At 64.7% G+C, this 92,343-nt stretch carries 95 protein-coding genes and 2 tRNA genes; 56 read left to right on the top strand and 41 right to left on the bottom strand.

The genetic code is table 11. The annotated features are described in order from the left end of the window. Positions 1-181: 181 nt before the first annotated feature. Complete coding sequence (tig, locus tag Q4543_RS09760; protein ID WP_303437716.1) at positions 182-1,513, bottom strand: trigger factor; 1,332 nt, start codon at positions 1,511-1,513, stop codon at positions 182-184. 183 nt (positions 1,514-1,696) lie between these two features. Between tig and Q4543_RS09755 the strand changes: the two genes are divergently transcribed. Then, positions 1,697-1,770 (top strand) — tRNA-Gly (locus tag Q4543_RS09755). A 382-nt stretch (positions 1,771-2,152) separates the two neighbouring features. Here Q4543_RS09755 and aroB read toward each other — a convergent pair. Beyond that, complete coding sequence (aroB, locus tag Q4543_RS09750) at positions 2,153-3,262, bottom strand: 3-dehydroquinate synthase (protein ID WP_303437715.1); 1,110 nt, start codon at positions 3,260-3,262, stop codon at positions 2,153-2,155. A gap of 2 nt (positions 3,263-3,264) precedes the next feature. Continuing rightward, positions 3,265-3,840, bottom strand: a complete 576-nt coding sequence (locus tag Q4543_RS09745) for a shikimate kinase (protein ID WP_216005851.1) — start codon at positions 3,838-3,840, stop codon at positions 3,265-3,267. Between the two features lie 96 nt (positions 3,841-3,936). Here Q4543_RS09745 and Q4543_RS09740 point away from each other — a divergent pair, with 96 nt between their 5' ends. The 4 genes from Q4543_RS09740 to Q4543_RS09725 all read left to right on the top strand — a co-directional run bounded on the left by Q4543_RS09740 (position 3,937) and on the right by Q4543_RS09725 (position 8,049). After that, on the top strand, positions 3,937-4,086 hold the full coding sequence (locus Q4543_RS09740) for a hypothetical protein (RefSeq protein ID WP_216005852.1): 150 nt from the start codon (positions 3,937-3,939) through the stop codon (positions 4,084-4,086). Further along, positions 4,076-5,638 (top strand): hypothetical protein, encoded by a 1,563-nt coding sequence (locus Q4543_RS09735; protein WP_303437714.1) that lies wholly within the window; start codon positions 4,076-4,078, stop codon positions 5,636-5,638. The genes Q4543_RS09740 and Q4543_RS09735 overlap by 11 nt, the downstream gene beginning before the upstream one ends. Next, a complete protein-coding gene (locus tag Q4543_RS09730) occupies positions 5,635-6,561 on the top strand; it encodes a site-specific tyrosine recombinase XerD (protein ID WP_303437713.1) in 927 nt (308 codons plus the stop codon). Before Q4543_RS09735 ends, Q4543_RS09730 begins: the two co-directional genes overlap by 4 nt. 162 nt (positions 6,562-6,723) lie before the next feature. Further along, positions 6,724-8,049 (top strand): HlyC/CorC family transporter, encoded by a 1,326-nt coding sequence (locus Q4543_RS09725; RefSeq protein WP_216005854.1) that lies wholly within the window; start codon positions 6,724-6,726, stop codon positions 8,047-8,049. Here Q4543_RS09725 and Q4543_RS09720 read toward each other — a convergent pair. Beyond that, complete coding sequence (locus Q4543_RS09720) at positions 8,000-9,187, bottom strand: histidine kinase dimerization/phosphoacceptor domain -containing protein (RefSeq protein WP_303437712.1); 1,188 nt, start codon at positions 9,185-9,187, stop codon at positions 8,000-8,002. The genes Q4543_RS09725 and Q4543_RS09720 overlap by 50 nt on opposite strands. Before the next feature lie 203 nt (positions 9,188-9,390). Between Q4543_RS09720 and Q4543_RS09715 the strand changes: the two genes are divergently transcribed. Then, positions 9,391-9,999 carry a nucleotidyltransferase family protein gene (locus tag Q4543_RS09715; RefSeq protein WP_303437711.1) on the top strand — a complete coding sequence of 203 codons (609 nt, stop codon included), beginning with the start codon at positions 9,391-9,393 and terminating at the stop codon, positions 9,997-9,999. A gap of 62 nt (positions 10,000-10,061) precedes the next feature. Here Q4543_RS09715 and Q4543_RS09710 read toward each other — a convergent pair whose 3' ends face one another. From Q4543_RS09710 to Q4543_RS09685, 6 genes are all read right to left on the bottom strand, one after another. Next, positions 10,062-11,324, bottom strand: a complete 1,263-nt coding sequence (locus Q4543_RS09710) for a glycerate kinase (RefSeq protein ID WP_303437710.1) — start codon at positions 11,322-11,324, stop codon at positions 10,062-10,064. Between the two features lie 24 nt (positions 11,325-11,348). Further along, positions 11,349-13,052 carry a CoA-binding protein gene (locus tag Q4543_RS09705; protein WP_303437708.1) on the bottom strand — a complete coding sequence of 568 codons (1,704 nt, stop codon included), beginning with the start codon at positions 13,050-13,052 and terminating at the stop codon, positions 11,349-11,351. A 136-nt stretch (positions 13,053-13,188) separates the two neighbouring features. Continuing rightward, a complete protein-coding gene (locus Q4543_RS09700) occupies positions 13,189-13,629 on the bottom strand; it encodes a lipocalin (RefSeq protein WP_303437707.1) in 441 nt (146 codons plus the stop codon). Continuing rightward, positions 13,626-13,805: a hypothetical protein gene (locus Q4543_RS09695; RefSeq protein ID WP_303437706.1), complete on the bottom strand. Its 180-nt coding sequence runs from the start codon at positions 13,803-13,805 to the stop codon at positions 13,626-13,628. Before Q4543_RS09695 ends, Q4543_RS09700 begins: the two co-directional genes overlap by 4 nt. Before the next feature lie 147 nt (positions 13,806-13,952). Then, complete coding sequence (locus Q4543_RS09690; RefSeq protein WP_216005861.1) at positions 13,953-14,705, bottom strand: RlmE family RNA methyltransferase; 753 nt, start codon at positions 14,703-14,705, stop codon at positions 13,953-13,955. A gap of 61 nt (positions 14,706-14,766) precedes the next feature. Further along, positions 14,767-15,675: a MoxR family ATPase gene (locus Q4543_RS09685; RefSeq protein WP_303437705.1), complete on the bottom strand. Its 909-nt coding sequence runs from the start codon at positions 15,673-15,675 to the stop codon at positions 14,767-14,769. 193 nt (positions 15,676-15,868) lie between these two features. Here Q4543_RS09685 and Q4543_RS09680 point away from each other — a divergent pair, with 193 nt between their 5' ends. The 6 genes from Q4543_RS09680 to Q4543_RS09655 all read left to right on the top strand — a co-directional run bounded on the left by Q4543_RS09680 (position 15,869) and on the right by Q4543_RS09655 (position 22,568). Next, positions 15,869-16,882: a glycosyltransferase family 2 protein gene (locus Q4543_RS09680; protein ID WP_303437719.1), complete on the top strand. Its 1,014-nt coding sequence runs from the start codon at positions 15,869-15,871 to the stop codon at positions 16,880-16,882. Then, positions 16,879-17,496, top strand: a complete 618-nt coding sequence (locus Q4543_RS09675) for a hypothetical protein (protein WP_303437704.1) — start codon at positions 16,879-16,881, stop codon at positions 17,494-17,496. The genes Q4543_RS09680 and Q4543_RS09675 overlap by 4 nt, the downstream gene beginning before the upstream one ends. Continuing rightward, positions 17,493-19,766, top strand: coding sequence for a glycosyltransferase family 2 protein (locus tag Q4543_RS09670; protein WP_303437703.1), 2,274 nt, complete (start codon positions 17,493-17,495; stop codon positions 19,764-19,766). Before Q4543_RS09675 ends, Q4543_RS09670 begins: the two co-directional genes overlap by 4 nt. 3 nt (positions 19,767-19,769) lie before the next feature. After that, complete coding sequence (locus tag Q4543_RS09665) at positions 19,770-20,456, top strand: FkbM family methyltransferase (RefSeq protein WP_303437702.1); 687 nt, start codon at positions 19,770-19,772, stop codon at positions 20,454-20,456. Further along, positions 20,457-21,509 carry a glycosyltransferase family 2 protein gene (locus Q4543_RS09660; RefSeq protein WP_303437701.1) on the top strand — a complete coding sequence of 351 codons (1,053 nt, stop codon included), beginning with the start codon at positions 20,457-20,459 and terminating at the stop codon, positions 21,507-21,509. A 135-nt stretch (positions 21,510-21,644) separates the two neighbouring features. After that, positions 21,645-22,568 (top strand): phosphoadenosine phosphosulfate reductase, encoded by a 924-nt coding sequence (locus Q4543_RS09655; RefSeq protein ID WP_303437700.1) that lies wholly within the window; start codon positions 21,645-21,647, stop codon positions 22,566-22,568. Here the strand turns inward: Q4543_RS09655 and Q4543_RS09650 are convergent. Next, complete coding sequence (locus Q4543_RS09650; RefSeq protein WP_303437699.1) at positions 22,565-23,314, bottom strand: GNAT family N-acetyltransferase; 750 nt, start codon at positions 23,312-23,314, stop codon at positions 22,565-22,567. The genes Q4543_RS09655 and Q4543_RS09650 overlap by 4 nt on opposite strands. 11 nt (positions 23,315-23,325) lie before the next feature. Then, positions 23,326-23,784 carry an outer membrane protein assembly factor BamE gene (locus Q4543_RS09645; RefSeq protein WP_216005869.1) on the bottom strand — a complete coding sequence of 153 codons (459 nt, stop codon included), beginning with the start codon at positions 23,782-23,784 and terminating at the stop codon, positions 23,326-23,328. A 101-nt stretch (positions 23,785-23,885) separates the two neighbouring features. Between Q4543_RS09645 and Q4543_RS09640 the strand changes: the two genes are divergently transcribed. The 8 genes from Q4543_RS09640 to Q4543_RS09605 all read left to right on the top strand — a co-directional run bounded on the left by Q4543_RS09640 (position 23,886) and on the right by Q4543_RS09605 (position 29,992). Beyond that, a complete protein-coding gene (locus Q4543_RS09640) occupies positions 23,886-24,470 on the top strand; it encodes a DUF177 domain-containing protein (protein WP_303437698.1) in 585 nt (194 codons plus the stop codon). Positions 24,471-24,629: 159 nt separating this feature from the next. Further along, positions 24,630-24,836 carry a 50S ribosomal protein L32 gene (gene rpmF, locus Q4543_RS09635; protein ID WP_216005871.1) on the top strand — a complete coding sequence of 69 codons (207 nt, stop codon included), beginning with the start codon at positions 24,630-24,632 and terminating at the stop codon, positions 24,834-24,836. A 23-nt stretch (positions 24,837-24,859) separates the two neighbouring features. Next, positions 24,860-25,981, top strand: coding sequence for a phosphate acyltransferase PlsX (gene plsX / locus Q4543_RS09630; RefSeq protein ID WP_216005872.1), 1,122 nt, complete (start codon positions 24,860-24,862; stop codon positions 25,979-25,981). Continuing rightward, complete coding sequence (locus Q4543_RS09625) at positions 25,978-26,949, top strand: beta-ketoacyl-ACP synthase III (RefSeq protein WP_303437697.1); 972 nt, start codon at positions 25,978-25,980, stop codon at positions 26,947-26,949. The genes plsX and Q4543_RS09625 overlap by 4 nt, the downstream gene beginning before the upstream one ends. 104 nt (positions 26,950-27,053) lie before the next feature. Next, positions 27,054-27,356, top strand: a complete 303-nt coding sequence (ihfA, locus tag Q4543_RS09620) for an integration host factor subunit alpha (protein WP_216005874.1) — start codon at positions 27,054-27,056, stop codon at positions 27,354-27,356. Positions 27,357-27,395: 39 nt separating this feature from the next. Further along, positions 27,396-28,643 (top strand): MerR family transcriptional regulator, encoded by a 1,248-nt coding sequence (locus Q4543_RS09615; protein WP_303437696.1) that lies wholly within the window; start codon positions 27,396-27,398, stop codon positions 28,641-28,643. A gap of 76 nt (positions 28,644-28,719) precedes the next feature. Then, a tRNA-Pro gene (locus tag Q4543_RS09610) sits at positions 28,720-28,796 on the top strand. Between the two features lie 119 nt (positions 28,797-28,915). Next, positions 28,916-29,992 (top strand): 2'-deoxycytidine 5'-triphosphate deaminase, encoded by a 1,077-nt coding sequence (locus tag Q4543_RS09605; RefSeq protein WP_303437695.1) that lies wholly within the window; start codon positions 28,916-28,918, stop codon positions 29,990-29,992. 54 nt (positions 29,993-30,046) lie between these two features. Here Q4543_RS09605 and scpB read toward each other — a convergent pair whose 3' ends face one another. From scpB to Q4543_RS09560, 9 genes are all read right to left on the bottom strand, one after another. Next, positions 30,047-30,706, bottom strand: a complete 660-nt coding sequence (gene scpB, locus Q4543_RS09600; protein WP_216005876.1) for an SMC-Scp complex subunit ScpB — start codon at positions 30,704-30,706, stop codon at positions 30,047-30,049. Continuing rightward, a complete protein-coding gene (locus tag Q4543_RS09595) occupies positions 30,703-31,500 on the bottom strand; it encodes a ScpA family protein (RefSeq protein ID WP_303437694.1) in 798 nt (265 codons plus the stop codon). The genes scpB and Q4543_RS09595 overlap by 4 nt, the downstream gene beginning before the upstream one ends. Beyond that, on the bottom strand, positions 31,500-32,504 hold the full coding sequence (locus Q4543_RS09590; protein WP_303437693.1) for a glycoside hydrolase family 3 N-terminal domain-containing protein: 1,005 nt from the start codon (positions 32,502-32,504) through the stop codon (positions 31,500-31,502). Before Q4543_RS09590 ends, Q4543_RS09595 begins: the two co-directional genes overlap by 1 nt. Continuing rightward, the gene (locus tag Q4543_RS09585) at positions 32,501-33,577 is read right to left on the bottom strand and encodes an SPOR domain-containing protein (protein WP_303437692.1); all 1,077 of its coding nucleotides are present in this window, start codon (positions 33,575-33,577) and stop codon (positions 32,501-32,503) included. The genes Q4543_RS09590 and Q4543_RS09585 overlap by 4 nt, the downstream gene beginning before the upstream one ends. Before the next feature lie 80 nt (positions 33,578-33,657). Further along, positions 33,658-35,400 (bottom strand): arginine--tRNA ligase, encoded by a 1,743-nt coding sequence (argS, locus tag Q4543_RS09580; protein WP_303437691.1) that lies wholly within the window; start codon positions 35,398-35,400, stop codon positions 33,658-33,660. An 81-nt stretch (positions 35,401-35,481) separates the two neighbouring features. Next, entirely contained in the window at positions 35,482-36,228 is a 747-nt protein-coding gene (locus Q4543_RS09575) for a PEP_CTERM-anchored TLD domain-containing protein (protein WP_303437689.1), read from the bottom strand. Between the two features lie 98 nt (positions 36,229-36,326). Further along, a complete protein-coding gene (locus Q4543_RS09570) occupies positions 36,327-38,192 on the bottom strand; it encodes a sodium:proton antiporter (protein ID WP_303437687.1) in 1,866 nt (621 codons plus the stop codon). Further along, positions 38,179-38,829: a hypothetical protein gene (locus Q4543_RS09565; RefSeq protein ID WP_303437685.1), complete on the bottom strand. Its 651-nt coding sequence runs from the start codon at positions 38,827-38,829 to the stop codon at positions 38,179-38,181. Before Q4543_RS09565 ends, Q4543_RS09570 begins: the two co-directional genes overlap by 14 nt. Before the next feature lie 104 nt (positions 38,830-38,933). Further along, positions 38,934-40,106 carry a deoxyguanosinetriphosphate triphosphohydrolase gene (locus Q4543_RS09560; protein WP_303437684.1) on the bottom strand — a complete coding sequence of 391 codons (1,173 nt, stop codon included), beginning with the start codon at positions 40,104-40,106 and terminating at the stop codon, positions 38,934-38,936. A 109-nt stretch (positions 40,107-40,215) separates the two neighbouring features. Between Q4543_RS09560 and Q4543_RS09555 the strand changes: the two genes are divergently transcribed. Next, the gene (locus Q4543_RS09555; RefSeq protein ID WP_216005885.1) at positions 40,216-40,539 is read left to right on the top strand and encodes an iron-sulfur cluster assembly accessory protein; all 324 of its coding nucleotides are present in this window, start codon (positions 40,216-40,218) and stop codon (positions 40,537-40,539) included. 69 nt (positions 40,540-40,608) lie between these two features. Here Q4543_RS09555 and Q4543_RS09550 read toward each other — a convergent pair whose 3' ends face one another. The 5 genes from Q4543_RS09550 to Q4543_RS09530 form a co-directional block, all read right to left on the bottom strand. After that, positions 40,609-41,118, bottom strand: a complete 510-nt coding sequence (locus Q4543_RS09550) for a CarD family transcriptional regulator (protein ID WP_216005886.1) — start codon at positions 41,116-41,118, stop codon at positions 40,609-40,611. Between the two features lie 299 nt (positions 41,119-41,417). Then, on the bottom strand, positions 41,418-41,756 hold the full coding sequence (gene fdxA / locus Q4543_RS09545) for a ferredoxin FdxA (protein ID WP_216005887.1): 339 nt from the start codon (positions 41,754-41,756) through the stop codon (positions 41,418-41,420). Positions 41,757-41,815: 59 nt separating this feature from the next. After that, positions 41,816-42,190, bottom strand: coding sequence for an RNA-binding S4 domain-containing protein (locus Q4543_RS09540; RefSeq protein WP_303437680.1), 375 nt, complete (start codon positions 42,188-42,190; stop codon positions 41,816-41,818). Beyond that, positions 42,191-45,187 carry a helicase-related protein gene (locus Q4543_RS09535; protein WP_303437678.1) on the bottom strand — a complete coding sequence of 999 codons (2,997 nt, stop codon included), beginning with the start codon at positions 45,185-45,187 and terminating at the stop codon, positions 42,191-42,193. Positions 45,188-45,241: 54 nt separating this feature from the next. Further along, positions 45,242-45,751 carry a hypothetical protein gene (locus Q4543_RS09530; RefSeq protein WP_216005890.1) on the bottom strand — a complete coding sequence of 170 codons (510 nt, stop codon included), beginning with the start codon at positions 45,749-45,751 and terminating at the stop codon, positions 45,242-45,244. A 123-nt stretch (positions 45,752-45,874) separates the two neighbouring features. Here Q4543_RS09530 and Q4543_RS09525 point away from each other — a divergent pair, with 123 nt between their 5' ends. The 6 genes from Q4543_RS09525 (at position 45,875) to Q4543_RS09500 (ending at position 52,276) form a co-directional block, all read left to right on the top strand. Continuing rightward, a complete protein-coding gene (locus tag Q4543_RS09525) occupies positions 45,875-46,165 on the top strand; it encodes an SCP2 sterol-binding domain-containing protein (protein WP_303437676.1) in 291 nt (96 codons plus the stop codon). A gap of 1 nt (position 46,166) precedes the next feature. Then, positions 46,167-47,132: an alpha/beta fold hydrolase gene (locus tag Q4543_RS09520; RefSeq protein ID WP_303437675.1), complete on the top strand. Its 966-nt coding sequence runs from the start codon at positions 46,167-46,169 to the stop codon at positions 47,130-47,132. A gap of 37 nt (positions 47,133-47,169) precedes the next feature. Then, entirely contained in the window at positions 47,170-48,180 is a 1,011-nt protein-coding gene (locus Q4543_RS09515) for a ligase-associated DNA damage response exonuclease (RefSeq protein ID WP_303437673.1), read from the top strand. Next, on the top strand, positions 48,177-49,766 hold the full coding sequence (locus tag Q4543_RS09510) for an ATP-dependent DNA ligase (RefSeq protein WP_303437671.1): 1,590 nt from the start codon (positions 48,177-48,179) through the stop codon (positions 49,764-49,766). Before Q4543_RS09515 ends, Q4543_RS09510 begins: the two co-directional genes overlap by 4 nt. 302 nt (positions 49,767-50,068) lie before the next feature. Continuing rightward, positions 50,069-51,907, top strand: coding sequence for a M3 family oligoendopeptidase (locus Q4543_RS09505; protein ID WP_303437670.1), 1,839 nt, complete (start codon positions 50,069-50,071; stop codon positions 51,905-51,907). A gap of 102 nt (positions 51,908-52,009) precedes the next feature. Beyond that, a complete protein-coding gene (locus Q4543_RS09500) occupies positions 52,010-52,276 on the top strand; it encodes a hypothetical protein (RefSeq protein WP_303437669.1) in 267 nt (88 codons plus the stop codon). Here Q4543_RS09500 and Q4543_RS09495 read toward each other — a convergent pair whose 3' ends face one another. After that, positions 52,277-52,546: a DksA/TraR family C4-type zinc finger protein gene (locus Q4543_RS09495; RefSeq protein ID WP_303437668.1), complete on the bottom strand. Its 270-nt coding sequence runs from the start codon at positions 52,544-52,546 to the stop codon at positions 52,277-52,279. It abuts the gene before it with no gap. Positions 52,547-52,654: 108 nt separating this feature from the next. Here Q4543_RS09495 and Q4543_RS09490 point away from each other — a divergent pair, with 108 nt between their 5' ends. Continuing rightward, entirely contained in the window at positions 52,655-53,167 is a 513-nt protein-coding gene (locus Q4543_RS09490) for a glutathione peroxidase (RefSeq protein ID WP_303437666.1), read from the top strand. A gap of 6 nt (positions 53,168-53,173) precedes the next feature. Here the strand turns inward: Q4543_RS09490 and Q4543_RS09485 are convergent, their stop codons facing one another. The 4 genes from Q4543_RS09485 to Q4543_RS09470 all read right to left on the bottom strand — a co-directional run bounded on the left by Q4543_RS09485 (position 53,174) and on the right by Q4543_RS09470 (position 55,811). After that, positions 53,174-53,836 carry a thermonuclease family protein gene (locus Q4543_RS09485; RefSeq protein WP_303437664.1) on the bottom strand — a complete coding sequence of 221 codons (663 nt, stop codon included), beginning with the start codon at positions 53,834-53,836 and terminating at the stop codon, positions 53,174-53,176. A gap of 115 nt (positions 53,837-53,951) precedes the next feature. Further along, entirely contained in the window at positions 53,952-54,149 is a 198-nt protein-coding gene (locus tag Q4543_RS09480) for a hypothetical protein (RefSeq protein ID WP_303437663.1), read from the bottom strand. A gap of 117 nt (positions 54,150-54,266) precedes the next feature. Continuing rightward, positions 54,267-55,166 carry a DMT family transporter gene (locus Q4543_RS09475; RefSeq protein ID WP_303437662.1) on the bottom strand — a complete coding sequence of 300 codons (900 nt, stop codon included), beginning with the start codon at positions 55,164-55,166 and terminating at the stop codon, positions 54,267-54,269. Positions 55,167-55,214: 48 nt separating this feature from the next. Further along, a complete protein-coding gene (locus Q4543_RS09470) occupies positions 55,215-55,811 on the bottom strand; it encodes a LysE/ArgO family amino acid transporter (protein WP_303437661.1) in 597 nt (198 codons plus the stop codon). An 82-nt stretch (positions 55,812-55,893) separates the two neighbouring features. On the opposite strand from Q4543_RS09470, the gene Q4543_RS09465 reads away from it, so the two are divergent. Beyond that, positions 55,894-56,760 (top strand): LysR family transcriptional regulator ArgP, encoded by an 867-nt coding sequence (locus tag Q4543_RS09465; RefSeq protein ID WP_303437660.1) that lies wholly within the window; start codon positions 55,894-55,896, stop codon positions 56,758-56,760. Here Q4543_RS09465 and Q4543_RS09460 read toward each other — a convergent pair. Together Q4543_RS09460 and Q4543_RS09455 are read right to left on the bottom strand one after the other, a co-directional pair. Continuing rightward, positions 56,757-56,993, bottom strand: a complete 237-nt coding sequence (locus tag Q4543_RS09460; protein WP_303437659.1) for a hypothetical protein — start codon at positions 56,991-56,993, stop codon at positions 56,757-56,759. The two genes, Q4543_RS09465 and Q4543_RS09460, sit on opposite strands and share 4 nt — an antisense overlap. Positions 56,994-57,217: 224 nt before the next feature. Continuing rightward, positions 57,218-57,487, bottom strand: a complete 270-nt coding sequence (locus tag Q4543_RS09455; RefSeq protein WP_216005902.1) for a hypothetical protein — start codon at positions 57,485-57,487, stop codon at positions 57,218-57,220. A gap of 118 nt (positions 57,488-57,605) precedes the next feature. On the opposite strand from Q4543_RS09455, the gene pepN reads away from it, so the two are divergent. Then, positions 57,606-60,155 carry an aminopeptidase N gene (gene pepN / locus Q4543_RS09450; protein ID WP_303437657.1) on the top strand — a complete coding sequence of 850 codons (2,550 nt, stop codon included), beginning with the start codon at positions 57,606-57,608 and terminating at the stop codon, positions 60,153-60,155. 118 nt (positions 60,156-60,273) lie between these two features. Here pepN and Q4543_RS09445 read toward each other — a convergent pair whose 3' ends face one another. Further along, positions 60,274-61,113, bottom strand: a complete 840-nt coding sequence (locus tag Q4543_RS09445; RefSeq protein WP_303437655.1) for a lytic transglycosylase domain-containing protein — start codon at positions 61,111-61,113, stop codon at positions 60,274-60,276. A 250-nt stretch (positions 61,114-61,363) separates the two neighbouring features. Between Q4543_RS09445 and Q4543_RS09440 the strand changes: the two genes are divergently transcribed. From Q4543_RS09440 to Q4543_RS09355, 18 genes are all read left to right on the top strand, one after another. Continuing rightward, on the top strand, positions 61,364-62,596 hold the full coding sequence (locus Q4543_RS09440; protein ID WP_303437653.1) for a hypothetical protein: 1,233 nt from the start codon (positions 61,364-61,366) through the stop codon (positions 62,594-62,596). Between the two features lie 70 nt (positions 62,597-62,666). Then, positions 62,667-64,181, top strand: a complete 1,515-nt coding sequence (gene gatB / locus Q4543_RS09435) for an Asp-tRNA(Asn)/Glu-tRNA(Gln) amidotransferase subunit GatB (RefSeq protein WP_216005905.1) — start codon at positions 62,667-62,669, stop codon at positions 64,179-64,181. Between the two features lie 467 nt (positions 64,182-64,648). Beyond that, positions 64,649-65,062 carry a response regulator gene (locus tag Q4543_RS09430; protein WP_303437652.1) on the top strand — a complete coding sequence of 138 codons (414 nt, stop codon included), beginning with the start codon at positions 64,649-64,651 and terminating at the stop codon, positions 65,060-65,062. Between the two features lie 31 nt (positions 65,063-65,093). Next, positions 65,094-67,652, top strand: a complete 2,559-nt coding sequence (locus Q4543_RS09425) for an ATP-binding protein (RefSeq protein ID WP_303437650.1) — start codon at positions 65,094-65,096, stop codon at positions 67,650-67,652. Positions 67,653-67,938: 286 nt separating this feature from the next. Beyond that, positions 67,939-68,475 carry a cytochrome b gene (locus tag Q4543_RS09420; RefSeq protein WP_303437649.1) on the top strand — a complete coding sequence of 179 codons (537 nt, stop codon included), beginning with the start codon at positions 67,939-67,941 and terminating at the stop codon, positions 68,473-68,475. A gap of 35 nt (positions 68,476-68,510) precedes the next feature. Further along, on the top strand, positions 68,511-69,713 hold the full coding sequence (locus Q4543_RS09415; RefSeq protein ID WP_303437647.1) for a DUF1566 domain-containing protein: 1,203 nt from the start codon (positions 68,511-68,513) through the stop codon (positions 69,711-69,713). Positions 69,714-69,737: 24 nt separating this feature from the next. Further along, positions 69,738-70,757 carry a YHYH protein gene (locus Q4543_RS09410; RefSeq protein WP_303437646.1) on the top strand — a complete coding sequence of 340 codons (1,020 nt, stop codon included), beginning with the start codon at positions 69,738-69,740 and terminating at the stop codon, positions 70,755-70,757. Next, positions 70,723-71,364 carry a hypothetical protein gene (locus Q4543_RS09405; RefSeq protein WP_303437645.1) on the top strand — a complete coding sequence of 214 codons (642 nt, stop codon included), beginning with the start codon at positions 70,723-70,725 and terminating at the stop codon, positions 71,362-71,364. Before Q4543_RS09410 ends, Q4543_RS09405 begins: the two co-directional genes overlap by 35 nt. Before the next feature lie 277 nt (positions 71,365-71,641). Then, positions 71,642-72,175, top strand: coding sequence for a ricin-type beta-trefoil lectin domain protein (locus Q4543_RS09400; protein WP_303437643.1), 534 nt, complete (start codon positions 71,642-71,644; stop codon positions 72,173-72,175). 721 nt (positions 72,176-72,896) lie between these two features. Further along, positions 72,897-73,712 (top strand): creatininase family protein, encoded by an 816-nt coding sequence (locus tag Q4543_RS09395; RefSeq protein ID WP_303437641.1) that lies wholly within the window; start codon positions 72,897-72,899, stop codon positions 73,710-73,712. Next, complete coding sequence (locus tag Q4543_RS09390) at positions 73,709-74,482, top strand: ABC transporter ATP-binding protein (RefSeq protein WP_303437639.1); 774 nt, start codon at positions 73,709-73,711, stop codon at positions 74,480-74,482. The genes Q4543_RS09395 and Q4543_RS09390 overlap by 4 nt, the downstream gene beginning before the upstream one ends. Further along, positions 74,460-75,311, top strand: coding sequence for an ABC transporter permease (locus tag Q4543_RS09385; protein WP_303437638.1), 852 nt, complete (start codon positions 74,460-74,462; stop codon positions 75,309-75,311). Before Q4543_RS09390 ends, Q4543_RS09385 begins: the two co-directional genes overlap by 23 nt. Next, positions 75,301-76,473 (top strand): amidohydrolase family protein, encoded by a 1,173-nt coding sequence (locus tag Q4543_RS09380; protein WP_303437636.1) that lies wholly within the window; start codon positions 75,301-75,303, stop codon positions 76,471-76,473. Before Q4543_RS09385 ends, Q4543_RS09380 begins: the two co-directional genes overlap by 11 nt. After that, the gene (locus Q4543_RS09375) at positions 76,470-77,837 is read left to right on the top strand and encodes an FAD-binding oxidoreductase (protein WP_303437634.1); all 1,368 of its coding nucleotides are present in this window, start codon (positions 76,470-76,472) and stop codon (positions 77,835-77,837) included. The genes Q4543_RS09380 and Q4543_RS09375 overlap by 4 nt, the downstream gene beginning before the upstream one ends. A gap of 20 nt (positions 77,838-77,857) precedes the next feature. Beyond that, positions 77,858-78,847, top strand: coding sequence for an ABC transporter substrate-binding protein (locus Q4543_RS09370; RefSeq protein ID WP_303437632.1), 990 nt, complete (start codon positions 77,858-77,860; stop codon positions 78,845-78,847). An 11-nt stretch (positions 78,848-78,858) separates the two neighbouring features. Then, the gene (locus Q4543_RS09365; RefSeq protein ID WP_303437630.1) at positions 78,859-79,452 is read left to right on the top strand and encodes an NAD(P)H-dependent oxidoreductase; all 594 of its coding nucleotides are present in this window, start codon (positions 78,859-78,861) and stop codon (positions 79,450-79,452) included. A gap of 9 nt (positions 79,453-79,461) precedes the next feature. Continuing rightward, entirely contained in the window at positions 79,462-79,914 is a 453-nt protein-coding gene (locus Q4543_RS09360) for a RidA family protein (protein WP_303437628.1), read from the top strand. After that, a complete protein-coding gene (locus tag Q4543_RS09355; RefSeq protein ID WP_303437626.1) occupies positions 79,911-80,552 on the top strand; it encodes a TetR family transcriptional regulator C-terminal domain-containing protein in 642 nt (213 codons plus the stop codon). Before Q4543_RS09360 ends, Q4543_RS09355 begins: the two co-directional genes overlap by 4 nt. Positions 80,553-80,595: 43 nt before the next feature. Here Q4543_RS09355 and Q4543_RS09350 read toward each other — a convergent pair whose 3' ends face one another. From Q4543_RS09350 to Q4543_RS09335, 4 genes are all read right to left on the bottom strand, one after another. After that, positions 80,596-81,240, bottom strand: coding sequence for a DsbA family protein (locus Q4543_RS09350; protein WP_303437624.1), 645 nt, complete (start codon positions 81,238-81,240; stop codon positions 80,596-80,598). Beyond that, positions 81,237-81,383, bottom strand: coding sequence for a hypothetical protein (locus tag Q4543_RS09345; RefSeq protein ID WP_303437623.1), 147 nt, complete (start codon positions 81,381-81,383; stop codon positions 81,237-81,239). Before Q4543_RS09345 ends, Q4543_RS09350 begins: the two co-directional genes overlap by 4 nt. A 75-nt stretch (positions 81,384-81,458) precedes the next feature. After that, positions 81,459-82,664 (bottom strand): multidrug effflux MFS transporter, encoded by a 1,206-nt coding sequence (locus Q4543_RS09340; RefSeq protein WP_303437622.1) that lies wholly within the window; start codon positions 82,662-82,664, stop codon positions 81,459-81,461. Positions 82,665-83,002: 338 nt separating this feature from the next. After that, positions 83,003-83,881: a LysR substrate-binding domain-containing protein gene (locus Q4543_RS09335; RefSeq protein ID WP_303437621.1), complete on the bottom strand. Its 879-nt coding sequence runs from the start codon at positions 83,879-83,881 to the stop codon at positions 83,003-83,005. Positions 83,882-83,978: 97 nt separating this feature from the next. Here Q4543_RS09335 and Q4543_RS09330 point away from each other — a divergent pair, with 97 nt between their 5' ends. Both Q4543_RS09330 and Q4543_RS09325 read left to right on the top strand, forming a co-directional pair. Continuing rightward, a complete protein-coding gene (locus Q4543_RS09330; protein WP_303437620.1) occupies positions 83,979-84,683 on the top strand; it encodes an SDR family oxidoreductase in 705 nt (234 codons plus the stop codon). Next, on the top strand, positions 84,673-84,924 hold the full coding sequence (locus tag Q4543_RS09325) for a DUF6552 family protein (protein WP_303437618.1): 252 nt from the start codon (positions 84,673-84,675) through the stop codon (positions 84,922-84,924). Before Q4543_RS09330 ends, Q4543_RS09325 begins: the two co-directional genes overlap by 11 nt. A gap of 108 nt (positions 84,925-85,032) precedes the next feature. Here Q4543_RS09325 and Q4543_RS09320 read toward each other — a convergent pair whose 3' ends face one another. After that, on the bottom strand, positions 85,033-85,923 hold the full coding sequence (locus tag Q4543_RS09320) for an AraC family transcriptional regulator (RefSeq protein ID WP_303437616.1): 891 nt from the start codon (positions 85,921-85,923) through the stop codon (positions 85,033-85,035). A gap of 165 nt (positions 85,924-86,088) precedes the next feature. Here Q4543_RS09320 and Q4543_RS09315 point away from each other — a divergent pair, with 165 nt between their 5' ends. Both Q4543_RS09315 and Q4543_RS09310 read left to right on the top strand, forming a co-directional pair. After that, positions 86,089-87,036, top strand: coding sequence for an SDR family oxidoreductase (locus tag Q4543_RS09315; RefSeq protein WP_303437615.1), 948 nt, complete (start codon positions 86,089-86,091; stop codon positions 87,034-87,036). A gap of 79 nt (positions 87,037-87,115) precedes the next feature. After that, positions 87,116-87,622, top strand: coding sequence for a hypothetical protein (locus Q4543_RS09310; RefSeq protein ID WP_303437614.1), 507 nt, complete (start codon positions 87,116-87,118; stop codon positions 87,620-87,622). Positions 87,623-87,933: 311 nt separating this feature from the next. Here Q4543_RS09310 and Q4543_RS09305 read toward each other — a convergent pair whose 3' ends face one another. Continuing rightward, the gene (locus Q4543_RS09305; RefSeq protein WP_303437613.1) at positions 87,934-89,004 is read right to left on the bottom strand and encodes an alcohol dehydrogenase family protein; all 1,071 of its coding nucleotides are present in this window, start codon (positions 89,002-89,004) and stop codon (positions 87,934-87,936) included. Between the two features lie 70 nt (positions 89,005-89,074). Between Q4543_RS09305 and Q4543_RS09300 the strand changes: the two genes are divergently transcribed. Next, a complete protein-coding gene (locus Q4543_RS09300; RefSeq protein WP_303437612.1) occupies positions 89,075-89,596 on the top strand; it encodes a TetR/AcrR family transcriptional regulator in 522 nt (173 codons plus the stop codon). Positions 89,597-89,769: 173 nt separating this feature from the next. On the opposite strand, the gene Q4543_RS09295 is transcribed toward Q4543_RS09300, so the two are convergent. Further along, a complete protein-coding gene (locus tag Q4543_RS09295) occupies positions 89,770-90,351 on the bottom strand; it encodes a TetR/AcrR family transcriptional regulator (RefSeq protein WP_303437610.1) in 582 nt (193 codons plus the stop codon). Positions 90,352-90,902: 551 nt separating this feature from the next. Between Q4543_RS09295 and Q4543_RS09290 the strand changes: the two genes are divergently transcribed. Genes Q4543_RS09290 through Q4543_RS09280 form a run of 3 tightly spaced genes read left to right on the top strand, consistent with a single transcriptional unit; the run spans position 90,903 to position 92,283 of the window. Beyond that, positions 90,903-91,382, top strand: a complete 480-nt coding sequence (locus Q4543_RS09290) for an FAD-dependent oxidoreductase (RefSeq protein WP_303437608.1) — start codon at positions 90,903-90,905, stop codon at positions 91,380-91,382. After that, entirely contained in the window at positions 91,379-91,984 is a 606-nt protein-coding gene (locus Q4543_RS09285; RefSeq protein WP_368502154.1) for an FAD-dependent oxidoreductase, read from the top strand. Before Q4543_RS09290 ends, Q4543_RS09285 begins: the two co-directional genes overlap by 4 nt. 50 nt (positions 91,985-92,034) lie before the next feature. After that, complete coding sequence (locus Q4543_RS09280) at positions 92,035-92,283, top strand: hypothetical protein (protein WP_303437607.1); 249 nt, start codon at positions 92,035-92,037, stop codon at positions 92,281-92,283. The last annotated feature ends 60 nt before the right edge of the window (positions 92,284-92,343 follow it).

Genomic DNA, 92,343 nt, shown 5'->3' with positions numbered 1-92,343 from the left:
GGGGGCCGGCCTGCGGCGCCACCGGGGCGCGGACGCGCGCGGGGGGGTCACCACCCCCCGCGCGCCAAGGCCCCGCCCGCGCTCACCCCCCCCACTGGCCCCAACCGAAAACCCCGCGCGGGTTCCCCGGCGCGCTTTTCCTGTGTCAGGTCAGGGGTGGCGGGGCCACCCCGTCCCGGTATCACTCTTCGTCAAGCGCCTCGACAGCGGCCTGAAGCTCGTCCTTGGTGACTTCTTTCTCGGTCACCGTGGCCTGCGCCGCGATGTGATCGATCACCTTGTCTTCAAAGATCGGCGCCCGCAGTTGCTGCTGCATCTGCTGGTTCTGACGCACGAAGTCGAAGAACGCGCGCTCCTGCCCCGGATACTGACGCGCCTGCGAGATGATCGCCTGGGTCATCTCGGCATCGGTCACTTCGACCTCGGCTTTCTGACCGATTTCGGCCAGCAGTAGGCCAAGGCGCACGCGGCGCTCGGCAAGGGTCTTGTGCTCGTCGGTGGGTTCGATGGAATCGTGGTTGTGATCCTGAACCTCGGGGTGCTCTTCGTGCCACAGCTGGTGGGCGATCTGGCCAGCCTCGGCCTCGACCAGCGCCGGGGGCAGCTCGAAGCTGACCAGCTTGTCGAGCTCGTCGAGCAGGCCGCGCTTCATCACCTGACGCGCCGCGCCGGCATATTCGGCTTCGAGACGCTCGGAGATCTGCGCCTTGAGCCCGGCAAGATCCTCGGCACCGAACTTCTTGGCCATTTCATCGTCGATTGCGGCATCGACCGGCTCTTTGACGGCCTTGACGGTCACGTCGAACACGGCGGCCTTGCCAGCGAGGTTCTCGGCGCCGTATTCCTCGGGGAAGGACACCTCGACAGCCTTTTCGTCACCGGCCTTGACGCCGACCAGCTGCTCTTCGAAGCCGGGGATGAACGAGCCGGAGCCGATCACCAGCGGGTAATCCTCGGCGGTGCCGCCGTCGAATGCCTCGCCGTCGACCTTGCCGACGAAATCGATCACGACCTGATCGCCGTCCTGCGCTTCGGCATCTGCCGCGCGGTCGTTGAAATCCTGCGCGGTCTTGGCGAGCGAGGCCAGCGCCTCGTCGACAGCGGCATCATCTGCCTTGACCACCAGCTTTTCGATCGCCACGCCGCTCAGATCGAGCTCGGGCACCTCGGGAAGCTTTTCATAGGACATCACGACAGCGACGTCCTCGCCTTCCTTCCAGTCGTCATTGGTCATCTTGACCTGCGGCTGAAGCGCCGGGCGATCGCCGCTGGCTTCGAAATGCTTCGACATGGCGTCGTCGATGGCTTCCTGCATCGACTCGCCCATCAGGCGCTGCCCATACTGCTTCTTGAGAAGCGGCATGGGCACCTTGCCCTTGCGGAAGCCCTTCATCTCGATCTCGGGCTGTGCTTCCTTGAGCTTGGAGTTAACCTTCGCGTCCAGTTCCTCGGCGGTGAGGACAAGCTCGTAGGCGCGCTTCAGCCCTTCGTTCAGAGTCTCGGTGACCTGCATACCATTTCCCTATGCTTCTTGGGCGAGGCCCGGACGGGACCCACCACGCTCATTAGATTTTGCGGTCTTCTAAGCGCAAGGGGCCATGCCTGCAAGGCGGATTCGCCCGCTGCAACGCGGCAGGGCCGTGCGAGCGAAGAAGGGCTTGCCACTGCCGGAACAGTGCAGTAGTCACATGGCGTCGCGGGTGTAGCTCAATGGTAGAGCAGCAGCTTCCCAAGCTGAATACGAGGGTTCGATTCCCTTCACCCGCTCCAATCTCCGCTCATTGCTATGCCTTTGCCTGATACAGGCGCCGCAGGCTGTTAGGCGAAAAATTGTTTCACCAGACGCCAACAGAGACCCTGCCCCGGGCCGCCACAACCGCGCCGGGGCGAAAGATTTTCACAGAACGTTTTTTACGGAGGCTGCGGGGTGCCTTAATACAGGCGCTTGCCACGCCGGACCACGGCCAGCATCCCGTTCGGGGCTGGCAGAAAACAGCAGGCAAGCACGAAGCGCAGCGGGTTGATCATCATCATGCCGAAATCCCTCCGGGTGAAGCGTCCCGAAGCCGCTCTGCTTCGGTTCGCCTGACCCTTAGGAGATCAACGACTCGGTTCCATGACAGGCATGAAACGATCCTGCGACAATCACCGCCTAGCGGCGGCGCAGCCCGTCCTCGAGCACGGCAAGGACCGTCTCGCGCGGCACATCCGCCGTGACAAAGGCCTGCCCGATCCCGCGCGCAAGGATGAACCGGATCGCCCCGTCGAGCACCTTCTTGTCCTGACCCATCAGCGCATAAAGCGCTTCGGCCGAGGGAAGATCGCCGGGAATATCGGCCAGATCGACCTTCATGCCCATTTGCTTGAGGTGGGCGCGCAGCCGCGACGGGTCTTCCTGCGCGCACAGGCCCAGCCGCGAGGACAGCTCGAAGGCAAGCCCGCAACCGATGGCAACGCCTTCGCCGTGCAGCAGCCGGTCCGAATAGCCGGTCGCCGATTCCAGCGCATGGCAGAAGGTGTGCCCGAGGTTGAGCAGCGCCCGATCGCCCTGTTCGGTTTCGTCCCGCGCCACGATCTCGGCCTTCATTTCAACCGAGCGCCCCACGGCGTGGGTCAGCGCCGCCCGGTCGCGGCGCCGGATGGCATCGGCATTGCTTTCCAGCCAGTCAAAGAATGTCGCATCCCCGAGCAGGCCATACTTCACCACCTCGCCGTAGCCAGCGAGGAAATCGCGATCGGTCAGCGTATCGAGCACCGCGATATCCGCCAGCACCAGACTGGGCTGGTGAAACGCCCCCACCAGATTCTTGCCGGACGGCGAGTTGATGCCGGTCTTGCCGCCAACCGAGCTGTCGACCTGCGCCAGCAGCGATGTCGGAATCTGCACAAAGCGCACGCCCCGGCGCAGGATCGCCGCAGCGAATCCCACCAGATCGCCGATCACCCCGCCGCCAAGCGCCACCACCACGTCGCGCCGCTCGACCTTTCTGGCGAGCAGCCATTCCACCACATGTTCCAGCTCACGCCAGCATTTCGTCGCCTCGCCCGGCGGCAGGGTCAGCGACTCCCAGGCGATCCCCGACGTTTCAAGCACCGCCTGAAGCGCCCCGAGATGCGCCTTGGCGACAGTGTCGTCGCTGACGATGACCACCCGCTTGCGGGGCAGCAGGGGCAGCAGCATTTCTCCAGCGTTTTCCAGAACTCCGGCACCGATTTGCACGTCGTAAGCACGCGCGCCAAGCGCGACATGAACCGTCTTCACCCTCAGACCTCCTCGGCGGCCAGCACATCCGGCCGCGTTATCAGCAATTCGATCACCCGTTCGGCCATCTCGTCGACGCTGCGTCCCTGCTCGGACGTCACCGCCAGATCGGCCAGCCGGTAAATCGGAACGCGCGCCTCGTAGATGTCGCGCAATGTCGCGTGTGGATCGGCGGTGCGCAGTAGCGGGCGGGTGCTTTTGTGGCGCACCCGGCTCCACAGCACCGGAAGCGCCGCGTCCAGCCAGACGGCGACGCCGCGCTCGGTGATCATCGCGCGGTTTTCGGCCCGCATATAGGCACCGCCGCCGGTCGACAGCACGGCGGGCCGCCCATCCAGCAGCCGGGAAATCACCTGCGTCTCGCGGTCACGGAAGAAGGACTCGCCGTCGCGCTCGAAGATTTCTGCTATGCTCATGTTCGCGGCGGATTCGATTTCGGCATCCGAATCGCGGAACGGCACGTCCAATGCCAGCGCCAGCGCCTTGCCGACGGCGGTCTTGCCCGCGCCCATCATTCCCACCAGCACCACTGTCTTTTTCAACGTAAGCGCCTGCACCCTTGTATCTCGGCCATCCATCGCCAATTGTTCCTCCCGAACGGTGAATGACGTGAGTTTGGCCAAAAGGCCAGTTATAAGTTCCCGAAAACGACACGAGGCAGGACACCTGAGCATATGGGACGCATCATCAAATGGCTTTTTATCCTGCTGGTCCTTGGCGGGATCGCGCTGGTGGCTTACGCCTATGTCGGCCCGTTCTTCGGCGCCGATTTTTCACCGCCCCAGACCGAGATCCGCCAGCCTGTGGAGCTCAATGCGAACTAGCGCCGCGCTCGCCGTACTGCTGAGCCTTGCGGGCAGCCTGTGCGCCGCGCAGGGCCGCCCCGGTGCGCCAATGTCGGCCATCGGCTGGCTGGGCAGTGACAACGTGCCGACCGTGATGCCCGCGCCGGCCCCGATGATCCCGCTCAAAGAGCCGCCGACCGCCTCCAGCGGCGCCAGCCCCGAGGTCGAGACCCTGCCGCTGGGCGCGCCGTCGCCCGGCGCTGCCGGGCTGTTGCCGATGTCGGTGACCGGCCTGCCACGCTCGTTGTGGGGCAGCAGCGAGACCGGTACGCTGTCCTCGCTTCTGGCCGCGGTCGATCCGTCAGAACCGGCGCTGTCGGCGCTGCTCTTCACGCTGCTGCTGGCCGAGGCGGATGCGCCTGTGGCGGCCGATGGCGGCGCGCGCTTTCTGGCCTCGCGGCTCGATCGGCTGCTGGCAGAAGGCGCCATCGACCCGGCGCTGGCGCTGATCGAACAGGCCGGGCAGATCGAAACCCCGATCCTGTTCGAGCGCTGGTTCGATCTTGCGCTTCTGGCCGGGCGGGACGATGCCCCCTGCGCCGCGCTTCAGGACCAGCCCGAGCTGTCGGACGACCTGCCGACCCGCATCTACTGCGCCGCGCGTCGCGGCGACTGGGATCATGCCGCCACGGTGCTGGGCACGGCGCAGGCCCTTGGGCAGCTGTCCGAACGGGACGGAGAGTTGCTGCTGCGCTTTCTCGAACCTGAACTGGCCGAAGGCAGCCCCCCCGTGCCGGTGCCGCCGCGCCCGACCCCGCTGCAATTCCGCCTGTTCGAAGCGATCGGCGAGGCGCTGCCGACCCAGCCCCTGCCCCGCGCCTTTGCGGCCACCGAATTGTCCGGCACCAGCGGATGGCGCGCGCAACTGCTGGCGGCAGAGCGGCTGGCCCGGCGCGGTGCCCTGTCCGAGAATCGCCTTCTGGGGATCTATTCCGACCGTAAGCCCGCCGCGTCGGGTGGCGTCTGGGACCGGGTTTCGGCGGTGCAGAAACTCGATGCGGCGCTGGCCACCGGGCGCAGTGACCTCGTTGGTCCGGCGCTGGTGAAGGCATGGCCGCAGATGCGCAGCGCCGGGCTGCTGGTGCCGTTCGCAAAGCTCTTCGGGCCGCGGCTTGCCGAGCTGACCCTGAGCGGGCGCGCCGCAACGCTGGCCACCCGCGCCGAACTGCTTTCGGATGCCTACGAGCCCGCCGCCCAGAAGCTGGCCGCGCCCAAGGGGCTGATGGCGACGGTTGCGGCCGTGGCGCAGGGCGAGCCCCCGGCATTTGTGCCCGATGGCGGCACCCAAGGCGCCGTTGCGCGCGCGTGGTCAGGGGCAACGCCCCCCGAGGCGCTGCGCAATATGCTCGCCGAAGGCCGCCTTGGCGAAGTCATCCTGCGCGCCATGGCGCTGCTTTCCTCGGGCGCCGAAGGCAACCACGAAGACCTGACCGAAGCGCTTGCGACCCTGCGCGCGGTCGGGCTTGAAGACACGGCGCGGCGCGCTGCCATTCAACTGCTGATCCTGTCCGACGAAGGCGCCCCGCGATGAGCGCCGCCAACTGGATCGGCGCGTTTCTCGAAGCGCAGGTGGCCGAACGCGGCGCGGCAGACAACACCACGCTGGCCTATGGCCGGGATCTTGCGGATTTCACCCGCTGGCTGGCCGGGCGCGACCTTGCGCTGGACACCGCACAGCGCCGCGACGTCGAGGATTACCTCGTGCATTGCGAAGCTCAGGGGCTGGCGCTGGCCACCCGCGCCCGCCGGTTGTCGTCGATCAAGCAGATCTACCGCTTCACCTTCGAAGAAGGGCTTCGGGCCGACAACCCGGCGATCCAGATCACCGGCCCCGGCAAAAGCAAACGCCTGCCCAAGACGCTGAGCCTCGAGGAGGTCGACCGACTTCTGGCAGCCGGGGCAGCGCATGGCCGGACCGAGGATGACCGCGCCCGCAACGCCTGCCTGATGCAGCTGCTCTATGCCACCGGGATGCGGGTGACCGAGCTGGTGACGCTGCCGATGTCCTCGGCCCGCGGCGATCCACGGATGCTGCTGATCCGCGGCAAGGGCGGCAAGGAACGCATGGTGCCGCTGTCGGCGCCCGCGCGCGATGCGCTGGCCGACTGGCTGTCGCGGCGCGATGCGATTGACGCCGCGCGCCGGGCAGAAGGCAAGCCCGTTCAGTCGCACCTCTTCCCCTCGCGCGGCAAGGCCGGGCATCTGACCCGCTACCATTTCTACGTGCTGATCAAGGAGTTCGCGGTCGAGGCCGGGGTGTCGCCCGCAAAAGTCACCCCGCACACCCTGCGCCACGCCTTTGCCACGCATCTGCTGCAGAACGGCGCAGACCTGCGGGCGATCCAGACTTTCCTGGGCCATGCCGATGTCGCCACGACCGAGATCTACACCCATGTGCTTGAAGAACGCCTGAAGGAGCTCGTGCTCGAGCATCATCCGCTCGCCAAGGACTGACCGAGCCGCCCAGAGATTGCGCGCCGCAAGCCCCTGCCCGATCTTCGCAACGCAAGGGCCTCGATAAAAAATTTGCCACCCCGCTTTGCGCCCGTGGCCCTTGATCGATCCCCGCTGCGCCCCCATAACCAGAGCTGACCTCGGAAGATCGAAAAGAACATCATGGACGCCACAACCACCGACGCCGCCCTCTGGATCACCGCAGGCGCAATCTTGCTGCTGATCCTGATGTCTGCCTTCTTCTCCGGCTCGGAAACCGCGCTGACTGCGGCCTCGCGCGGCAAACTGCGCGCCGCGCAGGATCGCGGCTCGAAGGGCGCCGAAACCGCGCTCAAGCTGACCGAGGACAGCGAGCGGCTGATCGGCTCGGTGCTGCTGGGCAACAACCTCGTCAACATCCTTGCGACCTCGCTCGCCACGACCATGTTCACCGCCATTTTCGGTGACAGCGGCGTTGCGATGGCGACGCTGATCATGACCTTTCTGGTGCTGATCTTTGCCGAGGTGCTGCCCAAGACCTATGCCATCACCAACCCCGAAACCGCGGCAGCGGGCGTTGCGCGGCCGATCAGAATAATCGTCCTTGTCTTCTCGCCCGTGGTGAACGCCATTCGCGCCATCGTGCGGCTGATCCTGCGCGTCTTCGGTGTGCAGACGGACCCGGACAGTCAGGTGCTCGCCGTGCGCGAGGAAATCGCCGGAGCGCTGCAACTGGGCCATTCCGAAGGCGTCGTCGAAAAGGAAGACCGCGACCGCATTCTTGGCGCGCTCGACCTTGCCGAGCGCACCGTCGAAGAGATCATGCTGCACCGCTCGAACATCGAGATGGTCGATGCCGATCAGGAGCCGCGCGTCATTCTTCAGAAATGTCTCGAAAGCGCGTATACCCGCCTGCCGGTCTACCGCGGCGATCAGGAGAACATCATCGGCGTCGCCCACGCCAAGGATCTGATGCGCGCCATGTACGACACCATGGAAAAGGCCGGCGACAACGCCGCCGAAGCGCTGAGCGAATTCCGCATCACCGACGTGATGATGAAGCCCTATTTCGTGCCCGACACCACCACCCTTGCCGACCAGATGCGCAACTTCCTGAAGAAGCACACGCATTTCGCGCTGGTGGTCGATGAATACGGCTCGCTCGAAGGGCTGATCACCCTCGAGGATATCCTCGAAGAGATCGTCGGCGAAATCACCGACGAGCACGACCCCGACGCCGAACATCAGGTCAATGCGGGGGCCGATGGCTGGTACTGGCTGGACGGCGCGATGACCATTCGCGACCTGAACCGCGCCACCGACTGGGCGCTGCCGGACGACGAGGCCAACACGCTTGCCGGGCTGGTCATTCACGAGGCGCAGATGATCCCGACCCCCGGCCAGCGCTTCAGCTTCCATGGCTTCCGGTTCGAGGTGATGGAGCGCGATCACAACCGCATCACTCGGCTGCGGGTGCGCCCCCTCGTGCAGCAACAGCCCGCGGGCTGATCTGGCCGGAATCGGCCTCGGCCCCGGCGTCGAGGTCGATCGGCAGTTCCGAGCGCAGCTCGAAGCCTTGCGGCGTCCGGCATTCGGTCAGCGTGCCACCAACCTGCGCTGCGGCAGCCTGCATCAGCCGCGCTCCGAGCGAGGTCGAGTTCAGCTCGTCCACTTGTGTTGTATCACCGCTCTCGGCGCCATTGTCCCGGCACACAAGCGTCATCCGGTTGGGGCCGACGCGGCGCAGCTCGAAGCACACGCGCAGTCCCTCGCCATTGGCTGGCCGCGCGTATTTTCCGCTGTTCGCGGCGAATTCATTGACGATCACCCCAAGCGCCGCCGCCACCCGGCTGTCGACCTGAATCGGAGCGGCGTCGATGTCGAATTGCGCCGCGTCGGGGGCGTTGCGCTGAAGCAGCAGGGCAACCCGCTCGAGATAGCTGTCGAGCCGCAGGTGGTGCATCTTTGACGTCAGGTTCAGCTCGGCATGCAGCTGCGCAATGGCATCGACCCGGCGCCCCACCGCATCCAGCGCCTCGCGCGCCTCGTCCGAGCGCATCCGCGCCCGGTACAGCCGAATGGTCGAGGCGACGGTCTGCAGGGAATTCTTCACCCGGTGGTCGATCTCTTCGCGCAGGATCTCCTTGTTGCGCAGCGCGCGCTCGAGGTCGAGCTGGCGCATCACCTGACGCGCCATCACCTCAAGCAGTTTGCGCTCCGCAGCGCTCAGGCGGCGCGGCTTGTTGTCCAGAACGCACAGGGTGCCGATGCGATGCCCGGAGCGGGTGATCAACGGTGCGCCCGCATAAAAGCGCAAGTCTGAAACCAGCCCGCAGCACAGCGGGTTGTCCGCACTGCGCACGTCGTTCAGCGTGTCTTCGATCTCGAGCAGGCCATCCTCGAGAATGGCATGGGAACAGATCGACTGGTTCAACGGGGTCTCGGACGGCGCAAAGCCATGGCGGGCGCGAAACCACTGCCGATTTTCGTCCACAAGACTGATAAGAACGACCGGCACCTTGAGCGTGGTGGCCAGCAGATCCACAACCTCGTCGAATGCCGGATCGGCTGCCGCGTCGAGCACGCCAAAACTGCGCAGCTCGGCGAGCCGCTCGTCCTCGATCGAGGGTTTCCGCGCGAGTACCATTCTGAGCCCCGCCCACATCTTTTTTCAACTGAGGTCCAATTTTATGGATTCACGAAGTCTAGTCAACTCCTCACGCTCCGTCAGCGGACGCGATTCGCCCGTCTTCTCGCAGCGAAGGACTCGCCCTGTTCGGGTAAACTTGTCTGAAGTTTGCGCTGTCAAAAAATCCCCCCTCACCTCGCAACCTGCGGTATAAGGCTCGCATGGGAGGAATCGCTGTACTTATACCCGCCGCCGGCTCCAGCAGCCGGATGCGCGGAACCGACAAGCTGCTGATGGACGTGGGCGGCCAACCGCTGCTGCGCCGGTTGGCAGAGGCGGCTCTGGCCGCCGCAAACCACGTCTGCGTGGCCCTGCCGGGCCACCAGCATCCCCGCGCACAGGCGCTCGCCGGCCTGCCGGTTCAGATTGTCGAGGTGCCGGATGCGGATCTTGGCATGTCCTCGTCGTTCCGGCGGGGTGTGGGGCTGATGCCCCATGGTTTCGAGGCTGTCATCGTCCTGCCGGCCGATATGCCCGAGCTTTGCGCCGATGATCTGCGCGCCGTGATCGACACCTATCGTCGCTCGCCGCGCCCGGTGCTGGTGCAGGCCACCGCCGAAGACGGCACGCCGGGTCACCCGGTACTGTTCCCGTCCGACTGCTTTCCGGCGCTGACCGCTCTGACCGGGGATATGGGGGCACGCACCGTGCTTAGCGCCAACATGCACCGGCTGCGGCAGGTCGCCCTGCCCGACCAGCGCGCGCTGGTCGATCTCGACACGCCGGAAGCCTGGGCGGAATGGGAAGCCGCACAGCAGGCGGCGGAGTAAGCGCCAAGACGCAACAGATTGGCCCGGTGCACAGCACCGGGCCTTTTTCATGCAGCGCGAGGTCAGGCGGTGATCAACACCGCCCGAAAATCATTTACGTTCGTGCCCGTCGGACCCGGCGCAAAGATCGCGTTCACCGCATCGAACGCGCCCCATGCATCGTTGCGACCAAGCCGGGTCATCGCGTCTTCGCCGGTGGCGCGCAGCGCAGCGGCGGTGCCGCCATCGGCAAAAGCACCGGCGTTGTCCTCGCTGCCGTCGATGCCGTCGGTGTCGGCTGCCAGCGCCTGCACCGTGGTCACGCCGTCGATGCCATGGGCAAAGGCCAGCAGGAATTCGGTGTTGCGCCCGCCGCGCCCGCCTTTGCCGCGCAGGGTCACCGTGGTCTCGCCCCCCGACAGCAGCACCACCGGCGCGGCAAAGGGCCGCCCGCGCGCCGCGATCTCGCGGGCCACCGCAGCGTGGACAAAGCCGACATCGCGCGCCTCGCCCTCGATGCTGTCGGACAGGATCGCGGCCGGAATGCCCTCTGCCTCGGCCTTGCGCGCGGCGGCTTCCAGCGACAGGCGCGCCGATGCAACCACCCGCACCTCGTTGCGGGCAAAGCAGGCATCCGACGGATGCGGCGCGCGCGAAGCCTCAGAGCGGATATGTGCCAGAATATTGGCGGGGAGAGAGATATTCCACGCCGCGATCATCCGCAGCGCCGTTTCGGCATCCACCGCGTCGGGCACCGTTGGCCCCGACGCCACCTGCGCCGGATCGTCGCCCGGCACGTCCGACACCACAAGGCTGACCACCCGCGCCGGCGCGCAGGCTGCCGCCAGCCGCCCGCCCTTGATGTCACTGGCGTGTTTGCGGATGGCATTCATCACCCCGATCGGCGCGCCCGAGGCCAGCAGCGCGCGGTTCAGCGCCTGCTCATCCTCAAGCGTCAGCCCGGCGGGAGGCGCGGGCAACAGCGCCGAGCCGCCACCGCAGACCAGCGCCACCACAAGATCGTCTTCGGTCAGCCCCTCGACAGCGGCGAACAGCGCCTGCGTCGCCTCCAGCCCTGCGGCGTCGGGCACCGGGTGGGCGGCTTCCAGCACTGAAACGTTGCGGCAAGGCGTGGCATAGCCGTAGCGCGTGACCACGACACCGGTCAGCGGGCCATCCCACAGATCCTCGAAAGCGGCGGCAAGCTGCGCCGCTCCCTTGCCAAGGCCGACAACGACCGTGCGCCCCTTTGGCTTTTCAGGCAGTGCCCCGGCCAGCGCGACGCGCGGGTCTGCGGCGGCGACGGCGGCCTCGAACAGGCCAGTCAGAAAATTTCGATGGTCCATCCTGCGGCCCTCCTTGTGTTTCGTTCAGCCACCGGCGGCACGGATCTGCAATCCTGAGGCGCGTGGGCGACCGGTCTCTTGCAGGCGCAGCACCAGACGAACCTCGTCCAACGCGCCGTCCTGGGCGATGACGTAGTCCTGCACCGTCATCAGCGCGGGAACAACCGTAGCGATCACCTGTGGTTCCACGCCGAGCCCCGCAAGCAGCGCCTTTGCCTCGCCCGCGCGCAGCGGCAGCAGAGCCGAAACCGATTGCGCGCGGCGGCGCAGGGTCATCACATAGCCAAAGCCACCAGCAGCAACCACGCCAAGCCGAACGCCGGGCGCCGCCGTGCCCGTCCCGGCGGGGAGGAATTCCAGCCCCTGCTCTGACAGCGCTGCATGGGCATCCTCGGGCACGCGCGGCGTGCTTCGATCCGGCACGAAGATATCTTCGGGAATGCGCCGAGGCCCGCCCAGTTCGACGCAGGCGCGCAGCCCTTCAAGCGCAGCAGACAGCCCTGACAGCGGGATCAGCTTTTGCGCCATCAACGCCTCGGCCAGCTCTTCGGGCATGCCCTCGGGCAAGGTCGAGACCAACGCCAGCGGCATTCCAACATTGCGCCGTGCCGCCGCCGCCGCATCGACCAGCTGCTTCCAGCTGTCATCGCAACTACGATCGGCGCGCGGGTGATCCATGGACAACAGCGTCAACACGGCTTTTCCCGACATCACCTCGGCGATGATCCGCGACACGCGGGCCGCCGATGTGCCCGCCGCCGAGCGCGCATCCAGCGGATTCGAAAGCGCCACACCCGGTGCAAGATCCGCGCCAAGCGCAATGCGCTGCAGCTCGGTCAGGGGCGGGAACTGCAGCCCCGCCGCGATTCCCAGATCGCGCAGCACCGCGCCCGATGTGCCGCTGAAGGACAGCGATGCAAAGGCATTGGCCGGAAGCACGCCCAGAACATGCAGGATCTTGAGCGCCTCGAGAAAGCCTTCGGGGCTGCGCACCCGCGCCATGCCAGCGCGCGCGATCAGGGCGGTGGCGGCGCGCTCGTCGCCCGCGCGCAGCACGACGACCGACTTGCCGAGCCGCTCGGCCTCGCGTCCCAGCGCGATGAACGCCTGCGGGCTGCCAAGATCCTCGGCCTGCACGCCCAGCGCGCTGATGCGCTCGTCCGCCAGCAGCGCGCGCGCAAGCGCCGAGATGCCGGTCTGTGCGCCACCCTGTGGTTGCACCGTGATGCAGGCAATGGGCAGCCCGCGGCGTTGCATCGACAGCGCTTCGGCAAAGGCGGCGCTGCGGGTCACGATGGCAACCCCGCGCTTGAGCGGGCGCAGCCCATGGCTGCGCGCCCAGATCGGCGCATGTTCCAGCGCGTTGAGCAGGCCGGGGCATTCCGGCCCCAGCAGCGGCATCTGCCCTGCCGCCTCGGCAAGCGCCCCGGCATCGGCTCGCCCTTCGCAGATCGCGCCGCCCGCGCCGCGCGCCGACAGCTGCGACACCGCCGCGACAGCCGCCGTGCCATGCGCTTCGATCAGGGCCAGATCCGGCGGCGCTGGCAGCCGGTCGATACCGGCAAAGCAGCGCACCCCGTCGATGGTCCCGTCTTTGCCCGGAACGGGCCAGATGTCCCAGACATATCCCATGCCACGCAGGTTGCGGATGACGGAACGGCACCAGTCTTCGCCGCCCACAAGGGCAACGGAGCGCGGGCTCAACAGGCGGGAAAAGTCTCGGTTCATTGCTCTTCTTGTCTTGCCCCATGCGGTGCAGCTTGCACCCAAGGATTAAGTTTTGAGTGAATTCGCAAGAAGTTGCGAGCGCTTTCGACCATCTGGACTGGGTATTAACCTATGTTAATGCCAATCGGCGCGGATGTCAGCGCAACATTCTGTCAAGCGCATAGCCATACCACGTCAGGATCTCGCGCGCGGCGCTCAGCCGCTCGCCCGAGGCTCCGCCGCGATCCATGATCCACACCCGCGTGCCACCGGGTTCCCCCAGCGCCGCCGTGCGGTTGTCTGCGTCGATCCAGTGCACCCATATCGGCTGCCCGGCCAGCCGGAAGCGCCCCATACCTTCGTCGGCAATCGGCATCGGCGCACCGTCGATGCGCATCAGGCCATCGTGCACGGCGATGCGCGCACCCGGCCGCACCCCGGCGCCTTCGATGACGACCCAGTCTCCGGAAAGCCGCGCCAGAGCGGCATCGACCTGACTGGCGATGGGCGCAGACTCATCGCGCAGCGACAGCGGCGCCGGAGGCAGCTTTGGGGCCGCGCAGGCGCAGAGCAGCAGCAAAAGCCCAAGCGCCCTCATGCCCGCACTTCCAGAGCCAAAGCGGGCACGCCCGCCATCGCCGCGCCAGAGCGCGCGTGCTCCCCGCCCTGCGGCGAGACCCCCACTTGATCCCCCGTCGCGACAAAACCGCAGCCAAGCGACATCGGCCGCGCACCTTGGGTGTTGCTGTCGTCGTAACACAGGCTGGTGGTCATTGTTTTGCTCGCTCTCGCCTCTGTGCGCAGCCTGCCGCAGACGGCCCCGGTTTCGAAGCGGTCCGCCTGCTCGCCCCGCAAATCGCCAACGCCCTGCGCGATCGCGCTGCGGCGTCCTTTGACGCGCCGCCGCCAATCTAGGCGCGGTCAGGCCTGCGGGCCGCGAAAGCCCATGGCAACAACGAATTTCTCGGAGGAATCCGAACGGCTCGCCGCCGGTTTCACGTTCGCCACCTTGTCGAACCGCTTCTTCAGCAGCGCCTGCAAGCCTTGCTCGGCCCCGCCCGCAAGCACCTTGGCGACAAAGGTGCCGCCCGGCTCCAGCACGTCAAAGGCCAGCGCCGCCGCCGCCTCGCACAGCGCGATGATGCGCAAATGGTCGGTCTGCTTGTGGCCCGAAGACGAGGCCGCCATATCCGACATCACCACATCCGCATTGCCGCCAAGCCACGCCTTGACCTGAGCGTCGGCCTCATCAGCCATGAAATCCAGCTGGTGGATTTCTGCCCCGGCGATCGGCACGACCTCTTGTAGATCGACGCCGAGCACAAAGCCCTGCGCCTTGCCCGCCCGCTCGCCCAGCGCGTTGACGCGGGGAACGGCCACTTGGCACCAGCCGCCCGGCGCGCAGCCCAGATCGACCACCCGCGCCCCCGGCACGAGAAAATTGTACCGCTCGTTCAACTCAAGGATCTTGTACGCCGCCCGACCGCGATAGCCGTCGATCTGGGCGCGTTTGACGTAGGGGTCGTTGAGCTGGCGCTGCAACCACATGGTCGAGCTGAGCTTGCGCCCGCGCGCGGTCTTGACCTTGACCTTCAGGTCGCGCTGGCCGCGCCCCGATGTGTTCTTGCCGGTCGGTGTGTTGCCGCCCGCGCCGCTGCCGGGTTTCTTCGCCATGTCTTGCGCCTCGCATAGGATCCGAGCGTCATGCCCCGCCCAGCGCCATTGTGCAACCGGATCAGCCGCGATCCAACCCGCTGCGCGCCTCGTTCAGCAGCCGCGCCGCCTCGGAGCCCTGAATTTTCGCGATGTCGTCCTGATATTTCAGGATCGCCCCCAGCGTGTCCGAGATCACCTCGGGCGACAGATCCACCACATCCAGCGCCAGCAGGCATTTCGCCCAGTCGATGGTTTCCGCCACGCCCGGTTTCTTGAAGATGTCCTCGGTGCGCAGCCCCTGCACAAAGGCGACGATCTCGTGGCTGAGCCGTTCGGCAAGCCCCGGCTCGCGAGCGTGCAGGATCTCTACCTCGCGCTCGAAATCGGGGTAGTCGACCCAGTGATACAGGCAGCGGCGCTTGAGCGCGTCATGCACCTCGCGGGTGCGGTTCGATGTCAGGATGACGATGGGCGGCTCGGGGGCCTTGATGGTGCCCAGCTCTGGAATGGTGACCTGAAAATCGCTCAGCGCCTCCAGCAGGAAGGCCTCGAACGGCTCGTCGGTGCGGTCGAGCTCGTCAATCAGCAGCACCGGGGCGCCGTTGGCATCGGGGCGCATCGCCTGCAGCAGCGGGCGCTCGACCAGAAAATCCGGCCCGAACAATTCCTGCTGCAACAGCTCGCGGTCGGCCCCGCCCTGCGCCTCGGCGGTGCGGATGGCGATCATCTGCGCCGGAAAGTTCCATTCATAAACCGCCGAAGACGCATCCAGCCCTTCGTAGCATTGCAGCCGGATCAGGCGGCGACCCAGCATCAGCGCCAGCGCCTTGGCGATCTCGGTCTTGCCGACGCCCGCCTCACCTTCAAGGAACAGCGGCCGGCCAAGGCGCAGCGACAGGAACACCACCGTGGCCAGCGACCGGCCACAGACATAGCCCGCGCCTGCGAGTTTTTCCTGCACCTCGTCGATGCTTGCGGGGATCTGCATGGGGGGTCTCCTCTCTCCTCGGCTACCGGAGTGCCGTTCCTTCGCGCCCCGGTCAATCCCCCGAAAGTCGCGGCTCGATTGACGGGCGTTAAGCAAGCTGCGATGATTCGGCATTAGAACAGCTCACGAAGGATCAACCTTCGGGCGTTCAGGCAGACCGGGCAGGACCATGGCAGCACTCAGGGCAGACGACCTGCGCGTCACCGCGATAACATGCGTCAAGAACGAGGGGCCATTCGTGCTGGAATGGATCGCCTTCAACCGGCTGATCGGGGTGACGGATTTCCTGATCTATTCCAACGATTGCAGCGATGGCACCGATGCCTTGCTCGATGCGCTGGGGGCGTATGGCGTGGTGCATCTGCCCAACCCGGCGCAGGGGCGCAATTACCAGATGGAGGCGCTGAAGGCCGCCGCCAGACACCCCCTTGTCACCGGGGCGGACTGGGTCTGGGTGGCGGATGTGGATGAATTCCTAAACATTCATGTGCCCGGCCATGACATTGCAGCGCTGATCGCGGCCTGCGGCGATCCACAGGCGATTACGGTGCCCTTCCAGTTCTTTGCCAATTGCGGCGTTATGCAGTTCGAAGACGCCCCGGTGATTGCCCAGTTCCCCCGCTCGCACAATCCCGACCTGTGGTGCGCCGATACGGCGATCGAGGTCAAGACACTGGTGCGCAAGGATTTCCCGCTGCATTATTACGGCGCGCACCGGCCCTTTGCCCGCAAGGGAGCACCCCAGCCGACGTGGACGGATGGCTCGGGCCGCGCGGTGCCGGGCAAGTTCCTGACTGCCGCCAACCCGCGCCGCCTTCGCCGGTTTCCCGCCGCCGGGGCGCGGCGCTTCGCGACGTTGAACCATTACGCGCTGCGCTCGCTCGACAGTTATCTCGTCAAGAACGACCGGGGCGATGTGAACCGCGGCGGGCGCGCTTTTGACGACAGTTACTGGCGCGAACGCAACGATCCCGCATGGGAGGATCTGTCGATCCGCCGCTATCTTCCCGCGCTGACTGAAGCGCTGGACGAGATGAAAACCCATGTCGGCGCACTGCACGATGCCTGCGTCGCCGCCCACCGCGCCCGCGCTGCCGAACTGGCGCAAGACCCGCACTACGCTGCGCTGCGCAAACATCTGCAGGGGCTGCCCACCTTTCCCCCCGGAGAGCTGGAGCTGGCCCGCGAGCTGGGGCTGGCCCCATGAGCGTGCGGGTTATCAACCTTGGCCTGCCCAAGACCGGCACCACGACGCTGGCCGTGGCGCTGGAAAAGGCCGGGCTGGTGGTGGCGGATTTTCGACTGCGCCGGGGCTCCTGCCCCGACAAGGCCATCGCCGGCAGCTTTGTCGCGCGGCAACTTTACGATGGCTATTACGGCTCTGGCGATCCGCTGCAACGGCTTGGCAGCATCGACGCGCTGACCGAGATTTCGGTGCTGAACCAGACCTACTGCCTGTGGCCGCAGACCGATTTCGGCCTGATCGAAGCGCTGCGCAACCATCATCCCGATCTGCGCTTCGTGGCCTCTTGGCGCGCGCCGCAGGATGTGGCGCAGTCGATGCTGCGCTGGTCCGATCTTGGCACCGACCGGCTGCCGCGCGGCAATGTTCCCGGCTTGCCACGCGGTTACGGCGAAACGCGGCTGCAACGGGTGCAATGGGTGACGCAGCATTACGCCTTTCTTGATCGCCTCTTCGCGGGCGATCCACGCTACCTGCGCTATGACACCGCCGCGCCCGATGCCCCCCGCCGGATCGAGGCGCATCTTGGGCTGAGCCTGCCTTGGTGGGGCCGCGCCAACGAGAACCGCTCGGCATGAAGATCTTTGTCCATATCGGGCCAGACGCGCAGGCCGCCGACCGGTTGCAACGGGTGCTCGATGCCAAGCGCGCGCAGCTGCGCGGCAAGGGCGTGCTCTATGCCCGCTCGCCGGGCGCGCGCAATCATTCGCGGCTGTTCATGGCGATCAGCGGCCCCGTCGATGCGTTGCGCTTCAATCGCGGCTATGCCGGGCCCGACCAGCAGGCCGCCCTGCGCGCCGAGGTCGCCGCCCAGCTTGCGCAAGAGGTGGCGGCGGCGCAGCCAGACACGTTGATCCTGTCGGCGCACCAGCTTGGCACCTCGTTGCCCAGCCACGCCGAACGGGTCCGGTTGCGCGAATTGCTTGCCCCGCTGTCCGACGACATTCGCATCATCGCCCAGATCGACGATCCGGCGCGGATGCTCGCCCGCCGCTATGCCGCGCAGCTGCTGGAGGGGCGGACATCTTCGCTCGACCTCGAACTCGGGCTGTTGAGCGCTTCGAACTGGTGGCAGGCGGCGCTGGCCAGCCATGGCGCGCCCGACCCGGCGCGAGGCCAGTTTCCCGATGTGCAGGGCGCGGTGTACTGGCTTGATAGCGCGCAGCTGTGCGCGCAATGGGATGCGGTCTTTGGCGATGGCGCGACGCGGCTGCACGGCCTCGACCTGCCCGGCCTCTATGGCGAAAGCGCGACAGAGCATCTGCGCATTCTGTTCGACATAGCGCCGAGCATCGGCAAGGCCGAACCGGCCCGCTTGCCAGATCCGCCCTCTGCCGCGTGGCTGACCCGCTGCCGCCTGTTCAACGATGCGCTCATGCGGCTGCTGGCGCAGCGCGGCGAGAGTTTGCCGCGCCGAACCTGGCGCCGCCTGCTGACTGAGATCAAGACCTCTGGCGCGCCGCTGGATCCGGGCAGCCTGAGCGCGATTTCAGCGCGGTTTGCCAAGGATCTGCACCAGCTTGCGCAGGCCCATCCGGGACTGCGCCTGCCAGCGGCGCCAGAGCCACAGGCGCCGTGGGTCGAGGCAAAGCCAGACAAGGGCTTTCGCGCCACGCAATACCTCATGGCGATGGGATGGCGCATCTCGCAGGCTGCCGCACCTCCCAAGCCCCCCGCCCCGCCCGCCGAAACCCGACACCTGCCAACAGAGGCGCTGGCGCAGGTGATCCGGCTTGGCCGCTCCGGGCTTGCGCCGCACAACCGGCTCGGCGACATCGACGAGCAGACAGCGCAGCCCGCCTTTACCCCCGCCACGCGGCAAGGCGCTGACCGCCGTGTCATCGTGGGATGCATGAAGAACGAAGCGCCCTATATTCTGGAATGGCTCGCCTATCATCGCAGCATCGGCTTTGATGATTTCCTCATCTATACCAACGGATGCGAGGACGGCACCGCCGAGCTTCTGCACCGGCTGGATCAGCTTGGCCTTGCGCAGCACCGTGACAACAATGGCTGGCAGGGCAAATCTCCGCAGCAGCACGCGCTGGATGCGGCGCTGCGCGAGCCGGTGATGATCGGAGCGGACTGGATCGCCCATATCGACGTGGACGAATTCATCAACATCCGCTGCGGCAATGGCACGCTGGACGATCTCTTCGCCGCGGCCCCCGATGCGACCAACATCGCCATGACCTGGCGGCTGTTCGGTCATGGCGGCGTGACGCAGCTGCACGACCGCCCCGTCATCGAACAGTTCGAGACCTGCGCGCCCAGCTACTGCCCCAAGCCGCACACCGCCTGGGGTTTCAAGAGCCTGTTCCGCAACATCGGCGCCTACGGCAAGATCTCGTGCCACCGCCCGAACAAGCTGATGCAAGGGTTTGAAGACAAGGTGAAATGGGTCAACGGCTCGGGCCGCGACATGACCGCCGAGGCCAGCCGCCACGGCTGGCGCAATTCCCGCAAGACCATCGGCTATGATCTGGTACAGCTCAACCATTACGCCCTGCGCAGTGCCGAAAGCTTTCTGGTCAAACGCCAGCGCGGGCGGGCGCTGCATGTGGATCGCACGATCGGACTGAACTACTGGATCCGCATGGATTGGTCCGGCGCCCGCGACATCAGCATCCAACGCAACCTGCCGCGCCTGCGCGCCGAGATGAGCCGCCTGTTGCAAGACCCCGCGCTTCGGCGCTGGCATGACCACGGGCTGGCATGGCACCGCGCCAAGGCCGCCGAGCTGCGCGCAACCCCTGAATTCGCCGAGCTGTACGATCAGGCCCTCAGCCTGAAGCTGACAGACACCGAGCGGGTCGCGCAATCCCTTGCGCATGACATGGAAAGCTGAGCGATGGACGCGCCAAACCCTTTCATCCGCTCGCGCGGCCTGAAAATCCCCAAGCACCCCGAAATCACCACCGGCCGCATTCGCGGCGCGCTGCGCGACGGGCTCTACGAACGCAAGGAATGCGATGCCGTGATGCGCGTGGTGCGCCAGGGCGACCGGGTGCTCGAACTCGGGGGCGGCATCGGCTATATGTCGACCCTGCTCTCGGTGAGGAAAAAGGTCGCCTCGGTCGTAAGTTACGAGGCAAATCCGCAGCTGATCCCCTATATCCGCAGCGTGCACGACGCCAATGGCGTGGGCAATGTCGATTTGCGCAATGCCCTGCTGTCGCCTGAAGACGGCGCGCCGGTCGATTTCCATCTGCGGCGCAATTTCCTTGGCTCGTCGCTGGACCGCGAAAGCGACCCGGACACCATCGTAAAGACCGTGCAGGTGCCCCGCCACGGGCTGCGCCGCGTGCTAAAGGAAACCGCGCCCGACGTGCTGGTCTGCGACATCGAAGGGGCAGAGGCCGAGCTGCTTGCAGCCGCCGACTGGAGCGGGCTGCGTGTCGCGGTGATCGAACTTCACCCCCAGTGGATTGGCCAGAGCGGCGTTCAGGCGGTGTTCGATGCCATGCACCGGGCGGGGCTGAGCTATTTCCCCAAAGCCTCGGAGGCAAAGGTCGTGACGTTCAGGAAGGGCTGGTAGGTGGCCGGGATTGTCGCGGTGCTTTGCGTGCGGAACGAGGCGGCCTTTCTGCTCGACTGGCTGGCCCATCACCTTGTGGCGGGGGTCAGCCACGTAGTGGCGCTATCGAACGATTGCGAAGATGGCACCGATCTGATGCTGCAACGGCTTCAAGAGCTCGGGCATGTCACCCATATCCGCAACGACGGCCCACATGAGGGCGGCGTGCAATTCGCCGCGTTGCGCCTTGCCGATGATTGCCCGGCGGTGCGCGAGGCCGACTGGCTGCTGCCGCTTGATGTCGACGAATTCGTCAACGTGCACGTGGGCAATCGTACTCTGCCCGCATTGATCAAAGCCCTGCCTCGCGCCAACGCCATCACCCTGACATGGCGGCTGTTCGGCAATGCCGGGGTGCTGCGCTATCGCGACACGCCGGTGACGCAGCAGTTCACCCGCGCCGCCCCGGCGGACATGGTCTGGCCTTGGCGCGCGGCGATGTTCAAGACGCTTTACCGCAACGATGGCACCTACCGGAAGCTGGGCGTGCACCGCCCGCGCGATCCCGATCCATCCCGGATCGAGACGTCCATCTGGTACGATGGCGAAGGCCGCGCGCTGGAGCCGCATTTTCGCACCAAGCGGATCTTTTCCACCTACGGGCGCTCGAACTACAAACTGGCGCAGCTCAATCACTACCCGCTGGGCGCGATGGAAAGCTTCATCCTCAAGGCCGACCGGGGGCGCGCGGTGCATTCCGATCAGACGCTCGGCATGGATTACTGGACCGAGCGCAACTTTGCCGCCGTCGAGGACAAGACCGTGCTCGCGCTTGCGGATCGGGTGGCCGAGCAACGCAAGGCGCTTGCGCAGGACGCCCCTCTTGCCAGCCTGCACCGCGCGGCGGTGGCCTGGCGGCACGAGCGATTCGAGCGGTTGATGCTTGAAGAATCCTGCCGCGCCCTGATGGGGCGGCTGATGATGACCCCAGCCAGCCAGCCGCTGTCGCCCGGGCTCGCGCGCATCTTGCACAGCCACGCCAACCGGGCGCAGGGTCACAATCACGACCCCTAGAATTTTCCCTTATTCGAGCACAATTTCGCCCAATACCGGGGGCATTGTTTCCAAGACCAGCGAAAGATGTGGCCAATTCGGGCGCACATTGTGACAAGTGGCAGGCGGAAAACAGCGCCGGATCGGCAGGCAATCATGCAGGACCAGACAGATCTTTCAACGATCGACCTGAGCGGACTTCGCCGGGGGCAGTGGATTTCTCAGATCGCGAGCATTGGCGACGCCGAAGGCTTCTCCGAACCTTTGGGGCGGCGGCATCACGGCGTGTTTGTCGAACGTGGGCATACGCTTCTGGTCAGTTTCGAATCGCTTCCCGGCATCGAGGCCCTGTCCGACAACGCCACCCCCCTTGGCTGGGAGCTGGCGCAGACTGAGGGCTGGTCCTCGCTGGCGCTGATCTCGGCGCGCGACACGTGGTTTCGCGATCAGCGGGTGTTCGAGTTCTTCGACCAGTTGCTCGACGACGGGTTTTTCGACGAATTCGAGCAGGTGATCTTTTACGGTGCCGGCCCCTGCGGCTATGCGGCGGCGGCCTATTCGGTGACCTCGCCCGGCGCGCGGGTGCTGATGCTGCAACCTCAGGCCACGCTTGACCCCCGCGTCACCGAATGGGACGAGCGGTTTGCCGAATCGCGCCGGGTGGATTTCACCTCGCGCTTTGGCTATGCGCCCGACATGCTGGACGCCTGCGAAAAGGCCTTTGTGCTGTACGACCCGCGCGAACGGCTCGATGCGATGCATTCGGCGCTGTTCGAATGCAAGGGCGTGACGCGCTACCGGCTGCCGTTTATGGGCGGCGCGTTGCAGGGCGATCTGATCGAACTGGGGCTGCTGGTGCCGCTGCTCAAGGCGGTGGCTGATGACAGCCTCACCACCCTCAGCTTTGCCCGGATGATGCGGGCGCGGCGCGATCATTTACCATACCTTCGCAAGCTTCTGGCAAAGCTTGAGAAATCCGGGCGCACCGCGATGGCTGAAAGGCTGTGCGAGAATGTCTTGAACCGGCTCGAAGCCCCACGCTTTCGCCGACGGCTGGAAGCGATAAGGGCGGTTGGCTAACCGGCGAGCGCTCTTAGCGCGCGGGCACGGGCGGGCGGAATCGCTGCGACCTCGACCCCGGTGAACACGTGCAGCGTGCCCATGGCACGATCGACGACCGCGTGATCGCTGACCCAGCCCCCCATCGACAGGTAAGTACGTAGCAGGGGCGGCACCAGCTTCAGCCCGTCGCGCGGCGCGGCGCAGGACTCGAACGCCACGGTCTCGGGTGCCTTGCGCCCGACCTGCCAGCGCTCGGGCGCGACATGCCCGGCAAGGTAGGACAAGGCCGGTGCAAGCGGCGTGGGGTCGGTGCCGTGAAAGCTTGCGCAGCCAAACAGCATCCCTGCCCCGCCCCGATCCACCAGCGCGGTGATCGCCGCCCATGACAGGCGCAGGATATCCGGATCGCTCGCGCCGGGCCGGATGCAGAATCGCCCAAGTTCAAGCAGCGGCGCGTCGAACCCCGCCAGCCGCCCAAGGTCGTAATATTGCGCCGAATAGCTGCGCTCGATCTCGGCGCCGCGCGTCAGCCACAGGTAGCGGAAACAGGCCAGCGGCGCGCCGCCAGTGCTGGCCTCGACCAGCACATGCCGACAGACCGGGTCCATCGGGTCGATATCGGCGCCGCCGCCATGAAAGGCGATCCCCCGCAGCGCCTGCGCCGCGGCCAGATCCGCCGCGCCCTGCGCGTGGCGCACCCGCAACCGACCCCGTTGCAACAGGGTCGCGCCCTCGGCGGTATCGCCATGCAGGGGGGGCGACATGCCGGGCCGCCCTAGAGCCCGTCGCTCGTCAGCCCGCCAAGATTCAGCCCGCCGATGTTGCCAAAGAGCTTGCGGATAAAGCTGACCTCGCCGTCCGACGTGCGGGTGATGCGCCGCGACAGCGGCACCACATTGCCATCTTCCAGCCCGTAGCGGGTGATGTTTTCGACCACGCCCGCGCTATCGAAGGTCACCGCGACGACCTCGCGGTTGACCTCTTCGGGGGCTTTCCAGCCAAAGGTGCGGATCTCGGACGAGATGTAGTAAAAGCCACCCTCGTTCAGTACACCCGACGTGGTGGGCACGCCAATGACCTCTTCGACCGTGGCGCGAGTGTCCACGCCGGGCACGATCTGTTGCAGATCCGCCTCCGCCGGAGCATAGCCATGACTGCTGTACTGCGCGGTGCAGGCTGCAAGGCTGAACGCGGCGGCGATGATCACCGTCGCCAATCTTCTGGTATTCGCCATGGACTGCGTCCTGCCCTCTGTCTATCTACTTGCCCCTTGCGGGGGTTCTATCCCCGATTACATAACCGAGCCAAGCCGTTCAAGCAAAGGAAAGGCCGCCGATGACCAGCACGACCCCCACGCCGATGCGGTTGCGCGTCGCAAGCCTGCGAACAGGCAGCCCGACCGCCTTCGATCTGCGCCCTGACGAATCCGTGCGCAGCGCCGTTGCAGCCGAACTTGACCTGCTGTCGTTGCGCAAGCTGCGCCTGTCCGGCGCGCTGATTCCCGAAGGCCGCGATGCCTGGCGGCTCGACGCGGTGCTGGGCGCCACGGTGACCCAGCCCTGTGTCGTGACGCTTGCCCCGGTGACCACCCGCATCGATGAGCCGGTGACGCGGATCTGGCGGCCCGAATCCGCGCTGTCCCATCCCGGCGAAGGTTCGGAGATCGAGATTTCGGACGAGGACATCGACCCGCTGCCCGACGTGATCGACCTGCGCGCCGTGCTGAGCGAGGCCCTGGCGCTGGCCTTGCCGCAATACCCCCATGCCGAGGGCGCAAGCCAAGTGGCCGAGGCGCTCGACGAGGCCGCCGCCCCCGAGCCGGACGAGAAACGACCGAATCCCTTTGCCGCCCTCGAAGGGCTGAAATCGAAGCTTGACCAAGACCCGGAGGGCGGCGAAAGCGGCTCGGGCCCGGTCTGAGCCGCAATTCAGTCTTGCGTTTCGATGCGAAATCCCTATTTTCGCGCCTTCATCGGAATTCCGGGTTGCCACGGCCCCTGCCTTGAGATTATGAGGCCGGGCACGCCCGAACGGAACCGGGCAAATCCTTTGCCCCCTAGAACGCGAAAAGGTTGAGACATGGCCGTCCAACAGAACAAAGTATCCAAATCGCGCCGCAACAACCGTCGTGCACATGACGCTCTTGTCGCCGGCAACCCGAACGAGTGCACCAACTGCGGCGAGCTGAAGCGCCCGCACCATGTGTGCCCGTCCTGCGGTCACTATGCCGACCGTGAAGTCATCGCGTCCGCCGATGACATCGAGCTGGACGAAGACGCAGCCTGATAAAGATCCAGGGCTAGCGCCGCATGACCTCCGTTTCGGACAAAAAGCAGGCTGCCGGGCCCTTGGTCCTCTCCATCGACGCCATGGGCGGCGACCGTGGGCCGGCAACCATCGTTGCCGGTCTCGCCTTGTTTGCAAAGCGCAACAAGCAGGCACGGTTCATCCTGCACGGCCCCGCGAGCGAGCTTGAAGCGCTCGTCGCGAAGCGTGGCCTGACAAAACGCGTCGAAATCCGCGATGCCTCGGGCGTCGTGTCGATGACCGACAAGCCAAGTTCGGTGATGCGCAACGGCCAGAACACGTCGATGTGGTCGACGCTCGAAGCGGTGCGCGACGGCACGGCCGCCGTGGCCGTGTCTTGCGGCAACACCGGCGCGCTGATGCTGCTTTCGATGGTGCGTCTGCGCAAGCTGCCGGGCGTCAACCGCCCTGCCATCGCCGTGCTCTGGCCCTCGCGCAATCCGCAGGGGTTCAATGTCATGCTCGACGTTGGCGCCGACATCCGCGCCGATGCGGACGATTTGCTGAAATACGCGCTGATGGGGGTGTCTTACGCCCGCAACGGCCTGTCTCTGGACAAGCCCCGCGTTGGCCTCCTGAATGTCGGCACCGAAGAACACAAGGGCCGCGCCGAGCTCAAGCAGGCGCATGAGATGATCTCGGCGCAGGCCGAGGCCAACGGCTTTGAATTCGTCGGTTTCGCCGAGGGCGGCGACATTTCCGGCAGCCGCTGTGACGTTATCGTGACCGACGGTTTCACCGGCAATATCGCGCTCAAGACCGGCGAGGGCACCGCCTCTCTGATCGGCCAGTTCCTGCGCGAGGCCTTTGCCTATTCGCCCCTCTCCCGCGTCGCGGCGCTTCTGGCGCTGACCTCGCTCAAGCGGCTTCAGGTGCGAATCGATCCGCGCCGCAAGAACGGCGGCGTTTTTCTGGGGCTCAACGGCACAGTGGTGAAAAGCCATGGCGCTGCCGATGCGACAGGTGTGGCGGCGGCAGTAGAACTGGCGTACGATCTGGCGCAATCGGGCTTTGGCGACAGGCTGGCAGCCCGCATCGCCTCTGCCGCGAGCACTGCCGAAACGGCCGCAGCAGCAGATTCTGCCGCGCAGCTGACTGACAAGAAAGACGGTACGAATTCATGACGATACGTGCGCAGGTGGCGGGGATCGGGCACTATCTGCCGAAACGTGTTGTTCCCAATTCGGAACTGGAACAATCGCTCGATACCTCTGATGAGTGGATTCGCACCCGGTCCGGGATCGAACGCCGCCACATTGTCGCCGAAGGCGAGACAACCTCGGAAATCGCTGCCCATGCCGCGCGCAATGCGCTGGCCGATGCCGGGCTGACGGCAGGCGATCTGGACGCGCTCATCGTCGCGACCTCGACCCCCGATCTGACCTTCCCCTCCGCCGCGACCATGGTTCAGGCGCGCATCGGCATGGAAACCGGCTTTGCCTTCGACGTGCAGGCGGTCTGCGCCGGGTTTGTCTATGCGCTGGCCAATGCCAATGCGCTGATCGCGTCGGGCACCGCGCGCCGGGTGATGATCATCGGGGCCGAGACCTTTTCGCGCATCATCGACTGGAGCGATCGCAGCACCGCGGTGCTGTTCGGCGACGGCGCTGGGGCGCTGATCCTCGAGGCGGGCGATGGCGAGGGCACCCCACAGGACCGGGGCGTGCTGTCGGTCGATCTCAATTCGGATGGCCGTTTCCGCGATCTTCTTTACGTCGATGGCGGCGTGTCGACCAATTCCATCGGTTACCTGCGGATGGAGGGCAAGGAAGTCTTCCGCCACGCGGTCGCCAAACTGGCGGCCTCGGCAGAATCCGCCATGGAAAAGGCGGGCGTCACCGCAGCCGAAGTCGACTGGGTCGTGCCGCATCAGGCCAACATCCGCATCATTCAGGGCACCGCCAAGAAACTTGGCCTGCCGATGGAAAAAGTGGTGGTCACCGTGCAGGATCACGGCAACACCTCGGCGGCCTCCATCCCGCTTGCCCTGTCGGTCGGCGTGCAGAACGGCCAGATCAAGAAGGGCGACCTTCTGGTCACCGAAGCCATTGGCGGCGGGCTTGCATGGGGCGCAGTGGTCATCCGCTGGTAGAACGCTTCGGTTTTTCCGGGTGCCGCAGGCCTTAAGTAAGCCACTGTCATTGACTTGGAAATTTTCCCACGCCTATGCTGCGTGTAACTCCGGGAGGATTTTTTATGAGTGAAAAGACCCTGACACGTATGGATCTGAGTGAAGCGGTGTTCCGTGAGGTTGGATTGTCGCGCAATGAAAGCGCTGAATTGGTCGAAGCTGTGCTTCAACAAATGTCCGACGCTCTGGTGAGCGGCGAACAGGTCAAGATTTCGTCCTTTGGCACTTTTTCGGTGCGCGAAAAGGCGGCGCGAGTCGGGCGCAACCCGAAGACCGGCGAAGAGGTGCCGATCCAGCCGCGCCGGGTGCTGACCTTCCGCCCTTCGCATCTGATGAAGGACCGCGTGGCCTCGGGCAACAAGGGCTGATCCGCCCGGCCCCGTGCGCAGCATTAAGGACCAGAAGACATGAACAAGTCCCGCGACGCTTTCCGCACCATCTCCGAGGTTGCGGAGTTGCTGGACACTCCTGCGCATGTGCTGCGCTTCTGGGAAAGCAAGTTCACCCAGGTGAAGCCGGTCAAGCGGGCCGGCGGGCGGCGCTATTACCGCCCCGGCGATATTGCGCTGATCGGCGGCATCCGCAAGCTGCTGCACGAGGATGGGCTGACCATCAAGGGCGTGCAGAAGGTGCTGCGCGAACAGGGCGTCAAGCATGTGTCGACCCTTGTTCCGCTGCCGATCGACGACGCGGATGAGGCGGATTACGTCGAAGACGCGCCCTATACCGAAGTTCTCGCCGAAACAGCGACGGTTCTGCCCTTCGCTCCTGTCGACGACGAGTCGGCAAAGGCCTCGCATGGCGATGACCAGACCGAGATACCCTCGCCCGGATCAGCCTCGTCCGATCTGCCCGATTTCGTGACGCAATCGCTTGAGGACCGGGCCAACGACGATACCGTGGTCGAGTCGAAACCGCCCGAGGACAGCGCAGAGCCGCCAGAGATGGTGCGCGGCCAGCCGGACATCGCGCCAGAGCCGCAGGGCAGCGCTGAAATGCCGGGCGAGGCCGAAACCGCGCTGGCTGACCTTGCCGAAGACGACAGCACCAAAGCCCCCCCTGCCTCGCCCCCTCCCGAGCCGGAAGCGCTTGATGAACAGGACATCGGCCCAGAGGCCGCTTGCGAAGACGACACGCCGCAAGCGCCGGATTCGGACCCGAAGACCATGCTCGAAGCCCCCGGCGACGAGCACGAGGCAGAAACCGCCACGGAAGCGTCGGTTGCCGAGCCTGATGCCCTTGAACAGCCGATCAACGATGGCCCGGTCCTCGCTGAAGAGGACGATGCGGCCACAGGTGACACCGCTGGCATCGAAGGAGGGCCAGACACGTTCAGCCATGCGCAGGAGGCACAATCAGTGGCGTCTGATGCAGGCCTCGCGCCCCTTGATGACGCGCCCCTCGATGACGCCCCGCTGACGGCCTCTGTCGAGCCTGCCGAGCCCATCGAAGACAGCCCGGCCGACTCACATACGCCCTCCCCGATCATTCCGCCAATCCCGGCACAGGAAGACGCCGCGCCTGCTGCGCCCGGCCTGCTGGCGCATCTTGCCGGGATTGACCGGCTGTCACCCGAACAAAGCGCCCGGCTCGCGCCGCAGCTTGCAGCGCTGCGCGCCTTGCTGGACGCGCCGGATCAGGGCCCGCGCAAATGATCCGGCTCCACAGCGAAAAACCTTGCGATCGGGGGTTGCCCCCGCTGGGAAAACCAGTATGAAACGGCGCACAAGTCGGGCTATAGCGCAGCCTGGTAGCGCGTCCGTCTGGGGGACGGAAGGTCGCAGGTTCGAGTCCTGCTAGCCCGACCAAATACGTCTAAGCGACTTGTACGAACGCCCGGTGCTTGCACCGGGCGTTGTGCTTTGTTTTCGCCAGTTTCCATTTCAGCCAACCCTTGCTAAGCACGGCCGAACCACAGGAGACGGGCATGACAGGCGTTCTGGCCAGCCAGCAGATCGAAGAGCTTATCGCCGCCGGACAGATCCGGTGCGCTGCCCCCCCTGTTGCCGGGCAGATCCAGCCCGCCAGCCTCGACTTGCGGCTGGGGACCGAGGCAATCCGCGTGCGGGCCTCGTTCCTTGCCGGTGCCGGGCGCCGCGTGGCGGACCGGGTCGAGGAATTCGAAATGCACCGGGTCGACCTCACACAGGGCGCCGTGCTTGAAAAGGGCTGCGTCTACGTGGTTCCGCTGATGGAATCGCTGGCGCTGCCGCAGGGCATGACCGCCGTCGCCAATGCCAAGAGCTCGACCGGGCGGCTCGATCTGCTGACCCGCACCATCACCGATGGCGGCACCGAATTCGACCGGGTGGCGGGCGGCTACACCGGCCCACTCTACGCCGAGATCTGCCCGCGCAGCTTTTCGGTTCTGGCGCGCACCGGGATGCGGCTGAACCAGATCCGCTTTCGCCAAGGCCAGTCGGTGCTCAGCGATCCCGAACTCGTGGCCCTGCACGAGGCCGAAACCCTGGTCACGGGTGGCCCGGCGGTGATCGACCACGGGCTGGGATTCTCGGTCGATCTGCGCCCGAGCGACGGCGGCCTTGTAGGCTGGCGGGCCAAGCCGCACACCGGCGTGATCGACCTTGACCGCATCAACCATTACGACCCCGCCGAGTTCTGGGACCCGCTGCAATCGGCCAAGGGGCAGCTGATCCTCGACCCGGATGCGTTCTACATTCTTGTCAGCCGCGAGGCGGTGCATATTCCCCCAGCCTATGCCGCCGAGATGGCCCCCTACCTTGCGATGGTCGGCGAGTTCCGGGTGCATTACGCCGGCTTTTTCGACCCCGGCTTCGGTCATGCCGGGGCGGGTGGGACCGGCTCGCGCGGGGTGCTCGAGGTGCGCTGCCACGAAGCCCCCTTTGTGCTGGAACATGGGCAGGTCGTCGGGCGGCTGGTCTATGAGCGCATGGATACGCTTCCGACCCAGCTTTATGGCGCCGGGATCGCGTCGAACTATCAGGGTCAGGGTCTGAAGCTGTCAAAGCACTTTCGCAGCTGACGACTGCTCTGCCGGACCGTAGACGGGATGCCGCTACCGACCCGGCCTTGATGCTCAGTCCTCGAACAGCTCGGTCTGCCCCGGAGCCTCGTCTTCCGCTGCATCGTCTTCCGGTGCATCGTCCTTGGCGCTGCTAGCGTCCAGAATCCCCAGCGCCGGGCGACTTTCCAGCAGCCCCGCAGCGCGCAACTCCTGCACGCCCGGCAAGTCTCGCGCGGTTTCAAGGCCGAAGTGATCCAGAAAATCCTGCGTCACCACGAAGGTTACCGGCCGCCCCGGCGTCATCTTGCGACGGCCAAACCGGATCCATTCCATCTCGAGCAGCTGGTCCACGGTGCCACGCGAGACCGAGACGCCGCGGATCTCTTCGATCTCGGCACGGGTGATGGGCTGATGATAAGCGATGATCGCCAGCGTCTCGATGGCGGCGCGCGACAGCTTGCGGGTCTCGATGGTTTCCTTCTGCATCAGCCAGCCAAGATCGGGCGCGGTGCGCATCGCCCAGGCATCGCCGATGCGCACGATTCGCACGCCGCGCCCCTCATAGCGGGCACGCAGATGCACCAGCGCCTCGGCCGGATCGCAGCCATGCGGCAGGCGCTGTTCCAGCTCGCGCACGGTGATCGGCTCGGCGGTGGCAAACAGCACCGCCTCGACCATGCGTTCCTGATCTTCCATGGGCGGCGCCTCGAAAAGGCTGTCGTTGTCGCTCATTCCCGTCCATCCAGTTTGCGCAGCTGTATCGGCGCGAAGGTTTCCGATTGCCGGATCTCGGCCTGGCCTTCCTTGACCAGTTCAAGCGAGGCCGCAAAGGTCGCCGCCGTGGCCGAGCGCCATTTCACCGGATCGTCGTCCCAGCCATCGGGCAGCCACGAGGCGATATCTGTCCAGTGACCGGCAAAGCCGAGCAGCCCGCGCATCCGGCCAAGCGCTTCTTCCATGGTGTAGACGCTGTCGCGATCCATCACGAAGGGGCGGAATTGATCCTTGGTGCGCAGCCGCGCGTAGCCCTGCATCAAGTCGAGCAGCGTCGCGCTGTAGCGCACCTTGCGCACCCGCTCGACGGTCTGAATCTCGCCGCGCGCAAAGAAATCGCGGCCCAGCCGGTCGCGCCCCATCAGCCGCGCAGCGACGTCGCGCATCGCTTGCAGGCGTTCGAGCTGAAAGGCCAGATGCGCGGCAAGTTCCTCGCCCGAGGGGCCGTCTTCGGTGGGATCAGGGGGCAGCAGCAGCCGCGATTTCAGATAGGCCAGCCACGCCGCCATCACGAGGTAATCGGCGGCCAGTTCGATGCGCAGCGCCTTGGCTTTCTCGACAAAGCCCAGATACTGGCGCGCCAGGTCCAGCACCGAGATCTTGCGCAGATCGACCTTTTGCGAACGCGACAGCGACAGCAGCAGGTCGAGCGGCCCTTCGAAGCCATCGACGTCGACGATCAGCGCCTCGGCGGCAAGCCGGTCAGCGACGCTGAGCGTCTGGTCCAGAGGATCGAGATCATCTTCTTCCATCAGAGGCGCCCGGAGAGCAGGGCCTCACGCTCGGCCAACAGGGCCGCGATGTCAATCTCGGCCGGCACGGTGCGGGCGGCCAGCGCCGCCTCGGCGCGGCTCTGCGCGGCGCCGCTCATCACCCCGGCGCGGTCGGCAAGCGCCACCATTTCGGCGAAATCGCCGTTGCAATGCAGCACGCAATCGCAGCCTGCGGCCAGCGCCGCCTCGCCGCGCGTCGCCACCGTGCCCGAGAGCGCCTGCATCGAGATATCATCCGTCATCAGGAAGCCGGTAAAGCCGATGTCCTGCCGGATCAAGCGGATCATTGAGGGATCAATCGTCGCGGGCTGGGTGTTCAGCCCTTCGAACAGCAGATGCGCCGTCATGCCCAGCGGCATGTGGTGAAACGGTCGGAAGGCTGCGAAATCCACCGCGTCCAGCTCGGCGCGCGGGGCGTCGATGCGCGGCAGATCCTTGTGGCTGTCCAGCTGCGCAAGCCCATGGCCCGGCAGATGCTTGATCACCGGCAGCACGCCGCCCTCAAGCAGGCCCTGCGCCACGGCAAGGCCGATGTCTGTCACGGCGGCAGCACTCTCGCCATAGCAGCGGTTGCGCAGAAACGGATGGGTCTGCGGGCGGGCGACATCCAGCATCGGGGCGCAGTTGCCGTCGATGCCATAGCTCAGCAGCTCGGCGGCGATGATGCGATAGCGCAGCCGCATCGCCTGCGGCGCATGGGCGCCAAAGCGCATCACGTCATCAAGCGGCGGCAGCCAGTCGCAAGCCAGCGGCGGGCGCAGGCGCTGCACGCGCCCGCCCTCCTGATCGATAAACACCGGCGCGCGGCGGCCCACGACACTGCGCAGATCAGCCGTGAGCGCGCGAATCTGATCCGGCTCGGCAAGATTGCGTGCGAACAGGATGAAGCCATAGGGGTTGGCATCGGCAAAGAACCGGCGCTCGCGATCGCTCAGCGTCAACCCTTCGGGGGCAAGGATGGTGGCTCCAAAACGGGTGGTCACCGCGTGGTCACCGGAATGCAATCGGTGTTCTCGGCCACCAGTGCGGCGCAGAAGCGGCGGGCGTCGGACAGGTCTGCGAAGCCAGCGGCGCGCAGGCGGTAGAACACCCGCCCGCCCGAGGTGGCCCGTTCGATCACCCGATCCTTGCCCTGCATGAATTCGCCAAAGCGGGTGGAAAAGCGCTCCCATTCCTTGCGGGCGGTTTCGGGGCTGTCATAGGCTCCAAGCTGCGCCAGCCGGGTGCCCGCAGGCAGCGTGGCGGGGTCAAGATCCTTGGGCCCGGCAGAGGCCTGACTGGCGACCAGCGCCGCGACCTGCTCGGCCATCGGGGCCTTGGCCAGCGCGCCGGGACGGGTCTTTGGGCGCAGCGAGCGCGCCAGCGCGCCCGGCGGCGGGGCCTTGTAGATCGCATCCGAGCTGTCCTCGTTCTCGGGGAACAGATCAGAGCCGTCGGTGACGATCACCGGCTCTTCCTTGGGGATGGTCGGCATGTCGGGGTCTTCGGCGCTGTCAGCCATGTCGCCCAGCGGTGCGGCGCCGGCGGCGATCTGGTCGGCCAGCGCAAGAATGTCGACCTCGCCGTCCTCGGTGCGCGGCACCGGCTGGGCCTCCGGCCCCTGCGCAGCGTCGGGCGCCGAACCCGGCGCGGATTCGGCAAGCACCGGCGCGCCGAATTCGGTGCGCACCGGGGTTGGCCTTGGCGCAGCTGCGGGCAATTCCGATTGCGGCAGGTCTTCGGCAGACAGCCCGGGCTGCACCGGGGCCAGCATCAGCCGGTCCGGTACTGGCGCGGCAAGGCCGGTGCCCGCGATATCATTGACCGCCAACCCCTGATGTTCGGCCAGCTTGCCGCCCGGATCCTCCGGGGCGATGCGCATCGGGCCTTCCATCGCCATGACGACCGGAACCCCGGTCACGTCGCGCATCAACAGTTTGTAGCCCCAGACAGCGACCCCTGCCACCAACGCAAGCGACACCGCGGCCCCAGCCCAGTTGGCGAGGGTCGCGATCCTGCGTCCTGCGGGGGCCTCCGCCTCATCCGGCGCGGCCTCGTCATAGGTGAAATCCGCCATCTCTGCCTCTTGCCCCGCGGGGCGCGCCCCGCGGCAGTCTGCTCTGCCGTCTGTCCCCGGGGCGGCGCGGCTGCCGTGGCTCAGCGCATTTCTTCCGCCGGGGTCACGCCCAAAATACCAAGGCCCGCCGAAATGACAACCGCAACAGCCCGCGCCAGCGCGATTTTGCTCTGGCTTGTAGCGCCGTCGTCCTGAAGAAACCGCAGTGACGGTTCGTCATGGCCGCGGTTCCACAAGCCATGCAGGTCGGCGGCCAGTTCGTTGAGCCAGATCGCTACCTTGTGCGGCTCGTGGCCCTTGGCGGCGATTTCCACCAGACGCGGCCATTCGGCCAGCTTCTTCATCAGGCCAAGTTCGGCATCATGGGTCAGGATCGACAGATCCGCCGCCAGCAGCGCCGCATCCGAAACGTCGATGCCCTGCTCTGCCGCCTTGCGCATCACCGAACACACCCGCGCATGGGCGTATTGCACGTAGAACACCGGGTTCTCGCGGCTTTGCTCGATCGCCTTGTCGAAATCGAAATCCAGCGAGGCATCGTTCTTGCGCGTCAGCATGACAAAGCGCGTGACGTCCGCCCCCACCTCTTCGACCACATCGCGCAGGGTGACGAAGGTGCCCGCGCGTTTCGACATCTTGAACGGCTCGCCATTCTTGAACAGCTTCACCAGCTGGATCAGCTTGATATCCAGCGGCGTCTGGCCATCGGACAGTGCCGAAACCGCAGCCTTCATCCGCTTGACATAGCCGCCGTGATCGGCGCCGAACACGTCGATCAGCTGGTCATAGCCGCGCTGAACCTTGTCGTAGTGATAGGCGATGTCGGGGGCGAAATAGGTCCATGCGCCATCCGATTTCATGATCGGGCGGTCGACATCGTCGCCATGTTCGGTCGATTTGAACAGCGTCTGCTCGCGCGGTTCCCAGTCTTCGGGAGTCTTGCCCTTGGGCGGTTCGAGCACGCCGCGATAGATCAGCCCCTTGGCGTCGAGCGAGGCGATGGCCGCCTCGATCTTGCCGGTGCCGTAGAGCGATTTCTCCGAGAAGAAATGATCCATCCGCACGCCAAGCATCGCCAGATCGGCGCGGATCAGCTCCATCATCTCGGCGGTGGCAAAGTTGCGCACCTCTTCAAGCCAGAATTGCTCGCCGGTGTCGAGGAACTTGTCACCGACCTGATCCTTGAGCTTTTCGCCAACCGCGATCAGGTACTCACCCGGATAGGTGCCATCGGGGAATTCCACCTCTTGCCCATGCGCTTCGAGATAGCGCAGGTAGACCGACCGTGCGAGCACATCGACCTGCGCCCCGCCGTCGTTGATGTAGTATTCACGCGTGACATCATAGCCGGCAAAATCCAGCAGGCTGGCGAGCGCATCGCCAAACACCGCGCCGCGGGTGTGGCCCACATGCATCGGGCCGGTCGGGTTGGCCGAGACGAATTCGACGTTGACGCGCGCGCCCTGCCCCATGTCCGAGCGGCCAAAGCCGGTGCCCTGCGACAGGATCGCGCCGGGCAGTTGCTGCCAGACGCCAGGGGCCAGCCGCAGGTTGAGAAACCCCGGCCCGGCCACTTCGGCGGCGGTAATGCGCGGATCTGCAGCGATCTGCTCCGCCAGCGCCTCGGCAATGTCGCGCGGCTTCAGCTTTGCGGGCTTGGCCAGCACCATCGCGGCATTGGTGGCCATGTCGCCGTGCAGTGCGTCTCGGGGAGGCTCCACCGTCACGGGCGCGGTGTTCAGATCGCCGGGCAGCATACCCGTGGCCTGAAGCGCCTCGATCGCGGAAATCACGAGCGCGCGAATGTCGGTGAAGAGGTTCATCTGTCTGGTCTCCTAACGGTCGAGCAGACCTGTACCACCTGTGCGCCCGACGTCAAATGGCCCGCGCACCGGGACAGGCCGCTACCGCCTGAGGCGCAGGGCGATGAGCGCCGCCAGAAGCAACGGCAGACCCGCAGGCAAAGGCACCGGCATCGGCGCGGGCACCGGATCGGACTCGGGCGTGGCGTAGCTGTAAACCTCGAGCGCCTCGACCCGCCACGCATCGTAGCCATAGCCCGAATTGCCCCAGCCACCGCCGGAATCCCCATGGATGGCGATCTGCCCCTGCGCCGTATCGTAGCTATAAGAGGCGCTGTACCCGTCCTGCTGGATATTGCTGTCCGGATCGGCCACCCCGAGCGTGCCGATGCCGGCGAACAGATCGTGCCCGCCGCCAAAGGTCGAGAAATAGGCCGGATCAGTGTAAACGGCCTGCAGACCGCTCAGCGCAGCGGAAGGGCGCTGAATCTCGATCTCGGTCAGATTGAAGATGAAGGCCTGGGAATCGGCGTGGAAGCCGGTCTCCGTGCCCCAGTCGATGGTGCTGTGCCCGCCGATCAGGGCAGAACTGCCGTCGTAAAGCGTGATCTGGAAGATCGACACCGTCGGCCCCATGCCATCGACGCCCACATGAAACGACTCTGCACTCGCGCTGCCCGCGACACCGCGCCAGATACGGGTGAACCCCTGATCGCCAAGGCCGATCCAGCTTTGCAGCTGCGCCTGCCCCGCGGCATCAAGCAGCTGCGGCCCGGCCTCCACGGTTGATGATTGCGCCACCCCCGGCGCGGCAACGCAAAGCACAAAGGCCAGACGGGCAAAATACATTCAAGCCTCTCCAATGTGCGGCGGGCCACACAACACCCGCCGGAAAAAACGCACATCTTGGGCTATCAGCAGAAGGTTAAGCGATCATTAACCTCGTTTCAGCTCTTCGGGTTGGCGGCTTTCAACGTATCCTGCCCGTTCTCGTCGCGCCGATCATCCTTGCGCTCTTCGCGCTTGGGGCCAAAGAACAACAGACGCGTGCCATCGGTGGATTTGACCTTATCATCGGGGCCCAGCAGACGCAGCGTGCCGCCCGGCCCCAGATCGGCCACCGGAACCGCATCGGGGTGGCGCGCGCGCCATTGCTCCAGCGTGAATTCCTCTGAAAGCTTGGTGACACGGAATTCCCAGCCCTCGGCGAGGCGGGCGTTGGCCTCGAAATAGGTCTCGTCGGCGGCGATCTTCTGGCCGCCCAGCGTGGCGGGCAGCGCATGGCGGGCAGACTGCCGCAGCCGCTTGAGCTGAAAGACGTGCTCGCGGCCAAATTCCGGCGCGAGGTCGGTCGCGACCAGCGTATTATAGGCATCGTTGTCCGACGCCGCGATCACCTTGTCATAGGTCACAAGGTCAAGATTGTGCTCGGCGGCTTCGGACAGGATATCACCCCAGAAGGTTTCCAGCCCGGCATCGCGGGCGCGGCGCAGATGGGCGTGGTTGGGATCGGCGATCATCACCGGCAGTTCCAGCTTGCGAAACGCCAGCCCCAGCGCCGTTGACCATCGCGAGCCACCGACGATCAGAACCCCCGGCGTTTCGGTCGCGGTCAGGCCCAGCCAGCGCGCCATCGGGGTCAGGGTAAAGCCATGCAGCACCACCGTCGCCGCGACCAGCGCAAAAGCCAGCATTGTCACCTTGGCGCCGTCTTCGATCCCGACCTGAACCAGCAGGTCTCCGAACAGCCCCGCCACCGCGACCAGCACCACGCCGCGCGGGCCAGTGAAGGCGACAAGCAGACGTTCCTTCCACGGGATATCCGAGAACGCCAGCGCCGCCAGCACCGGCAACGGCCGCGCCAGCAGGATCACCGACGCCACAAAAGCCAGCGTGCGCCAGTCCATCGCCAGCAGCGTGGCGCGATCCATGTTGGCGGCGAGCAGGATGAACACCCCCGACACCAGCAGGATCGTCGCGTGTTCCTTGAAGCGGCGCAGCTCGACATAGCTCGGCAGATTGGCATTGGCGATCCACAGCCCCATGACGGTGACCGCGAGCAGCCCGCTTTCGTGCAGGATCGCATCCGACACCGCAAACACCAGCAGCAGCAGCGCGAACAGCACCGGCACCTTCATGTATTCCGGCACCAGCGCATTGCGGAAGGCCTTGGCCAGCCCCCAGCCCGCCGCGACGCCGAACAATGTTGCAGCGCCGACGCCCACCAGCATCTCGACAATCGCGGCGCCCGCCGAGGCGCCATTGGCGAACACCACGACCACTTCGAACGCCAGCACAGCGGCCAGCGCGCCGACCGGATCGTTGACGATGGCCTCCCATTGCAGCAGCGCGGCGGGGCGCTTGCGCAGCCGTGCCTGCCGCAGCAACGGCGCAATGACCGTCGGGCCGGTGACGATCATGATGCCCCCGAACACCGCCGAGCTCTGCCAGCTGAGCCCTGCCGCCCAGTGCAACGCGGCGCTGGACGCCGCCCAGCCCAGCGGGCCGCCGATGAACACCAGCCGCCGCACGCCAACGGCGGCATCCGACAGCGAGCGCATGTTCAGCGTCATGCCACCTTCGAACAGGATGATCGCGACGGCGATGGCCAGCATCGGCTGCATCAGATCGCCGAATTGCTCGGACGGGCTAAGCACGCCAAGGCCCGGCCCGGCCACAAGCCCGGCGGCCAGCATCAGCACGATGGCCGGCATCCGCAGCCGCCACGCCAGCCACTGCGAGCCAACGCCAAGCGCGCCCACCAATGCAAATCCCAGCACGGGGCCAAGCCCCGCGGTTTCAGCTACCGCCATCCTCGTCCTTTCCAGTGACCTCGGCCCATGACGCATCCTTTAGCACACCGCCCCCCGACAGGGCGCGGGTGATCGGATGCGACAGGGCCAGCATCAGATCACCAGATGAGGTGCATCGCGTCGCTGTCCAGTGCTTTGAGGCTTGAGGGATCATCACCCCGTGCAATTTTGCCGGGGCAAGCGCCACATTCCACTGCCGCACCATCGCCCCGAGCATCCCGGACACCGCACCATCGTCGTCCCCCGGCAGCCCCACGATGGCGCGCCCCATGCCGACCCGAAGCCCCTGCGCGATCGACGACAGCAGGCCTTCGCTGCGTTCGGCCACCTTGCCGATGCTGTCATTGCGCAGCGACAGCGCCGAGAAATCATAGACCAGATGCAGCGGCTCGACCCCCCAGCTTTCGCCGAGGATCAGGCAAGCCTCGGGATCGGCCAGATCCAGCGGCAGGGTTTCGATGCGATCGGGGCGATGGGCGGCCAGCCCGTACATCGCCTTGGCCTCGGTGTCGATGGCCACAACCATCGCCCCAAAGCTGGCGAGACGCCGCACCAGCGCCCGGCCCAGCGGATGCCCTGCCCCGGACACGAGAACCACCTTGCCGGTGAATGCCGACACTCCGAATAGGCGCGTCATGCCTGCCCCTGCCTTTCTCCGAAGCCTGGTCCCGGCTCCTTGAGGCACAATGGCTGCATGTTTTTCCGCCCCTTGCAAGGGCGCTTCATGCCCGCGAGGCGAAATCAGTGCCGCTCGTGCAGCACATCCTTTCCGGTCAACCGCGCATGCGCCTGAAGCGCGTAGCGATCCGTCATGCCAGCGATGTAATCGGCGACGATGCGCGCCAGCGCCGCCTTGTCGGCGCAAGCGGCGATCTCGGGTTGCCAGCGCTGAGGCAGCTGCGCCGGATCGTCCATGTACAGCGGGAACAGCTCTTCGACGGCCTGTGTCACCATGGCACGCACCTGCATCACAGAGGGGGCGCGATACATGCGGGTGAACAGGAAATGCCGGATTTCCCTGAGCATGGCCCACATCTCGTCGGAAAAGGCGATGACCGGGCGGCCAAGATGGCGGATGGCATCGGCACTGTCCGGCGCGGCGGCATCGATACGCGCGCGGGACGTGTCGATCACGTCGGACACCATGTAGCCGAACACCCGCCGCAGCGCCTCGTGGCGACGCCGATAGCTGTCGAGGCCGGGATAGAGGCGATCGACCTCGGCATAAGCGGGGCCGATCAGGGCCAGCTCGGCGATTTCGCCTTCGGAGAACAGCCCGGCGCGCAGCCCGTCCTGCAGATCGTGGTTGTTGTAGGCGATATCGTCCGACAGCGCCGCCACCTGCGCTTCGGCGCTGGCATGGGTGTGCAGTTCCAGATCGTGCCGCGCGTTGTATTCCGCCAGCGTGACCGGCAGCGCCTTGCCCGGCGCCAGCGGCAGCAGTGGGCCATTGTGCTTGGCGATGCCTTCCAGCGTGTCCCAAGTCAGGTTCAGCCCGTCAAATTCGGCGTAATGGCATTCCAGCGAAGTGACGATGCGCAGCGCCTGCGCATTGTGATCAAAGCCGCCATAGGGCGCCATCAGCGCGTGCAGCGCGTCCTCGCCGGTGTGGCCAAAGGGCGTGTGGCCCAGATCATGCGCCAGCGCCACCGCCTCGGTCAGATCGGTGTTCAGCCCCAGCGCGCCGCACATGGTGCGGGCCACTTGCGCCACCTCGATGCTGTGGGTCAGGCGGGTGCGGTAGAAATCGCCCTCATGCTCGACAAACACCTGTGTCTTGTGCTTGAGTCGCCGGAATGCCGAGGAATGGATGATCCTGTCGCGATCGCGCTGAAAGCACGAGCGAAAGGCGCTTTCCTCTTCCGGAACCCGCCGCCCGCGCGATTGCTGCGGAATGCATGCGTAGATCTCCATGCCAAGCCCTTTCCAATTCCGGGCCAAGCGCCCTGCGCCCGGTTGCCGCCCGGTCCGACCCTTCCTATATTGGCAATACGCCCCAAGTGAAACACCTGCGAGACCCTTGATGAACCTGCCTCCCAAAGTAACCGACCGCGCCTTTGCCCGCCTCGAAGAGATCGGCGCAGCCTCGCAGGGCAAGGCCCTGCGCGTTGCGGTCGAAGGCGGCGGCTGTTCCGGCTTTCAATACGAGATCAAGCTGGACGACCCCGCCAGCGACGATCTGATCCTGTCGCATGGCAGCGAGCGCGTGGTGATCGACGAGATCTCGCTGCCGTTTCTGGCCGGCGCGACCATCGATTTCACCGAAGAGCTGATCGGCGCCCGCTTTGTCATCGAAAACCCCAATGCCAGCAGTTCCTGCGGCTGCGGCACCAGCTTTTCGATGTAACCGACCGATACGGCATGAAAAAAGGCGGGCTCCTCGCGGGGCCCGCCTTTTTCGTGGTCTGCAAACCGATCAGGCGGCGCGCAGGCCAAGCACCTCGTCGACCTGACGTGCGGCAGCAACCTCGTCTCCGCCAGCAACGGCAGCGACTTCACGGGTCAGACGCTCGAGCGCGGCTTCGTAGAGCTGACGCTCCGAATAGGATTGCTCGCGCTGATCATCGGCGCGGTGCAGGTCACGCACCACTTCGGCGATGGCGATCAGATCGCCCGAGTTGATCTTTTGTTCGTATTCCTGAGCACGGCGCGACCACATCGCCCGCTTGACCTTGGCCTTGCCCTTCAGGGTCTTCATCGCCTGGCTGACGACATCGGGGGTCGACAGCGAACGCATCCCGATTTCGGTCGCCTTGTGCGTGGGCACACGCAGGGTCATCTTGTCCTTTTCAAAGGAGATCACGAAGAGTTCCAGCTTGAGGCCGGCGATTTCCTGCTCTTCGATCGACATGATCTGGCCCACGCCATGCGCAGGGTAGACAACGTAATCGTTGGGGTGGAATTCGTTTTTCTTGGTCTTGGTCATACAACAGGGTCCTTAGCAGCCAAGCCCTATAGCAACAGGAAAACGGATCGATCAAAGACGACAAAGACGGCCGGAAATGCAACGTGCATCCCGTACGTGAGAACTTTACCGTTCCTGGATCAACCCTTGGGGCGCAAGGAGGCCCTGATTTCTGTGCGTGGCTTCGTCATGTGGGGTGAGTATACCACAAGAATCGTGACTTTCCCACAACCTTGCTTACCCACCAATATGTCGCGACAAATCAAGTGCTTGCGCAGGGCCGTCTGACCCCGCGTTCACGCTGGATGGCGAATCAAGTCTCAGCCGCCCTCGCCCGGCGCTTCCGAGAAATACTTTTCCATCTTGCCGGACTCGCCGTCGCGCTCTTCGGCCTCAGGCATCGGATCTTTCTTCGAAATGATCACCGGCCAAAGCTCGGAATACTTGCGATTGAACTCGACCCATTTTTCCATGTCCGGCTCGGTGTCGGGCCGGATCGCATCGGCGGGGCATTCGGGTTCGCACACGCCGCAGTCGATGCATTCGTCGGGATGAATCACCAGCGTGTTCTCGCCCTCGTAAAAGCAATCCACGGGGCATACCTCGACGCAATCGGTGTATTTGCAGGCGATGCAGTTCTCAGTGACCACGTAAGTCATGGGCGTCCATCCGTCAGGGTGTCAATCTGTATCCTGCGCAACTAGACCAGCGCGCCGGATCATTCAAGCCTATCCCGCTGCCGATCCATGATCCGGCGGTCACGCTTTGTTGGCCGCCCGCCCGCCTCGGCCACGGGCAGCGACGGATCGGGCACGCGGGCCTTGGGCGGATCGAGGTCGGCGTAAAGCGCCTGCGCCTCAGGCGCCGGGCCGCGCCGCTCGCCCAAGGCAAGGATGCGGATCACCCGCACCTCCTTGCCCTGCGCAAAGGTCAGCACGTCGCCCGGGCCCACCGAAAAGGCCGGCTTGGCGACGGACAGGCCGTTCACGCGCAGCCCGCCGCCAACCACCTTGGCGGCAAGGCTGCGCGTCTTGAAGAACCGCGCCTGCCACAGCCACTTGTCGAGGCGCAGCTTTGACGGTGCCTCGCTCACTCAGGACTTGTTCTTGAAGCCCATGAGCGCGGCGGCAAAAGGGTTGTCCGGGTCGATGCGGTCCGCCTTGCGGGGGCCAGATTCGTAGGTCTTGGACTTGTTGCCCGGCCCGCCTTGCGGCTTGCCACCCTTGCCCTTGCGCGGGCCCTTGCCCTGAGCGCCCCGGTCTCCCCGCTCGCCGCCCTGCCGTTCCCCGGCCTGACGTTCGCCCTGAGGCTTGCCCTTGCCGCGCGGTGCGCCGCTGCGGGCCCCGCCCTGCTCACGGCGGTTGCCGCCGCGTGCGCCGCGGTTGCCACCCCATGTGAAGGTGTAGAACACCTCGATCTCGGGGCCCGACAGCGCCTCGTCGGGCGCGGTGCCCGGAAGCAGCTCTTCCTCGGGGGTTTCGGCGATGTTGTCATCGTCCTTGACCGGTTCGGGGTCTTCGTTGATCGGGGCATAGCCCGCATCGTCGATCGACTCGGTCCCTGCGACCACATCCGCAGCCGCCGGGGTTTGCGCCATGTCAGGCGCAGCGCCGGGGCTGGTTTCCTCGATCTGAGCGGCGTCGAAGACGGGGATATCCTCGCCCGACTCGCCCTCGGGTGTGGCGCTTGTGGTAACGACCGTATCGGCGGCGCGCACCTTGCTGCGTTCGGCCTTTTCGGCCTTGTAGCCCAGCCCGCCCATCAGATCAGAGAACTGTTCCAGCGTCATGCCGGTGATCGACAGCATGTCGGGATTGGCTTCAAAGCCGCCCCGGCTGTCCTGCGCGCGCAGAAGATCGGCCAGTCGCTCTAGCATGTCGATGCGGATCGCCCGTTCGCCCGACGGACGATAACCCGCCAGCGTATAGTGCTGCATCGGCACGTCGCGGATGTTGGGCACGGTCACCAGACCCGGCGGCGGTGCCTCGGGGAAATGATCGAGATCGTTGAACAGCGACCACAGCACCAGCCGCAGCCGCGTCGGCGCCGGCTTGAGCAGCAGCGGCATGAAGATGGTGTACTGCCCGAAGCGGATGCCATGCTTGCGCAGCGCGCCGCGCGAGTCCTGATCCAGCTGCTTGACCTCGTCGGCGACCTGCGCGCGCGGCACGATGCCCATGGATTCGACCATGCGGAAGGCAAAGCCCCGCGCCAGCCCGGTCAGCGCCTCGTCATCGCGCAGGTTGAGCAGCGGCTCGAACAGCGCGGCGATCTTGCGGTCGATGAAATGCTGCAGGCGGCGTTCCACCTTTTGCACCACATCCGCGCCCGCCGTATCGTCGACAAACGCCACGATGCGCGGCTTGAGTGCGTCATCGCCCTTGGCCAGCCGACCCACTGCCTGGTCGCCCCACATGAGGCCCCCCTGCTCGGTGAAGTCGATCTCGGTATCCGGCGCGTTGTAGAAACGGTCCGCCCTCAGATGGAAATGCGGCGCGAGCGCCTGCAACGACGCCTGTTTCAGCGTCTTGGCTTCCTGCCCTGTCGCGCCCTGGTCCTGACGGAACCGGAACCCTTCAAGCCGACCGACGAATTCGCCTTCGACGGTCACTTCACCCTTGTCGTTCACATCGGCCAAGAGGGCCTCCTTCTGCTTCAACCGGCGAAGCAGCACTGATGTCCGCCGGTCAACAAATCTTTGAGTCAGTCGCTCGTGGAGCGCATCCGACAGTGCGTCTTCTACAGCGCGGGTCGCGTCGCGCCAATGCATTTCGTCATCGACCCATCCCTTGCGCTGCGCCACGTATGTCCATGTGCGGATATACGCCAGCCGTTTCGACAGCGCGTCGATGTCTCCGTCCGTCCGGTCGATGCGTTTGACCTGCCGGGCAAAGAAATCCGCCGGGATGCTGCCCCGCTCGTGCAGGTGCTGGAAGATAACTTGCAACAGCCCCGCATGTTCCGCATGAGAAATGCCGCGAAAATCCGGCACCCGGCAGACATCCCACAAAAGCTGAACAGAGGCAGGATTGCTGGCGCGGGCGAAGACCTCTGCCTCCCTCGACAGCGACTTGAGCACCTGAAGGTCATCGGCCTCGCGCGCCTTCATCAGCCATTCGTTGTCGGGCGACATCTCGAGCGATTGCACCAGTGCGTCGATCGAGCCAAAGCGCAGATCGGAGTTGCGCCAGCCCAGCTTGCGGATCGGCGTGAAGCTGTGAGAGGTGATCGCCTCGACCCAGTCATCGGGGATCTGCCCCGCATCGCCGGTGGTGCCGAAGGTGCCGGGCTTCATGCCCCGCCCTGCGCGCCCGGCGATCTGCGCCAGCTCGTTGGGCTGCAACTCGCGCATCCGCCGCCCGTCGAACTTGGTCAGCGAGGAAAATGCCACATGGTCGATATCAAGGTTGAGCCCCATGCCGATGGCATCGGTGGCGACGAGGTAATCGACCTCGCCGTTCTGATAGAGATCGACCTGCGCGTTGCGCGTGCGCGGGCTGAGCGCGCCCATCACCACCGCCGCGCCGCCCTTGGTGCGGCGGATCAGCTCGGCGATGGCATAGACGTTGTCGACCGAAAACCCGACGATGGCCGAGCGCGCCGGCATCCGGCTGATTTTCTTCGAGCCGAGATAGCTCAGCTGGCTCATCCGCTCGCGGCGGATGAATTCAACGCCCTTGACGAGCTGCGAGATCGGGCCGCGCATGGTGTCGGCCCCCATGAACAGCGTCTCGTGCAAGCCGCGCATCCGCAGCAGACGGTCGGTAAACACATGGCCGCGTTCGGGATCGGCGCAAAGCTGGATCTCGTCGATACCGACAAAATCCGTGCCCATGCCTTCGGGCATCGCCTCGACGGTGCACACCCAATAGGCAGCACGCGGCGGCACGATACGTTCCTCGCCGGTGACAAGCGCCACCACGCCGGGGCCGCGGGCGGCGACGATCTTGTCATAGACCTCGCGCGCGAGCAGCCGCAGCGGCAGGCCGATCATGCCTGTGCGATGGCCAAGCATCCGCTCGATCGCGTAGTGGGTCTTGCCGGTGTTGGTCGGGCCGAGAACGGCCGCGATCCTTGCGCGCTGGGGCATGTGGGCCCTGGTCCTTCTCGCCGTTCCTTGCCGTCGGGGGTTCCGGGGCCGGGCTCAGATCTCGATACCCTGAACGCGGCCCGCGAGCCGCTCCAGCGCATCTGTCACCGCTTCATCGAACGGCCTGAGCTCCAGTACCCGTGCATAGGCCTCATAGGCAAGCGCCTCGTTGCCGATCTGTTCATGGATCGCGGCGACTCCGCGCAGCGCCCCGAAATGCACCGGGTTGAGCGCAAGGGTGCGTTCCAGCGCATCCATCGACGGGCCAAGCATTTCCGCCTGAAAATAGGCCAGCGCCAGCACGTACCAGCCCTCGGCGAAATCCGGCGCATGGTCGGTCAGCGCGGTCAGATGCTGGATGGCCGGGCCGGTCTGCTGCAGCTCGAGCGCATCGCGCCCACGCTTGAGCAGAAGGTCCATCACCGCAGAGCCGCTTTTGGACCATTCCATGTCCAGCGCGCGTTCAGCCCGCGCCGCCGCCTCTGGGGACTGGGCCGCGCCCAGTTCTTCCAGCAGCTCGCCCGCGCGATCCTGCGCCTGCGCAAGACCGGGTATGGAAAACATGACTGTGGCACAAACTGCCGTCACGATAGAATTGCTTATGGGGACACGCATGCTCATACCTTCCGAGTGTAGACTGAAGATGCTGAATTGCCAGCACAGGATTTCGTGAAGGAAGAACAGGACATGAGCGACGTTATTTCAGCAGCGGTGGATGCCCTGAACGCAAGGCTGGACGGAACAGGTTTTGACGGCATCGCCAAATTCGTCATCGAGGACGAAGGCAGTATCATCATCGACGAAAACGGTGCCCGCGCGGGCGACGACGAGGCCGATGTAACACTCACCGCCGAGACTGACACTTTCCAGCAGATCATTGAAGGAGATCTTAACCCGACCACGGCATTCATGTCGGGTCGGCTGAAGATCGACGGAGACATGGGCGCGGCGATGCGTCTTGGAGGAGTATTGTCCTGAGATGATGTCAGACGCGCCTTTCTACGCCGAGCTTGCCGAGGGGCCAAAGGGCACGCGCGCCTTCTGGGTGACCACGTCGGATGGCCTGCGCCTGCGCGTGGCGCATTACCCGTCCGCAGAGGCCAAGGGCACCGTGCTGCTGTTTCCCGGCCGCACGGAATATGTCGAGAAATATGGCCGGGTTGCGGGCGATCTGACCGATCGTGGCTATTGTGTGCTGACCATCGACTGGCGCGGACAGGGGCTGGCCGACCGGATGCACACCGATCCGCGCACCGGGCATGTGATGCAGTTTCAGGACTACCAGCAAGACGTCGACGCGATGATGCACGCGGCGGCGGCGCTGGATTTGCCAAAGCCGTACTACCTCTTGGGTCATTCCATGGGCAGTTGCATCGCCCTGCGGGCGCTGATGCGCGATCTGCCAGTGGTGGCGGCGGGCTTTACCGGGCCGATGTGGGGGATTCGCATGGCGGTGCCGCTGCGCCCCGCCGCGTGGGCGCTTGGCTGGGGCAGCTCGCGCGTCGGGATGGGGCATGTCTATGCGCCCACCACCGGCCCGCTGAGCTACGTGACCTCGGCCCCGTTCCAAGGCAACCTGCTGACCACGGACCGCGACGGCTGGAACTACATGCACCGTCAGGTAAGCGAGGTGCCCGAGCTGCAATTGGGCGGCCCGTCGCTGCAATGGCTGCATCAGGCGCTGATCGAATGCCTTGCGCTGGCCCGGAAGCCCTCGCCGCAGGTGCCCGCCATCGTTTTCGTCGGCTCGAACGAGCGCATTGTCGATGTTCCGCGCATCGCTCAGCGCATGTCGATGTGGCCGGGTGGGCGGCTGGAAACGGTGAGCGGCGGCGAACACGAGGTGCTGATGGAAAGCGCCCCGGTGCGCCGCCGCATCCTGACAGAGATGCTGGATTTTTTCGAAAATGCCAGCGCCTCTGACGCCCCTGCCCTCAGCGCCTGATCTGGTCGACATCACGGCGCGGGCTAACTCCGCAGGTATGAGCAAGCCGGTCCTGATCTTTACCGACAAAGGCATCTATTGCCCGGCGGGCGGTTTTTACATCGACCCATGGCGTCCGGTCGACCGGGCGCTGATCACCCATGGCCACGCCGATCATTCGCGCTGGGGCCACGCGCGCTACCTGTCGAGCGATGCCGCCGCCCCGGTGATCCGCCACCGGCTCGGCGAGATTGCCATCGAAACGCTTCCCTACGGCGAGGCCCGCCGCATTGGCGATGCGCAGGTCAGCTTTCACCCCGCCGGGCACATCCCCGGCTCGGCGCAGATCCGCATCGAGGTCGGCGGCGAGGTCTGGGTGGTGTCGGGCGATTACAAGGTCTCTCCTGACGGGCTGTGCGAAAGCTTCGAGCCGCTGCGCTGCCATGCCTTCATCACCGAATGCACCTTTGGCCTGCCGGTCTTTAACTGGGCGCCGCAGGCGGAGGTCGCCGCGCAGATCAACGCATGGTGGGCCGCCAATGCCGCCGAGGGCCGCCCGTCGCTGCTGGGGGCCTATTCGCTGGGCAAGGCGCAACGGCTGCTGGCACTGCTCGATCCAGCCATCGGCCCGATCCTGACGCACGGCGCGGTGGAAAACACCAACGAGGTGCTGCGGGCCCAAGGCTACGCGCTGCCCGACACCCTGCGCGTCACGCCGGATCTCGACGTCAAGGCCCATCCGGGCGCCATGGTCATCGCGCCGCCCTCGGCATTGGGAGCAAGCTGGGCGCGCCGGTTCCGGGGGGCGCAGGTCGGCATGGCGTCGGGCTGGATGGCGCTGCGCGGTGTGCGCCGCCGCCGGGGCGCCGACCGGGGCTTTGTTCTGTCGGACCACGCCGATTGGGGCGAATTGCACAGCGCCATCCGTGAAACCGGCGCGGAAAAAATCTTTGCCACCCATGGCTATACCGAGATATTTGCCCGCTGGCTGACGGCGCAGGGCTATGACGTGCAGATCGTGCCGACCCAATTCGGCGGCGACGAAGACACCGACGGCGAGGCGCCATGATAGCTTTTGCCGCGCTGTTCACCGCCATCGACCAAAGCACCAAGACCACCGTCAAGACCGCCGCGCTGGCCGAGTATTTCCGCACCGCCCCGGATGACGACCGGCTGTGGACGGTCGCGCTGTTCTCGGGCCGTCGGCCGAAACGCGCCGTCACCACCACGCAGCTGCGCGAATGGGCTGCCGAGCGCGCCGGGTTGCCGCTCTGGCTGCTCGAGGAAAGCTACCCCATCGTCGGCGATCTGGCCGAGACCATCGCACTTATTCTGCCGCCGAATGACAACACCTCCGACCGCCCGCTCAGCGCATGGCTGGGCGACCTGCTGGAATACCCCTCTCTCGACATCGAAGCGCGCAAGGCGCGAATCCTTGACGCGTGGAACCGGCTCGATGCCACTGAACGGTTCCTGTTCAACAAGCTGATCACCGGCGGCTTTCGCATCGGCGTGTCGCGCAAGCTGATGACCCGCGCGCTGGCGCAGGCCACCGGGCAGGACGAAGCCGCCATGGCGCTGCGCCTGATGGGCGACTGGACGCCACAAACCACCACGTGGCAGCGGCTGGTGGCCGCCCCCGAGCCCGAAGAAGACGACAGCCGCCCCTATCCGTTTTACCTAGCCTACCAACTGGAAAGCGCGCCGCAGGCGCTTGGCCCGGCGCAGGACTGGCTGGCGGAATGGAAATGGGATGGCATTCGCGGTCAGCTGATCCTGCGCGGCGGCGCGCATCATGTCTGGTCGCGCGGCGAAGAGCTGATGAGCGACCGCTTCCCCGAACTTGCCGCCGCAATGGATTTCCTGCCCGAGGGGCTGGTGTTTGACGGCGAAATCATCGCGTGGGATGGCGGCCAGCCGCTGCCCTTCAACACGCTGCAACAACGCATCGGGCGCAAGAGCGTGCCGAAAAAGCTGCTGCGCGAGGCGCCGGTGGTGATGCTGGCCTATGACCTGCTCGAAGACGGGCAAGACCTGCGCGATACCCCGCTGCACGCGCGCCGCGCCCGGCTGGAAACGCTGCTCGCGGGTCTGCCGCCCGAGGCCAACATCCGCCTCTCGCCCCGCATCCCGTTCGAAACATGGGAGGATCTGGCACAAACCCGCGACATGGCGCGTGATCACCGCGCCGAGGGGGTGATGCTGAAACGGCTCGATGCGCCCTATCTTGCAGGGCGCAAAAAGGGCGACTGGTGGAAGTGGAAGCTCGACCCGCTTTGCGTCGATGCGGTGATGATCTACGCCCAGCAGGGGCACGGGCGGCGCGCCAACCTGTTCACCGATTTCACCTTTGCCGCGTGGAACGGCAACGAGCTGGTGCCCTTTACCAAGGCCTATTCCGGCCTCACCGACGCGGAATTCGCCAAGATCACCGCATGGGTGCGCCGCAACACGCTGCAGCGCTTTGGCCCGGTGCGGCAAGTCAAACCAGAGCTGGTGTTCGAGATCGCCTTCGAAGGCATCCAGCCTTCGCCCCGGCACAAATCCGGCCTGTCGCTGCGGTTTCCCCGCATGGCGCGCTGGCGTCACGACAAGCCCGCGCAAGAGGCCAACACGCTGGACGATCTGCGCGAGATGCTGGCGCTTTACGGCTAGGACCAGTCTGGCTCGGGGTCGGCCCGGCTGCTCCGGCCAGCATGCGCGCAGTAATGACTAGGTTTTCAATGCCTTCCGGGCCTCATTCAGCTCAGCCCCCTGTCTTGGCAATGACAAAGCCCCCCACGGACTGCGGCACAAGGCCCATCGCGCCGCCGCATCACCAGCAGAGGATCACGCCCGAGCGCATCGGAAGCTCCGGGCGCGCCGGGGCGCTCGCCGTCAAAATCCGCGCTGAACCATTGCTTTCCGCAAGGCGCGCCCCCTATGTCTTGGGTCAAACCTTCACGACGAGGACCCCCATGCTTCCATTTTCCCTGCCCCGCCCCGGTCATGATCGCCGCACCTTCGATGCCCGCGTCTCCGGAGGCCGCGATCTGGGCGAGCTGCCGGAATGGGATCTGACCGACCTGTATCCCGCCGTCGACGCGCCCGAGCTGAAGCGCGACATGGATTGGCTCGAAGATGCCTGCGCCCGCTTTGCCGAGGATTACGAGGGCAAGCTGGCGACGCTGGACGCCCCGGCCTTCCTCGACATGGTCAAGCGCCACGAGAAGATCGAGACCATCGGCGGGCGGCTGATGTCCTTTGCCGGGCTGCGCTATTACCAGCACACCACCGACGCCGAGCGCGCCAAGTTCCTGTCGGACCTGCAGGAAAAGGTGACGATCTACACCACGCCGCTGGTGTTCTTCTCGCTCGAACTGAACACGCTCGAAGATGATGCCTATGCGGCGCTGTTCACCGCCAGCGATGATCTGGCCCGCTACAAGCCCGCCTTCGACCGAGTGCGCGCGATGAAGCCCTACCAGCTGTCGGACGAGCTGGAACGCTTCCTGCATGACATGGGCGTGGTCGGCGATGCGTGGATGAAGCTGTTCGATGAAACCATCGCCAGCCTCAGCTTTACCATCGACGGCGAAGAGATGGGCATCGAATCGACGCTGACCCAGATGACCGAACAGGATCGCTCGAAGCGCGAAGCCGCAGCACGGGAACTCGCCCGCGTCTTTGGCGAGAACATCAAGACCTTTGCTCGCGTGCACAACACGCAGGCCAAGGAAAAGGAAATCATGGACCGTTGGCGCGGCATGCCCTCGGCGCAGATGGGCCGCCACCTGTCCAACGATGTTGAACCCGAGGTGGTGGAGGCGCTACGCAACGCCGTTGTCGCCGCCTACCCGCGCCTGTCGCACCGCTATTACGCGCTGAAGGCCAAGTGGCTTGGCCTCGACACCATGCAGATCTGGGACCGCAACGCACCGCTGCCGATGGAGAGCGACCGCATCGTCGGCTGGGACGAGGCGCGCAAGACGGTGATGGAGGCTTATGCCGGGTTTGATCCGCGCATGGCCGAGATCGCCGAGCCGTTCTTTACCAAGGGCTGGATCGACGCCGCCGTGAAGCCGGGCAAGGCGCCGGGGGCCTTTGCCCATCCCACCGTCACCGAAGTGCACCCCTACGTGATGCTCAACTACCTCGGCAAGCCGCGCGACGTGATGACCCTCGCGCATGAGCTGGGCCACGGCGTGCATCAGGTTCTGGCCGCCGGGCAAGGCGAGATGCTGGCATCCACCCCGCTGACCCTTGCCGAAACGGCCTCGGTCTTCGGCGAGATGCTGACCTTCCGCGCCATGCTTGACGGGGCAAAGACGCAGAAGGAACGCAAGGTCATGCTCGCCGGCAAGGTCGAGGACATGATCAACACCGTGGTCCGGCAGATCGCGTTCTACGATTTCGAATGCAAGCTGCACGAGGCGCGGCGCGGCGGGGAACTCACCCCCGATGACATCAACGCGCTGTGGATGTCGGTACAGGCGCAAAGCCTTGGCCCGGTGTTCGACTACATGCCCGGATACGAGACCTTCTGGGCTTATATCCCGCATTTCGTGCACTCGCCGTTCTATGTCTACGCCTATGCCTTCGGCGATGGCTTGGTGAACGCGCTTTACGCCGCGTTCCAGGAAAACCCCGAGGGCTTTCAGGACAAGTATTTCGACATGCTCAAGGCGGGCGGATCGAAGCACCACAAGGCGCTGCTCGCGCCCTTCGGCCTTGATGCGTCGGACCCCAGCTTCTGGGACAAGGGCCTGTCGATGATCGAAGGCTTCATCGACGAGCTGGAAGCCATGGAAGAGTGATCGCGCGGCGCGGCCTTGACGGGCCGCGCCACCTTGGCCGGGGAACCTGATCCCAGCCTGCCGCGTTACGTCACAACACCCGACACAAGATTTCAGGAACAAATGCCTAACCCGCTAAAGCCCGATGGCCGCAGCCTGAAAGGCCGCCTCATGCGGTTCCAGGTGCATGTGCGCAGACGCGTGCCGCCCGGACTGCGGCTGTTGCTGGGCGCGCTGCTGATGGTCGGGGGCGTACTGGGGTTTCTGCCCATCCTTGGCTTCTGGATGATCCCGCTGGGCGTGGCGGTGGCCGCGCTTGACGTGGTGCCGCTGTGGCGCGCCGGGCTGAAACATGCCGGGATCGCACCGCAGGACCGGCACAGCGACTGATCACTTCAGCTGCGAATCCTTGGAGCCGCGCCGGTTGATGCCACCGCGCGCCTTGAACGCGCCGTCGCGATCCTGTTGGCAATCGATGCACAGCTTGACGCCGGGAATGGCGACTCGCCGTTTTTCGGGAATCTCTTCACCGCATTCGGCGCATTCCATCAGGCTCTCGCCCTGCGGCACGCGCCGGGAGCGCAGGCGCTGCAACTCGTCGGAAATCGACGCTTCGATCTGTTCGCTCACCGCTCCGTCGCGGCTCCAGCCTCCGGCCATGGCGGCACCTCCTGATGGATCAAGGATAGCGCGGGAAATGCACTCTCGCCAGCCTCGTTGAAAAGCGGCAGGCCCACGCTACCCTGAGGAACCAGAGGAGAACCAGAGATGTTCCGCAGGATCGCCATCATCATCGCCTTGCTAGGCGCCGCTCCGGCCTTTGCAGACAGTTTTACCTTCGACAGCATCGACGGCGGCACCCTGTCGCTGGACGATTGGAAAGGCCAACCGGTGCTGGTGGTCAACACCGCTTCGCGCTGCGGGTTCACCCCGCAATACGACGGGCTTCAGGCGCTGTATGATACCTATCGCGACAAGGGGCTGGTGGTGCTGGCGGTGCCGTCCAATGATTTCCAGCAGGAACTGGCCAGCGAAGCCGAGGTCAAGGATTTCTGCGAGCTGAACTTCGATCTCGATATCCCGATGACCACCATCACCCGCGTTACCGGGCCGCAGGCGCATCCGCTGTACAAATGGCTGGCGACGCAGGGCTTTGCGCCGGGCTGGAATTTCAACAAGGCGCTGATCGCGCCCGATGGCCGCTTTGTCAAAGGCTGGGGGTCCACCACGCGGCCCATGTCAGCGCCGATCACTGCCCAGATCGACGCTGCGCTGAACTGAGCGGCCTCAGCGGCGGGCGGGGCGCCAGCCGGCGGCGCGCGCCTCGGCTTCGGAACAGAACCAGCGCTCGCCCTTTTCCGGGGCAATCCGCGTGCCGTCGTACCATGCCTGCCCCGGCATGTGGTAGATGCGGCCGCTCTTCGAGATGTTGCCCTTGATCGCGCAGCCCTGCGGCGCTGTCGCAAGGTTGACCTGCGCCCGAGCCGCGCGCCCGGCGGCGCGGTATTCCGCTGGCGGCATCACCCCGGCCCCATGCAGGCCAACATCGTTCACCACAGCGATCTTTTCATCCAGATCGTAAATCATGGAATATTTGCGATAGGCAAAGGCCAGCCCGTTTTGCACCAGATGGCGCCCGATATCCTCGCCATCGACATCGCAGGTTGCCACCGTGCGCCCATAGCGATCGGTGTCATGCACGGTGCAATGGGCGGTGCGCCCCTCGTATCGCGCGCGCACGGTCTGGGTGACCCACGATCCGCAAGCCCACATCGGCACCCCGTCGCCGCCGCAGGACTGGTCGGCCTCGGGGGCATCAATGCCCAGCAGGCGCACGCGGGTTGCACCAACATCGATCGTGTCACCATCAATCACGCGGACACGCCCATCCGGCCCGGCAAGGGCAGCGGTCGCGACGCAGATCATCAGAACTGAACAGAGCTTGAACATGCCCTGTAGCTGAAGCGAAAATCGCGACTCATCAAGACGGAACCCGTCAAAAAGGTTAACAAATCGTTAATCTCTTGACGTCAGTTCAAAATAAATACGCGCAGCCGGTCTTGGTTCAGATCTGGAAGACCCCAAGCATCTGGTTTTGCGGCAGACGCGCAACCTCGACCCCTGCTTCGGTGCGGCGCAGATTGTAGCCGTAGCCACGCATGCGGAAACGCCATTCGGAGTCGCTCAGCGACTTGGCCCGCTCGGCGCGCAGGAACTCCTGAATCTCGGTGATGTCGTCGGTCAGCTTGTTCTCGGCAAACATTGCGCTCTCCTGATGGGCGGCGCCATGCCGCAACGTCAGGCTGCGGGCCGAATGCGGCAAAACCTTGCCGCCCCGGAGGAGTCTGCGCGAAGCCGAAACGATGCGTTCCCGATACCGCTACAGGTGGGCTTCATGTGCCCGTTGCGCGATGCGACGCTTCAGCACCACCTCGCGCCATGTGATGAACGCCACCGCGCCCATGATCACAAGACCGCCCGCCACCACATAGGGGTCGACCGGTTCGGCAAAGAACAGCGCCCCAAGCAACACCGACCACACCAGCTGTAGGAAGGTGACCGGCTGCGTCACCGTGACCGGCGCCGCGGCAAAGGCCAGCGTCATGGCGTAATGCCCGCCGGTGGCAAAGCAGGCCACCGCGAACAAGATGCCCAGATCGGTCAGTGACGGCGTGACCCAGACCGCCGCCGCAAAGGGAAACAGCCCGATGGTGACGGCGATCGACAGCAGGGCGACCACCATGGCCGGGCGCAGCTCTGCCGAGATGATCTTGGCGATCATGTACGAGATCGAGAACAGGAATGCCGTGCCGAGCATGGCGAAATGCCCCGGATCAAGGGTGCGAAATCCGGGCCGCAGGATGATCAGCGCCCCGATCAGCGCCGCGACAATGGCCAGCATGCGCCGCAGCGCCAGTGTTTCGCCCAGAAAGAACACCGCAAGGATCGTGACATAGACCGGCGTCAGATAATTCATCGCCGTCACCTCGGCGAGGGGAATGCGGGTCATCGCGAAGAACCAGCAGATGACCCCCAGCGTCTGGACCACCCCGCGCACTGCCGACAGCCCGATCTGGCGGCGCGTCAGGCGCAGCGCGACCAGCCCGCGCCAGCTGGGGATCAGGAAGACCAGCCCGAGAAAATAGCGCAGAAAGGCGGATTCCGCGGCGGGCACCCGCCCTGCCAGCATCTTGACCAGCGCCGTCACCGAAACGAAGCACAGCCCCGTCACCATCATCCACGCGATGCCCTTGCCCGGGCTTGAAACCGTCTGTGCCATGGCGCTGAGAGATAACGCGGCGCTCGCCCCGCGCAAGGGCAAAGCGCGCTATGCCCCCAGCAGCAGCTTTGCCGCGATGGCCCACATGGTCAGCCCGATGAACAGGTCAAGCCAGCGCCACGCCACCGGGCGCGCAAAGACCGGCGCCAGCGCCCGCGCGCCATAGCCCAGCGCAAAGAAGAACAGCACCGATGCCGTCATCGCCCCCAGCGCAAAGCCGCTGCGGTTGTCGTAAGACGACGACACCGCGCCCAACAGCATCACCGTATCGAGATAGACATGCGGGTTGAGCCAAGTCAGCGCGAGGCAGGTCAGCACCGCCGTGCGCCGCGAGCCGGCCGCCTGCCCGGCCGCAAGCGCCTCGCCCCCGCGCCAGGCCGACAGCAACGTGCGCGCGCCGTACCAGCCAAGGAACGCCGCCCCGGCAAGGCGCATCGCCATTTCGAACCATGGCAGCGCGCTGCTTAATGCGCCAAAGCCCGCGACCCCGGCCGCGATCAGCAGCGCGTCCGACAGCGCACAAACCGCGCAGACTGCAAAGACGTGGCTGCGCATCAGTCCCTGCCGCAGCACAAAGGCATTTTGCGCGCCGATCGCCAGAATCAGCGTCAGTCCAAGGGCGAATCCGGCAAGGGGTGCGTGCATCTGGGTCTCCTTCTGGCGCTGCGATACCGTAGGGCACTGGATTTCCCTAGCTCAATGATCTTCATCTTGTTAAGTTTTGCTAATGTCCTTCGATCCCTCCCAGTTGACGGCGCTCGCAACCGTCCTGCGCCTTGGCAGCTTCGAGGCGGCGGCGCGGGCGCTGCATGTCACGCCCTCGGCGATCTCGCAGCGGATCAAGGCGCTTGAGGAAAGCATCGGCGCGGCGCTGGTGATCCGCGCCAGCCCCTGTTCGGCCACGCCCACCGGTGCGCGTCTGGCGCGCCACGCCGCCGATGTGGCGCTGTTGGATGCGGCCTTGCTGCGCGAATTGTCCCTGCCCGCCCCGCCCGCGCGCTTGCGCATCGCCATCAACGCCGACAGCCTTGCGACGTGGTTTCTGCCGGCGCTAAGCGGGCAGGATCTGCTCTATGACATCGTGTTGGATGACGAGGCGCATTCCGCTGCGTGGCTGCGGCGCGGCGAGGTGTCGGCGGCGATCACCGCCCATGCCCGCGCGGTACAGGGCTGCGATGCGACCCCGCTGGGCCATCTGCGCTATCTCGCCACCTGCGCCCCCGGCTTTTACGCCAGACATTTTGCGCAGGGCCTGACGCGGGCGGCCTTTGCCCACGCGCCCATGCTGCAATTCAACGAGAAGGACATGCACCAGCACGACTGGCTGCAGGCGCGCTGCGGCGAGGCGCTGTCGCCGCCGGTGCACCGGGTGCCGTCATCGCAAGGGTTTGTCGATGCGGCACGGCTCGGGCTGGGCTGGGGTCTCAACCCCGAGCCGCTGGTGCGCAAGGCTCTGGCAGAGGGAACGCTGATCGCCATGGCACCAGAGGCCCCGCGCGACGTGCCACTGTACTGGCAGGTCAACCGGCTGGTCTCGGGCGCGATCCGCGAGCTGAGCGATGCGGTACGCGCGGCGGCGCGGGCGCTGCGCTAACGCTCGACCTCGCGCAGCCCCAGCGCCAGCAGCCCGCCGATGCCGCTGAGAACGGCAAAGCCGCCCAGCGCCAAGTCCGCGATGGTCATGCCCGGCGCCGCAACGCCCTGCCCCGGCGCGCCAAGATCGCAAGCCGATTTGCGATGCCGCAGCTGCCGCACCCGCCCGGCCAGCGACAGCTGCGGCAGCAGCGCCCCGCCTCCGCGGATCGTCAGCAGCAACCCGATCAGCACGGCTGGAACGCATATAGCCTGCGCCAGACACGCCATGATTCATGGCCATCGACAGCGCACCGGTATGGCCCAGCCCGTTGCGGGCCTCGCACCGCGAGGCGGCGCCGTCGCTCAACCCGCCGAACAGGCCCTGCGCCGAGGTCCTCCCATGATCCTGCCCGCATCATGCCGCTGCTGCCACAAGGCCCCTTGATGGCGACGCTCAGGAAAAAGCGCCGGGCAGGTCAGTCGGCGTCTGCCGCTGGGCTATTGATGGTAACATCATCCGACGTTGCCGCATCGGCCGGGCTCACCTGCTCGACCTGACCGCTGGCCCCGTCCATCTGCGTGACCGGGGTTTCTGACTCTGCACCATCCTCTGTGCCTGCGCCCACGGTCATGAACAACCAGCCAAGGAACAGGATGGCAACCAGGCCCAGCCCCGCCCACATGCCAAGCAAGGGGGGACGGTGGCGTTTCTTCTGGGTGGGAACGTCTGTGTCGGGAGCCGACATGGGGGTTCTCCTTTGAATCTGGGGCGCACGGTTGCCGCGCACCGATCTACGGCCTAACACTTGCGCAAAGGCGAAGGTTCCCAGCCGCGCCGCACACCCCCGGCCACAGGACCCCGAGATGAAAGACACAAGCCCCCAGACCATCTACCTGTCGGATTACACCGCCTTCGGCTGGACCATCGCCGAAATGCACCTGACCTTTCGACTTTCGCCCAGCGCCACCCGTGTGCTGTCGCGCATCCGCTTCGAGCCCAACCCCGATGCGCCGCAACAGCCGTTCTTCCTGCATGGCGAAGAGCTTAAACCGATCCGCGCCGCCATCGACGGCACCGAGATAACGCCAGAATACAGCGCGCAGGGCCTGACCTGCGCCGTGCCGGACGGCGCCTTCACATGGGAGGCCGAAGTCGAAATCGCCCCGGCGGAAAACACCGCTCTCGAAGGGCTTTACATGTCAAACGGCATGTATTGCACCCAATGCGAGGCCGAGGGCTTTCGCAAGATCACCTTCTACCCCGACCGCCCCGACGTGATGGCAACCTTCACCGTGCGCATCGAAGGCAATGAGCCGGTGAAACTGTCAAACGGCAACCCCACCGCCAGCGGCGACGGCTTTGCCGAATGGCACGATCCCTGGCCCAAACCGGCCTATCTGTTCGCGCTGGTCGCAGGCGATCTGGTCAATTACCCCGGCAGCTTCACCACCATGTCGGGCAAAGAGGTCGAGCTGAACATCTGGGTGCGCCCCGGCGACGAGGGCAAATGCGCCTGGGGCATGGAAAGCCTCATCGCGTCGATGGCCTGGGACGAAAAGGTCTACGGGCGCGAATACGATCTCGATATCTTCAACATCGTCGCGGTCGATGATTTCAACATGGGCGCGATGGAAAACAAGGGGCTGAACGTGTTCAACTCCTCCGCCGTCCTCGCCTCGCCCGAAACCTCGACCGACGCCAATTTCGAACGCATCGAGGCGATCATCGCCCATGAATATTTCCACAACTGGACCGGCAACCGCATCACCTGCCGCGACTGGTTCCAGTTGTGCCTCAAGGAAGGGTTGACGGTGTTCCGCGACAGCCAGTTCACCTCCGACATGCGCTCGCCAGAGGTGAAACGCATCGGCGATGTGATCGATTTGCGCGCCCGCCAGTTCCCCGAGGATCAAGGCCCACTCTCGCACCCGGTGCGCCCGGAGAGCTTTCAGGAAATCAACAACTTCTACACCGCCACCGTCTACGAAAAAGGCGCCGAGGTGATCGGGATGCTCAAACGGCTGGTGGGCGATGACGCTTACGCCAAGGCGCTTGATCTGTATTTCGAACGCCACGACGGGCAGGCCTGCACCATCGAAGACTGGCTGGCCGTGTTTCAGGACACCACCGGCCGCGATCTGACCCAGTTCAAGCGTTGGTATGCGCAATCGGGCACGCCCCATCTATCCGTGAGCGAAAGCTTCGAAAACGGCACCTACACGCTTGATTTCACTCAAAGCACGCCGCCCACCCCCGGCCAGCCGGACAAGCTGCCGCAGGTGCTGCCGATTGCGGTCGGGCTGCTGAACCCCAACGGCGACGAAATCGTGCCGACCACCGTGCTGGAAATGACCGAGGCCACGCAAAGCTTTCGCTTCGAAGGGCTGTCCGCCCGCCCAGTGCCGTCGATCCTGCGCGGGTTCTCAGCCCCCGTGGTGCTGGACCGCGACACCCCGCCCGAGGAAAAGCGTTTCCTGCTCGCGCATGACACCGACGCCTTCAACCGCTGGGAGGCCAGCCGCGATCTTGGCCGCGCCTGCCTGTCGGCGATGGTAACGCAGGGCAGCGCGCCCGATACCGCATGGCTCGACGCGCTGGAACGGGTGATCCGCGACGAGGCGCTCGACCCGGCGTTCCGGGCGCAGATGCTGGCGCTGCCGACACAGGCGGAAATGGCGCAGCAGCTGCACGCGCAAGGCATCACCCCCGATCCCGATGCGCTCTACGCGGCATCAGAGGCGCTGCGCGAGGCTATGGCGCAGCGCTGGTCGGGCTGGCTTGCCGACCTGCGCGCGACCTGCGCCGTCGATGCGCCCTACGATCCGGGCGCGGCGCAATCGGGCAAGCGCGCGCTAGGCGGCGCACTGCTGTCGCTGCTGACCCGCCTCGACGGCGGCGCTGCGGCGCAGGCGCAATACGACGCGGCCGACAACATGACGCTGCAACTCGGCGCGCTTGGCTGCCTCGTACAGGCCGGCGCAGACACCGCCGCGCTGGCCAGCTTCGCCAAGCAATGGCAGGGTGACCGGTTGGTGATGGACAAATGGTTCGCGCTTCAGGTCGCGGCCATCGCGCCCGATTCCGCCGTCGCGCGCGCCGAGGCGCTCACCAGCCACCCGGATTTCGACTGGAAGAACCCCAACCGCTTCCGCGCCGTCTTTGGCGCGCTGGCAATGAACCACGCGGGCTTTCACACCAAAGACGGCAGCGGCTATGGCCTGCTCGCCGACTGGCTGATCAAGCTCGATGAAAAGAACCCGCAGACCACGGCGCGCATGTGCTCGGTCTTCCAGACATGGAAACGCTACGACGCAGGCCGCCGCGCCCAAATGCAGACCCAGCTCGAACGCATCGCCGCGCGCCCCGGCCTGTCGCGCGATGTCACCGAAATGGTCACCCGCCTTCTGAGCTGATCCCATACGAAAAACGCGCCGCCCCAATCGTAGGGCGGCGCGCCTATGCTTCATCTTGCCGGATAAACTCCGGGGGTGAGGCCGCAAGGCCGAGGGGGCTGGCCCCCTGCCCCCTCAATCAAAAGCGCGTCGACACCGCCTGCTCGGAGCTGACACCGGATGTGGCGATGACCGGATCAATGCCGCCGCGCAGGATCGCGCCGTCTACCGCATAGGCAACGACCCCATCATACTCTGGCACCTGCGCACGCACCCCGGCATCGGCCATCAGTGCCCCCCAGTTCACCGGGCGTGCCACGGGCTTGAGCGATTTCGGCAGACCGGCGCAATACGGCTGAGCCCGGGTCCAGGCCATCATGTCTTCGCGCTTCTTGCGCGAATGGAACGGCCCCCAATCCGCAGCCACGCCGCGCATGTTGCGGCTCACAACCCCATCCCGCGCCACGGTGCGCGCCATGATGCGCAGCCCGCAGGCAAGGTTCAGCCGCGGATCCTTCAGCGCATCGCCGCTGCGGGCCTGACAATCATAGCTGCGCGCCGTCGCGGGCAGGATCTGCAAAAGCCCGTACCAGCGCCCGCCCCCGCCAACCGCCGTCGGCCGGTAGGTGCTCTCGTGGCGCGCCAGTGCCGAGACCAGCCCGACCCAGAACGCCTCGCGATCCTGCCGCCCGGCGCCGGGATAGGCCGGGCACCATGTGGCAATGTCCTCGGGGACGATTTCGGGCAGCCGCTCTGCCGGGCCGCGCAACGCCGAAAGCGCCGCGATGGACCATTGCTTGCGATTTCCGGAATTGCCCCAGCGAGCCTCGGGAAGCTTGTACTCGATGCGCCGCGCCTGCGGGCGGGGCGATTCAGACACGGCGTGCACCGACGTCGTTGCCACAAGCGGCGCAGGATCGGCGATTGCGGTTCCGGCCATCAACAGGGCCGCGAGGATCGTGGAAAGACGCTGTACCATGAGTGCCAAATGCCACAGCCGGGCAAACCGGTAAAGCGCGCCGGTCCGCCGCGGATGTCCCGCTGTGGAACATTTTCGCCGCGCATTGGGGTAAGCCGTTGGGATTCAATGTGGCTTTGGCCAAAGTGATCTGCGCGGAATGCCGCCCATTCATCGCAGATGCGCCAAACCTGCGCCCGAATTGCCCACCATTCCTTGCCCAATGTCGAGCCCTGCCCTCCCCGTTCCCATCCGTCCGAGACGCGCACCCATGTTCCAGTCCGTACGTTCCCTCAGCCAGCGCGTCGCCTCGTTGCGCGCGGCGCTCACGTCGCGCGACGCCCCTGTGCCCAGCGGTGCGGCGCCCGACGGCGCGGCGGCGCTCGATCTGCGGCCATATGTCGACCTGCCGCAGCGCACCCCTTCCCCTGACGCCGCCGAGCGAGAACGCATCCGCACCCAAGGGCGCTATCTTGCCCGGCAGGACGACTGGGAGACGCTGTCGCGCGGGCTGCGCGAGGCCGATGAAGACCGGGCGCACACGCTTGGCGGCACCCCGATGGCGTTGCTGCTGGCCGAGGGCGCGAATGTCGATGCGCTTTCCAGCGCCAGCGGCGCAATCGCGCGCGAGGATCCGACCGCCGTGCGCGGCATTCTGTATACCCTGCGCGATTGCATCGAGCGCTCTGAGGAAGACCCGTGGCTTGGCTATATGCTGGCGCTGGCCCATGTCGCCGTCGCCGACGCATGGAACGCCGCGCCCGCCCTCGGCCCGCTGCACCGCGATGCCCGCGCCCAGCATCTGGAAACCGCACATCATCTGATCACCCGCTTCGATCCGATCGAATGCAATTCCGCCGCCATCGCCGCGCTGCGCTGCACGCTGCTGGATGTGGCCGAACAGCCCTCCCGCCGGGTCTTTGACGATTACGAAGACCTGATCGACCTCGACCCGGGGTGCGAGCACCACCTGCGCGCCCTTGGCCGCGACCTGCGCCCCTCGCGCTTTGGCAGCTGGGACAAGCTCGACCGCGAAGCCCGCCGCACCGCCGCGCGGGTGGCGGACCTGTGGGGCATGGGCGGCTATAGCTGGGTCTGGTTCGACGTGCTGGCCGTGGGCGAGACGCGCGGCTTTGCCTATGTCGACCCCGAGTTGTTCGTCGAAGGTCTGCATGACATCCTTGCCCGCCGCCCCGATCAGCACATGGCCAACAGGCTTGCGGCCTATTGCGGAGTGACCCTCGCTGGCGCCGCATCGGCCCGCTCGCCCCGGCAGCGCATCGCGACCTGCCTTGACTGGATCGCACAGGACCACCTGCACGAGATTCACCCCGATATCTGGGCCCGCGCCCTGCCCGCTCCCTGTGCCGCCGGCGCGGGCACCCCCCTGCGCAGCGGGCAGGCCCGCACGCTTGAAACGCTTGGCAAGCTGTTTGCCGATCCCGCTCGCGACCGCACCGTCCGGGTGAGCGAAGCAGCCGTCCACGACACGCCTGCCCCCTGAGCATCCTGTGCCCTTGCCCCCTGCGCCGCTCTGACGTATCCCCGTCCTCATCGCGAGACGAGGATACACCATGCTTGACCTGACCTACGAGTCCCCGAAACCCAAGGTTATCGCCGGGGCAAAGCACGACTGGGAACTGGTGATCGGCATGGAAATCCACGCCCAGATCGCCACCGAGGCAAAACTGTTCTCCGGTGCCTCGACCACCTTCGGCGCCGAGCCCAATTCCAACGTGTCCTTCGTAGATGCGGCAATGCCGGGGATGCTTCCGGTCATCAATGACTATTGCATCGCACAGGCAGTGCGCACCGGTCTGGGCCTGAAGGCCGAGATCAACCTGACCTCTGCCTTCGACCGCAAGAATTACTTCTACCCCGATCTGCCGCAAGGCTACCAGATCAGCCAGCTGTATCACCCGCTTGTGGGCGAGGGCGAAGTGCTGGTCGACATGGAACCGGGCATCGCGCGGCTGGTGCGCATCGAGCGCATCCACGTCGAACAGGACGCGGGCAAGTCGATCCATGACATGGATCCGAACATGTCCTTCGTCGATCTCAACCGCACCGGCGTGGCGCTGATGGAAATCGTCTCGCGCCCCGACATCCGCGGCCCCGAAGAGGCCGCCGCCTATGTTGCCAAGCTGCGGCAGATCCTGCGCTACCTCGGCACCTGCGATGGCAACATGCAGAACGGCAACCTGCGCGCCGATGTCAACGTATCGGTCTGCCTTCCCGGCCAGTACGAGAAATATCAGGCCAGCCAGGATTTCGGCCATCTCGGCACGCGCTGCGAGATCAAGAACATGAACTCGATGCGCTTTATTCAGGCGGCGATCGACTATGAGGCCAAGCGCCAGATCGCCATCCTCGAGGCCGGCGGCAAGGTCGATCAGGAAACCCGGCTGTACGATCCGGACAAGAACGAAACCCGTTCGATGCGTTCCAAGGAAGAGGCGCATGATTACCGCTACTTCCCCGACCCCGATCTGCTGCCGCTGGAAATCGAACAGGGCTGGGTCGACGACATCGCGGCCACGCTGCCGGAACTGCCCGACGCCAAGAAGGCGCGCTTCGTGGCCGATTTCGGCCTGTCGGAATACGATGCGGGCGTGCTGACCGCCGAAGTGGTGAACGCCGCCTATTTCGAAGAGGTCGCGGCCACGGCAGGCGATGGCAAGCTGGCCGCCAACTGGGTGATCAACGAGCTGTTCGGCCGTCTGAAAAAGGAAGGCCATGACATCACGCAAAGCCCGGTGTCGCCGGCGCAGCTTGCCGGCATCGTGCGGCTGATCAAGTCGGACGCGATCAGCGGCAAGATTGCCAAGGACCTGTTCGAGATCGTCTACACTGAAGGCGGCGACCCCGAAGCCATCGTCGAAGAGCGCGGCATGAAGCAGGTGACCGACACCGGCGCCATCGAAACCGCGGTGGACGAGATCATCGCCGCCAACCCCGCGCAGGTCGAAAAGGCCAAGGCCAACCCCAAGCTGGCTGGCTGGTTTGTCGGTCAGGTGATGAAGGCCACGGGTGGCAAGGCGAACCCGAAGGCCGTGAACCAACTGGTCGCGGCCAAGCTCGGTCTCTGACCTCGGGTTTGAATTGGCAGGGCGCCACAACGGCGCGCCCTGCCCGCCCCTGCGTGTTGTCGTGTGACTGACCGGCGCCGCAGTCTGCGCCTTTGGGTTCATGTGACCTGATCCCGGCGTCTCTGGTTGCCACTGTCCGGGTTTGAAACCGGTCTGGCATCCCCATCGCCCATCCCAAAGCGATTGCCTGTTCCAACCATTCGTTGACGCCTGCGGCGCGGTCTATGGCCTGACAGCGCCATTGCCGAGGGGGGCCTTGGCCTGCCGGTCCCCTTCGCATGTTCGAATGACCGGGCAGCGTTTCGATTCGCGGGCAGCGCGGGCGATTGCAACCTTGACGCGTTGCGGGACAATCACAGAACCGCCTAACAGCAAGTCATTCTACTACTAGATGATCTGAAACTGTACTCTTCGCCAAAGCTTGCTAGTCTGCAGGACAGGATCGTTTCAGGATTGTCAGTTCAACCGTGCCCAGAGTCATCATCGCAGACGATAACCAAGCCCTGCTCGACCTGCTGTCGGAGTTTTCCCGCCGCGCGGGCTGGACCCCCGAAACCTGCCTGACCGGCGCGCAGATCAAGGACGCGATAGGTTCCGGAACAGAACCCGCCCTGCTGCTGATCGATATCATGATGCCGGTCATGGACGGGATCGAGGCCATCGACCAGATCAGCGAAATCGACCGCCAGCTTCGCATCCGCTTCATGACCGGCGGCAACAGCGCCTCGCTGATCGCGGCAAAGCTGATCGCATCGGCGCGCGGCTTGCAGGTCGGGCGCAATATCTTCAAACCGATCGGGCGGGAGAAATATCTGCAAATCCTCGAAGAAGAGGCCAGCCTGCTCGGCGAATTGGGCCATGTAAGAAGCGGCAGCACATGACGCGGGATCGGATTGCACCGGGGCGCGCCAGATGATCCCGACCGCCGTTCAGAGCCTCGCCGATCTGGTACTGGCCGGCGTGCTTTGCTATGTAATCTTTTCCCATGCGGCGATCCGGCGGCGCCCCAAGCTGCAGCAAAGCCTGATCGGCCTCGCTCTTGGCGGGCTGGTCATCTTGCTTGGCGTCGAGGCCCATCTTCATGGCGATCTTCAGATCCCGCTCGAAGCAGATCTCGGCCCGCTGCTGTTTGCGGGCTACCTTGGCGGGCCGATCGGCGGCGCAATCGCCGCGACCATGGGCAGCCTGTTCCGGATCACCCTTGAGAGCTCGATGCCGGTGGTTCTGGTCGAGATTTTCACCAACATCGCCCTTGTAGCATTGGGCATCTTGCTGCGCTTCGTGATGCCGACGCCGAACTGGCCGAGGATCCCGGCCCGGGTGATCTGGCCAATGCTGGCGGGATTCATCGTCTTGCAATTTCTGCCGCCCTACATGGTCGGCCTGTTCACCGTCAGCAATCAAAGCGCCGACACCATCTTGTTCGATAACAGCGTCGTCGTCGCGGTGGGCATCGCCTCGATCCTGCTGACATGGCAGGTCCTGAACATGACGCATCATCTGGCGCAGCGCAGCACCGCGTTCGCACAGATGGCCGATCGGCTCAAGCTGGCCCTTCATGCATCCGGGATGGGCTATGCCGAACGGGCCGCCGGTCAATCCAGCGTTCATCTTGATGCGCGGATGCTCGAAATAAACGGCCTGACAGACCGCGAGCCCGGCGAGGTCCCTCTGGAAGAACTCTGGGCGCTCACCCATCCGGACGACGTCGCCCCTCTCGACCAGACCATGGCGCAGGCGGCGCATATCCATGATACGCCGATGCATTTCGACATTCGCATCTACCGCAAATCCGACGGCGATCTGCGCTATCTTCGGGTCCATTGGATCAACAGCGAAGACCCCGAGACCGGCGCGAGCCGCACGATCTCGACCATTCAGGATCTCACCGATCTGCGCCGCGCCGAAGCCGACCGCGAAGAGGCGCTCGAGCGCCTGCGCATCGCCTCTGAGGGCTTTCCTGGCGTGATTTACCAAGGCCTCTGGGCCGAGGACCGGGTGGTGCGACACCTCTACATCAGTTCCAAATGCGAAAAATATTGGGGGATCACCGCGCAGCAAGCCTATGACAACCCCGATCTTCTGGGCGGTCGCAGGCACGCCAAAGAGATCAAGGCGGCAGCGCGGATGATGCTGGAAAACGCGCAAGGCGGCGTACCCATACACATCCGGACAAAGGAGCTCGACGGCTGGATCGACTTTTACGGCAATGCCACAGACCTTGGCGATGGCACCTTCCGGGTCGATGGTGTCGCGGTGGACGTGACCGCCGAGGTTGCCGCGCAAGACGAGGCAAAGCATCAGGCCGACCTTGCGCAGCGGGCACAGCGGATGGAAAGCATCGGCCGGCTGACAGGCGGGATCGCGCATGATTTCAACAACCTGCTGGCGGTCATCATGGGCAACCTCGAATTGCTCAAGGACGAACTGAACACCCCCGATCACCTGCGCATGATCGAGGCCGGTCTGGCCGCAACCCGCCGCGGCGCCGACCTGACGCGCAGCATGCTGGCCTTTGCCCGCCGCGCCCGGCTCGCCCCCGAGCCGCTGGACCTGAACGAGATCATTCGCCAGTCACAGATATGGATGTCCCGCACGCTGCCCGCGACGGTCGAGATCGAAACCTCGTTGCTGGCCGGGCTGTGGCAGGTCCGCCTTGACCAGACCTCGCTTGAAAGCGCGATCCTGAACCTGCTGCTCAATGCCCGCGACGCCATGGACGGCCACGGCAAACTGACCCTTGAGACCGCCAATGTGCGCATCGACGAGGCCTATATCGACAGCCGGGATCAGGAACTGACGCCGGGCCGTTACGCGATGCTGGCGATTTCGGATACCGGCACGGGCATTGCGCCCGAAACCCTGAAGCACATCTTTGATCCGTTCTACACCACAAAGGCACCGGGACAGGGGTCTGGCATCGGGTTGTCGATGGTCGAGGGGTTTGTCAAACAATCGGGCGGAACCGTTCAGGTCTACACCGAACCGGGACGGGGCACGACATTCAAGCTGTACTTCCCGGCGCAATGCACCGCCCCCGTCTCTGCGGTAGCCGACAGCGATTGCGCCGCAACACGGGCGGCGTCCGGACAGCGCATTCTTCTGGCAGAAGACGAAGCCGCCGTTCGCAACGTCCTGTGCGCGACGCTGTCGGCGGCGGGCTATCGCGTCACCCCAGCCGCGAGTGGCGATCAGGCCCTCGCGATCTTTGAGAACACGCCGGATTTCGATCTGCTGATCACCGATATCGTGATGCCGGGCAGTCTTCAGGGAACGGGCCTCGCACGCGCCTTGCGCCTGCTGGCGCCCGAGCTGCCGATGATCTTCATGTCAGGGTATGCCAGCGAGGCGACCGTGCATGGCAATGGCCTGCGCCCCGAAGACACACGCCTGATGAAGCCCGTGCCAAAGGACGATCTGCTGAAAGCCGTGGCGCGGGCGCTTGCGGCGACAATGTCCGGCGCAAGCTGAAGCGCCGCGTGCCGCGCAAGGCACGGTGTCGCGGTCTGGCAAACCCGGACAGCCTGAGCTGGCCCTGCTTTGCCGGGACAGGCGTGTCGATCAGCGAGGAGTCACCCAACCCAGCTGTCCTGCCACTTGGCTGTTCTGTCTCGCACCTTTTCAGACGCGGGATGTGGCCGCTCGACGGTGTCTGGCCGGTAACCGTCTCACCCGGCTTCGCTTCGATATTTTTTGCCAGAACGGCGACGGAAATCGCTCCGCTAAACGTAAGAGCCGTGACGACCCGGAGACAATCATGACGACCCTTGCAGACTCAGCCGACCGATACGGTCCTGTCAGCCGCACGCTTCACTGGGGAATGGCGGCGCTTTTCGCGGTGCAGTTCCTGTCCGCCGCGGCACATTGGGCGCTCCCCCGTGAAAACGCCCTGCGCGAAACCCTCTGGAGTTTCCACCCAGCGCTGGGGGCGACGCTGTTCCTGCTGGTCCTGCTGCGCGGGGTCTGGGGGCTGGCCAATCTGGCAAACCGCCCGCCCCATCCGGGCAGGATCGGGCGCGTTGCCGTTGCCGGGCATGTGGCAATCTATGCGCTTATGGTGATCGTGCCCGCGGTGCGGCTTCTGGCCGCCGCTGGCAGCACCCGGGAGCTTGATTATTTCGGCATTCAGATCTTTGCGGCCCGCGAGGTCGAGGTCGCGTGGATGCAGGCTGCGGCCCAATGGCATGGCGAATTGGGCTGGTGTCTGGCAGGGCTGGTGCTGGGGCATATCGCCATGGCGACGCTCTGGCATCGCCTGATACAACGGGACGGCGTTCTGGAACGCATGGCCTGACAAATCTGATTTTCTCCGCAAGGAAAGGTATCCCGATGATCTGCGGCACCCGACTGTTTTCGATGACCGTACTGTTCGCGCTTTGTGTCCAGCCCGCCCACGCTCAGGGCCTTACCTATCCGGTGGTCGACACGATGCAGGACAGCTGCTTTGATCTCGTTGGTGATGCGATCCCCTGCCCCGCCGAGGGCGAGCCCCTTCATGGACAGGATGCCCAATACACGCTGACCCCGGCCTCCTATACCGATCTGGGCGACGGCACAGTTCTGGACAACAACACCGCGCTTGTCTGGCAGCAGACCCCGCAAAAGGACCGCCTTCAGTACGCCGACGCGCTTGGCTATTGCGCCGCTCTGGAACTGGGCGGGCGCACGGACTGGCGCGTGCCGTCGATCAAGGAGCTCTATTCGCTTGCCGACAATCGCGGCGAGCTGCTGACCCCCGAGCAAGGCGAGCCGACCCCCTACATCGACACCAGCGTCTTTGATTTTTCCTATCCCGACGGGCGGATGGCCTTTGCCGGCCAGTACTGGAGCTCGACGCTTTATATCAAGGGGCCAGTCCAGAATGGCCGCAATCAGGCCGCTTTCGGGTTCAACTTTGCCGACGGGCACATCAAGGCCTATGGCACCGGGCTTGATTTCTACACCGGCGCGGCGGCCAGCGGCGGATTGCCCGGCCAAGACGGCAAGACACCGGGCAATTTCGTGCGCTGCGTCAGCGGCGATGAAGGCGTCTACGGTGTGAACGCCTTTACCCCCAACGGCGACGGCACGGTCAGCGACGAGGCCACCGGCCTGATGTGGCAGCAGGCCGATGACGGCATCCGCCGCGAATGGGCCGAGGCGCTCGCCTATTGCGAGGCGCTTGATCTGGCCGGCCATGACGACTGGCGCCTGCCGTCATCCAAGGCGTTGCAAAGCATCGTCGATTATCGCCGCACCGGATTTCCCGCGATCGACCAGAGCGTGTTCGACATCACCGAGGATTCCGAGACGCTGGATTACTGGACCAGCACCACCTTTGGCGACTGGAAGAACTACGCCAATGTCATCGCCTTCGGCAAGGCGCTTAGCAAGTCGGGCGATCAGACGGACTATACCGACTGGCACGGCGCAGGGGCGCAACGCTCGTCGATCAAGACCATCGTCGGTCAGGAAATGACCGAAGACACCACCTGCTCGGTCAATGCCTGTGATTACAATCGCTCCGACAACCTCGTGCGCTGTGTGCGCTGACAGGCCGTCAGGAAAGGTTGATAGATGATCCCCAGCCCCCGCATGATCGCAAGATCCGTTCTGCCCGCCCTGATGCTGACCGCCCCGGCGGCGCAGGCGCAAACCGAGGCCGAAACCGCAAGGTTCGACCAGCTTGTCGCCCGGTTTCAGACAGCGACCATCGTCGGCGTGCCAAGCATCGCCGACTGCATCCTGTCCGGCGGAACCAAAAGCCTGTGCTTCAAGATCACCACTGTGGCGGCACCGTCTGACCATATCACCGGCCCCTTCTGCCCGCGCACGATCAGTGACACCGCCGAACAGGGCGGGACATGGTTCGTCGATGGCAAGGTCCGCGACGTGGACGGCGCGTTCATTGCCAATCTCGCCGAGATATATGGCGACGATGCCTGGCAGATGTATGACCCGGAAACCGGCGAGATCTATCGGCGCGGCGAAGAGATCGGCTGCATCGTCGCGGGCGATCCGCACAACGAGACCGGCCAGCCCGACAATATCTGCGTCGATTGCGAGCTGGGCTATATCGGCACCACCGTCACCCAGACCTATTTCATCCCGCTGACGCCTGTCGCCGCGACTGACATCAGCGGGCGCATCGGCCCGGACTCCGGGATCGGGCTGGCGTTCAACGGGGTAAAGTTCGATGCCCCCGCCCCGATGGACCTGATCCTTGGCGGGCACACGCTTGGGCCGTTCGATGATTGCACCGGGCATATCAACCCGCATACCGGCTATCACTACCACGGCGTCACCGACGGCTGCGGTGCGCGGATTTCGGCAGATGTCGACGGGCATGCCGACATGATCGGCGTCGCCATGGACGGCTTTGACATTTATGCCCGCCTTGGCGCGGATGGCGCAGAGCCGGACGATCTTGATGCCTGCCGGGGCCATGATGCGGATGGGCTGGGCTATCATTACCACGTGAACGCAGCGGCGGAAAATCAGGTGATCGGGTGCTTCACCGGGCAGACCGGATGCAGCACCGGCGATCCGGATGCGATTTGCGATGCCTCCGCCCGGCGCGGCCCGCCGAGACCATGATCAATCCCCCGTCAGGAGTCCCCCGACGAACCGCAGCCTCACCGCAGCAGGGGCGCTTTGCCTCACCGCCAGCGCCCTGAGCGCCGAGACCTATTCCGCCGATGTCTGGGCCGACAACTGGTTCGAGATGCGCGTCAACGGGGCGCAGGTCGCCGAAGACAGCGTGCCGATCACCACCGAGCGCTCGTTCAACGCCGAAAGCTTCACCTTCGAGGCCGAGCGCCCCTTTACCATCGGCCTCGTCGCCAAGGACTTCATCGAGAACGACACCGGCCTCGAATACATTGGCACGCGGCGCCAGCAGATGGGCGACGGCGGCGTGATCCTGCAGATCACCGACGCGCAAGGCACCCCCGTCGCGCTCAGCAATGCCGACTGGCAATGCCACGTCATCCACACCGCCCCGCTCGACAAGTCCTGCGAGAACGAGGCCAGCCCGGTTGCGGGCGAAGGCGTCTGCGCGTTTGACATCTCGGAAGATGCATTCTGGCTGCACATTCGCAGGCCATCATCAGGAAATGGACCGCGCGCGCATGTCACTGACCACCAAGATATTCCTCGCCATCGCCGTCACCGCGGCGCTGGTGGACCCGAAAATGGGGTATAACGATGTTGCGTGGACCAAGGGCGCGGATTTCATCTGGGGGCCGGATCTGGAGCAAAGCAACACGGTTCTGTGTCGCCTGACGGTCAAATGAGCCTGCCGATACACGCCGCCGCGCGGGGCGCATCCGCGATTGGTGCGGGCTTTCGTGCCGAACGCCGCTTCGGTCAGCATGCGCCATCACCGGCGGCGGGCTGTCACACCGTCGAAACGCAGGACCGCCGATGCCACCTGTAGGCGCGGCCCATCAATCAAAGACCCCATCGCAAGGACTTACGCCATGATCAGACACGCCGCTCCTTCCGCCGCAATCGCCGCCCTGCTCATTGCCGGAATGGCGCAAGCCAACACTGTCGAGGTCTATTTCGTCGACCCGCTCGACAATCTTCAGAACGGCGATTGCGACGATATTTCCGGGGGTCAGGGCGCGCAGGCAGACCCTTCCGCCGGATTGCAGGGCCACACCTGCAACAGCCCGTCCGGCGAGATTTTCGTCGATCAGGGCTTTGGGCCATACCGGTTTGCCGATGGCATCTTTTATATGCCGGAGGTCGACGCCTGCATGCATGCGCCTTCGACACAGCCCGGCACGGCGCTGGAGCTTGTGAGCTGCGACGGCTCTGAGGCGCAAAGCTTCACCTTTTCCGGCGCGGGCACGATCACACCCGCCGCCGCGCCGCAGGTCTGCGTGACCCTCGGCGCAGACACACGCTTTGGTCGCAGCGAGGAAAACCAGATCAAGGCCATGACGCTTGAGCCCTGCTCCAACGGGCTGGCCGCCTTTCAGATTTGGAGCAACCGCAGCGCCGAATGAACCGCAAGCCCTGCGGGTCGCATCCGAAGGCTCTACAAGCCGCCTATGGCGAGGCCATGCCGAAGATCTGCGCAAGACAATAGCGCAGGCCCTGCCGGGCGCGCAGGACGGGATTTGATCCGTCGCAGTCTGTCAGGGCCGCTTGGACGGGGCTCCACCAGGTTGATCGCCAAGCTTTGCAACTGGCGGGGGGCAGTCCCCGCCGAACGGGCACTTGCGAACCGGTTTAGTCCGCGCCCAAGGGGGCGCTCGTTTTGCGCGGCCGCTCCGAGAAAGAGCCCTCCAATGTGAAATGTTACGGTCCGACCTTGGCACATTGATGCCGACGAAAGCGGCTTCGGCATCACCGCGCTGCTTACTCTGAATGGCGCGACGTCTTGGGAAAGACCGTTCCGGCTCGGGATCGGGCCGGCTCACATGGCGTCATCCGCCCGCCCGCTTTCTTCCGCAGGCTGAAGACTGAATAGACCGTGCGCCTGAAAACAGCCCTCGCCCCCGGTGTTACGCCTAAATGCCGAGCACTCAGACGAACCAATCCACATAAGCAAACCATTTGGTTTGACTATTCACACCACCCTGTTGCCTTCTATGACTGACCAGCGAGGGTCTGATGCCGGATTCGTTCACCAGCAAGCGTGTTCGGCGGGTGCCAGCGCCAGTTTACAAGGTTCCGTGGGCCTCATCGCTCGGTGTGACCAATCCATGACGAGCGAGGACTGACATGCAGCACCGATTTTGGACGCATTATACGGCACGTGATTTTGCAGCCCTCGACCGCGAGAGCCTGATTGCGGTGCTTCCCATCGGCGCGATCGAACAGCACGGGCCGCATTTGCCCCTGTCGGTGGATCAGGCGATTGTCGACGGCATCGTCGCGGCGAGCGCACCGCTGATCCCCGATGATGTCCCGGCGCTGTTCCTGCCGACCATGCCGGTCGGCAAATCGACCGAGCATTCCGCATGGCCCGGAACGTTGACCTTTTCCACGCAAACGCTGATCTCGATCTATACCGAGATCGGAGACAGCGTGGCGGCTGCGGGGGTGCGCAAACTGGTGTTCCTGAACTCTCACGGCGGGCAGATCGCGGTGATGGATATCGTGGCGCGCGATCTGCGGATCAAACACAACATGCTGACGGTCGGGGCGAACTGGTTCGCCATGGGCCTGCCCGAAGGCCTGCTGACGCCCGAAGAAGAGCGCTTTGGCATTCATGCGGGGGATATGGAAACCTCGGTGATGCGGGCCTTGCACCCTGATCACGTGCAGATGGAACATGCCCGCGATTTCCCGGCGAAGGCGGCGGAACTGGCGGGCAAGTTCAAACATCTGGGATTGTCGGCGGCAGGCAAACTGGGCTGGCAGGCACAGGACATGAACGCCGCAGGCGCTTGCGGCGACGCGAGCATAGCGACAGCCGAAAAGGGCGAGGCATTCATTCAGCACGCCGCCGAGCAGATCGTCACCCTGCTGCAGGAAGTGCACGCAACGCCGCTGTCGTTCCTGGAGACCGAGGCAGACCCGGAGGCCCACGCATGAGCACTCCCATCATACGGATGGATCGCGTCACGCGGCGCTTCGGCAAGGATGTTCTTGCCGTCGACAACATGTCGATGGACATCGAGGCCGGCGAGTTCATCAGCTTTCTAGGCCCGTCGGGGTGCGGCAAGTCCACCGCGCTCAAGATGATCGCCGGTTTGCTGCCGGTCAGCGCGGGCACGATTGACATCGCAAGGCCGTCGGACGCGTCGGAACAAGACCTTGCTTTCGTGTTTCAGGAACCAACCCTGATGCCTTGGGCCACGGTGTTCGACAATGTCTACCTGCCGCTGCGGCTGGCCGGTGTGAAACGCGCCGAGGCCATGCCGCGGGTGATGGCGATTCTGGCCGAGGTCGGGCTGACGAAATTCGCCAAAACCTATCCGCGCGCCCTGTCCGGGGGCATGAAGATGCGGGTGTCGATCGCGCGGGCCATGGTCACGCGCCCCCGCATCTTGCTGATGGATGAACCCTTCGCGGCGCTGGATGAAATGACGCGCTCGAAGCTGAACAGTGATGTGGTGCGACTGGCCAAGGAACACGGGCTGACGGTGATCTTTGTCACCCACTCGGTGTTCGAAGCCGTCTACCTGTCGAGCCGCATTGTTGTCATGGCGGCCCGCCCGGGGCGCGTTGCCGCCGATATCCCGATGCAAACGCCATGGCCGCGCGACGAAAGCTGGCGCACCAGCGTCGAATTCTCTGCCGTCGCACAAAGCGTTTCGGAAACGTTGAAAGGGACATTGCATGTCGACGACCTTGACCACTGAAGACACGGATGCGCCGATCAACACCGAACAGCAAAGCCGCGAGAAACGGGACCGTCTGCTGTCATGGCTGATGCCGATTGTCATGCTTGGGGCGGCCATCGGCTATTGGGAATGGGCGGTCTGGTATTTCGAGGTGCCCCATTACCTGATCCCCGCGCCCAGCCGGATCGGGCAAACCCTGATCACCGATGGCCCATCCCTGATGGTCTCGGCGTGGTTCACCGTAAAGCTGACGCTCTTGTCGCTGCTGCTGGCGGTGGTCGGCGGCGTGGCGCTTGGCGCGCTCTTTGCCCTGTCGCGCACCGTCGAGATGAGCCTGTTTCCCTTTGCCGTCATCTTGCAAGTGACGCCGGTGGTGGCGATTGCGCCGCTGATCCTGATCTATGTGCATTCCACCTTTGCCGCCTTGCTGATCTGCGCGTGGATCGTGGCCTTCTTCCCGATCCTGTCGGGCACCGTGATCGGGCTGCGCTCGGCGGATCACAACCTGCGCGATCTGTTCACGCTGTATCGCGCCACGCCGTGGCAACGCTTGCGGTTCCTGTTGGCCCCGTCCGCCTTGCCGCAGTTCATGTCGGCGCTCAAGGTCGCCGGTGGTCTGGCATTGATCGGCGCCGTGGTGGCGGAATTCGCCGCCGGGGCTGCGGGCCAGAACACCGGGCTTGCCAGCCGGATCATCGAATCGTCGTTCCGAAGCGAGATCCCGCGCATGTTCGCGGCCCTCGTTCTGGTGTCGCTGCTGGGCATCGTGATCTTCCTGCTGACCTCGTGGGCCTCTCGCCGCGTGCTTGGCCACTGGCATGAAAGCGAGCTGCGCCGTGAGCATTGATCTTTCTTGCATCGACCTCAACGGTGAGACGGTCAGCCTGAGCCTGCGGGACGGCCGGATCGCGGCGATAACGCCGACACAAGGCCCGGCCACCGCCGTTGCCATGCCGCTGCCGGTCGATCCGCATGTCCATCTCGACAAGACCTTTACGATCAGCCGCTGCACAGGCATCAAGCCCGGCCTGTTCGGAGCAATCGATGCCTGCCACGCCGACGCGGATCACTGGACGGAAGACGATCTGCGCAGCCGCGCGTCCAAGGGCCTCACAGAGGCCTACGAAAATGGCCTGAGCGCGCTGCGCAGCCATGTGGACTGGGTACAGCCCGAGCCCCCGCTGGCGTGGTCCGTGCTCAACCAGCTTGCCCGCGACTGGCAGGGAAAACTCTGCCTGCAGCTTGCCGCGCTTGTCCCTCTGGATCTGCTCAGCGACGAAGAGTCGGGGCGCCGGATCGCCCGGCGGGTTGCCGCGGATGGCGGTGTTCTGGGCTGCTTTGCCTATTGCAACGAAGACCTCGACGCCAAGCTCGAAAAGGTCTTTCGGCTTGCCGAGCATCACGGGCTGTCGCTGGATTTCCATGTCGATGAGGGGCTGTCCATCGACGCCTGCGGGTTCGATACGATTGTCGCCCTGACGGCGAAATACGCGATGTCGGGCCGTGTGCTTTGCGGGCATGCCTGTTCGCTGTCGATCCGGTCAGAGGATGATGTGGCCCGAGTGATGGAGGCAGCCGCGAGGGCGGGCACCGCCCTGACCGTTTTGCCGACGACCAATCTTTACCTGCAGGACATGCAACAGGGGCGCAGCCCGCGGCTGCGCGGGCTGGCTCCGATGCAAGAGCTGCGCAATGCCGGGGTGAATGTCGTGCTCGGGGCGGACAACGTCGCGGACCCGTTCTATCCGCGCGGCTGTTACGACGCGATCGACACGCTTCGTCTGGCCTGCCTTGCCAGCCACCTTGACCCGGCTGACTGGGTGGGCGCGATTTCATCCAATGCCGCGCTGGCCATGGGGCTTGCCACCAGTGAGCTGACCGTGGGGGCGCCCGCCGATTTCCTGCTGATCGGCGGCACCGACTGGGGCGATGCCCTGCGCACCCCCCGCGCGGCCCGCCGGGTGATCCGCGCCGGGCAAACTCATTCCACAGAAAAGGACGCAGCATGAGCGTTTCCGCAGAGCGCATCGCCGCATTCCGCGCCGATATTGGGGGCATCGCCTGTCAGGATCAGCAGCGGGTGCTCGAGGTCAAGTCCAAGGACTATTACTGGTACTCGCAGATCCTGACCGAACAGCTGGACGGCAAGCTGGGGCAGATCGTGGTCTTGCCCACCACCGAAGAGCAGGTGATCACCGTCGCCGCCGCCGCGGCGAAACACCGTATTCCCGTCACCGTACGCGGTGGCGGCACCGGCAACTACGGGCAATGCGTTCCGATGCAAGGCGGCATTATCCTTGATGTGACCAAGCTCAACCGGGTGCTGGAAATTTCGCAGGGTCGCGTGATCTGTCAGGCCGGCGCGCGGATCGAAGCGGTGGAAACCGCTGTGGCCGAGACCGGCCAGATGCTCACCATGTTCCCGTCGACCAAGCGGCTGGCGACGATCGGCGGCTTCATGTCGGGCGGCTCTGGCGGCATCGGATCGTTGCGCAACGGCATGCTGCGCGATGGTGGCAACGTCAGCTATGTGCGGGTCGTCACGGTCGAGGAAACCCCGCAGGTGATCGAACTGCGCGGCCCCGATATCCTCAAGGTGCAGCACGCCTATGGCACCAACGGCATCATCACCGCGATGGATTATGCGCTGATGCCCGCGGTTGACTGGCAGCACACGATTGCCTTGTTCGATGGCTATGACACCGCGCTGGCCTGTGCCACGGATGCGCAGGAAGATGGGATCGATGCCTATCTCATGACCGTGGTCGAGCGCCGTTTCGCGCGGTTCTACAAGCGGCTCGAAGGGGTTTTCCCGTCTGATCGCGACGCGGTGTTCGCGATGATCGCACCATCGGATGCCGAAGCCTTTGCCGCCAAGGTCGCGGCGCATGGCGGCACGGTGACGGTGTCCAAATCGCTGCATGATCTTGAAGCGGCAGGGCTTCCCGCGACGTGGGAATGCGGCTGGAACCACACCACGTTGCAGGCGCTGAAGCATGAGCGCGGCGAGTGGACCTATCTGCAGGTGGCCTACCCGCGCCCGTTTGACCCCGCTATCGCGCTGCGCCAGCAGGAACGTTACGGTGAAGAGCTGTATTTCCACCATGAGATGGCGCGGATGGATGGCGATATCCAGATTTTCGCCCTGCCCATCCTGCGCTGGACCAGCCGCGCGCGCACCTACGAGATCATCGACGAACTGGAGCGTCTGGATGGCTGCACGGTGTTCGATCCGCATGTGATCACCATCGAGGATGGCGGCATGAAGGAAATCGATACCGCACAGATCGACTTCAAGAAACGCGCAGACCCGCACGGATTGATGAACCCCGGAAAAACACGGGGATGGACCGCCGACATGGCACAAGACTGACCCGGATTAGGACAATGGACATGATGAAGAACTGGCTCCTCGCGGCCGTGAGCGCGACCCTCGCCACAGGCGCTGCCGCGCAAGACAAGGTCGTTTTCGCGACGAACTGGCTGGCTCAGGGCGGCCACGGCGGGTTTTATCAGGCGCTGGCGGACGGCACCTACGAGGAATTCGGCCTCGACGTCGAAATCCAGCAGGGCGGGCCGCAGGTCAACAACCGACCGATGCTTGCCGCCGGGCGCATCGATTTCCTGCAAACAGGAAACCTGCTGCTGTCTTTCGACAACGTGCGCAACGGCATTCCGACGGTGGTGGTTGCGGCCTATTACGAAAAGGATCCGCAGGTTCTGATCGCCCATGAAGGCCAGTACGAAGGCTGGGACGATCTGGCGAGCGCCCCCGAAGTGCTGATCGGCAAGGATGGCCAGTTCAGCTTCTGGCAGTGGATGACCGCCTCGCAGGGCTTTAGCGACGAACAGCTGCGCCCCTATGGCTACAACCTTGCCGGCTTCCTCAATGATGAAAAGATGGTGCAGCAGGGCTACGCCACCTCCGAGCCGCTTTATGCGGAAAAACAGGGCGCGCCGGTCGATACCTTCCTTCTGGCGGATCAGGGGTGGAGCACCTATGCCTCGACGATCGAAGCCCGCGTCGAGATGGTCGAAGACAACCCCGATCTGGTGCAGCGCTTCATCGATGCCTCGACCATCGGTTGGTACAACTACCTTTACAATGATCCCTCGCTTGGCAACGCGGCGATCATGGAAGCCAACCCCGAGATGACCGCCGAAGGGCTGGCCGCCGAGGTCGATCAGCTGCTGGCTCTGGGCATCATCGGGTCGGGCCTTCAGTCCGAGCTCGGCATCGGTGCCATCGATCTGGACCGGGTGCAGGCCTTTTATGACACCGTGGTCGATGCAGGCATCCTCGAAGAGGGGTCCGTCGATCTGTCCAAGGTCGCCACCGATCAATTCGTCAACCACAAGGTTGGCATGGACCTTGTAAAGTAAGGGATCGGCAGATGCGCCTGCTCGTTGTCTTTTCGCACCCAAGCCAGGAAAGCTATGGCGCTGCCCTTTATGAAACCGCCTGTCGCACGTTGCGTGCGGCGGGCCACGACTTGCGCTGCCATGATCTCTACCGCGAGGGGTTCAACCCCGTCCTGTCCACCGAAGAGTGGCATGGATACCTCGACAAGACCGATCAGATCATCGCCCGGCACCCTGACCATGTCGCGGATCTGCTCTGGGCCGAAGGCATCGTGGTGATCTATCCAACATGGTACTACGGCCCGCCCGCGATGCTGAAAGGCTGGCTTGAACGGGTCTGGCTGCCCGGCATCACCTTCGAGGTGTCCGACGCCAAGCAACGCCGCCCAAAACCGAAGATGTCGCATATCCGCCTGTTCGTTGGGATCACCACATCGGGCAGCCCATGGTGGTGGATCAAGCTGATCCGCGATCCGGGCCGCAGCCTCTGGACCCGCGGTTTGCGCGTGCTGTTCAACCGCCAGTGCAAGACGGTCTGGCAGCAGCTATACAACATGAACCACACCAGCGATGCCGACCGCGCGGCATTTCTGAGGAAAGTCGAACGCCGCTTGGCGTCATTGTAGGAAAGCGTCATGTCAGACACCGCAAAACCCCTTGCCCGTTATTCCGCATGGACCCGGCGCGGCGATTTCATCTTTCTGTCAGGGGTGATTGCCGTCGACCCGCAGGCGGGAAAGATCATCACCGGCTTTCAGGATCTGCCCCCGGAAATCGGCCCGATGATCGGGCAGACGGGCGAATTTTCGGTGGATGCCAAGGACGGCCCCATCCTAGCGCAAAGCTGGTTCGTGTTCGACCGCATCCGCGCCACGATGGAGGACGCGGGCGGCACCATGGCGGATGTCTTCAAGCTGGTGCAGTATTTCCGCAATCTTGGTGATTTCCCGCGCTACAACACGGTGCGCCGGATGTTCTTTCCCGAGACGCCTCCGGTGTCGACGGTGGTCGAGGTGTCGGCGATGATGCCCTCGGAGGCGATCGTCATCGAGGTCGAAGCAACCGCTTACCTGCCGGAAAAACCGTGACCCGCCCCGATCTCGCGCAGAAACGCGCTGACCTGAAGCTTCAGATCCGGGAGGCCGCGATCAAGGAGTTTGCCGAGCATGGTCTTGCAGGCACCTCGACACAAGGGATCGCCGATCGCGCGGGCATCACCAAGAACAAGCTGCATTATCACATCGAGAGCAAGGAAGAGCTGTATCAACAGGCTCTGGACCATGTGATGACGATCTGGGCAGAGATGTTCAGCGGCATCGATTTGAATCAGGGCCCCGAGATCTTCTTGGCCGATTACATCGCCCGCAAGATCAGGTTTTCGCTGACCCACCCGGCCGAGGTGAAGATGTTCACCGGCGAAGTGATGCGCGGCGCCCCGTTCCTGCGCGAACATTGGGCCGGATCGCGCGACGTCACCCATGCCGCCGCCGCGCAGATCCAGAAATGGGTGGCGGATGGGTCGATCCGCCCCGTCGACCCGATGCTGTTGCAATTCAACATCTGGGCCGTAACAGAAGCCTATGCCGTGCTGGGCCCAGAGCTGCGGTTCATGCTGGATCTCGACGAGAGCGCGGCTCTGGACGAAGATGCCATTTGCGCCGAGGTTACGGCGCTGGTTGTACGGGGGCTGAGGCCTGACAGAGAAACGGCGCGAGCGCAGCGCTGATCCGGCGGGGTCGAAACCTTCGCCCCCGGTTCAAGGCAACCCCTCAGCCCCTCAATTCGGCAAGTTGCGACAGGATGCTGGTGTAATTGTCCACGCCCTGCGCGCCGGTCACGAGGTGCTTTTTGTCGAACACGACAGCGGGCACGCCGGTGATCCCCTGCTGTTGCCAGAACTGTTCGATGCCGCGCACGTCATTGGCAAAGCGTTGATCGTCAAGCACGGCGGCGGCCTCCGCCCGGTCCAGCCCGATTTCGCCGGCAACATCGGCCAGCACGGCATTGTCCGACAGATTGCGCTGCTCGGTGAAATGCGCGGCGAACAGCGCCAGCTTCAGATCGTGTTTGCGCCCCTGCGTGCCGGCCCAATGCAAAAGCTGATGGGTGTTGAACGTGTTGTGCATGCGCGAGTCTTTGGTCCACTGGAAATCAAATCCCAGATCATCCCCCAGCGCCTTCATCTGCTGTCGCGATTGTTCGGATTGCTCCGGCGTGCTGCCATATTTTTCGATGATATGTTCGCGGGTGTTCTGGCCCTCGGGGGGCATTTGCGGGTTCAGCTCGAACGGATGCCAGTGGATTTCATGCTCGGTGCCAGCGGCCTCCAGCGCTTGCGACAACTGCCGGTAACCGATGATGCACCACGGGCACATCACATCGGACACGATATCGATACGTAGAGGAGTGGTCATTTTTGCACGTTCCGTTCTTGGCAGCTGAGATGGCGGCTGACCGGCCCGCTGCCGGTTCGTAGATCATTGATTTCAAGCGGCAGCGCATAGGGCTTCGCCACCAGACCTGTGGTCAGATAGGTCCCCTGTTCGCCATTTTCCATAGGTTGCGCCAAGTTCGGCAGTGGAACTGGCAAAACCGGAGGGATGACAGGGCCGCTGGGTGTTGTTGGGACGCGTCAGGCGTGTTGTGGCAGTTTCCCCGCAACGAAAGGTCGATGCCGGACCATCAGCCAGAGCAGGCTGCAGGTGGTGCCGATGACAATCAGCAGGATGCCGTAGTTGCGGATCAGATCATGAGAGTTGGCCGACACGATCTGCACGCCTGCCGCCCCCATCAGGGTTCCGCTGAACTGGATCAGGGCCGCAGCCGATCCGGTATCCCTTGTTTGCTGATCCAGCAGCAGGTTCGCGCCCGGAACCCGCATGACGATCACTGAAATGGTGATCATCGCCGCCAGCGCTGCAAAGATCCACGGGGATTGCCCGCCAAGGAACAGCATCGCCGCCCCCCCGGAAAACACCACCGCAAAACAGGTCGTGATGATCGTCTGAACCGGAATGAACCGGGACAGCCGCAGGTACAGAACCGGCCCAAGCGTGGCGCAAGCGGCGTTGAAGGCGAAGATAAAGCTGAACGCCTGCTCTGACATGCCAAAACCGTCGATATAGACGTAGGCCGCGATCCCAAGGAAGGACAGCAGGCACATCGGCATCAGCGAGAACACCAGCAGCAGGTAGGCGAAACGCGGGTTCGCCAGCACCACGCCAAGGCGGTTCCATGACTTCAGCACCGGGGCGGTGGATCTCTCCACCATGGTTTCACGAAACAGCACGACAAGCCCGCCCGCGAGGCACCCGAACACCGCCAGAACGACAAACATCGCCCGCCAGGTCGCCACCTTCAGCAGGAATGCCCCCAGAACCGGGGCGACCATCGGCGCAATGATCACCAGTGACATGACCGTCGCCATGACCTTTTCGCGTTCGCGCCCGTCGAACAGATCCTTCACGATCGAAGTGCCGACAACCGTGACCCCGCCGCCCGCAAGCCCTTGCAGGATGCGAAAGACAATCAGGCTTTCGACATTGAAGGCGATGGCGCAGAGCAGGCTGGCCGAAATGTAGATCGCCAGCGCCGTGAACAGGATCGGCTTGCGCCCTGTCCGCTCGCTCAACGGCCCCCAGAACAGCATGCCAATGGCAAACGAAACCATATATGCGCCAAGCGTCAGATTGATCATCGCGTGGCTGGTCGCAAAGATCTCTGCCATGCGCGGCAGCGCCGGAAGATACAGATCCATGGTCAGAGGGGGAAACGCCCCCAGAACGATCAGCAAAAGAAGTGTTCCGCGTTTGCCCAGTTTTGGCTGATCAACGTTCATTTCAATACGTCCTGTCATGCATTGCCGGTTGTTCGGCGCGCTGTCGCCGGCCCTGTTTCCGGGGCTAGCGACGGCAAGGGTCTGTGCGGCGTCACCCGCCTGACGATTTCAGTGTCACGCACCAGCCGGGCGTGATTTGTGATCCGGATCGCATCGCCCTGCGGGCCGAATCCCTTCGGGAAATCGGCCGCCACGCCGCCCCTAGAGCCGCTGGGTTGCGCAGCTGCGCCATGCACGTCAACCCATTGATCCTGCATGCCACCCATGGCACGGCCAAAATTGACACAGGGGCGGTGCCTGCCCAAGATGATGGCTGCCACCCGCAATAAAAGCGGCGCTCAGCGCTGTTTTCCGGTTTCAGATGTCAGCCAGTCGATTGCCTCTTTCACGGCCCCCTTCGAAGCCATGTTTCGCGGTGACAGCAGGTAGAACCCCTGCGCGTCATTGGCAATAGCGTGCCCAAGCTCGATGAGCTTGGCGTCGTGAATTTCCCTCAGCACCAGAAAACGACTGACCAGCGCAACCCCTTGCCCGGACACGGCAGCATCGACCGCCAGCGCCGTCTGGCTGAGTTGCAGGCCGCGTTTGCTCTGATCGGGCGCGCCGATCTGGGCCAGCAGCTTGGGCCAGAGATCATGGCTGTCGTGTATCTTGGGCAAGCGCGACAGGATCTCCGGGTCGAGCGGCAGCGCCTGCCCCTTGACCAATGTCGGCGCGGCGACTGCGATCACCTCTTGCCGAAACAGCAATGTCGCGTCGAGCGCGGCTCCGAACGGGGGTTTGCCCTGACGGATCGCCAGATCGATGCCATCGCTGTGAAAGCTGGAAACCCGTTCCGTCGCAAGGATGCGCAGATCGATATCCGGGTGCTTTTGCGCAAAATCCGGAAGGTTGGGGATCAGCCATTTGGCGGCAAAGGTCGGCGTGACGCTGATCAGAACCTTGCCCGGCTCCGGCTTTATCTGCGCCGTGGCAGCGCGCAATTCCTCGAACGCCGCGGAGATCCTGCCGTGGTAGCGCCGCCCTGAGGGCGTCAGGGCCAGACCTTTGGGCAGCCTGTCAAAGAGCATGGTGCCCAGATGCGCTTCAAGCTGGCGCACATGTTGCGCCACGGCACCTTGCGTAACGCCCATCTCGTCGGCGGCCGCCCGGAAGCTGAGACGGCGCCCGGCGACATCAAAGGCACGCAGCCCGTTGAGGGGAGGAAGGTTCGACATCTGTCGATAGTATTTCTATCGCCAGAGGAGATCAATTCTCGTTCGCGCGGCACGTATATGTCGCCTATCTCTGCTTCCAGAGATGATGGAGATGGACATGTCAGTAGAAAAAGTAGCATTGGTGACGGCTGGTGGCAGCGGCATGGGCGCCGATGCCGCGCGCAGGCTTGCGGCGGATGGGTTCAAGGTCGGGGTTCTGTCGTCCTCGGGCAAAGGCGAAGCGCTTGGCAAAGATCTCGGCGGCTTCGGCGTCACCGGCTCCAATCTGGACATCAGCGCCCTCACCGAACTGGTCGAGGGTGCGCAGAGCCGCTGGGGCCGCGTGGATGTGCTGGTCAACTCGGCAGGCCATGGCCCCAAGGGCCCGGTGCTGGAGATCAGCGACGAAGACTGGCACCGGGGCATGGAAACCTACCTGCTGAATGTGATCCGCCCGACCCGTCTGGTCACGCCGCTGATGCAAGAGCAGAACGGTGGCGCGATCATCAACATCTCAACCTTCGCGGCCTTTGAACCTGACCCGCTTTTCCCGACATCCGGCGTATTTCGGGCCGGACTGGCGGCTTTCACCAAGCTTTATGCCGACAAATACGCCGCGCAGAACATCCGCATGAACAATGTCCTGCCCGGCTTCATCGACAGCCTGCCCGAAACCGAGGACCGCAAGTCGCGCATTCCGATGGGGCGCTATGGCCACGCCAGCGAAGTCTCGTCGCTGATCGCCTTTCTTGCATCCGACGGTGCTGGCTACATGACGGGCCAGAACCTGCGCGTTGATGGGGGGCTGACCCGTGCCGTTTGATGCCGTGGCAGCGATGCCATCGCGCGAACGCATGGTGTTCGCAGTCAAATGGGGCGCGTCGGTGCTTCAGATCCTCGGCTACGCGGCAACGGGGTTCGGCTGGACCCCGTGGAACCTGTATTTCTTCATCGTCGGTGTGCTTGGCTGGTTTGCGGTCGGGGTATTGTGGAAGGACAACGCCTTGATGCTGGTCCACATCGTCGCCTTGGGCGGTATGATTGCCGGTATGGCGAGCGGTTGAGGCAAGCCGACGCGGCGGCCCGCCGGGCGCTGCCGCCTTGGCCCCTGCCAGAGAGGTCAGCGTTTCACCTACCGTGCGGCGTCAGCCCCCGGAAATGAGACCGATGTGTCACCCCATGCCGACCGACAGATGCTGCGCGTGGCTCCATTGCCTTGGGGATTGCCCGTAAAGGCGTTTGAATTCCCGACTGAACTGCGAAGGGCTTACATAGCCGACATCCAGCGCCGCCTCGCTCACACTCATGCCACCGGCGATCTTCATGGCGGCCTTGTTCAGCCGCATGGATTTGACGAACTGGATCGGCGACATGGTGGTGGCCTGCTTGAACTTGCGGTGAAGCACCGCGCGGCTCATGCCGACCTGCACGGCCATGTCATCGATAGTGACGGGCTCGTTCAGCCGCGTGGACAGATAGGCGATCGCCCGCGCCACTTCGTTGCCGACGCCATAGGCGCGCCGCGCCGACCGTCCCGCCTCGCCCGTCAGGACGGCATAGCACAGTTCCCGCAGCCGCCCAGCGCCCAGCACCGCCAGATCAGTCGGGGTTTCAAGCTGCAAGAGCCGCAGCAGCGCCTCGGTAAAGGCGTCGTCCCACTGCGCAAGGGCAAATCCCTGCGGCAGCGCCCCGCCCTCTGGCCTGCGGATCGCCCCGGACGCGCTTTCCATCTCGATGGCCAGTTCGGTCATGACGCGCGCATCCAGCGCGATATAGACCCCAAGCAGCGGATTATCGACTGAGGCTTGCGGGATGCCCGCCTCGATTGGCATCGACATCGGGCAGCACATGTACCGGCTGGCATCGTAGACATGCGACTTGCCATCCAGAATGGCCTCCTTGACGCCGCCAAGGATCGCCACGACGCAGGGCTCGACCACCGCCGGAGCGCAGCGCATCGGCTCGCTATAGCGGAAAAGCTGCACGCCTTTCACCCCGGTTTCCACCATGCCATCGCCGCTGATCCGGGCTTGGACGATTTGCGTGATCTGATGCTTGCTCATGGCGCCCACCAAGCACCGGAAAAAGCGACATTGCAACAGGGACGATACAATCAGGCAAGTATCCGCGAGGATCGCGCCTGTTTCCGCCCCTGCCAACTATCTATCTGTCAGGTCAAGACGAAGGCAGCCCCTTCGCACAGCCACATTTCCAAAAGGACCCACGACATGGCAGACACCACATTCGGACCGAAAGGCTGGACGCCCGAGCGCCTCGGCCCGCAGGCAGGCAAGACCTATCTCATCACCGGCGCCAATGCCGGAGCCGGGTTTCAGGCCGTGCGGATTCTTCTGTCGAAGGGGGCACGGATCGTGATGCTGAACCGCAGCGCCGAGCGATCGAGTGCCGCCATCGCCAATCTGAAACAGGACTTCGGTGCCGGGGCCGAGGTGAGCTTTGTGCGCATGGACTTTTCCGATCTCGCCAGCGTGCGCGCGGCGGCGACAGAGCTGCTCGACACCGTGCCGCAGATCGACGCGCTGATCTGCAACGCCGCCATTGCGCAGGTGCCGACGCGGAAACTGACCGTGGACGGTTTTGAAAGCCAGCTTGGCACCAACCATTACGGCCATTTCTTGCTGTGCGGGATGCTGTTCGATTGCATCGAAGACTCGAAGGGTCGGATCGTGGTCGTGGCCAGCCTTGGCTACAAGATGGGGCTGCGGACGATCCGCTTCGATGACATGAACTGGGACAAGGATTACAGCGCCAATCCCGCCTACAGCCAGAGCAAGCTGGCGCAGATGATGTTTGCCTACGAGTTGCAGGACCGGGTAAAATCCGCAGGCAAACACGTCGATATCCACGTCTGCCACCCCGGATCGTCGGCGACCTCGTTGATCAGCACCAGCGCTGGGCTGATGACGCGGATCATCTGGTGGCTGATGACCAAGACGCCACTGGTGCAAAGCGCCGAACAGGGTGCCTATCCCGAAGTCATGTGCGCAACCGAAACCGGGCTGGAACAGCGCGCGCTTTATGGCCCCACGGGCCGTATGGGCTTCACTGGCCCGGTCGGCAAAGGCCCGCTGGAACCCTACGCCCACGACAAGCCCGTTATGGTCAAGCTGTGGGAGCGCTCAGAACAGGACACCGGGTTCAACTGGAACCTGTAAGGCTGTCATGACCGGGCAAAGACGGGGCCAAGCGCTGGCCATCATCCTCAGCGCCACACCTGCTGAAGAGAGGAAACCCATGGATATCTTGAAAACAGCGACGGACTGGACAAAGGCCGAGACACTCTCTTCCGTTGTCTTCATCCTTTTCGGCCTGTCCTTTCTTCTGGCAAGCTGGGGGTTCTGGCATTGGGGAAAAACCGATGTGGCCAAAGCCTATGTCATCCCGATGCTGGTTGCGGGCGGGCTGCTGCTGATCCTCGGGCTTGGGCTGTTCATTCCCAACCAGGCCCGGCTGACCAGCGTTCCACTGGCCCACAGCACCGACGCCTCGGGCTTCATCGCATCCGAGATCGCCCGCTCCGACAAGGTGTTGGACGATTACCGCATCGCCGTTTTCAGGGTGTTTCCGCTGATCATCGCGCTTTGCGCGCTGTTGATCCCCGTCCTGACGTCTGCGAACTGGCGGGCGAGCCTCATCACGACCATCGCCATGCTGGCGATCATCCTGATCGTCGACACCAACGCCAACGCAAGGATGGAAGCCTACAAAGCGCAGCTGTCCCTCGCCGCCCGGTCAGGGTGATGGGACCGACGATGCAAGAGCCGCACGGCTGCGCGAACAGAGCGTTTCGCGGACTGAGATGTTCAGGCAGGCGCTCGGCAAGCCTCTGAAATCTTGCGCCCCCCTTCTCTTTTTCAGCCAATCAACTGCCAGAGTTGGGAAGGCGCCCACTGTTCCGGACGCGATCTGCAGCCCCATTTCTAACGGCCTCTTCGCGCTCTGCCCAGACCTGTGCCTTGCGCCTCGGAAAAGCTGACCGTTTGCCGGGAACAATGCCGGACTGCGGGGCGAGGACATGGCGCTGCGTCGCCCCCTCTGCGCGTGCAATCGCGTCAGCCTGTGATCTCGATGCCGATCTTGCCCATGTGGGTTTTCCCGAGAAACGCCTCCTGCGCCGCGCGCATCTCGCGCAGCGGGTAGGTATCGGCAAGGATGGGCCGTATTTCACCCCGTTCGATGTAGCCCACAAGATCGGTGAAGACCTCCGGCGCCTGCCGGGTACTGCCGACCAGCGTCAGATCCTTGAGGTAGAGCGCGCGCAGGTCCAGCTCGACAATCGGCCCTGCGATCGCCCCCGACGCCGCGTAGCGCCCGCCAATCGCCAGCGCGTCAAGCAGCGCAGGCCAACGCGGGCCGCCAACGAGGTCCAGCACGACATCGAAGGCCTCGGCAGGCAAGGCGCCATCCCGGCTGAGAACGACATCCGCGCCGAGCGCCTCAAGCGCCGATGCCTTGCCCGGGCTGGTCACCGCCGTCACATGGGCACCGCGCCGCTTGGCAAGCTGCACCGCCGCCGAACCGACCCCGCCAGACGCGCCGGTGATCAGCACCCGCTCGGCCGTCAGCTCTGCCCGCTGGATCATGCCCTCGGCGGTCGAGAAGGCGCAGGGAAACGACGCCAGTTCGACGTCCGACAGCGGGCTGTCGATGCGCAATGCATGGGCGCTGTCCACCGTGGTGAATTGCGCGAACCCGCCGTCGCGCTCTGAGCCGAAAGTCACCAGCGCCGTTGCGTCCCCGCCCGCAGGCCGGTGCATCGGACGCACCAGCACCCGCGCGCCGATGCGAGCCTTGTCCACCCCCTCGCCCACCGCGACGATCTTGCCGCAGCAATCGGCGCCCTGAATGCGCGGAAAGCTGAGCGCACCGGACCATGCGCCATCGGCATCCGAGGTCCCGTCATAGCCCGTGGCCCCGGCAGCGTTGGTATCACAGCGCACCGCCTTGGAATACCAGCCGGTGCGGGTGTTCACATCGGTGTTGTTGAGCGCCGAAGCGCCGACCCGGATCAGCACCTCGCCCACGCCGGGGCGCGGCACCGGCACGTCTTCGCACCACTCAAGCTTGTCGAGGCCACCATGGCCGGTCAGAACCATCGCCTTCATCGTGTCGGGGAGTGTCATGGCATCGCTCCGTCAGGTAGAATGTTTACTCTACTTGCGTAGGTAGAGGGATCATTCTACACCGTCAAGCATGACCGATACTAGGATCAAGATTGCCGCCGGGCTCGAGCGCGCCTTTGCCGCCCGGGGGTTTGCCGAACCCAGCGTCGAGGATCTGCGCGACGCGGCGGGCTTCAGCCTGCGCACGCTTTACAAATACCTGCCATCGCGCGCCGACATGGTGCTGGCGGCGCTGGAGCATCGCCACACCCGTTACCTCGCGCGGCTGTTCGACGATCTGCCAGAGGCGCCAGACGTGGCACTGGATGCGCTGATCGACCGTATCGGGGCGTGGATGGCGCGCGAAACCTCGCATGGCTGCCTGTTTCACGGCGCTGTGGCGGCCGATCCGGGCAGCTCCCGACTGCGCGAGATGCTCCAGCGCCACAAGGGCGAGGTGGCTCATCGCGCCGCCGCCGCGACCGGTCTGCCCGGGCATGAGACCGAGCTGCTGATCATCATGGAGGGCCTCACACAAACTTGGTCGCTACAAGGCGACGCGGTGACCGGCGCGAAGCGGCTGGCGCACAGCCTGCGCAGGCGTGACGGTTAAGGGCTTGGCCAAACTGCAAACTGTCCGGGCGCGCCGAACGACAGCTGACGCACCTTGGCGGGGCTTCGCCGCTGAAGAATGATCCGCGCGCCCACGCCCTGTGGGTTGGACCGGGTGCGGTTGTTCAGGCGCGGGCCCGACCGGGCGGACCATCCGCGCGCGATGGGCAACCGTCAGCTGGTTGATCGGGTGATTCCGCCCCATTCCGTCGGCACGTTCGCGGTAAGCCGGGCGATGACCCCGCTCATGGTTTCGGCATCAGGGGTACATCCCGCCTCGATCCAATGCAGAAGCGTCGCAGCAACGGCCCCCGCATAGAAGCTCGCGACAAAGCCCTGAAGGTCTGCCGGAACATGTTCAAGCGGATCATTGGGGGCGTCACTGCGCAAGGCGACAAGCTGCGCACGCATGGACGCCAGCGCGTCTTGCCCCGCCTCTCCGCTCAGAATTGCGCGCGAGATATGAGGCTGCGCGGCGACGCGCTCGCAGGCAACAAGGGCGACCTGTTGCATCCAGTCTGCCTCGTCTCCTTGGCTGGAACGGGCGAGCTCGATCTGTTCGGCCATGCCAAACTGCATGCGTGCGTCAACCATGGCCCCCATGCTGTCGAAATGCCTGTACAGGGTCTGCCGACCAACGTTCGCACGTTTGGCAAGGGCGCTGACGCTGATCTCGCCAAAAGGCATTTCAGCGAGCAGCTCATCCAGCGCAGAAAACAGTGCCTGCCGGGTTCGTTCGACGCGCGGATCTGTCATGGGGCTCCTGACCAATGCTGGCTGTTCGAAAACCCTACCAATGGAACACTTGTTCCACAAGTTGCGTCACACTATATGTTAAGGTAGCTTCATCATCCTCCCGCAGCGGGCCCAGCGCCACGGCACACGCCTCGAGAGCGCAAAAGCAAGGCAAGTTACGAAAGGGACCGCACCATGACCCCCACCGGACGCCCAGACCGCGCTGGCGATCTGCGCAACGATCCTATCGTGGCGGCCATCGGCGACATCGCCGGGGCGGCCTGTGGGTTGTGGCCGGTTCCGATCTGTCTTGCGACCCAAAACGGCGCTGTCATAGCCGAAGACGAAACCGGGGGCCGCATGGCGAGCCAAGGCATTTTCACCGACAAGATGCCCGAACCCCGGCGCACCGTCGCAATAACGCCCGGCATGGGCCCTGCCCATCGACACTTTGAAGCCCCCGCCCCCCCCGCAAGCAGATGTCTTTCGGCCATATCCGCACGCCTGACATTCAGGACGCTGGCGCCCCAATTGCGCGGGAAACCGCCACAGATCAGTGAAGGATCGCAAACATGTCGAAACGCATCGCAATCATCGGGGGCGGCTATATAGGCGCGCCGCTTGCGCAGGCACTGGAACGCAGCGCCGATGTCACCCTGATCGAACCGCGCAGCCATTTCGTGCATGCCCCGGCGATGATCCGGGCGGTGGTGGATCCAGCGCTGCTGGACCGCGCCCTGATCCCCTATGACGGGCTGCTGGAAAAGGGCCGACGGATCTGCGCGCGCGCAACCGGCATCGACGCGAACGGAGTCACACTGGAAGACGGTCAGCGGGTCGAGGCCGACTGGATCATCGTCGCGACCGGCTCCTCCAACGCCATGCCGTTCAAGCCCGAAGGGGCGGACTTTGCCGGGCTGCGCGCCGACAACCAACGCATCCATGCGCAGCTCAAGGCCGCAAAGACCATCGGCATCGTCGGGGCGGGCGCCGTCGGCACCGAACTCGCCGGAGAGATCGCCAGCGCCATGCCGGACAAACAGTCACGCTGATCTCTTCGGATGCGGCGCTGTTTCCGGCTGTTCCCGGCAAGCTGGGCCGGTCTTTGGCAGACAAGCTGCGGGCGATGGGCGTGACACTGATCCTTGGCACGCGCGCAGAGACTCTGGCCAGCCTGACCGAGCCCCATGCGGGCAGTCTGACGCTGGGCGGGGTAGAGCATAGCTTCGATCTGATTTTTCCGGCGATTGGCTCGCGCGCCAATTCGCAGCTGCTGGAAAGCCTGCCGGGCGTCCAGAAATCCACGGCGCAGCGGATCAGGACCGATCCGTGGATGCGCCCGTCATCCTTGCCTAATGTCCTTGCCGCAGGCGACGTCGGCGATGCAGGTGACGCCATGACCATCGTTGCCGCCAGCCGGCAATTGCCTTGGCTGGAAAGGACGTTGAAGGCGCTGGTGCAGGGAAAGGCTCTTGAGCAGATGAAACCCTACAAGCCCTGGGGAGCCAAGGCACCGATCCTCGTACCGCTTGGCCCCGAACGCGGAAACTCTTTCCTCGTCGCATTCACCGCGGGCGACTGGGTGACCCGCAAGATGAAGGGCGAAGATCTGTTCCTGACCAAATATGGCAAGCTCATGGGCCGCAAGGGCTGATCCAGATCATCAGGATACAGGCACTGAAAGGATACCGATAGGACCGGTTCTTGAAACATGATGCGATGCATCTGCCGTTCCCGATGGAAAATCGGACGAGCTATTTTGAATGGTGGGACTTCGACGCTGAACCGGGCAGCGGCGATTATGTTCTTGTCATGTATTCCACCAATGTTCCCCGTCTGTCGCGCCGACAGCCAACGATGGGTCTGAACATTTACGCGCCCGATGGGGGTGAAATCAGCGAGCTGGGCCGCTACTCAGGTAATCCCCCCGTTTTTACGGGGGCTTGGTCGTAGAATTTATGCGGCCATTTTCAGTTTCTGGACGGGTGTCATCCCGCCGTTGCCCATGTTGGG

Source organism: Salipiger sp. 1_MG-2023 (assembly GCF_030547555.1).
GTDB lineage: Bacteria > Pseudomonadota > Alphaproteobacteria > Rhodobacterales > Rhodobacteraceae > Salipiger.
This window is presented reverse-complemented; position numbering and strand designations above follow the sequence as displayed.

Excerpts from the sequence above, each read along its gene's own strand:
- tig (WP_303437716.1), bottom strand. The coding sequence starts at position 1,513 with ATGCAGGTCACCGAGACTCTGAACGAAGGGCTGAAGCGCGCCTACGAG.
- Q4543_RS09745 (WP_216005851.1), bottom strand. The coding sequence starts at position 3,840 with ATGGATGGCCGAGATACAAGGGTGCAGGCGCTTACGTTGAAAAAGACA.
- Q4543_RS09740 (WP_216005852.1), top strand. The coding sequence starts at position 3,937 with ATGGGACGCATCATCAAATGGCTTTTTATCCTGCTGGTCCTTGGCGGG.
- Q4543_RS09735 (WP_303437714.1), top strand. The coding sequence starts at position 4,076 with ATGCGAACTAGCGCCGCGCTCGCCGTACTGCTGAGCCTTGCGGGCAGC.
- Q4543_RS09730 (WP_303437713.1), top strand. The coding sequence starts at position 5,635 with ATGAGCGCCGCCAACTGGATCGGCGCGTTTCTCGAAGCGCAGGTGGCC.
- Q4543_RS09725 (WP_216005854.1), top strand. The coding sequence starts at position 6,724 with ATGGACGCCACAACCACCGACGCCGCCCTCTGGATCACCGCAGGCGCA.
- Q4543_RS09720 (WP_303437712.1), bottom strand. The coding sequence starts at position 9,187 with ATGGTACTCGCGCGGAAACCCTCGATCGAGGACGAGCGGCTCGCCGAG.
- Q4543_RS09715 (WP_303437711.1), top strand. The coding sequence starts at position 9,391 with ATGGGAGGAATCGCTGTACTTATACCCGCCGCCGGCTCCAGCAGCCGG.
- Q4543_RS09710 (WP_303437710.1), bottom strand. The coding sequence starts at position 11,324 with ATGGACCATCGAAATTTTCTGACTGGCCTGTTCGAGGCCGCCGTCGCC.
- Q4543_RS09705 (WP_303437708.1), bottom strand. The coding sequence starts at position 13,052 with ATGAACCGAGACTTTTCCCGCCTGTTGAGCCCGCGCTCCGTTGCCCTT.
- Q4543_RS09700 (WP_303437707.1), bottom strand. The coding sequence starts at position 13,629 with ATGAGGGCGCTTGGGCTTTTGCTGCTGCTCTGCGCCTGCGCGGCCCCA.
- Q4543_RS09695 (WP_303437706.1), bottom strand. The coding sequence starts at position 13,805 with ATGACCACCAGCCTGTGTTACGACGACAGCAACACCCAAGGTGCGCGG.
- Q4543_RS09690 (WP_216005861.1), bottom strand. The coding sequence starts at position 14,705 with ATGGCGAAGAAACCCGGCAGCGGCGCGGGCGGCAACACACCGACCGGC.
- Q4543_RS09685 (WP_303437705.1), bottom strand. The coding sequence starts at position 15,675 with ATGCAGATCCCCGCAAGCATCGACGAGGTGCAGGAAAAACTCGCAGGC.
- Q4543_RS09675 (WP_303437704.1), top strand. The coding sequence starts at position 16,879 with ATGAGCGTGCGGGTTATCAACCTTGGCCTGCCCAAGACCGGCACCACG.
- Q4543_RS09670 (WP_303437703.1), top strand. The coding sequence starts at position 17,493 with ATGAAGATCTTTGTCCATATCGGGCCAGACGCGCAGGCCGCCGACCGG.
- Q4543_RS09665 (WP_303437702.1), top strand. The coding sequence starts at position 19,770 with ATGGACGCGCCAAACCCTTTCATCCGCTCGCGCGGCCTGAAAATCCCC.
- Q4543_RS09655 (WP_303437700.1), top strand. The coding sequence starts at position 21,645 with ATGCAGGACCAGACAGATCTTTCAACGATCGACCTGAGCGGACTTCGC.
- Q4543_RS09650 (WP_303437699.1), bottom strand. The coding sequence starts at position 23,314 with ATGTCGCCCCCCCTGCATGGCGATACCGCCGAGGGCGCGACCCTGTTG.
- Q4543_RS09645 (WP_216005869.1), bottom strand. The coding sequence starts at position 23,784 with ATGGCGAATACCAGAAGATTGGCGACGGTGATCATCGCCGCCGCGTTC.
- Q4543_RS09640 (WP_303437698.1), top strand. The coding sequence starts at position 23,886 with ATGACCAGCACGACCCCCACGCCGATGCGGTTGCGCGTCGCAAGCCTG.
- rpmF (WP_216005871.1), top strand. The coding sequence starts at position 24,630 with ATGGCCGTCCAACAGAACAAAGTATCCAAATCGCGCCGCAACAACCGT.
- plsX (WP_216005872.1), top strand. The coding sequence starts at position 24,860 with ATGACCTCCGTTTCGGACAAAAAGCAGGCTGCCGGGCCCTTGGTCCTC.
- Q4543_RS09625 (WP_303437697.1), top strand. The coding sequence starts at position 25,978 with ATGACGATACGTGCGCAGGTGGCGGGGATCGGGCACTATCTGCCGAAA.
- ihfA (WP_216005874.1), top strand. The coding sequence starts at position 27,054 with ATGAGTGAAAAGACCCTGACACGTATGGATCTGAGTGAAGCGGTGTTC.
- Q4543_RS09615 (WP_303437696.1), top strand. The coding sequence starts at position 27,396 with ATGAACAAGTCCCGCGACGCTTTCCGCACCATCTCCGAGGTTGCGGAG.
- Q4543_RS09605 (WP_303437695.1), top strand. The coding sequence starts at position 28,916 with ATGACAGGCGTTCTGGCCAGCCAGCAGATCGAAGAGCTTATCGCCGCC.
- scpB (WP_216005876.1), bottom strand. The coding sequence starts at position 30,706 with ATGAGCGACAACGACAGCCTTTTCGAGGCGCCGCCCATGGAAGATCAG.
- Q4543_RS09595 (WP_303437694.1), bottom strand. The coding sequence starts at position 31,500 with ATGGAAGAAGATGATCTCGATCCTCTGGACCAGACGCTCAGCGTCGCT.
- Q4543_RS09585 (WP_303437692.1), bottom strand. The coding sequence starts at position 33,577 with ATGGCGGATTTCACCTATGACGAGGCCGCGCCGGATGAGGCGGAGGCC.
- argS (WP_303437691.1), bottom strand. The coding sequence starts at position 35,400 with ATGAACCTCTTCACCGACATTCGCGCGCTCGTGATTTCCGCGATCGAG.
- Q4543_RS09575 (WP_303437689.1), bottom strand. The coding sequence starts at position 36,228 with ATGTATTTTGCCCGTCTGGCCTTTGTGCTTTGCGTTGCCGCGCCGGGG.
- Q4543_RS09570 (WP_303437687.1), bottom strand. The coding sequence starts at position 38,192 with ATGGCGGTAGCTGAAACCGCGGGGCTTGGCCCCGTGCTGGGATTTGCA.
- Q4543_RS09565 (WP_303437685.1), bottom strand. The coding sequence starts at position 38,829 with ATGACGCGCCTATTCGGAGTGTCGGCATTCACCGGCAAGGTGGTTCTC.
- Q4543_RS09560 (WP_303437684.1), bottom strand. The coding sequence starts at position 40,106 with ATGGAGATCTACGCATGCATTCCGCAGCAATCGCGCGGGCGGCGGGTT.
- Q4543_RS09555 (WP_216005885.1), top strand. The coding sequence starts at position 40,216 with ATGAACCTGCCTCCCAAAGTAACCGACCGCGCCTTTGCCCGCCTCGAA.
- Q4543_RS09550 (WP_216005886.1), bottom strand. The coding sequence starts at position 41,118 with ATGACCAAGACCAAGAAAAACGAATTCCACCCCAACGATTACGTTGTC.
- fdxA (WP_216005887.1), bottom strand. The coding sequence starts at position 41,756 with ATGACTTACGTGGTCACTGAGAACTGCATCGCCTGCAAATACACCGAT.
- Q4543_RS09535 (WP_303437678.1), bottom strand. The coding sequence starts at position 45,187 with ATGCCCCAGCGCGCAAGGATCGCGGCCGTTCTCGGCCCGACCAACACC.
- Q4543_RS09530 (WP_216005890.1), bottom strand. The coding sequence starts at position 45,751 with ATGTTTTCCATACCCGGTCTTGCGCAGGCGCAGGATCGCGCGGGCGAG.
- Q4543_RS09525 (WP_303437676.1), top strand. The coding sequence starts at position 45,875 with ATGAGCGACGTTATTTCAGCAGCGGTGGATGCCCTGAACGCAAGGCTG.
- Q4543_RS09520 (WP_303437675.1), top strand. The coding sequence starts at position 46,167 with ATGATGTCAGACGCGCCTTTCTACGCCGAGCTTGCCGAGGGGCCAAAG.
- Q4543_RS09515 (WP_303437673.1), top strand. The coding sequence starts at position 47,170 with ATGAGCAAGCCGGTCCTGATCTTTACCGACAAAGGCATCTATTGCCCG.
- Q4543_RS09510 (WP_303437671.1), top strand. The coding sequence starts at position 48,177 with ATGATAGCTTTTGCCGCGCTGTTCACCGCCATCGACCAAAGCACCAAG.
- Q4543_RS09505 (WP_303437670.1), top strand. The coding sequence starts at position 50,069 with ATGCTTCCATTTTCCCTGCCCCGCCCCGGTCATGATCGCCGCACCTTC.
- Q4543_RS09500 (WP_303437669.1), top strand. The coding sequence starts at position 52,010 with ATGCCTAACCCGCTAAAGCCCGATGGCCGCAGCCTGAAAGGCCGCCTC.
- Q4543_RS09495 (WP_303437668.1), bottom strand. The coding sequence starts at position 52,546 with ATGGCCGGAGGCTGGAGCCGCGACGGAGCGGTGAGCGAACAGATCGAA.
- Q4543_RS09490 (WP_303437666.1), top strand. The coding sequence starts at position 52,655 with ATGTTCCGCAGGATCGCCATCATCATCGCCTTGCTAGGCGCCGCTCCG.
- Q4543_RS09485 (WP_303437664.1), bottom strand. The coding sequence starts at position 53,836 with ATGTTCAAGCTCTGTTCAGTTCTGATGATCTGCGTCGCGACCGCTGCC.
- Q4543_RS09480 (WP_303437663.1), bottom strand. The coding sequence starts at position 54,149 with ATGTTTGCCGAGAACAAGCTGACCGACGACATCACCGAGATTCAGGAG.
- Q4543_RS09475 (WP_303437662.1), bottom strand. The coding sequence starts at position 55,166 with ATGGCACAGACGGTTTCAAGCCCGGGCAAGGGCATCGCGTGGATGATG.
- Q4543_RS09470 (WP_303437661.1), bottom strand. The coding sequence starts at position 55,811 with ATGCACGCACCCCTTGCCGGATTCGCCCTTGGACTGACGCTGATTCTG.
- Q4543_RS09465 (WP_303437660.1), top strand. The coding sequence starts at position 55,894 with ATGTCCTTCGATCCCTCCCAGTTGACGGCGCTCGCAACCGTCCTGCGC.
- Q4543_RS09455 (WP_216005902.1), bottom strand. The coding sequence starts at position 57,487 with ATGTCGGCTCCCGACACAGACGTTCCCACCCAGAAGAAACGCCACCGT.
- pepN (WP_303437657.1), top strand. The coding sequence starts at position 57,606 with ATGAAAGACACAAGCCCCCAGACCATCTACCTGTCGGATTACACCGCC.
- Q4543_RS09445 (WP_303437655.1), bottom strand. The coding sequence starts at position 61,113 with ATGGTACAGCGTCTTTCCACGATCCTCGCGGCCCTGTTGATGGCCGGA.
- Q4543_RS09440 (WP_303437653.1), top strand. The coding sequence starts at position 61,364 with ATGTTCCAGTCCGTACGTTCCCTCAGCCAGCGCGTCGCCTCGTTGCGC.
- gatB (WP_216005905.1), top strand. The coding sequence starts at position 62,667 with ATGCTTGACCTGACCTACGAGTCCCCGAAACCCAAGGTTATCGCCGGG.
- Q4543_RS09425 (WP_303437650.1), top strand. The coding sequence starts at position 65,094 with ATGATCCCGACCGCCGTTCAGAGCCTCGCCGATCTGGTACTGGCCGGC.
- Q4543_RS09420 (WP_303437649.1), top strand. The coding sequence starts at position 67,939 with ATGACGACCCTTGCAGACTCAGCCGACCGATACGGTCCTGTCAGCCGC.
- Q4543_RS09415 (WP_303437647.1), top strand. The coding sequence starts at position 68,511 with ATGATCTGCGGCACCCGACTGTTTTCGATGACCGTACTGTTCGCGCTT.
- Q4543_RS09410 (WP_303437646.1), top strand. The coding sequence starts at position 69,738 with ATGATCCCCAGCCCCCGCATGATCGCAAGATCCGTTCTGCCCGCCCTG.
- Q4543_RS09405 (WP_303437645.1), top strand. The coding sequence starts at position 70,723 with ATGCCTCCGCCCGGCGCGGCCCGCCGAGACCATGATCAATCCCCCGTC.
- Q4543_RS09400 (WP_303437643.1), top strand. The coding sequence starts at position 71,642 with ATGATCAGACACGCCGCTCCTTCCGCCGCAATCGCCGCCCTGCTCATT.
- Q4543_RS09395 (WP_303437641.1), top strand. The coding sequence starts at position 72,897 with ATGCAGCACCGATTTTGGACGCATTATACGGCACGTGATTTTGCAGCC.
- Q4543_RS09390 (WP_303437639.1), top strand. The coding sequence starts at position 73,709 with ATGAGCACTCCCATCATACGGATGGATCGCGTCACGCGGCGCTTCGGC.
- Q4543_RS09385 (WP_303437638.1), top strand. The coding sequence starts at position 74,460 with ATGTCGACGACCTTGACCACTGAAGACACGGATGCGCCGATCAACACC.
- Q4543_RS09375 (WP_303437634.1), top strand. The coding sequence starts at position 76,470 with ATGAGCGTTTCCGCAGAGCGCATCGCCGCATTCCGCGCCGATATTGGG.
- Q4543_RS09370 (WP_303437632.1), top strand. The coding sequence starts at position 77,858 with ATGATGAAGAACTGGCTCCTCGCGGCCGTGAGCGCGACCCTCGCCACA.
- Q4543_RS09365 (WP_303437630.1), top strand. The coding sequence starts at position 78,859 with ATGCGCCTGCTCGTTGTCTTTTCGCACCCAAGCCAGGAAAGCTATGGC.
- Q4543_RS09360 (WP_303437628.1), top strand. The coding sequence starts at position 79,462 with ATGTCAGACACCGCAAAACCCCTTGCCCGTTATTCCGCATGGACCCGG.
- Q4543_RS09350 (WP_303437624.1), bottom strand. The coding sequence starts at position 81,240 with ATGACCACTCCTCTACGTATCGATATCGTGTCCGATGTGATGTGCCCG.
- Q4543_RS09345 (WP_303437623.1), bottom strand. The coding sequence starts at position 81,383 with ATGGAAAATGGCGAACAGGGGACCTATCTGACCACAGGTCTGGTGGCG.
- Q4543_RS09340 (WP_303437622.1), bottom strand. The coding sequence starts at position 82,664 with ATGAACGTTGATCAGCCAAAACTGGGCAAACGCGGAACACTTCTTTTG.
- Q4543_RS09335 (WP_303437621.1), bottom strand. The coding sequence starts at position 83,881 with ATGTCGAACCTTCCTCCCCTCAACGGGCTGCGTGCCTTTGATGTCGCC.
- Q4543_RS09330 (WP_303437620.1), top strand. The coding sequence starts at position 83,979 with ATGTCAGTAGAAAAAGTAGCATTGGTGACGGCTGGTGGCAGCGGCATG.
- Q4543_RS09320 (WP_303437616.1), bottom strand. The coding sequence starts at position 85,923 with ATGAGCAAGCATCAGATCACGCAAATCGTCCAAGCCCGGATCAGCGGC.
- Q4543_RS09315 (WP_303437615.1), top strand. The coding sequence starts at position 86,089 with ATGGCAGACACCACATTCGGACCGAAAGGCTGGACGCCCGAGCGCCTC.
- Q4543_RS09310 (WP_303437614.1), top strand. The coding sequence starts at position 87,116 with ATGGATATCTTGAAAACAGCGACGGACTGGACAAAGGCCGAGACACTC.
- Q4543_RS09305 (WP_303437613.1), bottom strand. The coding sequence starts at position 89,004 with ATGACACTCCCCGACACGATGAAGGCGATGGTTCTGACCGGCCATGGT.
- Q4543_RS09300 (WP_303437612.1), top strand. The coding sequence starts at position 89,075 with ATGACCGATACTAGGATCAAGATTGCCGCCGGGCTCGAGCGCGCCTTT.
- Q4543_RS09295 (WP_303437610.1), bottom strand. The coding sequence starts at position 90,351 with ATGACAGATCCGCGCGTCGAACGAACCCGGCAGGCACTGTTTTCTGCG.
- Q4543_RS09290 (WP_303437608.1), top strand. The coding sequence starts at position 90,903 with ATGTCGAAACGCATCGCAATCATCGGGGGCGGCTATATAGGCGCGCCG.